This window comes from Actinomadura livida, from assembly GCF_014648675.1.
GTDB classification, from domain to species: domain Bacteria; phylum Actinomycetota; class Actinomycetes; order Streptosporangiales; family Streptosporangiaceae; genus Spirillospora; species Spirillospora livida.
Map to the genome: position 1 here is coordinate 119285 of NZ_BMRO01000005.1, position 113615 is coordinate 232899.

Annotated in this window: 106 protein-coding genes (1 of these 106 cut by a window edge); 39 read left to right on the forward strand and 67 right to left on the reverse strand. The window is 71.7% G+C overall.

The features are described 5' to 3' along the window. The first annotated feature begins 123 nt into the window (after positions 1-123). Positions 124-1737, forward strand: coding sequence for an RNA polymerase sigma factor (locus tag IEZ03_RS13275; RefSeq protein ID WP_184878330.1), 1614 nt, complete (start codon positions 124-126; stop codon positions 1735-1737). Here IEZ03_RS13275 and IEZ03_RS13280 read toward each other — a convergent pair. Then, entirely contained in the window at positions 1726-2490 is a 765-nt protein-coding gene (locus tag IEZ03_RS13280; RefSeq protein WP_184878332.1) for a MerR family transcriptional regulator, read from the reverse strand. The genes IEZ03_RS13275 and IEZ03_RS13280 overlap by 12 nt on opposite strands. 90 nt (positions 2491-2580) lie before the next feature. Here IEZ03_RS13280 and IEZ03_RS13285 point away from each other — a divergent pair, with 90 nt between their 5' ends. After that, positions 2581-3588 carry an adenylate/guanylate cyclase domain-containing protein gene (locus IEZ03_RS13285; protein ID WP_184878334.1) on the forward strand — a complete coding sequence of 336 codons (1008 nt, stop codon included), beginning with the start codon at positions 2581-2583 and terminating at the stop codon, positions 3586-3588. Between the two features lie 70 nt (positions 3589-3658). On the opposite strand, the gene IEZ03_RS13290 is transcribed toward IEZ03_RS13285, so the two are convergent. The 6 genes from IEZ03_RS13290 to IEZ03_RS13315 form a co-directional block, all read right to left on the reverse strand. Further along, the gene (locus IEZ03_RS13290; protein WP_184878336.1) at positions 3659-4120 is read right to left on the reverse strand and encodes a MarR family winged helix-turn-helix transcriptional regulator; all 462 of its coding nucleotides are present in this window, start codon (positions 4118-4120) and stop codon (positions 3659-3661) included. A gap of 105 nt (positions 4121-4225) precedes the next feature. Then, the gene (locus IEZ03_RS13295) at positions 4226-5593 is read right to left on the reverse strand and encodes an alpha/beta hydrolase domain-containing protein (RefSeq protein WP_229808268.1); all 1368 of its coding nucleotides are present in this window, start codon (positions 5591-5593) and stop codon (positions 4226-4228) included. Positions 5594-5692: 99 nt separating this feature from the next. After that, complete coding sequence (locus IEZ03_RS13300) at positions 5693-6112, reverse strand: hypothetical protein (RefSeq protein ID WP_184878338.1); 420 nt, start codon at positions 6110-6112, stop codon at positions 5693-5695. Next, positions 6109-6894 (reverse strand): enoyl-CoA hydratase/isomerase family protein, encoded by a 786-nt coding sequence (locus IEZ03_RS13305; protein ID WP_184878340.1) that lies wholly within the window; start codon positions 6892-6894, stop codon positions 6109-6111. The genes IEZ03_RS13300 and IEZ03_RS13305 overlap by 4 nt, the downstream gene beginning before the upstream one ends. After that, positions 6891-7709, reverse strand: a complete 819-nt coding sequence (locus IEZ03_RS13310) for an alpha/beta fold hydrolase (RefSeq protein WP_184878342.1) — start codon at positions 7707-7709, stop codon at positions 6891-6893. The genes IEZ03_RS13305 and IEZ03_RS13310 overlap by 4 nt, the downstream gene beginning before the upstream one ends. After that, entirely contained in the window at positions 7706-8545 is an 840-nt protein-coding gene (locus tag IEZ03_RS13315; RefSeq protein WP_184878344.1) for a cupin domain-containing protein, read from the reverse strand. Before IEZ03_RS13315 ends, IEZ03_RS13310 begins: the two co-directional genes overlap by 4 nt. Positions 8546-8690: 145 nt before the next feature. Between IEZ03_RS13315 and IEZ03_RS13320 the strand changes: the two genes are divergently transcribed. Beyond that, the gene (locus IEZ03_RS13320; protein ID WP_184878346.1) at positions 8691-9857 is read left to right on the forward strand and encodes an acyl-CoA dehydrogenase family protein; all 1167 of its coding nucleotides are present in this window, start codon (positions 8691-8693) and stop codon (positions 9855-9857) included. A 15-nt stretch (positions 9858-9872) separates the two neighbouring features. Next, a complete protein-coding gene (locus IEZ03_RS13325) occupies positions 9873-10475 on the forward strand; it encodes a cysteine hydrolase family protein (RefSeq protein WP_184878349.1) in 603 nt (200 codons plus the stop codon). Between the two features lie 108 nt (positions 10476-10583). On the opposite strand, the gene IEZ03_RS13330 is transcribed toward IEZ03_RS13325, so the two are convergent. The 16 genes from IEZ03_RS13330 to IEZ03_RS13405 all read right to left on the reverse strand — a co-directional run bounded on the left by IEZ03_RS13330 (position 10584) and on the right by IEZ03_RS13405 (position 27031). Next, entirely contained in the window at positions 10584-11477 is an 894-nt protein-coding gene (locus IEZ03_RS13330) for a TIGR03564 family F420-dependent LLM class oxidoreductase (protein WP_184878352.1), read from the reverse strand. Then, positions 11474-12223 carry an enoyl-CoA hydratase/isomerase family protein gene (locus IEZ03_RS13335; protein WP_184878355.1) on the reverse strand — a complete coding sequence of 250 codons (750 nt, stop codon included), beginning with the start codon at positions 12221-12223 and terminating at the stop codon, positions 11474-11476. The genes IEZ03_RS13330 and IEZ03_RS13335 overlap by 4 nt, the downstream gene beginning before the upstream one ends. Continuing rightward, positions 12220-12699, reverse strand: coding sequence for a MaoC family dehydratase (locus IEZ03_RS13340; RefSeq protein ID WP_184878357.1), 480 nt, complete (start codon positions 12697-12699; stop codon positions 12220-12222). Before IEZ03_RS13340 ends, IEZ03_RS13335 begins: the two co-directional genes overlap by 4 nt. 4 nt (positions 12700-12703) lie before the next feature. Further along, on the reverse strand, positions 12704-14221 hold the full coding sequence (locus IEZ03_RS13345) for a class I adenylate-forming enzyme family protein (RefSeq protein WP_229808269.1): 1518 nt from the start codon (positions 14219-14221) through the stop codon (positions 12704-12706). Between the two features lie 129 nt (positions 14222-14350). Further along, a complete protein-coding gene (locus IEZ03_RS13350; protein WP_184878359.1) occupies positions 14351-15253 on the reverse strand; it encodes an HpcH/HpaI aldolase/citrate lyase family protein in 903 nt (300 codons plus the stop codon). Next, complete coding sequence (locus IEZ03_RS13355; protein ID WP_184878361.1) at positions 15250-16410, reverse strand: acyl-CoA dehydrogenase family protein; 1161 nt, start codon at positions 16408-16410, stop codon at positions 15250-15252. The genes IEZ03_RS13350 and IEZ03_RS13355 overlap by 4 nt, the downstream gene beginning before the upstream one ends. After that, on the reverse strand, positions 16411-16893 hold the full coding sequence (locus IEZ03_RS13360; RefSeq protein WP_184878363.1) for a Zn-ribbon domain-containing OB-fold protein: 483 nt from the start codon (positions 16891-16893) through the stop codon (positions 16411-16413). It lies immediately after the preceding gene. Beyond that, entirely contained in the window at positions 16890-18038 is a 1149-nt protein-coding gene (locus tag IEZ03_RS13365) for an acetyl-CoA acetyltransferase (RefSeq protein WP_184878365.1), read from the reverse strand. Before IEZ03_RS13365 ends, IEZ03_RS13360 begins: the two co-directional genes overlap by 4 nt. Beyond that, complete coding sequence (locus tag IEZ03_RS13370) at positions 18035-18490, reverse strand: MaoC/PaaZ C-terminal domain-containing protein (protein ID WP_184878367.1); 456 nt, start codon at positions 18488-18490, stop codon at positions 18035-18037. Before IEZ03_RS13370 ends, IEZ03_RS13365 begins: the two co-directional genes overlap by 4 nt. Next, a complete protein-coding gene (locus IEZ03_RS13375; RefSeq protein WP_184878370.1) occupies positions 18487-18987 on the reverse strand; it encodes an FAS1-like dehydratase domain-containing protein in 501 nt (166 codons plus the stop codon). Before IEZ03_RS13375 ends, IEZ03_RS13370 begins: the two co-directional genes overlap by 4 nt. Beyond that, a complete protein-coding gene (locus IEZ03_RS13380) occupies positions 18984-20246 on the reverse strand; it encodes a RidA family protein (protein WP_184878373.1) in 1263 nt (420 codons plus the stop codon). Before IEZ03_RS13380 ends, IEZ03_RS13375 begins: the two co-directional genes overlap by 4 nt. Continuing rightward, the gene (locus tag IEZ03_RS13385) at positions 20243-21628 is read right to left on the reverse strand and encodes an MmgE/PrpD family protein (protein WP_184878376.1); all 1386 of its coding nucleotides are present in this window, start codon (positions 21626-21628) and stop codon (positions 20243-20245) included. Before IEZ03_RS13385 ends, IEZ03_RS13380 begins: the two co-directional genes overlap by 4 nt. Continuing rightward, positions 21625-22887, reverse strand: a complete 1263-nt coding sequence (locus IEZ03_RS13390; protein ID WP_184878378.1) for a CaiB/BaiF CoA transferase family protein — start codon at positions 22885-22887, stop codon at positions 21625-21627. Before IEZ03_RS13390 ends, IEZ03_RS13385 begins: the two co-directional genes overlap by 4 nt. Continuing rightward, positions 22884-23918, reverse strand: coding sequence for an LLM class flavin-dependent oxidoreductase (locus tag IEZ03_RS13395; protein WP_184878380.1), 1035 nt, complete (start codon positions 23916-23918; stop codon positions 22884-22886). Before IEZ03_RS13395 ends, IEZ03_RS13390 begins: the two co-directional genes overlap by 4 nt. Further along, positions 23915-24451 (reverse strand): MaoC family dehydratase, encoded by a 537-nt coding sequence (locus IEZ03_RS13400; RefSeq protein ID WP_184878382.1) that lies wholly within the window; start codon positions 24449-24451, stop codon positions 23915-23917. Before IEZ03_RS13400 ends, IEZ03_RS13395 begins: the two co-directional genes overlap by 4 nt. Before the next feature lie 201 nt (positions 24452-24652). Beyond that, on the reverse strand, positions 24653-27031 hold the full coding sequence (locus tag IEZ03_RS13405; protein ID WP_184878384.1) for a thiamine pyrophosphate-binding protein: 2379 nt from the start codon (positions 27029-27031) through the stop codon (positions 24653-24655). 210 nt (positions 27032-27241) lie between these two features. Between IEZ03_RS13405 and IEZ03_RS13410 the strand changes: the two genes are divergently transcribed. Next, entirely contained in the window at positions 27242-28012 is a 771-nt protein-coding gene (locus IEZ03_RS13410) for an enoyl-CoA hydratase/isomerase family protein (RefSeq protein ID WP_184878385.1), read from the forward strand. A 67-nt stretch (positions 28013-28079) separates the two neighbouring features. Here the strand turns inward: IEZ03_RS13410 and IEZ03_RS13415 are convergent, their stop codons facing one another. Beyond that, positions 28080-28835, reverse strand: coding sequence for a FadR/GntR family transcriptional regulator (locus IEZ03_RS13415; RefSeq protein ID WP_184878387.1), 756 nt, complete (start codon positions 28833-28835; stop codon positions 28080-28082). A gap of 336 nt (positions 28836-29171) precedes the next feature. Between IEZ03_RS13415 and IEZ03_RS13420 the strand changes: the two genes are divergently transcribed. Beyond that, the gene (locus IEZ03_RS13420) at positions 29172-30098 is read left to right on the forward strand and encodes a hypothetical protein (protein ID WP_184878389.1); all 927 of its coding nucleotides are present in this window, start codon (positions 29172-29174) and stop codon (positions 30096-30098) included. Positions 30099-30124: 26 nt separating this feature from the next. Here IEZ03_RS13420 and IEZ03_RS13425 read toward each other — a convergent pair whose 3' ends face one another. From IEZ03_RS13425 to IEZ03_RS13455, 7 genes are all read right to left on the reverse strand, one after another. Then, entirely contained in the window at positions 30125-31297 is a 1173-nt protein-coding gene (locus IEZ03_RS13425; RefSeq protein ID WP_184878391.1) for an acyl-CoA dehydrogenase family protein, read from the reverse strand. Continuing rightward, on the reverse strand, positions 31287-32759 hold the full coding sequence (locus IEZ03_RS13430; protein WP_184878394.1) for an amidase: 1473 nt from the start codon (positions 32757-32759) through the stop codon (positions 31287-31289). The genes IEZ03_RS13425 and IEZ03_RS13430 overlap by 11 nt, the downstream gene beginning before the upstream one ends. Next, entirely contained in the window at positions 32759-33487 is a 729-nt protein-coding gene (locus IEZ03_RS13435) for an ABC transporter ATP-binding protein (RefSeq protein ID WP_184878396.1), read from the reverse strand. The genes IEZ03_RS13430 and IEZ03_RS13435 overlap by 1 nt, the downstream gene beginning before the upstream one ends. Beyond that, positions 33487-34260, reverse strand: a complete 774-nt coding sequence (locus tag IEZ03_RS13440) for an ABC transporter ATP-binding protein (protein WP_184878397.1) — start codon at positions 34258-34260, stop codon at positions 33487-33489. Before IEZ03_RS13440 ends, IEZ03_RS13435 begins: the two co-directional genes overlap by 1 nt. Further along, on the reverse strand, positions 34257-35267 hold the full coding sequence (locus tag IEZ03_RS13445; RefSeq protein ID WP_184878399.1) for a branched-chain amino acid ABC transporter permease: 1011 nt from the start codon (positions 35265-35267) through the stop codon (positions 34257-34259). Before IEZ03_RS13445 ends, IEZ03_RS13440 begins: the two co-directional genes overlap by 4 nt. Continuing rightward, positions 35260-36129 carry a branched-chain amino acid ABC transporter permease gene (locus IEZ03_RS13450; RefSeq protein WP_184878401.1) on the reverse strand — a complete coding sequence of 290 codons (870 nt, stop codon included), beginning with the start codon at positions 36127-36129 and terminating at the stop codon, positions 35260-35262. The genes IEZ03_RS13445 and IEZ03_RS13450 overlap by 8 nt, the downstream gene beginning before the upstream one ends. Positions 36130-36203: 74 nt before the next feature. Next, positions 36204-37364 carry an ABC transporter substrate-binding protein gene (locus IEZ03_RS13455; protein ID WP_308427967.1) on the reverse strand — a complete coding sequence of 387 codons (1161 nt, stop codon included), beginning with the start codon at positions 37362-37364 and terminating at the stop codon, positions 36204-36206. A gap of 476 nt (positions 37365-37840) precedes the next feature. Here IEZ03_RS13455 and IEZ03_RS13460 point away from each other — a divergent pair, with 476 nt between their 5' ends. The 4 genes from IEZ03_RS13460 to IEZ03_RS13475 all read left to right on the forward strand — a co-directional run bounded on the left by IEZ03_RS13460 (position 37841) and on the right by IEZ03_RS13475 (position 41684). Then, positions 37841-38977, forward strand: a complete 1137-nt coding sequence (locus IEZ03_RS13460) for an acyl-CoA dehydrogenase family protein (RefSeq protein ID WP_229808270.1) — start codon at positions 37841-37843, stop codon at positions 38975-38977. An 8-nt stretch (positions 38978-38985) separates the two neighbouring features. Beyond that, positions 38986-39627 (forward strand): enoyl-CoA hydratase-related protein, encoded by a 642-nt coding sequence (locus IEZ03_RS13465; protein WP_184878405.1) that lies wholly within the window; start codon positions 38986-38988, stop codon positions 39625-39627. Between the two features lie 66 nt (positions 39628-39693). Further along, a complete protein-coding gene (locus IEZ03_RS13470) occupies positions 39694-41178 on the forward strand; it encodes a catalase (protein ID WP_184878407.1) in 1485 nt (494 codons plus the stop codon). 119 nt (positions 41179-41297) lie between these two features. Further along, positions 41298-41684 (forward strand): ankyrin repeat domain-containing protein, encoded by a 387-nt coding sequence (locus IEZ03_RS13475; protein WP_184878410.1) that lies wholly within the window; start codon positions 41298-41300, stop codon positions 41682-41684. Positions 41685-41704: 20 nt separating this feature from the next. Here IEZ03_RS13475 and IEZ03_RS13480 read toward each other — a convergent pair whose 3' ends face one another. The 12 genes from IEZ03_RS13480 to IEZ03_RS13535 all read right to left on the reverse strand — a co-directional run bounded on the left by IEZ03_RS13480 (position 41705) and on the right by IEZ03_RS13535 (position 55181). Then, on the reverse strand, positions 41705-43186 hold the full coding sequence (locus tag IEZ03_RS13480) for an amidohydrolase family protein (protein WP_184878414.1): 1482 nt from the start codon (positions 43184-43186) through the stop codon (positions 41705-41707). Next, positions 43183-43776 carry a thiamine pyrophosphate-dependent enzyme gene (locus IEZ03_RS13485; protein WP_184878417.1) on the reverse strand — a complete coding sequence of 198 codons (594 nt, stop codon included), beginning with the start codon at positions 43774-43776 and terminating at the stop codon, positions 43183-43185. The genes IEZ03_RS13480 and IEZ03_RS13485 overlap by 4 nt, the downstream gene beginning before the upstream one ends. Then, entirely contained in the window at positions 43773-44303 is a 531-nt protein-coding gene (locus IEZ03_RS13490; RefSeq protein ID WP_184878419.1) for a thiamine pyrophosphate-binding protein, read from the reverse strand. Before IEZ03_RS13490 ends, IEZ03_RS13485 begins: the two co-directional genes overlap by 4 nt. Next, positions 44300-47686 (reverse strand): molybdopterin cofactor-binding domain-containing protein, encoded by a 3387-nt coding sequence (locus IEZ03_RS13495; protein ID WP_184878422.1) that lies wholly within the window; start codon positions 47684-47686, stop codon positions 44300-44302. Before IEZ03_RS13495 ends, IEZ03_RS13490 begins: the two co-directional genes overlap by 4 nt. Continuing rightward, the gene (locus IEZ03_RS13500; protein ID WP_184878424.1) at positions 47683-48156 is read right to left on the reverse strand and encodes a (2Fe-2S)-binding protein; all 474 of its coding nucleotides are present in this window, start codon (positions 48154-48156) and stop codon (positions 47683-47685) included. The genes IEZ03_RS13495 and IEZ03_RS13500 overlap by 4 nt, the downstream gene beginning before the upstream one ends. After that, entirely contained in the window at positions 48153-48800 is a 648-nt protein-coding gene (locus IEZ03_RS13505) for a cysteine hydrolase family protein (RefSeq protein WP_132043447.1), read from the reverse strand. The genes IEZ03_RS13500 and IEZ03_RS13505 overlap by 4 nt, the downstream gene beginning before the upstream one ends. Positions 48801-48845: 45 nt before the next feature. Continuing rightward, positions 48846-50204: a dihydroorotase gene (locus IEZ03_RS13510; protein WP_184878426.1), complete on the reverse strand. Its 1359-nt coding sequence runs from the start codon at positions 50202-50204 to the stop codon at positions 48846-48848. Between the two features lie 46 nt (positions 50205-50250). Next, positions 50251-51015 (reverse strand): IclR family transcriptional regulator, encoded by a 765-nt coding sequence (locus IEZ03_RS13515; RefSeq protein WP_184878428.1) that lies wholly within the window; start codon positions 51013-51015, stop codon positions 50251-50253. Positions 51016-51066: 51 nt separating this feature from the next. Continuing rightward, complete coding sequence (locus IEZ03_RS13520) at positions 51067-52107, reverse strand: ABC transporter substrate-binding protein (protein ID WP_184878430.1); 1041 nt, start codon at positions 52105-52107, stop codon at positions 51067-51069. Positions 52108-52170: 63 nt separating this feature from the next. After that, on the reverse strand, positions 52171-53103 hold the full coding sequence (locus IEZ03_RS13525; protein ID WP_184878432.1) for an ABC transporter permease: 933 nt from the start codon (positions 53101-53103) through the stop codon (positions 52171-52173). Then, entirely contained in the window at positions 53100-53963 is an 864-nt protein-coding gene (locus tag IEZ03_RS13530; protein WP_184878434.1) for an ABC transporter permease, read from the reverse strand. Before IEZ03_RS13530 ends, IEZ03_RS13525 begins: the two co-directional genes overlap by 4 nt. Positions 53964-54341: 378 nt before the next feature. Next, complete coding sequence (locus IEZ03_RS13535) at positions 54342-55181, reverse strand: ABC transporter ATP-binding protein (RefSeq protein ID WP_229808271.1); 840 nt, start codon at positions 55179-55181, stop codon at positions 54342-54344. Between the two features lie 156 nt (positions 55182-55337). Between IEZ03_RS13535 and IEZ03_RS13540 the strand changes: the two genes are divergently transcribed. The 4 genes from IEZ03_RS13540 (at position 55338) to IEZ03_RS13555 (ending at position 65743) form a co-directional block, all read left to right on the forward strand. Next, positions 55338-56267: a Rieske (2Fe-2S) protein gene (locus IEZ03_RS13540; protein WP_184878436.1), complete on the forward strand. Its 930-nt coding sequence runs from the start codon at positions 55338-55340 to the stop codon at positions 56265-56267. A gap of 250 nt (positions 56268-56517) precedes the next feature. Beyond that, positions 56518-58395 (forward strand): murein biosynthesis integral membrane protein MurJ, encoded by a 1878-nt coding sequence (murJ, locus tag IEZ03_RS13545; protein ID WP_373293607.1) that lies wholly within the window; start codon positions 56518-56520, stop codon positions 58393-58395. A 135-nt stretch (positions 58396-58530) separates the two neighbouring features. Further along, on the forward strand, positions 58531-58839 hold the full coding sequence (locus IEZ03_RS13550; RefSeq protein ID WP_184878439.1) for a trypco2 family protein: 309 nt from the start codon (positions 58531-58533) through the stop codon (positions 58837-58839). Then, a complete protein-coding gene (locus IEZ03_RS13555) occupies positions 58826-65743 on the forward strand; it encodes an NACHT domain-containing protein (RefSeq protein ID WP_189241193.1) in 6918 nt (2305 codons plus the stop codon). The genes IEZ03_RS13550 and IEZ03_RS13555 overlap by 14 nt, the downstream gene beginning before the upstream one ends. 19 nt (positions 65744-65762) lie before the next feature. Here IEZ03_RS13555 and IEZ03_RS13560 read toward each other — a convergent pair whose 3' ends face one another. Beyond that, on the reverse strand, positions 65763-66980 hold the full coding sequence (locus IEZ03_RS13560) for a type IV secretory system conjugative DNA transfer family protein (RefSeq protein WP_184878444.1): 1218 nt from the start codon (positions 66978-66980) through the stop codon (positions 65763-65765). Between the two features lie 168 nt (positions 66981-67148). Continuing rightward, positions 67149-68417 (reverse strand): glycosyltransferase, encoded by a 1269-nt coding sequence (locus IEZ03_RS13565; RefSeq protein ID WP_184878447.1) that lies wholly within the window; start codon positions 68415-68417, stop codon positions 67149-67151. 229 nt (positions 68418-68646) lie between these two features. Between IEZ03_RS13565 and IEZ03_RS13570 the strand changes: the two genes are divergently transcribed. The 8 genes from IEZ03_RS13570 (at position 68647) to IEZ03_RS13605 (ending at position 75585) form a co-directional block, all read left to right on the forward strand. After that, positions 68647-69738 (forward strand): hypothetical protein, encoded by a 1092-nt coding sequence (locus IEZ03_RS13570; protein ID WP_184878450.1) that lies wholly within the window; start codon positions 68647-68649, stop codon positions 69736-69738. A gap of 147 nt (positions 69739-69885) precedes the next feature. After that, complete coding sequence (locus IEZ03_RS13575; RefSeq protein WP_184878453.1) at positions 69886-71070, forward strand: acyl-CoA dehydrogenase family protein; 1185 nt, start codon at positions 69886-69888, stop codon at positions 71068-71070. Next, a complete protein-coding gene (locus IEZ03_RS13580) occupies positions 71070-72119 on the forward strand; it encodes an acyl-CoA dehydrogenase family protein (protein WP_221480476.1) in 1050 nt (349 codons plus the stop codon). Before IEZ03_RS13575 ends, IEZ03_RS13580 begins: the two co-directional genes overlap by 1 nt. A 54-nt stretch (positions 72120-72173) precedes the next feature. Then, positions 72174-72740: a gas vesicle protein gene (locus IEZ03_RS38700; protein WP_308427968.1), complete on the forward strand. Its 567-nt coding sequence runs from the start codon at positions 72174-72176 to the stop codon at positions 72738-72740. A gap of 7 nt (positions 72741-72747) precedes the next feature. After that, a complete protein-coding gene (locus tag IEZ03_RS13590) occupies positions 72748-73701 on the forward strand; it encodes a gas vesicle protein (protein WP_221480477.1) in 954 nt (317 codons plus the stop codon). Then, on the forward strand, positions 73685-74014 hold the full coding sequence (locus IEZ03_RS13595) for a gas vesicle protein K (RefSeq protein ID WP_184878456.1): 330 nt from the start codon (positions 73685-73687) through the stop codon (positions 74012-74014). The genes IEZ03_RS13590 and IEZ03_RS13595 overlap by 17 nt, the downstream gene beginning before the upstream one ends. Next, positions 74011-74811, forward strand: a complete 801-nt coding sequence (locus IEZ03_RS13600; protein ID WP_184878459.1) for a GvpL/GvpF family gas vesicle protein — start codon at positions 74011-74013, stop codon at positions 74809-74811. Before IEZ03_RS13595 ends, IEZ03_RS13600 begins: the two co-directional genes overlap by 4 nt. Before the next feature lie 414 nt (positions 74812-75225). Beyond that, positions 75226-75585 carry a hypothetical protein gene (locus IEZ03_RS13605; RefSeq protein WP_184878462.1) on the forward strand — a complete coding sequence of 120 codons (360 nt, stop codon included), beginning with the start codon at positions 75226-75228 and terminating at the stop codon, positions 75583-75585. Between the two features lie 94 nt (positions 75586-75679). Here IEZ03_RS13605 and IEZ03_RS13610 read toward each other — a convergent pair whose 3' ends face one another. Then, positions 75680-75871 (reverse strand): DUF397 domain-containing protein, encoded by a 192-nt coding sequence (locus IEZ03_RS13610; RefSeq protein ID WP_184878465.1) that lies wholly within the window; start codon positions 75869-75871, stop codon positions 75680-75682. After that, the gene (locus tag IEZ03_RS13615; RefSeq protein ID WP_268248539.1) at positions 75862-76671 is read right to left on the reverse strand and encodes a helix-turn-helix domain-containing protein; all 810 of its coding nucleotides are present in this window, start codon (positions 76669-76671) and stop codon (positions 75862-75864) included. Before IEZ03_RS13615 ends, IEZ03_RS13610 begins: the two co-directional genes overlap by 10 nt. A gap of 136 nt (positions 76672-76807) precedes the next feature. Here IEZ03_RS13615 and IEZ03_RS13620 point away from each other — a divergent pair, with 136 nt between their 5' ends. From IEZ03_RS13620 to IEZ03_RS13630, 3 genes are all read left to right on the forward strand, one after another. Then, a complete protein-coding gene (locus tag IEZ03_RS13620; protein WP_184878471.1) occupies positions 76808-77200 on the forward strand; it encodes an ATP-binding protein in 393 nt (130 codons plus the stop codon). A 471-nt stretch (positions 77201-77671) separates the two neighbouring features. Continuing rightward, the gene (locus tag IEZ03_RS13625) at positions 77672-78442 is read left to right on the forward strand and encodes an SDR family NAD(P)-dependent oxidoreductase (protein ID WP_184878473.1); all 771 of its coding nucleotides are present in this window, start codon (positions 77672-77674) and stop codon (positions 78440-78442) included. A 28-nt stretch (positions 78443-78470) separates the two neighbouring features. Next, positions 78471-79343, forward strand: coding sequence for an enoyl-CoA hydratase/isomerase family protein (locus IEZ03_RS13630; RefSeq protein WP_184878475.1), 873 nt, complete (start codon positions 78471-78473; stop codon positions 79341-79343). 10 nt (positions 79344-79353) lie between these two features. Here the strand turns inward: IEZ03_RS13630 and IEZ03_RS13635 are convergent, their stop codons facing one another. The 4 genes from IEZ03_RS13635 to IEZ03_RS13650 are packed head-to-tail and all read right to left on the reverse strand — an operon-like array spanning position 79354 to position 82880. Continuing rightward, positions 79354-80391, reverse strand: coding sequence for a methyltransferase (locus IEZ03_RS13635; RefSeq protein WP_184878477.1), 1038 nt, complete (start codon positions 80389-80391; stop codon positions 79354-79356). Then, positions 80388-81041, reverse strand: coding sequence for a DUF6875 domain-containing protein (locus tag IEZ03_RS13640; RefSeq protein ID WP_184878479.1), 654 nt, complete (start codon positions 81039-81041; stop codon positions 80388-80390). Before IEZ03_RS13640 ends, IEZ03_RS13635 begins: the two co-directional genes overlap by 4 nt. Continuing rightward, positions 81041-82246: a cytochrome P450 family protein gene (locus tag IEZ03_RS13645; protein WP_221480478.1), complete on the reverse strand. Its 1206-nt coding sequence runs from the start codon at positions 82244-82246 to the stop codon at positions 81041-81043. Before IEZ03_RS13645 ends, IEZ03_RS13640 begins: the two co-directional genes overlap by 1 nt. Further along, positions 82233-82880, reverse strand: a complete 648-nt coding sequence (locus IEZ03_RS13650) for a class I SAM-dependent methyltransferase (protein WP_184878483.1) — start codon at positions 82878-82880, stop codon at positions 82233-82235. Before IEZ03_RS13650 ends, IEZ03_RS13645 begins: the two co-directional genes overlap by 14 nt. A 207-nt stretch (positions 82881-83087) precedes the next feature. On the opposite strand from IEZ03_RS13650, the gene IEZ03_RS13655 reads away from it, so the two are divergent. Both IEZ03_RS13655 and IEZ03_RS13660 read left to right on the forward strand, forming a co-directional pair. After that, a complete protein-coding gene (locus IEZ03_RS13655) occupies positions 83088-84602 on the forward strand; it encodes a hypothetical protein (protein WP_184878485.1) in 1515 nt (504 codons plus the stop codon). Between the two features lie 37 nt (positions 84603-84639). Next, positions 84640-86106 carry a hypothetical protein gene (locus IEZ03_RS13660; protein ID WP_184878488.1) on the forward strand — a complete coding sequence of 489 codons (1467 nt, stop codon included), beginning with the start codon at positions 84640-84642 and terminating at the stop codon, positions 86104-86106. 55 nt (positions 86107-86161) lie between these two features. On the opposite strand, the gene IEZ03_RS13665 is transcribed toward IEZ03_RS13660, so the two are convergent. Continuing rightward, a complete protein-coding gene (locus IEZ03_RS13665) occupies positions 86162-87454 on the reverse strand; it encodes a cryptochrome/photolyase family protein (RefSeq protein WP_184878491.1) in 1293 nt (430 codons plus the stop codon). Next, positions 87454-87936: a TspO/MBR family protein gene (locus IEZ03_RS13670; protein ID WP_221480479.1), complete on the reverse strand. Its 483-nt coding sequence runs from the start codon at positions 87934-87936 to the stop codon at positions 87454-87456. Before IEZ03_RS13670 ends, IEZ03_RS13665 begins: the two co-directional genes overlap by 1 nt. 190 nt (positions 87937-88126) lie before the next feature. Between IEZ03_RS13670 and IEZ03_RS13675 the strand changes: the two genes are divergently transcribed. The 3 genes from IEZ03_RS13675 to IEZ03_RS13685 all read left to right on the forward strand — a co-directional run bounded on the left by IEZ03_RS13675 (position 88127) and on the right by IEZ03_RS13685 (position 90584). Further along, positions 88127-88957 carry an LLM class flavin-dependent oxidoreductase gene (locus tag IEZ03_RS13675; protein ID WP_184878497.1) on the forward strand — a complete coding sequence of 277 codons (831 nt, stop codon included), beginning with the start codon at positions 88127-88129 and terminating at the stop codon, positions 88955-88957. A gap of 71 nt (positions 88958-89028) precedes the next feature. Beyond that, a complete protein-coding gene (locus tag IEZ03_RS13680; RefSeq protein WP_132046542.1) occupies positions 89029-89352 on the forward strand; it encodes a YciI family protein in 324 nt (107 codons plus the stop codon). After that, positions 89349-90584 (forward strand): RNA polymerase sigma factor, encoded by a 1236-nt coding sequence (locus tag IEZ03_RS13685; RefSeq protein WP_184878500.1) that lies wholly within the window; start codon positions 89349-89351, stop codon positions 90582-90584. Before IEZ03_RS13680 ends, IEZ03_RS13685 begins: the two co-directional genes overlap by 4 nt. Positions 90585-90654: 70 nt before the next feature. On the opposite strand, the gene IEZ03_RS13690 is transcribed toward IEZ03_RS13685, so the two are convergent. Both IEZ03_RS13690 and IEZ03_RS13695 read right to left on the reverse strand, forming a co-directional pair. After that, entirely contained in the window at positions 90655-92019 is a 1365-nt protein-coding gene (locus IEZ03_RS13690; protein ID WP_184878503.1) for an RICIN domain-containing protein, read from the reverse strand. Positions 92020-92046: 27 nt separating this feature from the next. Further along, a complete protein-coding gene (locus tag IEZ03_RS13695) occupies positions 92047-93450 on the reverse strand; it encodes an endo-1,4-beta-xylanase (RefSeq protein WP_229808272.1) in 1404 nt (467 codons plus the stop codon). A 377-nt stretch (positions 93451-93827) separates the two neighbouring features. On the opposite strand from IEZ03_RS13695, the gene IEZ03_RS13700 reads away from it, so the two are divergent. Both IEZ03_RS13700 and IEZ03_RS13705 read left to right on the forward strand, forming a co-directional pair. Further along, positions 93828-95276, forward strand: coding sequence for a non-reducing end alpha-L-arabinofuranosidase family hydrolase (locus IEZ03_RS13700; RefSeq protein ID WP_184878509.1), 1449 nt, complete (start codon positions 93828-93830; stop codon positions 95274-95276). Positions 95277-95482: 206 nt separating this feature from the next. Beyond that, positions 95483-97102, forward strand: coding sequence for a glycoside hydrolase family 27 protein (locus tag IEZ03_RS13705; protein ID WP_184878512.1), 1620 nt, complete (start codon positions 95483-95485; stop codon positions 97100-97102). Between the two features lie 49 nt (positions 97103-97151). Here the strand turns inward: IEZ03_RS13705 and IEZ03_RS13710 are convergent, their stop codons facing one another. Then, on the reverse strand, positions 97152-97769 hold the full coding sequence (locus tag IEZ03_RS13710) for a LysE family translocator (RefSeq protein WP_184878515.1): 618 nt from the start codon (positions 97767-97769) through the stop codon (positions 97152-97154). Positions 97770-97884: 115 nt separating this feature from the next. Between IEZ03_RS13710 and IEZ03_RS13715 the strand changes: the two genes are divergently transcribed. Together IEZ03_RS13715 and IEZ03_RS13720 are read left to right on the forward strand one after the other, a co-directional pair. After that, positions 97885-98670: an AraC family transcriptional regulator gene (locus IEZ03_RS13715; protein WP_189241194.1), complete on the forward strand. Its 786-nt coding sequence runs from the start codon at positions 97885-97887 to the stop codon at positions 98668-98670. Then, positions 98667-98870, forward strand: a complete 204-nt coding sequence (locus IEZ03_RS13720; protein ID WP_221480481.1) for a dihydrofolate reductase family protein — start codon at positions 98667-98669, stop codon at positions 98868-98870. The genes IEZ03_RS13715 and IEZ03_RS13720 overlap by 4 nt, the downstream gene beginning before the upstream one ends. A gap of 7 nt (positions 98871-98877) precedes the next feature. On the opposite strand, the gene IEZ03_RS13725 is transcribed toward IEZ03_RS13720, so the two are convergent. The 4 genes from IEZ03_RS13725 to IEZ03_RS13740 all read right to left on the reverse strand — a co-directional run bounded on the left by IEZ03_RS13725 (position 98878) and on the right by IEZ03_RS13740 (position 102461). Further along, the gene (locus tag IEZ03_RS13725) at positions 98878-99825 is read right to left on the reverse strand and encodes a sigma-70 family RNA polymerase sigma factor (protein WP_184878520.1); all 948 of its coding nucleotides are present in this window, start codon (positions 99823-99825) and stop codon (positions 98878-98880) included. Positions 99826-99843: 18 nt separating this feature from the next. Next, positions 99844-101064 (reverse strand): NAD(P)/FAD-dependent oxidoreductase, encoded by a 1221-nt coding sequence (locus tag IEZ03_RS13730; protein WP_184878522.1) that lies wholly within the window; start codon positions 101062-101064, stop codon positions 99844-99846. Between the two features lie 209 nt (positions 101065-101273). Further along, entirely contained in the window at positions 101274-101861 is a 588-nt protein-coding gene (locus tag IEZ03_RS13735) for a dihydrofolate reductase family protein (RefSeq protein WP_221480483.1), read from the reverse strand. Positions 101862-101864: 3 nt separating this feature from the next. Continuing rightward, positions 101865-102461, reverse strand: a complete 597-nt coding sequence (locus IEZ03_RS13740) for a dihydrofolate reductase family protein (protein WP_184878523.1) — start codon at positions 102459-102461, stop codon at positions 101865-101867. A gap of 236 nt (positions 102462-102697) precedes the next feature. Between IEZ03_RS13740 and IEZ03_RS13745 the strand changes: the two genes are divergently transcribed. Next, positions 102698-103816 carry a helix-turn-helix transcriptional regulator gene (locus tag IEZ03_RS13745; protein WP_184878525.1) on the forward strand — a complete coding sequence of 373 codons (1119 nt, stop codon included), beginning with the start codon at positions 102698-102700 and terminating at the stop codon, positions 103814-103816. A gap of 69 nt (positions 103817-103885) precedes the next feature. Here the strand turns inward: IEZ03_RS13745 and IEZ03_RS13750 are convergent, their stop codons facing one another. Further along, entirely contained in the window at positions 103886-104848 is a 963-nt protein-coding gene (locus IEZ03_RS13750) for a helix-turn-helix transcriptional regulator (protein WP_184878527.1), read from the reverse strand. A 63-nt stretch (positions 104849-104911) separates the two neighbouring features. Between IEZ03_RS13750 and IEZ03_RS13755 the strand changes: the two genes are divergently transcribed. After that, positions 104912-106054 carry an epoxide hydrolase family protein gene (locus tag IEZ03_RS13755; RefSeq protein ID WP_184878529.1) on the forward strand — a complete coding sequence of 381 codons (1143 nt, stop codon included), beginning with the start codon at positions 104912-104914 and terminating at the stop codon, positions 106052-106054. A gap of 94 nt (positions 106055-106148) precedes the next feature. Here the strand turns inward: IEZ03_RS13755 and IEZ03_RS13760 are convergent, their stop codons facing one another. After that, positions 106149-106436, reverse strand: coding sequence for a MarR family winged helix-turn-helix transcriptional regulator (locus IEZ03_RS13760; RefSeq protein WP_221480484.1), 288 nt, complete (start codon positions 106434-106436; stop codon positions 106149-106151). 266 nt (positions 106437-106702) lie between these two features. Between IEZ03_RS13760 and IEZ03_RS37855 the strand changes: the two genes are divergently transcribed. Both IEZ03_RS37855 and IEZ03_RS13770 read left to right on the forward strand, forming a co-directional pair. Next, complete coding sequence (locus IEZ03_RS37855) at positions 106703-107926, forward strand: plasmid pRiA4b ORF-3 family protein (RefSeq protein WP_221480485.1); 1224 nt, start codon at positions 106703-106705, stop codon at positions 107924-107926. Positions 107927-108314: 388 nt separating this feature from the next. Further along, on the forward strand, positions 108315-108581 hold the full coding sequence (locus IEZ03_RS13770) for a hypothetical protein (protein ID WP_184878535.1): 267 nt from the start codon (positions 108315-108317) through the stop codon (positions 108579-108581). Between the two features lie 287 nt (positions 108582-108868). Here IEZ03_RS13770 and IEZ03_RS13775 read toward each other — a convergent pair whose 3' ends face one another. Further along, the gene (locus tag IEZ03_RS13775; RefSeq protein ID WP_221480486.1) at positions 108869-109315 is read right to left on the reverse strand and encodes a MarR family winged helix-turn-helix transcriptional regulator; all 447 of its coding nucleotides are present in this window, start codon (positions 109313-109315) and stop codon (positions 108869-108871) included. A gap of 79 nt (positions 109316-109394) precedes the next feature. Here IEZ03_RS13775 and IEZ03_RS13780 point away from each other — a divergent pair, with 79 nt between their 5' ends. Next, a complete protein-coding gene (locus IEZ03_RS13780) occupies positions 109395-110333 on the forward strand; it encodes an NAD-dependent epimerase/dehydratase family protein (RefSeq protein ID WP_221480487.1) in 939 nt (312 codons plus the stop codon). Between the two features lie 56 nt (positions 110334-110389). On the opposite strand, the gene IEZ03_RS13785 is transcribed toward IEZ03_RS13780, so the two are convergent. The 4 genes from IEZ03_RS13785 to IEZ03_RS13800 all read right to left on the reverse strand — a co-directional run. After that, positions 110390-111388, reverse strand: a complete 999-nt coding sequence (locus IEZ03_RS13785; RefSeq protein WP_184878540.1) for a threonine ammonia-lyase — start codon at positions 111386-111388, stop codon at positions 110390-110392. Between the two features lie 195 nt (positions 111389-111583). Beyond that, positions 111584-113185 (reverse strand): serine/threonine-protein kinase, encoded by a 1602-nt coding sequence (locus IEZ03_RS13790; RefSeq protein WP_184878542.1) that lies wholly within the window; start codon positions 113183-113185, stop codon positions 111584-111586. A 159-nt stretch (positions 113186-113344) separates the two neighbouring features. Then, positions 113345-113536: a DUF397 domain-containing protein gene (locus IEZ03_RS13795; protein WP_184878544.1), complete on the reverse strand. Its 192-nt coding sequence runs from the start codon at positions 113534-113536 to the stop codon at positions 113345-113347. Beyond that, on the reverse strand, positions 113527-113615 hold the 3' end of the coding sequence (locus tag IEZ03_RS13800; RefSeq protein ID WP_308427969.1) for a helix-turn-helix domain-containing protein. The gene runs 850 nt beyond the window's last position; the window shows 89 of its 939 coding nt (coding positions 851-939); the start codon falls outside the window, past its right edge; the stop codon is at positions 113527-113529. Before IEZ03_RS13800 ends, IEZ03_RS13795 begins: the two co-directional genes overlap by 10 nt.

Here is a 113615-nt window from a genome sequence, read left to right on the forward strand (position 1 = left end):
CTATAATGGTGATTTCGGCAGATCATGTGGTGCGGATGGGGTTCACGGGTGTATGCAAGGTGGGCTGATTGTCCGGACGATTCCCATGGGGACGGACCCCTCATGCCGCTGCCGGGAGCGTGAATGCCCAGGTTGTCCCCCACCGTGCACGCCCCCGACCGCTCACTGGTCAAGGGGCTGAACGAAGGCGATGAAACGGCGTTCGCCGCGCTCTACGACGAGTACGGTGAGCCCCTTTACGACTACGCCCTGTCGATGACGGGGGACGTGAAAGTCGCCGCCGACATCGTCCACGACACGTTCATCGACGCCGGCCGCCGCGCCCCGCGGATGCGCGACCACCTGCATCTGAGCTCGTGGCTTTACGGGGCGGCCCGCCGCCGCTGCATCCGCCGCGGCCGGGCGAAGGTCCTGTTCTGGGATCGGGAGTCCGAGTTCTCCGACATCCCTTTCCTGGACCGTGCCGAACCGGACGACCCCGTCCCGGAGTGGCCGTCGTCCGACGAACTGCACGGCCTGTTCCGCGCCGCCCTCGCCCAGCTGGAGCCCGGCGATCAGGAGGTGCTGCTGCTGGCGTTCCGGCACGGGCTGCGTCCCGGGCGGCTGGGCGCGGCGCTCGGGCTGTCCACGCGGCGGGCCGCGCTGCGGGTCCGCACCGGACGCGCCGAACTCGCGGCGGCGCTCCAGAAGGAGATCGACCGCGCCAACCGCGCCTGCGCCTTGGCGGCGGAGCCCGGCGCGGTGGCCGTCCTGGCCGGTGCCACTCTGGACGAACCGGACGAGACCGCCGCCCCGGCCGCTCCGCCGGAGCCCGCGCGGCCCGCCGCGCGTCCTGCCGGTGGGAGGCTCAGCCGGGTCCTCCGCCGGCGTCCTCCCGTCTCGCCCGCCGACCCGGAGACCGCGCGGCACGCCGCCGACTGCGCCGACTGCCGCCGCCGCGGCCGGGTGACCGGCGCCGCGCTGTTCGGGCGGGCGCCCGCCCCGGTCCTGCCGGCCGCGCTGCGGCACCGCGTCATGCACACCGCGACCGACCCCGAGCTCGCCGGCTACCGCGCCGACATCGCCGCCCGCGGCGGCACCCTCACCCCGGCCGGGCTGCCGAGCCAGCCGGACGTGCCGTCGCCGTTCACCCGCCGGTGGCTCTTCACCGGCGGCGGCATGGCGGGCGCGCTGGCCGCCGCGCTGGTCGCCGTGTTCGTCATGGGGCCCGGCATCGGCGGCGCCCCGCTGTCGTGGCCGCCGTTCCGGTCGGAGCCGCAGCCGTCCATCACGCACCAGCCGCCGCCGAACGGGTCGAGCACCGACACGGAGCCGTCCCGGGCGCCCAGCGCGGGCGGACCCGGCCGCTCCGTGCCGCCGCCCGTGCACCCGCAGACGGAGGAGAAGACCCCGCAGGAGTCGGCGGACCCGGCGCAGCCGCCGCCCTCGTCCCCGCCGCCCGCGCAGCCCGGCGCCCTCGTCGTGAACCCCGCCAAGGTCGAGCTCTACGGCACCAAGTCCGCGAGCGTCAGCCTCGCGGCGGAGAGCGGCCCGGTGACGTGGACGGCGATGACGTCGACCAGCCAGCTCGTCCTGTCCGAGATGCAGGGCGGCATCGACGAGGGCGGCACGAGCCAGGTGACGATCCGGTTGAAGACGTTCATCGTCGGGCTGCCGGGCCAGGGCACCCTGACCTTCACCGACTCCGAGGGCGCGACGCACCAGGTGAAGGTCGTCTGGGGCGTCTCACTGCTGTGACGGCTCGCCGAGATGGTCCCGGACCATTTCGAGGTGCTCGCCGAGCGCCGCCTGGACGCGGGTCTCCATCGCGCGCGCGATGAACGGCTCGACCACCATCTTCACCAGCGGCCGCATGCGGCGGACCACCGCGGCGACCTCGGTGACCTCCGCGCCGTCCGGGACGGGCTGCCCCTCCAGCCGGTCGAACACGTGCTCTTCGACGAGGTTCACGAACCGGCCCGCGATCACGTCGCAGTCGTCGCGGATCTGCTCGGCTATGTCGAGGACGGAGTCGAGCGGGATCCCGGCGGCGACGAGCTCGGCGCCCACGTGCAGCAGCCGCGGGCTCGGCACCCGGTACTTGTCGCCGTCCGGCTCGATGAGCCCGAGTTCGACGGTCCGGTCCCGCATCCGGGCGACCTCGTGCTCGTCCAGCCCGGCGCCGAAGCTCTCGACCAGTTCCTCGAAGGTGGTGGTGCCGGGGATCTCGTCCGACCACGGGTCGGTGAGGACCTTCTCCAGCCCGAGGACCTCCCCGACGTCCTTGCCGGTCTCCCACGCCGTCATCAGGTCCTTGATGATCGCGAACGTGTAGCCGCGGGCGAGCAGCTTGCCGAGCAGCCGGAGCCGCGCCAGGTGCGAGTCGTCGTAGAGGCCCACCCGGCCTTCGAGCCGGGGCGGCGGCAGCAGCCCGCGGTCCTGGTAGGCGCGGATGTTGCGGACGGTGCTCCCGGCCAGCCGCGCCAGCTCGTCGATTCGGTACTCCGCCATGCTCCGCCTGCGACTCGTCTCACCTTGACCGCCGTGATCTTACTCCGGCACTATTGTTACATCGGTCAATGACACATAGGGGATGGCGTCGTGGGGGAGCCGGACGACATCGAGGAGACCCTCCTCGGCGGCCCCCTGCGTTACACGCGCAAAGAGGTCGAGACCCTCTCGGGCGTCTCCGACGAGTACGCCCGCAGCATCTGGCAGGCCCTCGGCTTCCCCACCCCGCCCGACGACGAGGTCGCGTTCACCGACGGCGACGTCGCCGCCCTCCAGGAGATCAAGGAACTCCTCGGCACCGACCTCGTCGACGAGGACATGGTCCTCCAGCTCGCCCGCGCCGTCGGGCAGACGATGGGCCGCCTCGCGAGCTGGCTCGGCGACGTCTGGCTGCAGCGCCTCGGCGAGCTCCCGTCGGACGAGCCGGCCGCGGCCGACCTCGTCACCGCCGCCCTCGCCGCCACCGAGGACCTGCGCCCGGCCTTCGAGCGGCTGCTCCTGCACGGCTGGCGCCGCCAGCTCACCGCCGCGGGCATGCGCGCCGCCGCGACGACGGCCGCCGCGCAGTCCGATCCCGCCGCCGGGATCGCGAACCTGGCGGTCGGGTTCGCCGACGTGGTCTCCTTCACCCGGCTGAGCCGCCGCCTCGACAGCGGGGCCCTCGCCGCCTTCGTGGAGCGGTTCGAGGCCAGCACCGCCGAGATCATCGCTCAACTCGGCGGCCGGGTCGTCAAGACCCTCGGCGACGAGGTCCTGTTCGTCACGTCCGAGCCCCGCGCCGCCGCCGACATCGGGCTGCGCATCGCGGAACGCTTCGACGCGGACCCCGACTTCCCCAAGATCCGCGTCGGCCTCGCCTCCGGAGAGGTCATCCAGCGCCTGGGCGACGTGTTCGGCACCCCGGTCAACCTCGCCGCCCGCCTCACGGCCACCGCGCACCCCGGAACGGTCCTCATCGACAACGGCCTCGCCACGGCCCTCCCCAAAGGCGCCTACGACATCTCCGCCCTCCGCCCCCGCCCGCTCCAGGGCCTGGGCCGCGTCCGCCCGTACCGATTGAGGCCAAAGGCAGACGTTCCCGGGCCGACACCCCGTTGACTTGCGGCATGTTGTTGTTATCCCGCCCGCCAAAACAACAACACGCCGCAAGTCAACGAATTTGCCGGGGTCAGGCGGCGGGGGTCGTGGTGGAGTCCAGGTTTCGGGTCAGCGACTGGAGGGTGCCGCGCAGGGTCGTCAGTTCTTCGGGGGACAGGCCCGTCGAGTCGAGCATGCGGCGGGGGACGCCTGCGGCGCGGTCGCGGAGGGCCGTGCCCTCGGGGGTCAGGTGGACCGACACCGAGCGTTCGTCCTCTCGGCCGCGGCGGCGTTCCACCAGGCCGGCGTTCTCCAGGCGCTTGATGAGCGGGGAGAGCGTCCCGGAGTCCAGGCGCAGGCGCTCGCCGAGCTGCTTGACGGTGAGGTCGCCGGTCTCCCAGAGGACCATCATGGTCAGGTACTGCGGATAGGTGAGCCCGAGGTCCCGCAGCTCTCTCCGGTAGAGCGCGTCGAATGCCCGGGAGGCCGCGTGCAGGGCGAAGCAGACCTGCGCGTCCAGCGTCAGGAGATCGTCGTCGGCCGTCCCCGTCATCCCTCCATCCTACGTTCGCCGGAATCGGGGCGGCGGGAACGCGGGCAGTGCTCCCCGGGCGGGCGGGGAGCACTGCCCTGGAGGTGGGGAGCACTGCCCTGGAGGTCAGTCCCGTCCGACGTCCGAGTGGATCGCGTCGGCGCGGTTCCGGTGGGCGTCCGCCGGGAGCAGGTAGCCCTCCCTCAGGTTGCGGGCGTCGCTCTGCACGACGGCCGCGACGTAGCGGCCGCGGGACGGGTAGAGCTCGTCCAGCCGGGCCTTGTCGAACGGTGCGTGGGTGCCGAAGAGGAAGCAGAAGGTCTCGCCGGAGTTGTCGCCCGTGTTGAGCGCCGTGGGCGCCTCCACCTGGGAGAGCCTGATGCCGCCCTTGGCCAGGCCCAGCGCGTCGCGGGCCTTGGTGCCGTCCGGGTTGAACTGGAGCGGTGGCGCGGACGGCGGTGTGCGTCCCTTCGTCCACCGGACGAGGTGGTCGTAGGACGTGGCGATCACGTGGTGCAGGGGGACGCGGCTGAACGGAGGCGCGTCGCACCGGTAGGTGGGCGCCTCGCCCAGGTCGCGGGTCAGGATCGGGCGGCGGTACTCCTGGCCGTGCCAGCCGGAATGCGCGCTTCCGGCGACCTCCCACCGGCGGAACGTATCGGTGTCCGGCGGCCGGGCGGGCGAGCGGACGTCTGTCTCCGACAGCACGTTGAACACCGGCTCGGGACCGCGCCGCGCCGGGGCGGGGCCGACGATGAAGGCGTAGCCGTCGAAGACCTTCTCGCTCTGCGGAAGGACGGCGTCGTAGTAGGTGGTCATCCGGAACGCCGACTGCGAGGCGCCCACGCCCAGTACCGTGCCGGTCCTGAGTCCGCGCAGCGGCGTGGACGTGCGCAGGGTCTCGGCGACCTGCGCGTAGATGTCGTAGGACAGCTCGTCCCCGGTGAACCGGCCGCCGCCGGTGACGTCCAGGTCGCCGTAGCGGGCTGGGCTCCACTCGGTCAGGTGCTCCACTCCGACCCGCTGCGCGGAGATGCCCGCCCAGGCGTACCCGGCGCGGGTGATCTGGTCGGTGCTCCACAGGGCGTCGAGGTCGTATCCGGCCGTGACGTTCTGCCACTCGGCGATGACCGTGCCGTTGTACCGGTGGGGCCTGGCGGGTTTCCGCACGATGACGCGGGTCTTGTACGGGACGCCGGTCGCCAGCTCCTCGCCGGTGGCGCTGTACGCGGTGGCCTCGCCGGAGACGAAGAACTCCTGTTCCACGTACCCGAGCGAGGCCAGGTCGACGTTCGTGGCCATCCACGGATAGGTCTCGGCGACGTCCGGAGACGAAGGGTCCCCGGGCGGCGCACCTGGAATCGGACCCTCCACGACGGTGCCGGGCGCGCCACGCGCATGGGCGGGGCCCGATGCGATGACGAGCCCGGCCGCCGCCATCGATGCCGAGAGCAGCGATGCGGCCAGCAGCCGGGTGAACGGTGAGAACAGCACGGCGTCCCCTCCACGGGCAGGTGACGGAATCAGCCCATGGTTCCCGCGCTCCCGGGTGGCCGCATCGGCGAAATCACCAGCGTGCCGCCATGCCGCGCGTCAGGACGGGCGCACGAGCATCAGTGCGGTGGCCTCGACGACGTGGTCGCCCGCGCCGTCCACCGCCACCCAGCGGTAGTGCTGGATGATCTTGCCGCTGCCCGTCTCGCCGGACTCGCCCGGGGTCAGCTCGACGTGCAGCGTCGTGCCCGCCTTGACCATCTTCCGGAAGCGCACCTCGCGCAGCTCGATCAGCGCGATGGCGTGGTCGAGCAGCCCCGACTGCTCGACCAGCCCGCCCATCAGCAGCAGGACGCCCTGCCCCGGCAGCGGCGCGCGGGCGCCCTCGGCCCACTCGCGTGGGCCGGGGTTGAAAAGCGGGTGGGTGTAGCCGCCGAGGCCGACGAGACCATCGATGAGGGGCTGGGTGACCTCTACCGGCGGCGTGCTCGACGTCTCGCCTGAAGCCGCGGCCGTCATCGGCTGTTCCAGACGGGACGGCGCTTCTCCACGTAGGCCCGGTACCCCTCGTCGGCGTCCGCGACCTCCTCGTGGAAGCGGGTGAACAGCTCGCGTTCGAGGCGCAGGCCCTCCTCCAGCGTCACGTCCGGGGCCGCGTTGAGCAGCTGCTTGATGAACGCGGTCACCGCGCGGGAGCGGTCGCCGAGCCTGTCGGTGAGGCGGGTGACCTCGTCCGCCAGCTCCGCCGCCGGGACGCTGGACAGCGCGAGGCCCCAGTCGACCATCTCGGGGCCGGTCAGCCAGTGGCCGGCGAGGAGCAGCGCGCGGGCGCGCTGGTCGCCGAGCTTGCGCGGGGCGCGCTGGGACGCGCCCGCGCCGGGCACGACCCCGAAGTCGCTGTGCGTGTCGCCGACCTTGGCGTCGTCGGCGGCGATGACGAAGTCGCAGGCCAGCAGCAGCTCGAAGCCGCCCGCGCGGGTCAGCCCGTTGATCGCGGCGACGCTCGGCAGCGGGAACGCCTCCAGCCGGTCGAGGAACGCGTGCAGCCGGCGGACGAACGGCAGGAACACCCCGGGCGGGTCGGCGAAGCAGTCGCCGAGGAAGCCGATGTCCATCCCGACGCAGAACGCCCGGCCCGTCCCGGTGATCACCAGGGAGGACAGCGAGTCGTCGCGCTCGGCGGCGTCCAGCGCGGCGTTCAGGCCGTCGAGGGTCTCCGGGGACAGGCTGTTCATCCGCTCGGGGCTGTTGAGCGTGATGGTCATGACCGAACCGGTCACCTTCGTGTCGACCTGGGTCATCGGCCTTCCTTCGGGTCGGTGAGCTCCCGGACGAACTCCAGCAGCGCCGAGGCGTAGCGGTCCGGGGAGCGCAGGTGCGGTTGCCCGGGCAGGCCGGGCAGGACGACGAGCCGGGCGTCGCGTGCCAGCTCCATCGCGAGCGGGTCCTTGCCGGCGAGCATGTCGAACTCGGCGTCCAGCAGGAGGACCGGCACGTCCGCCGCCGCGAGGGCGTCGGACGGGTCGTACCGGAACGCCGCCCGGTAGCCCCACTCGTAGTTGTCCGCGACGCGCATCAGCTCCGTCACGGCCAGGTGCAGCATGTCCCGCGGGACGTCCGCCCCCCAGATGCGGCGGTAGCGTTCGACGGCCCAGGCGAACTGGGAGCCCGTGCCGTCGATCGGCGCGGCGGGCGTCCAGTCCGCGAGGAAGCCGGCTCGTTCGCCCGCGTCGAACAGCGGGACGCCGCTCAGCACCAGCCCGGCGGCGGGCAGGTGCGCGGCGGCCGCGATGGCGAGGGACGCGCCGGTGTGGACGCCGCCGAGAACGGGACGTTCCATCCCGATCCCGGCGGCCGCCTGCGCGAGCATCCCCGCGTAGTCGGGGATCTCGAACCCGGGGCCCGGCGGCGGATCGGACGCGCCGTAGCCGGGCGTGTCGAACGCCACGGCCCGCGCGGACCGGCCGAGCGCGGGCAGCACCTCCGCGTAGACCCGGGAGGAGAGGGGCGACTCGTGGAACAGCCCGATCCACGGGCCGGAGTCGCCGTTGATCCGGTAGTGGACCTGGCCCCAGTCGGTGTCGGCGTAGCCGCCCTTCGTTCTCGTGGTCGTCATGGCGCGGCGCTCACCTTGACCAGGAGCCGCGCGCCGTCGCCCGCCGTGATCGCGGGGCCGTCGAGCCCGGCCGGGATGTTGATCAGCGAGCAGGGCTCCAGGGTCGTGCCGTCGGCGGTGACCCCGCCCTCCGTCAGGATCAGGAACCGCTCGTGCGGGGCGGCCGGGACGGGGCGCGCCCATCCGGCGGGCAGGTCGACGAGCACCGAGACGCCGGGCGCGGTCGCGTTGCTGCTCAGCACCTTGGACCGCAGGCCGGGGACGCCGGGCCCGGCGAGCCGGGTCACCGTGTCGTCGTGGTCGCGCCACACCATGAACCGGCCCTCCTTGCGGCGCACGTAGCCGCGCGGGCCGATCGGGTCGGACGCGCCGGGGCGGGCGTGCCGTCCCGCCTCCTCGTCGGGGCGCACCACGCGGGAGACGCGGTCGCTCCCGTCGGCCGCCGACTCGCCCTCCATCATCAGGACGCACTCGAAGCCCTCGGCGGACGAGGCCGAGTGCACCCAGCCGGGGGGACGCCAGAAGTAGTCGCCCGCCTGGAAGTCGCCCTCGGCGGTGAGCGTCGCCCGCCCGCCGAGGAACAGGGCCTCCTCCACGCTGTCGTGGTACGCCTCCGACAGGTCGCGGTAGCCGGGGTCGGTCCGGACGTGGTCGATGCGGCGGGACGTCGCCGGATCGGTCCAGAGGGCCCGCATCCAGTACTTCGAGAGCAGTTCGCCGACGCGGTCCGGGTCGCCGAGGTTCTCCCGGAACGCCGGCTCCATCGAGTCGTACGCCTCCCGGCCGTTCACCCACGGCATGGCGGGACCGTCGACGATCGTGACCTCACCCGACACCTGGACCCCTCTCCGGCGCGAATACATCAGACATAAAGATATCCTGCTGTCATGAGGTAGTGTCAATGGCCATGCGCCTGGTCGCAGACGCTTGACACTGCGTTTGCGATACATCAGATTTATGGCCATGCGGGGAGGGGGGAGCGTGCTCGGAACGAGGCCGTTCGAGGAGACCCGGGAACGCGGCGACCTGCGGGACATGGTCGGCTCGCTGCTCGCCCGGGAACTGCCCGCGGACCGCGCGCTCGCGCTCGACCGCGAGGGCCTGTTCGCCGCCGACGCCTGGACCGCGCTCGGCAGGGCCGGGCTGCTCGGCCTGGGCGGGGACGAGGCCGCGGGCGGGACGGGCGGCACCGTCGGCGACGCGGTCGCGGTCACCGAGGAGATCGCTCGCGTCCTCCCCGGCCTCGCCGTCGACTACGTCACCTGCGGCATGGCGATGCGGATGCTCGGTGACGGCACCGGCACGGCCGCGGCCGCCTGGCTGCCCGACATCGCGTCCGGCGAGAAGATCTGCTCGTTCGGGATGAGCGAGCCCGACGTCGGCACCGACCTGCTGAACCTCCGCACGTCGGCCCGCGTCGAGGACGGACGCTGGGTGCTGCGCGGCCAGAAGCTGTGGATCTCCCTCGCCCACAAGGCCGAGATCGCCTTCGTGCTGTGCCGCACCGACCCGCCCGAGGAGGGGCGGCGGTCACGCGGCCTCAGCGTGATCGCGGTGCCGCTCGACCAGCCGGGCGTCACCGTCAACCGCGTCCACCTCGCCGGGATGCGCGCCGCCGGGACCTGCGAGATCTATTTCGACGACGCGGTCGCGCCGCTCGACCACCTCGTCGGCGAACGGGGCCGCGGCATGGCGCTGCTCGCGCAGACCCTCGACGTGGAGCGCGTCCTGGCCGCCGGGATCAGCCTGGGCATCGGCCGCGCCGCCCTCGACCTGCACGTCACCCACCTGCGTGAACGTGAGGCGTTCGGCGGTCCCATCGGCCGCTTCCAGGCCCTCCAGCACGCCGCCGCCGACTCGATCGCCGACCTGTCGGCGTCCCGGGCCCTGGTGAACACCGCCGTCCGGACCATGGAGGAGGGCGGCCCGGCCACGGCGCTGACCGCGATGGCCAAGCTCGTCGCCGGCGAGTCGACGGCCCGCATCGTCGACCGCGGGATGCGCGCGATGGCCGCGCACGGCCTCGCCGAGGAGTCGGCGATGCAGATGTACTTCCGGGACGCCCGCCTGCAGCTGTTCAGTCCCGTGAGCAACGACATGATCCGCAACATCCTCGGCGAGTCGCTCGGCCTGCCGAGAAGCTACTGAGTCGGGAGGTCCCCGGTGGACATCACGCGAGAGAACACCGCACTGCTGGTCGTCGACATGCAGAACAGCTTCACCGAGCCCAAGGGCTCCATGGCGGCGATGGGACTGCCGCACGAGGAGCTCCGCCCGGCGATCGCGGGCTGCCGCACCCTGATCGACGCCGCGCACGCGGCCGGCGTCCCGGTGATCTACACCCGGTACATCTTCCAGCCCGGTTACGCGGACGGCGGCCTGGTGCCCAACGAGATCGTCCCGGCCATCAAGGAGGTCGGCGCTCTCGCGGCGGGCAGCTGGGACGCGGAGATCTGCGACGAGCTGACCCCGGCCGAGGGCGACATCGTCATCGACAAGTCGCGGCCCAGCTCCTTCTACGGCACCCGCCTGGAGCCGATCCTCACCGGCCTTGGCGTCCGCTCGCTGGTCATCTGCGGGGTGACCACGAACATCTGCGTCGAGACGACCGCGCGGGACGCGGGCCAGCGCGACTACGCCACCCACGTGATCAGCGACGCGACGGCGGAGTTCGACAAGGCGCGGCACGACTACGCGCTGAACGGAATCGGCTTCATCTTCGGCTGGGTCAACACGGTGGACGAGGTCGTCCGCGCCTGGGCCTGACCCCGCGATCCGCCCGCGGCGCGCCCCCGCTTTTCTCAGCAGCCAAGCGGGGCGGCGCGCCGCGGGTCTTCTCGTCGTGCGAAACGGACCGGACCCCACGCCGGGACGTCAGCGGGCGAGTGCGGCGACCAGGGCGCGGGTGGCGGCCCGCTCGTCCGCGGTGCCGAAGATCTTGGCGGCGAACGTGGTCACGCCGAGATCGGCGAACGACTCGATCCGGGCGGCGACCGTGTCGGCGTCGCCGATCAGCGCCATCTGCCCGGGGGTGTCGCAGCCCTCCCGGTCGAGCATCGCGCGGTAGGACGGAAGGGTGCCGTACCACTCCAGGTCCGCCTCGGCACGTGCGAGGGCGGCCGGGGGGTCGTCCGTCACGCAGACCGGCAGCGGGACGATGATCTCCGGGGCGGGGCGCCCGGCCTTGGCGGCGGCCTCCCGGATCGTCGGGATCGTCAGTTCCCGGAGGGTGCGCGGGCCGACCATCCACGTGATCGTGCCGGCGGCGAGGGCCCCGGTGATCTCCAGCATCTTCGGGCCGAGCGCCGCGACGAGGACGGGCGGCACCGGCGCCCCGGGGATGTCCAGGTCGCCGCGGGCGGTCAGCACCTCGCCCCGGAAGCGGACGCGCTGGGTCAGCGCGCCGGTCAGCGCCTCCAGGTACTCGCGCATGTAGCGGGCCGGACGGTCGTACGACATGCCCCAGCACGGCTCGACCACGGACGGGTGGGACGGGCCGACGCCGAGGGCGAGCCGCCCGTCCACGAGGACGTTCGTGGTGAGCGCCTGCTGGGCCAGGGCCATCGGGTGCCGCGGGTAGGCGGGGACGACGGCCGTGCCGACCCGCAGCCCCGGCAGGTCGCGGGCGACCGCGCCGAGCACGGTGAGCGTGTCGGTCCCGAACGCCTGCGTCAGCCAGTAGGAGTCGATGCCGTCCCGCGCCGCCGCCCGCAGGTCGGCGGCGGTCTCGCGGACGTCGTCTACCTGGTCGAAGATCCCGATCTTCACGTTCCGGCCCCGGACCGGAACGCGAGCAGGTCGCGGTCGGACGCCCGCATGAGCAGCGCCAGCCCGAGCGCCTCGGCGCGGGCCCGCTGGTCCTCGACGGCCGTCCAGATGGTCTCCAGGCTGTTGGCCAGGATCTCGGGAGGGTGCTGGGCCATCACGTGCGCGATCTCCAGGGCGCGCGGGACGAGGTCCTCCAGCGGGACGACCTCGGTGACCAGGCCCAGTTCGCGGGCCCGTTCCGCGCCCAGCCGGTACGCGCGGCCGCTGGCGACCATCCGCGTGACCTCGGTGAGCGGCAGGCGGCTGAGCAGGCCGACGGCCTCGACCGGGTTGGCCAGGCCCACGTCGACGTGGGTGTCGAAGAACGTCGCGTTCTCCGAGCAGAGGATCACGTCGGCGTCGTTGACGAAGTGCCATCCGCCGGCGCAGCAGTGGCCGTTGACGGCGACGACGATCGGCTTGAAGACGCGCAGGTCGCGGGACGTGAGCGCGACCCGGCCGTCCTCGTCCAGGGACGGGCTGGCGACGCCGCTGGCGAGGGTGTCGTCCACGTCGAGCCCGGTGGAGAAGCTGCGGTCGCCCGCACCGGTCAGCACCGCGACGCGCAGGTCGTCGTCGTCGCGGAACGTCCGCCAGACTTCGCGCAGCTCCTCCACCATCCGGGCGTCGTAGGCGTTGAGCACCTCGGGCCGGTTCATCGTGACGAGCAGGACGTGCCCGTCCCGGGTGACGTCGAGGGTCTTCACGCGTCCTCCGCGATCGGCTTGAGCAGGTAGCCGCGGCGCATGGTGAGGACGGTCGTGCCGTCCTGCTTGCGCACGACGTCGCGGACCCGGCCCACGAACCCGGACCCGCCCGGCGTCGGCTCCAGGGTGTGCACCTCGACGTCCACGGTGATCGTGTCGTTCTCGAACACCGGCGCCTCGTAGCGGACCTCGTCGATGCCGAGGGCCGCGTGGCAGTCCAGGCCCGCCGCCGCCCAGCTCGCGTACATCGTGGGCGAGCTCAGCCCGGCCGCGATCGCGAGCAGGCAGGGGCCGCCGAGGATGCGGCGGCCGAACCCGGTCCCGGACATGTACACGTCGTCGGTGTGCAGGGGGCCGTTCTCCCACGTCGCGTTGATGATCGCGGCGAAGTCGCCGGACGTGAGGGTGCGGCCCGGGGTGCGCAGTGTGGCGCCGGCGGCGAACGCCGCGGGCAGGACGGGCTTCAGGACGGTCACGCGTTCACGCTCCGTAAGTGTCGCGGATGACCCGCTTGAGGATCTTTCCGTTGGCGTTCTTCGGGAGCTCGTCCAGGGCCTTCCACACCCGCGGGGCCTTGTAGCCGGCGAGCCGCTCGCGGACGGCCGCCTCCATGGCGGCGAAGTCGAGCTCCGCCCCGTCCCGCGGCACGACGAACGCGCCGACCGTCTCGCCCCACTTCTCGTCGGGCAGGCCGACGACCGCGACCTCGGCGACGCCGTCGCAGTGGTGCAGCACGCCCTCGATCTCGCGCGGGTAGATGTTCGCCGCGCCAGAGATGATCATGTCCTTCTTGCGGTCGACGATGGAGATGAAGCCCTCCTCGTCGCGGACGGCGATGTCCCCGGAGGACAGGTAGCCGTCCGGCCGGATCGCCTCGGCGGTGGCCTCGGGGTCGTCCAGGTAGCCGAGCATGTTGAACGGGGAGTACCCGAACAGCTCGCCCGACTCGCCCGGCCCGACCTCCTGGCCGTCCTCGTCGAGCAGCTTCACGTCGGTCATCCACCACGGGTGCCCGACCGACCCGGCCTTGCGGAGCGCGTCGTGGGGCCGCAGGTTCGTCACGATGCCCGCCTCGGTGGAGCCGTACACCTCGTGCACGCCGACGCCCGGGAACGCCTCGATCACCCACTCCTTCAGCGGCACCGGCAGCGCGGCGGCGTTGAAGTACAGGGTCTCCAGGCTGGACACGTCCCACTTGCGCGGCGCCTGCTCCATGAACTGCCGCAGCATCAGCGCGTGCGTCGGCACCAGGAAGATCGTCTGGAGCCGGTCGCGCTCGATCATGTGCAGCAGTTCCTCGGGGTCCCAGCGGCGCAGCATCGACGTCTGCCCGCCCATGAACGGGCCCGCGTAGGCGAAGCAGAACCCGGCGCCGAGCGCCATCGGCGCGATGGCCGCGGTCCGCTTGCCGGGGCCGACGCCGAAGTCGACCGCGCAGCCGAACATGGTGAGCACGCGGGACCGGTGGGTGAGCAGGGCGCCCTTCGGCTGGCCCGTCGTCCCGGACGTGTACTGCACGCAGAACGGGTCGGTCTCGCTGACCTCGACGCGCGGGTCGACCGCCCGCGCTCCCGCGAGGGCCTCGTCGTAGGGGCGGCCCCAGTCCTGCGAGCCGAGGGCGAGGGCGAGCGGCAGGTCCTCGGCCAGCTGGGGCACGTTGTCCTGGAACGCCACGTCGGCGATCAGGCCGGTCGCGCCGGACCGCTCGATCAGCGAGCCGTGCTCGGCGGCGGTGCCGCGCGGGTTCAGCGGGACCATCGCGACGCCGGCCTTCGCGGCGCCCGCCGCGACCTCCACGTACTCCAGCTGGTTGCCGAGCAGGACGGCCACGCGGTCGCCGGCGGTGAAACCCGCGTCGACGAGCAGGCCGGCGACACGGTTGCTGCGGTCGTCCACCTCGGCGAACGTCAGCCGCCGGTCGCCGTCGATCAGTGCGGTGGCACGCGGCGTGCTGTGCGCGAACTCGCGGATCCCGCTGGCGATGTTCATCTGTGCCATGGCTGCCCGCCTCTTTCCCTTGCTACTCGCGTTGACAGGAGTCGTCTGATCTATCTCTCGACCACGGTTGACTGGCCTGGTACCTGCCTGGTGTGGGTCCATGCAGGTTATGTCAGTTATATGTCTGATTTATTTCGGTGTAATGATCGGGCCGAGTCCGGACGTGGCCAGGGTGCGGCGCGCCAGCCGGATCACCGCCGCGTCGATCAGCCGGCCGTCGGCGTCCAGCACGACGCCCGACCCGGCCGCGGCCGCCGCCTCGTACCGCGCCAGGACGTCCTCCGCCCGCGCGATCTCCGGCGCCGACGGCGTGAACACCTCGTGCACGACCGGGAGCTGCGCGGGATGGATGCACGCCCGCCCCACGAACCCCTGCCGCCGGACCCGCTCGGTGGACTCCGCGAGCGCCGCCGGGTCGGCGGTGATCGCCGACACCGGGCCGACCGGCGGGGGCAGCCCGGCGGCGGCGCTCGCCATGACGGTCATGCTCCGGGCGAACGCCAGCTCGGCCTCGTCCGGGCCGGGGTCGAGCCCCGCGTCGGCGGCCAGGTCGACCTCGCCGATCTGGAGCCGGTGGACCCTGGGCGCCCGGGCGATGTCCCGGACGTCCAGGATCGCCCCCGCGGTCTCCAGCAGCGGCATGAGCCGGGCCGTCACGTCCCCGAGGTCGGCGAGCAGCGCGGCGACCGCCGCGACCTGCCCGGCGTCCTCGGCCTTGGCGAGCACGAGCCCGGTCAGCGCGGGCAGCCCGGCGAGCGCCCGCACGTCCTCGTGGCCCGCCTCGCCGCCGTTGATCCGCACCCACAGCTCGGTGCCGCGGGCCGGGGCCCGCGTCCCCAGCCAGTCGGCGACCGCGCGGCGCGCCGCGTCCTTGCCGGCCGGCGGGACCGCGTCCTCCAGGTCGACGATCAGCGCGTCCGCGCCGCGGGTGAGCGCCTTGCCGAGCTTGTCCCGGGCGTTGCCCGGCACGTAGAGGTAGCTGCGGGGGAGCGCGCCGGGAGTGGACGAGCGGGTCGGTGAGGCGGTGGTCATCGCACGACCGTTTCGCCGCGCAGGAGGGACTTGGCCACCACCGTCCGCAGGACGTCGTTGGTGCCCTCGCCGATGCTCATCAGGATCGCGTCGCGGTAGAGCCGCTCCACCTCGTACTCGGTGGAGTAGCCGTAGCCGCCGTGGACCTTCATCGCCTCGATCGAGGCCTGCAGCGCGACCTCCGAGCAGAAGATCTTCGCCATGCCCGTCTCGCCGTCGGCGCGGCCCCGGCGGACCGCGTCCGCCGCGAAGTAAGCCATCAGCCGGGCGGCCTGGAGCTGGGTCGCGACGCTCGCGAGCTGCAGCTGCACGGCCTGGAACTCGCCGATCGCCTGCCCGAACGCCTTGCGCTGCCCTGCGTAGGCGAGGGCCTCGTCGTGGGCGCGCTGGGCGATGCCGACCGAGCGGGCGGCGATGTTGACCCGGCCCCACTCCAGCGCGGACAGCGCGTGCTGCATGCCCTTGCCCTCGACGCCGCCGAGGAGGTTCTCCTTCGGCACCCGCACGTTGTCCAGGACGATCTCGCAGGACTCCGTGCCCTTGTAGCCGAGCTTCGGGATGTCCTTGGTGATCTGGTAGCCCTCGCTGCCGGCGTCCACGAGCAGGATGCTCATGCCCTTGTGCGCGGGGGACGCGGACGGGTCCGTCTTCACCAGCACCGGCAGCGGGTCCGCGTACCGCGCGTTGGTGATCCACATCTTGGACCCGTTGACGACGTAGTGGTCGCCCTCCAGCCGGGCCGTGGTGCGGATGCCCTGCAGGTCGGTGCCCGCGTCCGGCTCGGTCAGGCCGATCCCGGTGCGGCGCTCACCGGAGGCGAGGCCGGGCAGGTACGTGTTCTTCTGCTCCTCGGTGCCGCGCATCGCGATCATGCGGCAGGCCAGCGAGTGGCTGCCGAGGATGCCGGCGATGCCCATCCAGCCGCGCGCGATCTCCTCGAAGACGAGCGCGAACGAGACGGGATCGAGGTCGAGGCCGCCGTACTCCTCCGGGATCGTGATCCCGAACAGGCCCATGTCCCGCATGCCCTTGACGATCTCGGTGGGGTAGCGGCCGGACTGCTCCCAGTCGCGCGCCACCGGGATGATCTCGTTGTCCACGAAGTCGCGCAGGACGGCGCGGAACTCGCGCTGGTCCTCGTTGAGCTGGAAATCCACTTAGCTGCCTTCCTTGGTCTCGGGGGACGACGGTGCTGCAGACGGTGCCGCCGGGACGAACACCGGCAGGGCGCGGCCGTCGTCGAGGTCGACCCACGCCACCCGGACCGGGTCGTCGATGCGCCATTCGTCCGGCTCCCGCTCCTGGAGGCGGGTGAGGAGGACGACGCCCTCGTCCAGCCGGACCCGGGCGATGACGTACGGGACGGCGAGGTCCGGGCGCGGGGCGCGGTGCACCACCGTGCAGGCGTCCACGACGCCCGTGCCGGCGGACGCGACCCAGTCGAGTTCGTCCGACCCGCAGTGGATGCAGAGCGGGCGCGGTGGGTGCTGCACGCCCACCGGTCGATCACGCCCGTCCTCCCGGACGCAGCGCGAGCAGGTCTGCAGGACGAGCCTGTGCTCGGTCGTCGCCTCCCACCACGGGCCCGTGATCTCGTCGGGCGCCGGGACGTCGGGCTTGAAGCCGTCGAGGCCGGTCATCCGTCCACCCCCAGTACCACCGTGGCGTGCGTCGAGAGGATGCCGCCCGTGCCGTGCGCGACCGCGAGCCGCGCGCCGTCGACCTGCCGGTCCCCGGCGTCACCGCGGAGCTGCCGCACCGCCTCGACCAGCAGCAGGATGCCGAACTGGCCGGGGTGGCAGTAGGACAGGCCGCCGCCGGAGGTGTTGAGCGGGAAGTCGCCGCCGGGCCTGATCCGGCCGCCGGCGATCCAGTCGAGGGCCTCGCCGCGCCCGCAGAAGCCGAGCCCCTCCAGCGTCAGCGCGACCGTGATCGTGAACGAGTCGTACACCTGCACGACGTCGATGTCGGCCGGGGTGACGCCGGCGCGGGCGAACGCGTCCGCGCCGGAGCCCACCGCGCCCGTGACGGTCAGGTCGGGCACCGCGGTCATCGAGGTGTTGGTCGTCCGCTCGCCGTACCCGAGCACCTCGACGGGCGTGCGCCGCAGGTCGCGGGCGCGCTCCAGCGAGGTGAGGACGATCGCGCCGCCGCCGTCGGTGACGAGGCAGGAGTCCAGCGCGGTGAGCGGGCTGGAGATCATCGCCGAGCCGAGCACGTCGTCCGCGGTGAGCGGGCCCTTGCCGTAGCGGAACGCGGCCGGGTTCAGCAGCGCCCACTCCCGCGCGGCCACCGCGATCTCCGCGAGCTGCTCGCGCGTCTTGCCGTACGCGTGCAGGTACCGCTGCGCGGCCATCGCGTAGTACGACAGCGGGAACAGCGGCCCGTACGGCGTCTCGAACTGCGCCTCGGGCGTGTGGTCCTCGATCACGCCGCCGAGCGAGCGGGACCGCGCCGACCGCTGGTTGGACGCGAAGGTGATCACGACGGTCTCGGCCTGCCCCGCCTGGATCGCCTGGGCGGCGCGGGCGACGAACATCTCGTACACCGAGCCGCCCGCGTACGTCGAGTCCGTCCAGCGCGGCTCGATGCCGAAGTAGTCGGCGAGCTGGGTCGCCGAGAACCGGGCGACGCCGGTCGTGGCGATGCCGTCGACGTCGCGCAGGCTGAGGCCCGCGTCGTCGAGCGCCCGCGAGACCGCCTGCGCCTGGAGTCCCAGGATCGACCGGTTCGTCACGCCGAGGTCGCACTCGGCGGCGCCGACGATCGCGACACCCGTGCTCATCGTGCCTCCTTCCCCCCTGGCCCGTCGGCCGTGCCGAGCAGGACCCGGGCGCTCGCCGGGGCCACGGCGACGCGGTCGACCCCGCCGTCCTCGCCGACGACGACCACCCGCAGGTCGAGGTCGAGGTAGCCGTCCCCGGCCTCGGTGACCGTGCCCTCGCAGCGGACGGTCTCCTCCGCGAACACCAGGGCCTTGAAGCTGAACTCCAGCGTGCGGACGAAGCACTTCGGGCCGAGCCAGTCCTGGATCTGCTCGACGAGGAGGGCGCCGAACACCTGGCCGTCCACGACCACGCCGGGCAGCTTCTTCGCCTTGATGAAGTCCAGGTCGTAGTGCAGCCGGTACCAGTCCCAGGTGGCCCCCGCGTAGGCGATCATCTCCGGGAACGTGATCGTGCGTTCCAGCGGGGTAACCGTCTCCCCGGCCTGGTGCGCTGCCGTCGCGGCGGTCATGTCCCCGCCTCCAGCGATACGTAGATGATGGTCTCCTCGTTCTCCGCGAGCAGGTCCCCGTCCTGCTGCGTGTACGTCGCCCGCGAGGTGATGATCAGCATGTCCGCGCCCGCCCGGTTCCGCTTGCCGGCCACCTCGGTGATCTCCCAGGTGGCGGTGACGATGTCGGACGGCAGGATCCGGCGGTGGAACACGTAGCGGTTGCCGCCGCGGACCTGCCGGGTGCCGGGCAGGTCGATGCCCCAGTTGTGGCCCGCGTGGCCGTCCGGGTCGATCGGCAGGTTCGCGTACTGGTTCGTCTCGCAGATCAGCGTCGGCGGCGCGGTCACGTCGGCCAGGCCCTGCGCCCGCGCGAACTCCGGGTCGGAGTACAGCGGGTTGTGGTCGCCGATCGACAGCCCGAAGTAGCGGCCGGCCGCGGCGCCCATCGGCTCGGGCGCGGTGTAGACCTTCTTCCGGCCGACGAGGGCGCGCATCTCGTCGGTGAGCAGCGTCATGACGCGTCCCCCGTGGTGGCGTGCGCCGTGGTTGCGTGCGCCGTGGTCGGGGCGCCCTCCGGGTACAGGGCGGTCGGGAACACCTCGAGCAGGAACTCCGGCCGCAGCAGCCCCTTGCAGATCGCCCCGGTCGACGCCGGCCAGGGCGGCGACAGCAGCCGCTCCCGGACGGGCGCGACCGCGCGGTACTGCCGCAGCGCCGACTCGACGCAGAACTCGATGGTCGACAGCAGGTCCGCCGGGCCGAGGCCCGCGTACTCCAGCAGGTGCAGGATCGAGCCGTAGGTGACCTCCGCCTGCGCCCCGATGTCGTCCGGGTGCAGCGCCTCCTGCGTCTCCATGTCGAGCGCCGCGAACCCCGACATGAACAGGGTGCGTCCCGCGCGGACGCCCGGCGCGTAGGTCAGCGTGTCGTAGCGCGACCAGCCCGGGTTCACCAGTTCGAGGGGGTGCCGCGACGCGGTGACGTCGATCGCGACGAGCGCCTCGGGGTGGTGCAGCCGGCTCATCAGGATGCCGCCCGCCCCCGGGTACACGCCCGCGCCGCCGAGCCGCTCCTTCCGGACGCGGTGCGTCTTGCGGTACACCTCGCGCGTGGCGGGCGTCGAGTAGTCGTAGGTCGTCACCGCGTCGTCGAGCGACAGGCCCGCCTTGCGGAGCAGCGCGTCCGCCCGGTCGAGGCAGTAGGCGTACTGCCCGGCGAAGTCGCCGGGGCTGACGACGTCGCCCGACTCGTCCACCGGGACCATCGTCGGCAGGTGCACGGTGCCGTCGTGGCCCTCCCGGACCGGCGAGGGCGCCCACGTGCCCGCCTCGCGCCGCTCGCTGGCCGCGAGCAGCTCGGCGCCGCCCCCGCGGACGGCGTGCAGCTCGACCTCCAGCAGCGCGGCGGACCGGACGAGCCGCTCCACGACCACCGTCGTCACCGTGGGCCGGTGCTCGCCGAAGACCTCCTTGCGGACGGCCGCGGCGGCCTCGTAGTCGGCCAGCCCGGCGATCGTGACGTTCTCCGTCACGTGCACGACGTCACCGGGGCCGTACCCGGCCGCCTCGATGATCGTCATCGTCTTCTCGTAGGCGGTGCGCGCCTGCTCGGTCATCGTCCCGGAGACGGTCATCTTCCCGACCGCCTCGTCGAACGCGGCGGCGGTGTGCCCGGACGACCACGCGCCCCCGTCCTCCGACAGCCCGAGGCAGAACGTGAACCCCTCGTAGGGGAACCACGGGAAGACGGCGGGCTTGATCGCTTGCAGTGTCATTGGTTCTCCTGCCGGTTGAACTGGGCGAGGCCGGCGGCGGCCCGCATGACGGCGGCGGCGTCCGGCTGCCCGCCGAGCGACTCGACGATCCGCGCGAACCCCTCCGCCTCGGCCGCCGGGACCCCGGCGGCGCCCTCGAACTTGGCGAGCAGTGCCGCGCGGCCGAGCGGGCGGTCCCCGCCGCCCGCGCTGCGCGGTACCGAGCCCGTCACCTCGCGGCCGTCGCCGAGGGTGATCGTGACGCGGCCGGGCGCGTCGGCGGCGGCGACGCCGGGCGGGCCGGTGACGTCCCAGCGGACGCGTGCGGCGAGCCGGGTCACCTCGGGCCGGGCGATCGAGTCCGGCTCGAACGTGTCCAGCGCCAGTCCCCCGTCGGTGATCAGCGCGGCGACCGTCCAGGGCAGCGAGAACTTCGCCGCGTACGGGGTCGCGGGCCGGGTCAGGTCGCGGGAGGTGTCGCAGACGGTCGGCGCCGAGTCCGGGTGGACCACGGCGTGGATGCTCGCGATCTCGTCCGGGACGAGCCGCTCGCGGGCCATGACGTCCAGGACCGCGTCGATCGTGGCGTGCGACAGCTGGCACGCCGCGTACGGCTTGATCCCGATCCGGGTGGTCTCCCAGCGCTCCCCGAGCCCGGCCACGATGGACGCCGGGTCCGCGGGCTTGCCGGAGAGGGCGTCGAACACGCCGTGCGGCCCGTCGAAGACGGTCTCCGGCCCGGTCGCGCCCGCCGCCGCGAGCCGCGCCGCGATGATCCCGGACTGCGTCGCGAACCCCGGGTGCAGCTGCTTGGTGGACGCGCCGGTGCCGAGGAAGGCGAGCAGGCCGCCCGCCTGGCTGCCCGCGATGCCGAGCGCGTTGGCCGCCCGCACCTCGTCCAGCCCGAGGAGCCGCGCGGCGACCAGGGCCGACGAGAACACCCCGGCGGCCATGGTGGCGTGCAGCCCGCGTGCGTGGAAGCCGTGCGGCGCGGCGGCCGCGACGCGGCACGCCGTCTCGTACCCGGCGACCGCCGCGAGCAGGACCTCCCGCCCGGAGGCGCCGGTCTGCTGGCCGACGGCGAACGCGGCGGGCAGCACGACCGCGGTCGCGTGCACCAGCCCGCCCGCGTGCGTGTCGTCGAAGTCGAGGGCGTGCACGAGCGTGCCGTTCGCGAGCCCGGCGGCGGGCGCGGACAGCAGCTCGCCGGTGCCGAGCACCGCCGCCTCCGGCGGGCCGCCGAGCCCCCGCGCCACCTCGATCGCGGGCGCCGCCGCGCCCGTGCGGAGGGCGCCGAGCGCGGTGCCGAAGCCGTCCAGCAGGTGCCGTGTCGCGGCGGCGCTCACCGGCCCGGGCACCTCGGCCAGGCCGAGCGCCCAGGCGGCCAGCTCCCGTGCGATCATCGTGACGCCGCCTCCGGCTCCGTGTCCGCGGACGCCGCGGGCGCGCTCTCCTCGGCGGGCGCGTCGCCGAACGCTCCCCCGGCCCGCAGCCGCTCCACCGTGGCATCGTCATACCCGGCGATCTCCCGGACGACCAGGTCGAAGTCCTCGTTGCGGCGCGGCGCCCTGCGGTACTCGGGCGGCTCGGAGCCGACCCGGACCGGCGAGGCGAGCTGCTCCACCGTCCCGAACCGCGGGTGCTCGGTCGTCACCCGCAGCCCGCGGGCCTTGGTGTGCTCCTCCTCCATGGCCTGCGCGACGTCGTTGATGGGGCCGCAGGGGATGGACGCGGCGTAGAGCTGCTCCAGCCACTCGTCCACGGTGCGCTGCCGGAAGATGTCCTCAAGGAGCGGGATCAGCGTGTCCTTGTTGCGCCGCCGGTCGGCGAACGAGCCGAACCCCGACTCGGGCTCGGCCCACTCGGGGTGGCCCACGACGGAGGCCAGCCGCGTCCAGAACTTCTCCTTCGCGCAGCCGACGATGAACCAGCCGTCGCTCGCCTCGAACGCCTGGAACGGCACCAGCGACGGGTGCGCGGAGTGCCGCGTCCGCTCCGGTGTGAACCCGGCGTTCAGGTGCCAGACCGCCGGGTAGGTCAGCAGCCCGATCGCGGTGTCGTACAGGCTGACGTCGCAGTCCATGCCGACGCCGTCGCGGCGCGCGGCGTGCAGCCCGGCCAGCAGCGAGATCGCGGCGACGAACCCGCCGGAGTAGTCGACCAGCGACAGCCCCGACTTGGTGGGCGGGCCGTCCGGCTCGCCGGTCAGGTCCATCCAGCCGGCGAGGCCCTGCAGCACGTAGTCGTAGCCCGGCTCCCTGCTGCGCGGCCCGTTCATGCCGAACCCCGTCAGCGAGCAGCACACGATGGCCGGGTTCAGGTGCTTCAGGTCGTCGTAGGTGATGCCGATCTTCTTCGGGACGTCGCCGCGCAGGTTGGAGTACACGACGTCGGAGACCTTCACCAGGTCCTCGAAGACCCGGCGGCCCGCGTCCGTCGACAGGTCGAGGGACAGGCTGCGCTTGTTGCGGTTGAACGTCTCGAAGAACAGGGAGTCCTCGCCCTCGCCGTACGGGGGGACGTAGCGGCCGACGTCGCCGCCGGACCGGGGCTCCTCGATCTTGATCACCTCGGCGCCGAGGTCGGCGAGGTGCACGCTGCCGAACGGGCCGGCGCCGTACTGCTCGACGGCGATGATGCGGACGTCTTCCAGAGGTTTCACGAGGCGCTCCCTGTGAGGTCAGGCAGCAGCGCCAGGAGCTCGTCCTGGGCCGCGCGGGTCTCGGCGGCGCTGAGGCCGTGGGTCGGCGGGCTGAGCTTCACCGCGTCGGCGAGGCCCTCGTAGGCGGCGATGCGCTCGGCGACCTCCGCGCGCCCGCCGGCCATCGTGAGCGCGTCGATCATGTCGGCGGAGACCGTCTCGGCGAGGTGCTCGGCGCCGGTGCCGTTGCGGAACGCGTCGATCACCGCCTGCTGCTGCCCGGCCAGCCCGTGGAAGTCGAAGAAGTCGGCGTAGGTGCGGACGCTGGCGTAGAAGCCGACGAGTCCGGAGACGCGGCGCAGCGCGGTGGCGCGGTCGTTGGACACCGAGCAGCACGCGGAGACGACGACCTCGACGTCCGCGCGCCGCTTGCCCTCGGTCCGGGCGATCCCGGCCTCCAGCTCCGGCAGCACCCGCTCGGCGAGGTAGCGCGGCGAGCACAGCTCGTGGCTGATCCAGCCGTCGCCGATCTCGCCGGCCAGCCGGGTCATGGCCGGGCCCATCGCGGCGATGTGCACGGGGATATCGGTGCGGCGGACGGCGAACGGGCGCTGGTAGCCGCGGATCCGCATCGGCTCCTCCTCGCCCGGCAGGTCGATCGGCTCGCCCGTCGTGCACGTCTCCCAGAAGTGGCGGACGTTGCGGACGACCTCGCGCATGTGCCGGACGGGCTTGCCGAACGGCACGTTGTGCCAGTCCTCGTTGAGCCGCTGCACCCCGGAACCCAGGCCGAGGACGAACCGCCCGCCGGACAGGTCGTCCAGGTCCAACGCCTCCAGCGCGGTGATCATCGGGCTGCGGGTGAACGCGAGCGCGATCCCGGTGCCGATCCGCGCCCGCTCCGTCGCGGCGGCGAGCGCCGCCGCGGCGACCGTGGCGCTGCGGTGCAGCTCGGGCACCCAGATGACCTCGGCGCCGCCCGCCTCGGCGCGGCGGGCCGCGTCGGCCAGCTCCGCCAGCGTCTCCCCCCAGGGCGCGAAGGTGATCCTCATGCGCGCTCTTCCTCGGCCTCGAGGGTGAGCGGCTTCTTCGCCTCGGGGAACAGGTCGTTCAGCGGCTCGGCGCCCCGCTTGTAGACGTAGAAGGTGCGGCGGAACGTGCACACCTCGTCGCCGTCCTGGTTCAGGGTGCGGGTGCGGATGGTGACGATCCCGGCGTGCGGGCGGCTCGACGACTCGCGCTTGTCCAGCACGATCGACTCGCTGAACAGCGTGTCGCCGGCGAAGACGGGGTGGGGGAGCTTGATGTCCTCCCAGCCGAGGTTGGCGAACGCGTTCTGCGTGGTGTCGATGACGCTCTGCCCGACGGCGATCGCGACGGTGAGGGTGGACACGACCAGCGGCTTGCCGAACTCGGACTTCGCGGCGTACTCGCCGTTGAAGTGCATCTGGTTCGTGTTCATCGTCAGGAGCGTGAACCAGGTGTTGTCGGCCTCGGTGACCGTGCGCCCGAGGGGGTGCCGGTAGACGTCGCCCACCTGGAAGTCCTCGTAGAACCGTCCGTTCCACCCGTCCTTGAGCGTCATGGCCGTCCTCTCGCATCGCACTGGAGTCGTTAAAGTCAGACGTATTGATTCTAGGGCAAGGTCACGGTCGATGTCCAAGCCGGGGCGACTCTCCGATTAGGTCCTTTGGCGGGCCGCACCTGCGCATTTGCGGTGCCGACCGCGCGAGGCGCGGCCAACGTCGGTGCGGCCGCGCCTCAGCGAAACATCAGAGGTTTGCGGTCAGCTGTCCGCGATGTGCAATGCGGCCAGCGCGGCGTTGACGATCGCGCCCGGCCGCAGGTCGTGCAGCTCGTACAGGTCCCGGATGCTGCCCGACTGCCCGAACTCGTCCACGCCGAGCGGGACCGCGGGCACGCCCAGCGCGGAGCCGAGCCACGACAGCGCGTGCGAGGCCGCGTCCTGCACGGTCACGACCGGCGCCCGCTCGGCGAACGCGGCGCGCAGCGCGCCCGGCCCCGGCCGCGCCGTCGCCGTGCGCACGCCCTCCCGCAGGCCGCCCTGCCACGCGCGGTAGAGCCGGCCGGCGGACGTGACGTCCACGACATGGGCCGCGACGCCCTCCTCGCCGAGCTCCTCGGCCGCCTCCAGGACCTCCGGCATGACCGCGCCCGACGCCGCGAGGTGCACGACCGGCGCGCCCTCGTCCCGCAGCGCCGGCCGGTCGTGGTGGGCGTCCCGGAGCCGGTAGGCGCCCGCGAGCGCCTGCGCCCGGAGCTCCGCGTCGCCGAGCCGTGCCCGCGCGGCCTCGAACGGCGCCTGGTCGATCGGCCGGGTCGTCAGCCGGAAGTAGTACGCGCCCTCGTCGTCGCCCGTCCCGCCGGGGTCGGCGGCGATCCGGCCGAGCGCGTCGCACAGCAGCCAGTCCAGCGCCGCGCCGTAGGCGGGCTCGACGAACGTGACGTCCGGCAGCTCGATCCCGACCGACGCCGTGACCGACGACTGGTGCGCGCCGCCCTCCGGGGCGAGGGAGATGCCCGACGGCGTGCCCGCCACGACGAACCGCGACCCCGAGTACGCCCCGTACAGGAAGGCGTCCAGCCCGCGCAGGACGAACGGGTCGTACACCGTGCCCACGGGCAGCAGCGGCTGGTCCGACAGGTCCCACGCCAGGCCCAGCTGCCCGAGCAGCAGGAACAGGTTCATCTCCGAGATGCCGAGCGGGATGTACTGGCCCGCGGGGTCCTCCGTCCAGCGCAGCGGGCCGTCCTGCGACCAGGTCCGGCGGTGCGCGGGGGAGAAGACGCCGGTCTTGTTGATGAACCCGGCGAGGTTGGTGGACGTCGCGACGTCCGGGGCCGTCGTCACCAGGTAGGGGGCGACCCTCTCGTCGCGGGCCAGGTCGGTGAGCACTCGGCCGAAGACCTCCTGGGTGGAGGTGGGCTTCGCCGTCCGCACCCCCGTGGCGTCGGGCACCGCGATGCGCGGGGCCTCGGGACGCGGCGGCCGCTCCAGGTGCTCGCGCCGCTTCTCCGCCCAGATGCCCGCCGGGGACTCCGGGTCGAGCCGGTCCCACTCGGTCTCGGGGGTGAGGCCCGTCCGGGTCCGCAGCTCGTCGATCTGCTCGCCGGTGAGCAGCGCCGCGTGGTTGCGGGCGCCGCCCGCGAGCGGGAGCCCCCAGCCCTTCACCGTGTAGGCGAAGATCACGCTCGGCTTGTCGCGGACCGCGTCGCACTGGGCGAACGCGTCCAGCACGGCCTCGACGTCATGCCCGCCCAGGTCGGTGACCAGCGGGCCCAGCTCCGCGTCGGGCACGTCCGCGACGAACTCGCCGACCTCCGCCGGCGCGCCGTCCAGGAAGCGTTCGCGCAGCTCGGGCCCCGCCAGCCCGAACAGCGACTGGTACTGCTCGTTGGGCATCGCGTCGATCCACGACCGCAGGTGCTCGCCGCCGGGGCGCGCGAAGGCGGCCTGGAGGCGGCGGCCGTACTTGATCTCCACCACGTGCCACCCGGCCGCGGCGAAGTGCCCGCGCCACTGGCCGATGCGGACGCCCGGCACGATCCGGTCCAGGGACTGGCGGTTGAAGTCCACGAGCCAGGTGACGTCGCCCAGCCCGGCCGCCGCGGGTTCGGCGACGGCCTCCCAGACGTTGCCCTCGTCCAGCTCCGCGTCCCCGATCAGCGCGATGAACCGGGAGGCCGGCCGCGCGCCGAAGTGGGCGTCGACGTACCGGCGGGTGAGCGAGGCGAACAGCGGCGCGGCGGCGCCGAGGCCCACCGATCCCGTGGAGAAGTCGACGGTGTCGGGGTCCTTCGTCCGGCTCGGGTACGACTGGAGGCCGCCGCGCTCGCGCAGCCGCGTCAGGTACGAGCGGTCCAGCCCGCCGAGCAGGTACTGGATGGCGTGGAAGGCGGGCGAGGCGTGCGGCTTGACCGCCACGCGGTCCGCCGGGTCGAGGTGCGCGAACCACAGCGCGGTCATCGCGGTGACCAGCGAGGCGCTGGACGCCTGGTGGCCGCCGACCTTGAGCCCGTCGCCGGTCTCGCGCTCGCGGTTCGCGGCGTCCACGATGCGCGTCGCGAGCCACAGCACGCGCCGCTGGATCTCGTCGAGGACGGTCGGTGTCGGGCCCGCTGGGAACTTGCCGGCCTCGCTCACGGCTTCACCTGCCTGGTCGCGATCGGGAACTGCATCGTATATGTCCGATTTTTAGCCGAGAACTGGTCATCTGTCACCCCTGGTGTGGGGTGGAGGTGGAGTTGACTGGCAAGATGGACCTGCTGATACTCATTCGCGGTGATACATCAGATATATACCGGGCGACGTCGTCGCCCGGGGGAGGGCGGGGCCGTGCCGACGCTGGAGACCATGAGCCTTGAGGTGGCGGACCGCGTGGCGCGCATCACGTTCACCCGCCCCGAGTCGATGAACAGCCTGACCGCGCGGATGTTCGACGACCTGGAGGCGGCCATCGACGCGGCCGAGGCCGACCCCGAGGTCCGCGTCCTCGTCATCGGCGGGACGGGCCGCGCGTTCAGCGTCGGTCTCGACCTCACGCTGCTGGACGAGGCGTTCGGCGACCCCGCCGTGTGGGAACGCGTCGCCAAGCGGCTCGCCGCGCTCACCCTGCGCCTGGAGAGCCTGCCGATGCCGGTGATCGCCGCCGTCAACGGCCTCGCCCGCGCCGGCGGGTTCGAGCTGCTGCTGGCCTGCGACCTGGTGCTGATCGCGGACTCCGCCCGCATCGCCGACGCGCACGCCGAGTTCGGCGTCATCCCGGCGGGCGGCTCGACCGCGCGGCTGCCCCGGATCGTCGGCCGGCAGCGCGCCAGAGAGATCTTCCTCACCGGACGATGGATTCCCGCCGCCGAGGCCGTCGAACTCGGAATCGCCCTCAAATCCGTCCCGGCGGACGAACTGGACGCCGCCGTGGCCGAACTGGCCGGCCGTCTCGCCCGGCAGTCGCGCGCCTGCATGGCCGCCATGAAGCGCCAGTTCGCGGCGGTCGAGGCGCTCCCCCTCGCGGAGGCGGTCGTCCCCGAGATCGAGGAGTTCGTCTCCTACACGACCCCGCCCGACTCCGACGGCCAGGAAGGCTTCCGCGCCTACCGCGAGAACCGCCCCCCGTCCTGGGCATGACCCCGCCACAGTGACCCGGTCGGGTGCGGCTTTCCGGGGGCCGCACCTGACCGACCAATACGTTCTCTTACTGCTCGCGGTAGGCGTCGCGGATGTAGCGGAGGTGGTCGCGCATGGCGGCGGAGGCGGCCTCGCCGTCGCCGGCTTCGAGCAGTTCGATGATCTGCTCGTGCTGGTCGTCGACCTGGGCCCAGAACTCGGCGGGGGAGTCGGCGTTCAGGAAGCGCGTCCGCAGGACGTGGAAGACCGGCTGCGTCATCATCGTGAGCAGCCCGTTCCCGGTCGCCTCCATGATGATCCCGTGGAAGTGCCGGTGCTCCTGGAACTTCATGCTGCGGCCCCGGGAGCGCTTCTCGCGCTCCGTCGCGGCGTGCAACGCGTCGAGGTGACGCTGCTCGCGGCGCTCGGCCGCGATGGCGGTGGCGGGGACCTCCAGCAGTTCGCGGGCCTCCAGGATCGCCGCCAGCGGCAGCGCCGCCGAGCCCGACATCAGCCCGATGCCGGCCTCCAGGAAGTCGCTGATCTGGTCGGGCTCGATGTGCGAGACGAACGTGCCGCCGGTGGTGCCGCGGACCGTCTTCACCAGGCCCTGCGACGCCAGCACGCGCAGCGCCTCGCGGACCGTGCTGCGGCTCACCCCGAAGTTGCCGCCGATCTCGCCCTCCGGGGGAAGGCGGTCGCCGGGGGCCAGGGAGCCGTCCAGGATCAGCTCGCGCAGCTGGTCGGCGACCTGCTGGTAGGCCGGGCGCAGCCGGCTGACCGGCAGCGCCGTCGCCGTCCCCGTGCCGGAGCGGCCGGAGGTGTTGTCTTTGGTGCTGGACACGTCGCTGTCCCCCTGGTCTGGCTTCGAGTGCTGGTTCGTCGAGTCGGGAACTCCGCGCCACCGGGACTCACAGCACGCTTGAGCATACATCAGACATCATGCGAGGCCGTGGCGGGCGGCGGGCGCCGCTTAGGCCGGAGGTGCGGGTCCGGTCTGCGCTATCTGCCCTGGCGGGCGGGGCGGAGGAAACCTCCGACACCGTACCGGAGACCGGCCGGTAAGCCGGTGACGGTGGGAGGTGTCCTCGCTCGCGTTCCGATCAGGTGGCTTTGGTACGGTGGGCCGCAATACATCAGACTTTATCGGGCTGGTTCCGGACGCGAACCGGTGGCGGCGATGGGGGACGGGAAAGTGTTCGACGGTATCGACATCGTGGTCCTGCCGGTGGCCGGCACCGGCCCGCTGCTCGACCTCTACGTGGACGCGATGGGCTTCGATGTCGTCGAGAAGGGGCCCGTCCGGGAGCCCGCGGTGTGGCAGCGGCTGTGGGATCTGCCGGCGCCGCCCGCGGAGTCGGTGCTGCTCGGCAAGCCCGGCAGCAAGGGCGGCTGGATCCGGCTGGTGGACGTGCCCGGCCTGCCGCGTCCCGACGCCGCCGGCGTACCCGACCGGCCCGGGCCGTACGCGCTCGACTTCTACCTGCGCCACCCGGACGCCACCGAGGCGGTGATCGGCGAGCAGGGGTGGACGTTCGTCAGCGAACCCGTCGACTACCTCCTGCCCGGCACCGAGTACCCGGTCAGGGAGCGGCTGCTGGACCAGACGCACTCGGGCCTGCGGCACGCGTTCGTCCAGTACCGGGAGGGCCGGACGCGGTGCGTGCTCGGGGAGCGGCCCGAGGTGGACGTCAGCGAGGTCAACGCGGTCGTGTTCGGCACCGCCGACCTGCCGGGGGCGCGGGCCTTCGTGGCGGAGGTCCTCGGCGGCCGCGTCTACTTCGACGGCCGGTTCGACGGCCCCCCGGTGGAGCGGCTGCTCGGGCTGGCGCCCGGTGACGGCTTCGACGCGGTCATCGCCCGCGGACCGGCGTCCCGCAACGCCCGGCTGGAGTTCCTCCAGCACCTCGTCCCCGCGGCGCCCCGGCCGCCGCACGCCTACCCGCGGGTCGTCGCGGGCTGCGCGATGGACGACCTCGACGCGCTCGCGGCGCGGCTCGCCGCGGGGGACCACGGCGTCTCGACCGGCATCGTGGAGACCGCCGAGGGCCCCCAGCTCGGGCTGCGCTCCCGTTACGGCGCGGCCTTCCAGTTCTGGCGGCGCTGAGGACCGGCCGGTCCCGGGAGCCGGCCTCACAGCAGCCGGGCGATCTCGTCGAGCATCACCTCGGTCGACCCGCCGCCGATGGCGAGGAAGCGGGCGTCCCGGGCGATCCGCTCGACCGCCGATCCCTGGACGAACCCGTTGCCGCCGTTGAACTGGACGCACTTGTACGCCAGCTCGTTGACGATCTCCGGCACCGAGGACTTCAGCACCGCCGCGTGCGTGCGGGGGTCCTGCCCGGAGTCCGCCAGCGCGGCCGTGTGGTAGAGCAGGGTCTTCGCCGAGGCGAGGCGCGCCGTCAGCCGGGCCATCTCGTGCCGGAGGGCCTGGAGGTCCCAGAGCTTCCCGCCGTAGCCGGGCCGCGTGTGCAGCCAGGCGGCCGTCTCGGCGAGGGCGGCCTCGCCCAGCCCGACGGCCTGCGCGGCCAGGCCGATCCGCTCGTGGTCGAGGCCCCGCATCATCCAGCGGAAGCCCTCCCCCTCCTCGCCCAGGCGGTTGCGGGCGGGGATGCGGCAGCCGTCGAACACCAGCTCACCGGTGTCGGACGAGCGCCAGCCGGTCTTCTCGAACGTCCGCCCGTTGCTCAGGCCGGGGGTGCCGCGTTCCACGACGAACAGCGAGAGGCCGTGCCGCCCCGGCTCGCCGGTCCGGGCGACGACGAAGAACAGGCCGGCGATGTTCGCGTTCGTGATGAACGTCTTGCGGCCGTCGAGGACGTAGGCGTCCCCGTCCCGGCGCGCGCGGACGGCGAGCCGGGTCAGGTCGGAGCTCGCGTCGGGCTCGGTGACGGCGAGCGCGCAGATCTTCCGGCCGGACAGGATGTCGGGCAGGAACCGGCGCCGCTGCTCCTCGTCGCCCGCGCGGGACACGTGCAGTGCGGAGTAGTCGGTGTGGACGGAGATCGAGGTGGCCACGCCCCCGAACGTGGAGCGTCCCAGCTCCTCGTTGAAGACGACCGCGCCGCGCGTCCCCGCGCCGCCCCCGCCGTGCTCGGCCGGGAACGACAGCCCGAGGAAGCCCAGCGCGCCCAGCTCGGTGAACACCTCGTCCGGGACCCGCAGCGCCGACTCCCACTCGGGTGCGCGCGGGACGATGTAGTCCTGCACGAATCGGCGCATGACGCCGCGCAGCGCGCGGTGCTCTTCGTCGAGGAAGGTGTCATCGAGCCGGAGGGAGTCGATGACACGGTTGCTAGCGGACATGGGCCTGGCCCGTGGTCCGCGCGCCCGTGGTCGGCGCGATCGTCGTCATCGCGCTGATCAGCGTCTCGTCACGGCCGGGAGCGGCCACCCACTGCAGGCCGATCGGAAGGCCGTCCCGGTCGGTGCCGAGCGGCTGCGTCCCGCAGGGGAGCGCGGCCAGGTTCGCCAGGATGTTGTACCGCAGATGCGCGGCGGCCATGGTCACCTCCGTTCCGCCGACCGGAACCATCCCGTCGGCGACGGCGTCCGCCCGGGGCGCGACGCAAGGCATGGTGGGCATCGCGAGCAGGTCGACGCCGGACAGCGCCGCCAGCGCCTCGCCGCGCAGGAGGTGCCGCACCCGCTGCGCTCGCACGTAGGCACCGGCGGGGACCTCCGCCGCGAGGTCGAGCATGGCGCGTACGTCCGCGCCGAACAGCTCGTCCCCGCCGGGCCCGCGCCGCTCGCGGTGGTAGTCGAGGCACTCGCCGAGGATGATCGTCATGCCGGCGGTGACGCCGGCCCAGCCGTGCGGGATCTCCACGTCGACGACCTCGCCGCCGAGGTCGCGGACGGTGGCCAGCGCCCGCTCGAAGGCCGCGCCGATGGCGGGGTCGACGGGCTCGTCCAGCGTGCCCGCCGGCACGCCGACCCGCAGTCCCCCGAACCCGGTGGGACGGGCCGCGCCGCCCGCCGGGGAGATGATCCCCAGGGCGGACGCGGACAGCGCGATGTCGCCGGCCGTCGCGGCGATCAGTCCGACCCGGTCCAGCGACCAGGCGAGCGGCAGCACGCCGTCGCCGGGCAGCCGCCCGGGGGACGGGACGAACCCGGCCGTCCCGCAGTAGGCCGACGGGATCCGCACCGACCCGCCGGTGTCGCTGCCGAGGGCGAGCCGCACGTGCCCGGCGGCGACGGCCGCCGCCGACCCGCCGGACGAACCGCCCGGGATCCGCGCGGTGTCGTGCGGATTGCGGGTCGGCGGCGTGGTGCCGCCGAACGCGTACTCGTGCGTGGTGGTCTTGCCGACGACCACGGCCCCGGCCGCGCGGAGCCGGGCGACGCTTCCGGCGTCGGCGGCGGGGACGCGCCGCCCGGCGCCGTCGAGGTGCCGGGACCCGGCGCCGGTCGGCATCCCGGCCACGTCGATGAGGTCCTTCACCCCGACCGGGAGCCCCCGCAGCGTCCCGCGGCCGCCGTTCCGCTCCGCCTCGGCGCGGGCGCCTTCGGCGTCCACGAGCGCCCAGGCGCGGAACTCCCCGTCGGTGGCGGCGATCCGCTGCAGCGCCCGCTCGACCTGCTCGACCGGGTCGGCGGGGGCGGAACCCTGCCCGGCGGGGACGGGCGACGAGGTGTCGTCCGGCGGGTCGCCCTGGTAGAGCGCGCCCGGCAGGCTCGCCTCCGCCAGCGCGATGCCGTAGAGCCGCTCAAGATCGGCGTGGAGGGGGCCGCCCGAGAGGGGAGCCCCGGTCCCCGGACCCATCACGCCCCCAAGTAGGCCGAGCGGACCACTTCGTCCTCGGTCAGCTCGTCGATGTTCCCCTCGACCACCACCTCGCCCTGCCGCAGCAGGTAGCCGCGGTCGGCCAGCTCGAAGGCGAGCGGCGCGTTCTGCTCGATGAGCAGGATCGACAGCCCGCCCTTGCGCAGCGCCTCCAGCGCGTCGAACACCTCACCGGTGATCTTGGGGGAGAGGCCCATGGACGGCTCGTCCAGGATCAGGATCTCCGGCTCGGCCATCAGCGCGCGGCCCACCGCGACCATCTGCTGCTCCCCGCCGGACATCGTCGACGTCTCCTGGGAGGCGCGCTTGCGCAGCACCGGGAACAGGTCCATGACCTTCTCCAGGCGCTCCTCGACCACCGCCTTCGGCACGTTGCCGTGGTAGCAGCCGAGCTCCAGGTTCGTCTGGACGGTCTGCTCCACGAACAGGTGCCGCCCCTCCAGGACGCTGCCGATGCCCCGCGCCACCGCCTCGTGCGGCTGGCGCGGCATCGGCTCGCCGTTGACCCGGATCGTGCCCCCGGCCGGACGGTAGAGCCCGCCCGCCAGCCGCGCGAGCGTCGTCTTGCCCGCGCCGTTCGGCCCGATGACGCAGACCGCCTCACCGCGGTTCACGTGCAGGTCCACGCCCTTCAGCGCGCTGATCGCCCCGTACCGGTAGACGGCGCCGCTCAGTTCGAGCAGCGGACCCTCCTGCGCCCGTGCCATCAGTCCTCCTCGCCCGTGGGAACGGGGGCGTCGACGTCCGCCGCCCGGTGGTGCCGGCCGCCCAGGTACGCCTCCAGGACCGCGGGGTCCCGGGTGACCTCGTCCGGCGTGCCGCGCGCGATGACCTTCCCGAAGTCGAGCACCGTGCAGTTCTGGCAGACCGCGTGCACGAGGTCCATGTGGTGCTCGACGAGGATCACCGTGACCCCCGAGTCGCGCATCTCGCGCAGCATGTCCGCGAGGTCGCCGCGCTCCTGCGGGCTGAGCCCGGCGGCCGGCTCGTCCAGCAACACCACCGCGGGGTCGGCCACCAGCACGCGGGCGAGCTCGACCCGCCGCTGCAGCCCGTACGACAGCGCCGCGCCGGGCTCGCCGGCGAGTCCGTCCAGCGACAGCCGGCGGAGCACGTCCTCGACCCGCTCCCTGGCCTGCGCCGGGGCGGTCGTCGTCCGCGCCGCGACCATCAGGTTCTCCCGGACCGACATGCTGCCGAACAGCCGCACGGTCTGGAACGTCCGCACCAGCCGCGCCCGCTTCACCAGCCGGTGGCTCGGCCAGCGCGTCACGTCCTCGCCGCCGATGAGCACCGAGCCGCTGGACGGGCGCTGCAGCCCGCTCAGCACGTTCAGCAGCGTCGTCTTCCCGGCGCCGTTCGGGCCGATGATCCCGTGGATCTCGCCCTTGGCGGCGGCGAAGCTCACGTCCGAGACGGCCGTCAGCCCGCCGAAGCGCTGGGTGACCCCGCGCGCCTCCGCGCTTCCCGGAGTCCTCACTTCGACACCTCCGTGATCGTCGCCCCCGAGCCGGGCCCGCGCCGCGCGACCCGGGCCAGCAGCGCGCGGCCTATCCGGGCCACGCCCGACAGCCCGTCCGGCAGCACGGCCATGAACACGACCACGACGACCCCGAGCACGGTCAGCGCCCAGGAACCGCTGCCGGGCACCTCGGCGATCAGCCAGGTCACCAGCGCCGCGCCGAACACCGCGCCGTAGATGTTGCCGAGTCCGCCGAGGATCACCATGACGAACAGCTGGATCGAGATCGCCGTGGAGAACAGCGACGGGTCGATGGCGGTCTGCAGCGGGGCGTTGACGCCGCCCGCCAGCGCGCCGATCGCGGCGGAGATCGCGAAGATCTGCACCTTGCGCGCGGTGATGTTCACCCCGACCGCCCGCGCGGCGACCTCGTCGTCGCGCAGCGCCGCCAGTTCCCGGCCCATCCGGGCCGCCAGCAGCCACCGCGACCCGAGCAGCACGAGGACCAGCGTGACCGCGACCAGCAGGTACTGGTCGCGCGGGTCCAGGAGCTTGTACCCGAAGATCTCCGGGAACGGGATCGGCGCGTACCCGTTCGCGCCGCCGAGCGGGCCCGGCAGCATCAGGAACGCGTGGATGCCGGTACCGACGGCGAGCGTCGCCATCGCGAGGTAGTGGCCGTGCAGCCGCAGCGCGATGTAGCCGACGAGCACGCCGACGACCAGCGCCAGCACGACGCCGAGGAACAGCGCGGGCAGGAACGCCATCTCCCGGTCGAGCATCAGGTAGGACGTCCCGTACGCGCCGATGGCCATGAACCCGGCCTGGCCGAGCGCGAGCTGCCCCGCGCCGCCGATGGTCAGGGTCAGCCCGACCGCGGCGATCGCGGCGACGCCGATGTTCACGCCGAGGGCCAGGTCGGTCGTGCCCGGGTTGGTGAACGCGTAGCCGAGCAGGATGACGGCGGCGACCACGGTGGGACCCAGGTGCCGCCCGGCCCGGAGGGCGAAGGCTCTGTCAGGCAAGGCGCTGCCTCCTCAGGCCGAACAGGCCGTTCGGCATCACTAGCAGGACGATGATCAGGGCGATCAGCACGATCGGGTCGACGTAGCTGTTCGGGATGACCGCGGCGAGCTCGCTCTCGATCACGCCGAGCAGCACGGCGCCCACGATGACGCCCCGCGTGCTGGCGAGCCCGCCGAGCACCGCGCCGGTGAAGCCCTTCAGCGTGAGCGCGGTGCCGAGCGTCCCGCCGGCGAGGGTGATCGGCGCGACCAGCACGCCGGCGAGCGCGGCCAGCCCGAAGGCCAGCGCGAACGCGATGGCGCGCATCCGCGAGACGTTGATGCCGACGGCCTGGGCGGCGAGCGGGTCGGTCGCCGCGGCGACCATGCCGCGGCCGACCCGGGACCGGCCGAGCAGCAGCGCGAGGCCGATCGCGACGCCGATGACCACCACCCAGATCAGCAGGTCCTGGTAGCCGATCCGCATCTCGCCGATCTCCAGCACGCCGCGGTGGACGGGCGGGAACGGCTTGCCGTCGGGACCCCAGATGAGGTGGCCGCCGTTGGCGAACACGAGCATGATCCCGACGGTCGCGGCGATCGTCGCGATATGCCCGTTGTTCTGCGTCGGCAGGATCACGAGCGCGTCGTAGGCGATGCCGAGCAGCAGCCCGGCGATCAGCACGAGCAGGGCGACGAGCAGGATCGTGTCCAGGCCCTGTCTGACGAGGGTCAGGCCGAGCAGGCCACCGATGATCACCTTGTCGCCCTGGGCGAAGTCCAGTACCCCCGTCATGCGGTAGACGAGGTGGAAGCCGAGGGCGACGAGCGCGTAGATGGCGCCGAGCGTGAGACCGGAGACGAGAAGGTCGATGATGCGCACGGGCGGATTCCTTAGGGGCGAGGGCGGTGGCCGGGCCGTTGCCCGGCCCGGCCACCGTCATCTGCTGGTCGAGGTCAGCCCTGGTTCGGGACCGCGTACTCGCCGTTCTTGAACGTGACCGGCTTGAAGGCGTCGGCGTTCGGGCCGCCGCGCCACTCGGGCGTGTAGGCCAGCTTGCCGACGATGCTCTCGAAGTTGAGCGACTCGATCGCCTTGGAGAGCTCCTCGCCCGTGTACTCGGGGGCCTTCTCGATGGCCGCGGCGGTCAGCTGCACCGACACGTAGGCGTAGGTGCTCAGCACCGAGGGGGCCTCGCCGAACTTGGCCTTGTAGGCGTCGAGGAACTTCTTCGTCTTCTCGTCGGGGTTGCCGTAGTCGACCGCCGTCAGCGAGACGACCTTGTCGGCCGCGTTGCCTCCCGCGGTCTCCGGGATGAAGTCGGAGGAGTACGCCAGGTCGCCGATGATGAGGCCCTCGTAGCCCGTCGCGGCGACGTTCTTCAGCACCAGGGCGTCGCTGGACCCGCCGGCGCCGTAGAGGAAGATCGCGTCGGGGTCCGCGGCGGCCGCCTTGCCCGCCTGCGCGGTGAAGTCGAACTTGCCCGGGTCGAAGCCCTCGGAGTTGACGATGTCGATCCCGGCGGCCTTGGCGGCGTTGGTGACGTCGGTGTTGCCCGCCTGGCCGTACGGGTTGTTCGCCCAGATGATCGCGGCGCTCTTGGCGCCCTGCTCCTTGGCGTAGTTGACCATGGCCTCGGAGTTGGCCTTGCCCGGCAGCGGCACCTCGAAGACGTGCTTGGTGCCGTTGGCGACCTCGGGCTGCGCGACGAGGAGGATCTGCGTGACGCCGTACTGGTCGGCGAGCGGGGCCACCGCCTTGGCGTTGGCGGAGATGCCCGGTCCGAGCACGATCGGCACCTTGGTCTCGGTGGCGAGCTTCTTGAACCCGGCGGTGGTCAGGTTCACCGAGCCCTGGTCGTCCACCTCCTCCAGCTTGAGCTTGCGGCCCTTCACGCCGCCGGCCGCGTTGATCTCCTCCACGGCCAGCTGCATGCCCTTGGCCTCTTGCTGGCCGACCGCGCCGAGCGCACCGGTCGTGGAGTTCACGACGCCGATGGTGTAGGTGTCGCCAGATCCATCTGATGTATCCGAATCGGACGACCCGCAGGCCGTCACGGTAACGGCCAGGGCGGTCATTACCGCGATGGCCGCATGGCGACGCATGGCTGCTCTCATGGTGTCTCCTCGATGATCGCCTTGGTCGGGCGATGCAGGCACCCCCACCCAAACCAGGGAGTGAATACGTCAGAGTTTGCAGGATGGGGTCGTCTTAGGACAAGTCCCCGATGATGCTGTTCTCGCTGGTCCGGACGGGAGAGGGTCGCTCGGGCCGGGGTGCGGAGGGGGTGCGGCGGGGTGTGGTGACGCCCGCCCCGCACCCTGTTCGACAGGGCCCCCCGACATGGATCGCATGTCGTGAAGGCCCTGCTCACAAGGGATCTCGGCGGCTGTTCCGAGATGCTCCTCCGCTGGGCCGCTGCCCCGTGCCCCGGATGGGGGGCCGGTGCGTGGCGGCTGGCTCGACCGGAGGTCGGGCGTGAACTAGAGTGTAATACATCAGTCTTTTACACCCAGGTAACAATCCGGACATCGGATCCCGGCTCTGTACAGGGTGAATCGATCAAGTCAGACCATCGAACGAGGAGGCCAGCGTGCGGCCGACACCCGAGACCCCCGCGGAGCTGGACGAGCTGCGCCAAACCGTCCTGCGGATCTGCCGCGACTTCGGGCACGAGTACTACGTCCGCTCGTCGGACGCGGGGGACAACGCACGCGACCTCTGGCGCGCTCTCGGCGGCATCGGCGCCCTCGGCGCCGGCATCTCGGAGGAGCACGGCGGGGCGGGCGCGGGTGTCGAGTCCCTGGCCGTGGTCGCGGAGGCGATCGCCGAGGCGGGGCTGCCGCTCATGCTCGTCGCGCTCTCCCCCGCGGTCTGCGCGACCATGATCGACGGCTTCGGCACGCCCGAGCAGAAGGCCGAGTGGCTGCCGGGCCTGGCGGACGGCTCCCGCGTCCTCGGCTTCGCCATCACCGAGCCCGACGCCGGGTCCAACACCCACAACCTGCGGATGCGCGCGCGCCGCGAGGGCGACCAGTGGGTGCTGTCAGGCCAGAAGTACTACGTCTCCCACGTCGACAACGCCGACGCCCTCCTCACCGTCGCCCGCGTCGAGGACGAGCTGAAGGTCTTCATCGTCCCGACCGACGCGCCCGGCCTCACCAAGAGCCCCATCGAGGTCGAGATCCTGTCTCCTGAGCGCCAGTACAGCGTGTTCTACGACGGTGTCCGCGTGGACGCCTCCGCGATAGTCGGAGCCGACGCGGGCATGGCCGTCCTCTACGCGGGCCTCAACCCGGAGCGCATCATCAGCGCCGCCCTGCTGAACGGCATCGCCAGGTACGCGATCGACATCGCCGCCGGCTACGCCCGCGAGCGAACCGTTTGGAGCGTTCCCATCGGCGCGCACCAGGCCGTCTCCCACCCGCTCGCCCGCGCCGAGACGGCGCTCACCGCGTCGCGCCTCCTGACGAACTCCGCGGCCCGCGCGTTCGACCGCGGCGAGACCGGCGGGGTCGAGGCGGCCATGGCGAAGCTGACCGCCTCCGAGGCCGCCTCGGACGCGCTCGACGCCGCCATGCAGACCCTCGGCGGCAACGGCATGTCCCGCGAGTACGGGCTGGCCACCCTGCACGGCCTGGTGCGCCTGTTCCGGATCGCCCCGGTCAGCTCCGAGATGCTGCTGAACCACGTCGCGCACAAGCGCCTGTCCCTACCCCGCTCCTACTGAGGCGCGCGATGCGGACACGACGCGAGGGGCGGCTCGTGCGGGCGACGCTGGACCGCCCGCCGGTCAACGCCCTCGACATGGCGTCCTACCGGTGGCTCGGCGAGACCTGTGCCGCCATGCGCCCGGACGAGTGCCTGCTGATCGACGCCGCCGGGCACGTCTTCAGCGCGGGACACGACCGCGGCGAGGACGCGACCGCCGGCGGCCTCACCGTCGGTGCCGCCGCGCTGACCGCCGTGCTGCGCTGCCCGGCCCCGGTGGTCGCCGCGGCCCAGGGCCCGGCGATCGGCGCCGGGGCGCTCCTCCTGGCCGCCGCCGACATCCCGCTCATCGCCGCGGACGCCTGGCTGAAGCTCCCCGAGTTGGACGTGGGCGTGACCGTCGGCCACGCCATCCTCAGCCGGCTGCTCCCGCCCGCGATGGCGAGCCGGGCCCTGCTGACCTCGGAGCAGATCCCCGCGGCGGGCCTGGACGCCGTGCTCGTCCGCCCGCCGGACGAGCTCGCGCGGGCCGCCGAGGACGCGGCCCGCACCCTCCTCGCCAAGCCCTCCGACCTGGTCTCCCTGGCCCGCCGCAGCTGGGGCGAGCGAGAGCGGGCCGCCGCGGCCTACGAGTCGGAGGTGGCCGACTTCCAGGCTCGCCGACGGTGATACGTACGCTTCAATAACTTGAACCATTCAAGAAAATGGGTAGGCTGTGTCGCGAGCAGCCGACGTATGACCCACCAGGAGCGAGCTTTGCCCGAGAACAACCAGAAGCCACTGACCACGGTCGCCGGTGCACCGGTCCCCGACAACCAGAACTCGATGACCGCGGGCCCGCGCGGCCCGATGCTCCTGCAGGACGTGTGGTTCCTGGAGAAGCTCGCCCACTTCGACCGCGAGGTCATCCCGGAGCGCCGGATGCACGCGAAGGGGTCGGGCGCGTTCGGCACCTTCACCGTCACCAACGACATCACGCGCTACACCGGCGCGAAGATCTTCTCCGAGGTCGGCAAGCAGACCGAGATGTTCGCCCGCTTCTCGACCGTCGCCGGTGAGCGCGGCGCGGCCGACGCCGAGCGCGACATCCGCGGCTTCTCGCTGAAGTTCTACACCGAGGAGGGCAACTGGGACCTCGTCGGCAACAACACCCCGGTGTTCTTCTTCCGCGACCCGCTGAAGTTCCCCGACCTCAACCACGCGGTGAAGCGCGACCCGCGCACCAACATGCGCGACCCGGAGAACAACTGGGACTTCTGGACCAACCTCCCCGAGGCGCTGCACCAGGTCACGATCGTGATGTCGGACCGCGGCATCCCCGCGTCCTACCGGCACATGCACGGCTTCGGGTCGCACACCTACAGCTTCGTCAACGCGGCGGGCGAGCGGTTCTGGGTGAAGTTCCACCACCGCACCCAGCAGGGCATCAAGAACCTCACCGACGCCGAGGCCGAGGCGCTCATCGGCAAGGACCGCGAGTCCCACCAGCGCGACCTGTTCGAGGCGATCGAGCGCGGCGACTTCCCGAAGTGGAAGCTGTACGTCCAGATCATGCCGGAGGCCGAGGCCGACACCTACCGGTACCACCCGTTCGACCTCACCAAGGTCTGGTCGAAGAAGGACTACCCGCTGATCGAGGTCGGCGAGTGGGAGCTGAACCGCAACCCCGCCAACTACTTCGCCGACGTGGAGCAGGCCGCCTTCACCCCGGCGAACGTGGTGCCGGGCATCGGCTTCTCGCCCGACAAGATGCTGCAGGGCCGGCTGTTCTCCTACGGTGACGCCCAGCGGTACCGCCTCGGCGTGAACCACCACCAGATCCCGGTGAACCAGCCGAGGAGCCCGGTGAACTCCTTCCACCGCGACGGCGCCATGCGCGTCGACGGCAACCAGGGCGCCACTCCGGGCATCGAGCCCAACTCCTACGGCCGCTGGCAGGAGCAGCCCGCCTACCGCGAGCCGAGCCAGGCCGTGGGCGCCGTCGCCGACCGGTTCAACTTCCGCGAGGACGACGACAACTACTACGAGCAGCCCGGCATCCTGTTCCGGAACATGAGCCCCGAGCAGCAGCGGGTCCTGTTCGAGAACACCGCCCGCGCGATCGACGGCGCCTCGCAGGCGACCATCGAGCGGCACATCGCCAACTGCACCAAGGCCGACCCCGCCTACGGCGAGGGCGTCCGCAAGGCGATCGAGGCCCTGGCGGCCGGCACCCTCTAACCCCAAGCCACCCCCCCGGTTTCGTTGACTTGCGGCGTGTTGTTGTTATTCGGCCTCCCAAAACAACAACACGCCGCAAGTCAACGCATTGTCGATCCGGGCGATCAGGAGGAGTCAGCATGGACGACACCGCACTGACGGCCTTGCAGACCGAGCGCGTCGTGGCCATCGCCATGGACCTCGCCCGCGAGGGCGACACCGGGCAGCTGGCCGAGTTCGTCGACCACGGGCTCCCCGTCGACGTCGCCGACGCGAACGGGAACACGCTGCTCATGCTCGCGTCGTACCACGGCCATGCCGGGACGGTGCGCGCCCTCCTCGCCCGCGGCGCGGACCCGGACGTGCGCAACGCCCGGAACCAGTCCGCCATCGCCGGCGCCCTGTTCAAGGGCGCCGACGACGTCGTGACGGTCCTGCGCGACGCCGGCGCGGACCTCGACGCGGGCACCCCCTCCGCCCGGGAGACCGCGGCCATGTTCGGCCGCGAGCACCTCCTGACCGGCTGAGCACGCCCGGCCGATCCGCGTTACCGGCCGGCGGCCCGCGACCACGGGCGGCGGCGGACCTCGTCCTCCAGCCGCTGGAGCAGGGGCGCGGTCCGCTCGTAGTTCGTGAGGCGGTCCGGCAGGCCCTCCCAGACGCGGGCGGCCAGCTCCGCCGCCTCGGCGAGGATGGCGTCGGTGTCGATGTTGAGGACCTTGCCGTCCCGCACCACCGGCGTCCCGTCGACCAGGACGGTGTCGACGGCGTGGTTCATGTCGGCGTACGCGAGCTGGTAGGCCACCTGTTCCTTCGGCGCGACGAACACCTCGCTGGTGCGCAGCAGGACGAGGTCCGCGCGGTGCCCGGGGGCGATGCGGCCCAGCGGGGCGCCCATGGCGCGGGCGCCGCCGTCCCAGCACATGTCGAGGACGGACAGCGCGCCCGGCCAGGACGCCCGCTCCTCGTGCGCCCGCGGCAGCAGCGCCGCCATCTTCAGCGTCTCCCACATGTTCTGGCTGTCGTTGCTGCTCGCACCGTCCGAGCCCAGCGCCACCGCCGCACCGGCGCGCAGCAGCGCCGGGACCGGGGCCACCCCGGCGCCCAGCTTGAGGTTGCTGACCGGGTTGTGCACGGCGACCGCCTCGGACGCGGCGAACCTGGCGATCTCGTCGTCGTCGAGCCAGATGGCGTGGGCGAACGACGCCCACGGCCCCAGGCAGCCGATCCGTTCGAGGAACTCGACCGTCGAGGTGCCGTAGCGGCTCGCGGCCACGTAGACCTGCGACTTGGCGGACAGCAGGTGCGTCTGCAGCCGCAGCCCCCGGTCCCGCGCGATGTCCGCGCTGGTGGTGAACAGGTCGGTCGAGCAGCGCGGCAGCGAGGAGGGCCCGAGCATCGGGGTGATGCGCGGGTTCTCGTCCTGCCAGCGGTCGATGTAGCCGAGGACTTCGCCGAGCACCTCGTCGGGCTTGGCGCGGGGCGGCCGGACGAGGTGCTCGGTCCCGTCCACGAGGTCCAGGGGCAGCGAGGAGAAGAAGTCCAGGTCGCTGTACTGGGCGGCGACGTTGGCGCGCATGCCGACATCGGCGTACGCCTGGGTGATGGCGTCGAGGCCCTCGCCCATCCACTCGTGGTCGGCGCGGGCGCAGTCGAGCACGCTGGTCGTCCCGTTGCGCAGCATCTGGATCGCGCCGAGCATGGCCGACACGTACAGCTCGCGGGGGCTGAGCCGGGCGCCCGCCCCGCCGTAGCTGGCGAGCACCATCCAGGTGTCGAGCGGCAGGTCGTCGCACAGGCCGCGCTCGATGGTCTGGTTGGAGTGCGTGTGGGCGTTGACCAGCCCCGGGATCACGATGCGCCCCGAGGCGTCCACGATCCTCGCGCCGGGCGCGTCGAGGTTGTGCCCGACGCGGACGATGACGCCGTCCTCCACCAGGATGTCGCGCACCCCGAAGTCGGACGCCACGTCGAAGACATGCCCGCCGCGGATGAGCGTCCCGCTCTTGGTGCCGTTCGCCGTGCTCAAGTTCGACCTCCGGATTCGTCGCGTGCGGCCAGCCTCCGCTGGAACACCGCCTTGTCGTCCGCCTGCGACCAGCGGCCGGCCTTGGGGTAGGGGGAAGCCTCGGACTCCACCGGCTGGACGACCATCGCCGGCCCTTCGGCGTCGTACATCCGCCGGATCGCGGTGGCGACGGCCGCCTCGTCCGCGTCGGCCGGGGGCGACTCGACCCGCTCCCAGCCGCAGGCGCGGGCGGCGGCGCCCAGGTCGAGCCGGCCGGCGAGCGACTGCCCGCCGCCGGTCTCGTACCGGCCGTTGGCGAAGACGACCATGCGCAGGTTCGGCGGGGCCGCGCCCGCGATCGCGGCGAGGACGCCGAGGTTCATCGCCAGGTCGCCGTCCCCCTCGATCAGCACCACCCGGTCGCCGGGGCGGGACAGGGCGAAGCCGAGCGCGAGCGACGGCGCCATGCCCATCGGATCGGACGCGAAGTAGGTGAGGTTGGGCGCGGATGCCTCCCGCCAGGCCCGCCCGGCCGATCCCAGCGAGCAGATGACGATGTCGTCCTCGGCGAGGACACCGGCGACGATGCGTGCGAGCGTCGACCTTCTCATCGGGCGTCCTCCCCGAGCAGGGACTCGCGGTCCAGCAGGAGGACGACGGGCCGGCGGTGCAGCCGGGCCTGGTCCGCCGCGGCGGTGACCAGGCGCGGGTCGGCGCCGCCGCGCATGCGGTGGTACGGCACGCCGATCGCGTCGAGCACGGGCGGCACGACGCGCCCCTTGTACGCCTGGTAGTAGAAGCCGTCGTCGACGTCGCCGCGCTGCGCGGCCACCACCAGCAGCGGCAGCTCGTGCAGGTGGACGTACCCGGCGAGGGCGTTCGCGCCGACGAGCAGGCCCGCGTTCTGGCAGACGACGGCGCCGAGCCCGCCCGCGAGCGCCGTCCCGGCGGCGATGCCCAGCGCGTCGTCCTCCCTGGTGACCTTGACGTGCCGGATCCGCGGATCGGCGTCGAGGGCCGTGAGAAGAGGGGACAGCCACGAGTCGGGGAGGCTCGCCACGACCTCGATGCCCGCCTCGCCGAGCGCGGTGCGCAGGATCGCGGCCGGGTCCCGGCCCGGTGGACGCTCGTTGCTCACTGGTCTCCTTCCATCCGTCCGGCCGCCCGTACCGCCATGCCGAGCGCCGCGTCGAGCTTCCAGTCGTTGCCCGCGAGCGGGTGGCCGTGCCTGGCCAGCTCACCGTCGAGGAGCGCGCGGAACCGGGCGGAGTCGAAGCGGGCGCCGTCGCATCCGGCTTCGGTGGCGCGGGCCCGCCACGGTGTGGGGGCCACCGCGCCGAGGACGACGCGGGTGCCGTCCCAGCGGCCGGCGGTGACGGCGGCCGACAGCGCGACCGACACGACGGCGAAGTCCCCCGACCACAGCTGGAGCTTGTCGAACACGCAGCGGCGGTCCCGCGCGGACGCCGGGACGCGCACCGCCGTGACGAGTTCGCCGGGCCGCAGGCACGTCTCCCCCGGCCCGGTGTAGAAGTCGCCGATCGCGACCGTCCGGTCCCCGGCGGGGCCAGAGAGCAGCACCCGGGCGTCCAGCGCGGTGAACACGGTGCCGAGGTCGGACGGCGTCACCGCCTGGCACCGGTGCCCGCCGATCGCCGCGTGGTAGAAGCGGTGGTCGCCCTGGACGGCGTAGCACGGGCACGCGGCGCCGCCGCGCTTGTAGCAGTCGAAGCCGTTGCGGAAGAACCAGCAGCGCTTGGCCTGCACGAGGTTGCCGCCCACCGTGGCGACCGCCCGGATCTGCGCGGACGCGATCGACTCGACGGCGTCGGCGACCGCGTCGAGCCGGCCGCGGGTCGCGGCCGCCAGGGCGTCCAGGGTGACCGCGGCGCCGATGTCGAGGGCGCCGTCGTCGCGGTCGGTGATCGTCCGCAGGGCAGGGACGGCGCTGAGCCGCACCAGCGTCGTCGGTGCGATCAGGCGCTGCTGCCGCTGCGGGGCGAGGTCGGTGTTGCCGCCCACGGCGGTGCCGCCCGCGGCGGTCAGCGCCACGGCCCCGGCGGTGTCGGCGGGCCGTTCCACCGACTCGATCTCCCGTGCCGGGACGCGGCGGGCAAGCCGGGTGCCGAACCGGTGGAGCGTCCAGTGCACGCCGAACGGGTACGCCCGCCGCAGCAGCTCGATCCACCACCGTGACGGCCGCGCCGCGATCCGGTACCTGCGGGCGGGACGGCCGTCGCGTTCGGCCAGGGCGCGCAGCACCTTGTCCGGGGTGATCGGCAGGTCGCGGATGCGCACGCCGATCGCGTCGTACACCGCGTTCGCGACCGCGGGGGCGGGCGGCACGATCGGCATCTCGCCGACGCTCTTGGCGTCGTACGGCCCTGCCTCCTCGTCCCCCTCGATCAGCACGACCCGCACCGGCGGCAGGTCGGCGGCCCTGGGCAGGGCGTAGTTGATGTAGGCCGGGTTGACGGTGCGGCCGGACTCGTAGACGAGCTCCTCGCCGAGCGCGGCGCCGAGCCCCTGCGCGACCCCGCCGATCACCTGGCCCTCGGCCATCGCCGGGTTGATCGCCCGGCCGATGTCGTGGGCCGCGACGTAGTCCAGGACGCGGACCCGGCCGGTCACCTCGTCCACCTCGACCTCGACCGCGTGGGCCGCGAAGGTGTAGCTGGCCGAGACGTTCGGGCGGGGGTTGCCGCCGCCGAAGGTCTCCATCCGCGGGTCGACATAGGACGTCTCGTGGCTGAGCGCACCGTCGCGCGCGTCCGGGCTGAGCGCGACCAGGTCGCCGAGCGCGATGTCCGCGTCCAGGGCGTGCGCCCGCCCGCCGGCCAGCCGGACGTCGTCCGAGCCGAGCTTCTCCGCCGCAAGCCCGCACACGGTCTCGGCGAGTTCCGCGGCGGCCTTCCGCACGGCGTGCCCGCCCATGTGCGTGCCGCGCGACGACCAGGCGCCCATGTCGAACGGGGTCAGCTCGCCGTCGGCCATCAGGACGTCCACGTCGTCGGCGTCCAGGCCGAGCTCCTCCGCGGCGATCTGCGCGAGGACCGTGCGCTGGCCGGTGCCCGCGTCGGCGCCGCCGAACCGCACCCGCGCCCGGCCGTCCTCGAACAGGTCGACGGCGGCGTCGGAGCGGTTGGAGCCGCCGTGCGCGTACGAGCCGCTTCCGTGCATCCCGCACGCGACGCCCACCCCGCGCAGCGGGCGGCGGTCGCGGCGCTTCTCGTCCCAGCCGATCGCGTCGCGGACCGCGGCCAGGCACTCGGCCAGCCGGGCGGAGCCGAGCCGGGCGCCGGACAGCGTCGTGGTGCCCGGCTCGTTGGCGTTGCGGAGCCGGAAGTCGATCGGGTCGATGCCGAGCCGCTCGGCCAGCTCGTCGGCCTGCGACTCCATCGCGAACGCGACCTGCGGGCTGCCGTAGCCGCGGAACTGCCCGCCGGGCGGCAGCGCCGTGTCGATCAGCCGGGCGTCCCAGGCGACCCCGTCCGGCCGGTAGATCGAGCCGAGCGTCTTGATCCCGACCTTCATGATCGACGGGCCGTAGTGGTTGTAGGCGCCGTTGTCGACGTCGAGCCGGGCGTCGAGGGCGCGCAGTCGGCCGCCGTCGTCGGCGGCCGAGCGGAGCCGCACCCGGAAGGCGTGCCGCGGTTTGGTGGCGGCGAACTCCTCCTCGCGCGTGTACGCCAGCCGGACGGGCCTGCCCGCGGCGATGGACAGCGCCGCGGCGAGCGCCTCGTGCTCGCACACCTTCGACTTGGACCCGAACCCGCCGCCCACGGCGACGTCCCGGCAGATCACCCGCGCGGGGTCGAGCCCGAGCACGTGGGCGACCTCGGTCGTCACGAACCACGGGGCCTGCGTCGAGGTCCAGAGTTCGAGGGTTCCGGTGTCGGCGTGCCAGTGGGCGAGCGTGGTGTTCGGCTCCATGCAGGCGTGCGAGACCCGCGGGTAGTGGAACGTTCCCTCCACCGACATCGTGGCGGCGTCGCGGCCGGTCTCGGGGTCGCCCCACTGCCCCGTGTCGTGCACCGACACGTTGTGCTCGCCGGACGGGCGGCGGTGCAGCCGGAGGGAGCGCCGCTTCAGCGCGGCGTCCATCGTCAGCGGCGGCCGCCGCCGGGGACGGCGGTACCGCACCACGATCGCCTCGGCGGCGGCCCTGGCCTGCTCGGCCGTCTCCGCGGCGACCGCCGCGACCTCCTCGCCGACGAAGCGGACGACGTCGCGGGCCAGCGGATGGCGGTCCGAGTGCGTCCCTTCCGCGTGGATGTAGGGGGTGTCCACCGGGAAGTCGGCGGCGGTGATCACGGCGTGCACGCCGGGCATCCGGCGCGCCCGCTCGGTGTCCAGGGAGACGATCCGCGCGTACGGGTGCGGCGAGCGCAGGACGTGCGCGGTCAGCGTGCCGGGCGGGTCGAGGTCGCCGGCGTACGCGTCGGTGCCGGACGTCCGCTCCTCCCAGTTCTTCGGCGGCACGCTGGTGCCGACGACCCGCGGGACGGACGGGGAGGTCATGCCGTCTCCCGGTGCGCGGCCGCTTGGCGGATCGCGTCGATGATCTGCGTGTAGCCGGTGCAGCGGCAGATGTTCCCCGACATCGCGGCCCGCAGCTCCTCGTCGCCGAGCCCGGCCGCCTCGTCGAGCAGCGCGCCCGCCCGGACGATCTGCCCGGGCGTGCAGAAGCCGCACTGGAACCCGCCCTTCTCGGCGAACGCGCGGCGGAGCTCGCGGTGCTCCTCCGCGAGCCCCTCCGCGGTCGTGATCCGGCCGTGCTCGGCCTCCTCGACCATGAGCACGCACGACATCACCGGGACGCCGTCGAGCAGGACCGTGCACGCCCCGCACTCGCCGCGCCCGCACGCCTCCTTCGCGCCGCGCAGCCCGAGCCCGCCGCGCAGCACCGACAGCAGCGGCTCGCCGGGCCGCGCGTCGACCTCGACGACGGTGCCGTTGACGTCGAGTTCCGTCCGCCGCGATCGGGTCATCGTCCGGTGCCCGGCCTCAGCGCGGCGATCAGCTCGTCCGCCGTGGTGACGACTCCGTGGAAGCGGTCGGTGCTCGCGAGGACCGCCGCGTGGGCGGCGTCGTCGGTGTCGGCGACGCACTCCGCCGGGACCACGACGTCGAAGTCGCGTGCGTACGCGTCGCGGATGGTGGAGTCGACGCAGAAGCTCGTCGTGGTGCCCGCCACGACCAGGACCTGCACGCCGCTCATCCGCAGCACGCTCTCCAGCCGCGTGTTGTAGAAGCCGCTGGCGCGGTGCTTGACGATGACCTCGTCCTCGCTGCGGACGTGCTCCTTCACCTCGTCCAGCAGCTCCGCGTCCCAGGTGCCCTGGTGGCACAGGTCGAGCTTCACGCCGCGCCGGTCCAGGTGCGACGGGATGCGGCGCCGCGCGCGGCCGCGGTCGCCGGGGAAGTGCACCTGCCGGGTGAACCACACCGGGATCCCGGCGGCGCGGCAGCGTTCGACCAGGCTCAGCGCGTGCGGGACCATCTCGCGCGGCTTGGCCACGCTGTCCGCGCCGAACGCGCGTCCGCGCGATCCCTCCGGGTGGCAGAAACCGTTCTGCAGGTCGATGACCAGCAGGCCGACCTCGGCCGGGTCGAGTGTCACGTCAAGCGGCATGGCTTCCTCCGTACGAGTCGTCTCTTCCGTGCGTGCTTCGGGCGGTCACGGGCGCAGCACCTGGCCCGACCCGGGGCGCACCGACACCTCGCCGTCGCGCAGCTGGACCTCGCCGCGCCGGATCGTCAGCGCCGGCCAGCCCTTCAGCGCCATCCCCTCGAACGCGCTGGTGTACTTGCTGCGGGTCACGTCCGGGCCCACGACCCGCTCGGTGTCGAGGTCGACCACGACGAAGTCGGCGTCGCTGCCGACGGCGATCGCGCCCTTGCGCGGGTAGAGGCCGAACACGCGGGCCGGGTTCTCCGCCATCACGGCGGCGACGTGCTCCAGCTCGATGCGGCCCTTCAGCACGCCCTCGGTCAGCACCACGGGCAGCATGGTCGCGAGCCCGGCGAAGCCCGGCTTCTCCTCCCACAGCGCCGCGCCGGTCTTCACCAGCGGGACGTGGTCGGAGCCGATCGTCCGGATGCTCCCGTCGCGGATGCCGTCCCAGAGCCGCAGCCGGTCCTGCTCGCCCCGCAGCGCCGGCGCGACCTTCCCGACGCCCGCGCCCTGCTCGGCGAGCCGCTGGTCGTCGATGGTCAGGGCCAGGTAGTGCGGGCAGGTCTCCAGGACGACGTCCGCGCCGCGCTCACCGGCCTCGCGGGCGGCGTCGATCCCGGCGCCGATCGTCGTGTGCGGAATGTACAGCGGGGACTTCTGCAGCTCCGCCAGCCAGATCGCGCGCAGGATGTCCTGCTCCTCGACGAAGCCGGGCCGCGAGTCGGTGTAGGCGGCCAGGTCGTTGCGGCCGCTCGCCTTGACCCGCTCGGTGAGGTGCTCCACGAGCGAGTCGTCCTCGCAGTGCACCATGCACCGCGCGTACGGCCCGAGCTCGCGGATGCGGGCCATGGCCTCGTAGAGGTCGGCGTCGGACACGGTGACCAGGCCGATGGGGTTACCCTCCGGGTAGCCGCCCATGTAGAACTTGTAGCTGCGCACCCCGAACCGCTCGGCGTACTGGGGGATCTCCTCGATCTGGGCCATCGAGTTGAGGATGAAGTGGAACGCGGTGTCGAACGAGCTGTGCGCCTGCGCGATGTCCCGTTCCTTCTCGAACGTGTCGAGCAGCGAGGTGGCGCTGCGCTTGTACTGCAGCAGGGTGGTGATGCCGCCGATCGCCGCGGAGACCGACTCGGTCTCGCACAGTTCCTCGTACGGCACGCCGCCGCCCAGGTGGACGTGCGGGTCCACGATCCCGGGCAGCACCGGGCGGCCGCCGCAGTCGATCGTCTCCTCGGCGGCGGGCAGGTCGGCGTCCCGGCCGATCGCGATGATCTTGCCGTCGCGCACCGCCACACCGGCGTGGACGCGGCCCTTCGGCGTCACGAGTTCCGCGTTGTGCAGCGCGAGGTCTGCGCTCATGGTGGAAGTCTCCTGTTCGTAGAGGTGGAGGACGGGGGAGGCGGGCTCAGCCCGCGCGGGTGCTGCCGAGTTCCCGGGTCAGGCCGGCGGCGATCCGCACGAGCGCCTTCGCCATGGGGGAGCCGCCGTCCGGCGGGACCGTGACGGTGGTGCCGACGATCGCGATGGCCGCCGTGATGCCCGCGTCCTGGAAGACCGGCGCCGCGAGCGTCCGCACGCCCGTCGCCTGCGGCGTGTTCGTCGCGAGGTTCTTCGCGCGGATGTCCGCCAGTTCGGCGCGCAGCTCGCGCGACCTGCGCAGCCGCCCGGCCAGGCCCGGGACGGCCGCCGGGTCGAGGAACGCGCAGAACAGCCGCCCCTGCGCGGACTCGAGCGACAGCCGCGAACCCGCCCGGATGCTGATCCGCACCAGCCGGTTGGCGTTGTCGTCGACCCGGACCACGATGGGCCCCTCGCCGTCCCACACGCTCAGCACCACCGTCTCGTTCACCTCCCGCACCAGCGCCTCCAGGAACGGGCCGGAGGCGCTGATGATCGGGTGACCGGACCGCACCGCCGCCGCCAGCGTGAGGATCTGCGGCCCGAGCGAGTACAGCCCGGTCGCCGCGTCGAACCGCAGCAGGTTCGCGGCGCGCAGCGCCTTGGTGTAGCGGTGCGCGGTCGGCTTGCTGACGCCGAGCCGGGCGGTGAGTTCGTTGAGCGTGAGGCGCGGGCGGCTCACCGTGAACGCGTGCAGGACCGTCGCGGCGCGCTGCACCGACTGGATGACGGGGGACGCGCCGTCCGGCGGCCCCCCGCCCGTCCTGCTCACGCCCGTTCCGGTGCCGGAGCCCCGTCCCATCGCGATGGACCCGTCAACTCATCAGCTCCGGGCGTACTCCGGCACGAGCTTCTCCACGTCCGGGAGCTTCTCGGTCTGGCCCTGGTCGACGAGGATCTGCGCCATCTGCTTCATGGCGTCCATCGGCACGTCCGCGAAGTACGGGTTCTCCGGGTCCGTGGCGAGCTTCTTGGCGTCCTGCCCGCAGTGCTCGGCCTCGATCCGGTACTTCTCGTCCTTGTTGGCCGGGTCGTTGACCGCGGTGTTGGCCTCCTTCAGGGAGGTCGAGAACTTCTTCATCGCGTCCTCGTTCTTCTCCACGAAGTCGGCGGTCCCGACGTAGCCGGCGAAGACCAGCCACTTGTCCTTGCCGACCTCCATGTACGGGTCGCCGAGGCTGCGGACGCCGGGGGTGTTCGAGTACTGCTCGGGCGCCTGCGAGGCGTCGACCTTGCCGGACGCCACCGCCGACGCCAGCTCACCGAACGGCAGCGCGACGAACTTGACCTTCGACGGGTCACCGCCCGCGTCCGTCACGAACTGCTGGACGATGATCTGGTTGATCCCGCCGAGCTCGTTGACCGCGACGGTCTTGCCGTGCAGGTCCTTGCCGTTCTCGATCGGCGAGTCCTCCTTGACGAGCACGGCGTTCGAGGGGGTCTCCCCCTTCTTCGGCGTGCCGTACGCGGTCGCCACCCAGCGGAGGTCGATGCCGCTGTTCATCGCGAGCATCGTCGAGAACGGGTTGGTGAACGCGAGGTCCGCCGACTTGCCCTGCACGGCGGCCAGTCCCGCCGCGCCGCCGCCGGCCTTGATCAGCTCGACCTTCAGCCCGTTCTTCTCGAAGACGCCCTTCTTCTGCGCCCACAGGACCGAGATCTCGTTGCACAGGCTCAGCGTGGTGACCTTCAGCTCGCTGACGCCGGCCTTGTCGTCACCGCCGTCCGACGCGGCGCCGGGCGACCCGCACGCCGCGGTGAGCAGCGCGGTGACCGCCCCAACGGCGATCAGGAACGACTTGCCGCAGCGCCGCCGCGGACGGTTCCCGGCGCGGGGCGTTGGCGTGGATTCCTTCGTGGACATGCCGACTCCTAAGGATCGAAGCGTGCCGGGCCGGCGTCGTCGCGCCGGCGCGGCGATGGGGGTTCACGCCGAGCCGGCTCGCTTGCGCGACTCCCGGTGCCACCGGAGGACGCGGGCCTCGACGAGCGCGAACGCGACGTTCAGGAGCAGGCCGATCACCGCGATCAGCAGCACACCGCTCCACATGTCGACGTAACGGAACTGGCGGGAGGCGAGCACGATGTAGTAGCCGATGCCGTTGGTCGCCGCGAAGAGCTCCGAGACGACCATGAGGATGAGGCCGATGCCGAGGCTCACCCGCAGCCCGCTGATGATCTGCGGGCTGGCGCCGGGCAGCAGCACCGTGAAGAAGTAGCGGACCTTGCCCATCCGCATGCTGCGCGCCGTCATGATGACGGTGCGGTCGATGCCCTGGACGCCGTCCATCGTGTTGATCAGGATCGGGAACACCGTGCCGATGACGATCAGCGAGACGTTCATCTCGTCGGTGACGCCGAAGACGACCACGGCGAGCGGGAGCAGCGCCGTCGCCGGGATCGACATCCCGAACCGGATCAGCGGGTTGAACACCGCCGCGGCGCGCGCCGAGACGCCGAGCGCGATGCCCGCGCAGAGGCCGACGACCACCGAGATCAGCCAGCCCTGCCCGGCGCGCGCCATGCTGTTGCCGAGGTCGGTGGTGAACTGCTCGGTGACGAAGCCGCGCGAGGCGTCGGTGGTGAACCAGTTGGTGAAGAACGCGCCGGCGGACTCGCTGAACGTGGGGAAGTACGGCGACTGGTACAGCCGGGACCCCACCTCCCACGCGATCAGCAGCAGCGCGACCATCCAGGAGTAGGCGGCCGCGCGGCCCAGCGCCGTCCCCGCCGAGGACGCCGCCTCGGCCAGGCCCGCCAGCGGGGGCCGGCCGCCGCTCTCGGTGCCCTGCTCGGCCCGTGCGGCGTCCTGCTCGGCGCGTGCGGTGCTCGTCGTCTCGGTGCTCGTCGTCTCGGTCATGACCGTCCCCCCGCGTCCGTGCCCCGCCGCGTCCACGGCAGGCTGCGCCGCTCGATGGCCGCGAGCGTGGTGTAGAGAAGCCAGCCGAGAACGCCCGCGAGGATGATCCCGGCGTACACGAAGTCGGGCCGCGGGATGCCCTGGTACTTCACGATCACCGTGCCGATGCCGTAGCTCGCGCCGAGCAGCTCGACACTGACGATCACGATCAGGGCGATGCCGCTGGCCACCCGGATGCCGGTGACGATGGACGGCAGCGCCGAGGGCAGCACCACGCGGCGCAGCGTCTGGAACCGGCTCCAGCGCATGCTGCGCGCGACGGTCAGCAGCTGCGGCTCGGTGTTGTGGACGCCGTACACCGTGTTGAGCAGGATCGGGCCGAAGATCGCGAAGACCGTCAGGGCGAGCTTCATGCTCAGCCCGAGCCCGAAGAGCAGCACCGACGCCGGGATGAACACCGTGGCGGGCACCGAGCGCAGCGCGTGCACCACGGTGACCGTCGGGCGGTACAGCGCGGCGACCGTGCCGAGCACGATGCCGAGCGGGACGGCGACGGCGGTGGTGAGGGCCATCGACAGGAACCAGGTGTAGACCGTGTCGAGGACCTGGAGGCGGAAGTCCCCGCTCAGCGCCAGGTCCTTGATCCGCAGCGTCACCGTCCAGGGCGCCGGCAGGGATTCGCGCGCCACGAGTCCGAGGCTGCTCGCGACCTGCCACAGCGCGACCAGGAAGCCGACGCCGAGGAGGCCTAGCGCCAGCGGTGAGCGCAGGGCCCGCGCCAGCGGCCCGGCGGGTGCGCCGGCCGCGGCCCGGGCCTTGCTGGGGGCCTTGTCGAGGGTCTGCACGGATGTGGAGGACATCGTTACCGTCCAGCCGGAAGGGAAGGGGGCACGCCGACTCCAGCTCTGCTTCGAGGGCCATGTCCATCTCGGAGGACGTAATGGCGTTGCGGGTGACGGTATGGCGCACGTCTCGCCGAAGTCAAGGGTCGCCGGTGTCGAAAAGCACGGAAGACTTTTTTCGGCGAACCAATGCAAAGCGCACGACGACAACGGCCGACGGCATTGCCGGCGGCCGTTGGAAGGCGCACTTGCGTCCGCCCTGGCCGGGTGTTCCCACGACACCCGGCCGGGCGTTACGAATCGATTTCTTGCTTTCTCAGCCCGTAATCTGAAGGCACGGGCGGCATATCCCGCCGGAATTGCTCCGCGGAACGGAATTGTGTTGCGCCGCCGGTGCTAGGCGGCGGGCATGTCCTTCATGACCAGGCGGAAGACCTCCGCCCGCAGCTGGGCGTAGACGGGGTTCTCCTTGGTGGCGAACTGGTCGCGCGGCCGGGGCAGCGGCACTTCGAGTTCGGCGACGACGCTCGACGGGCTCTTGGACAGCACGACGATCCGGTCGGAAAGGTAGACCGCCTCGTCGATGTCGTGGGTGACGAACAGAATCGTCTTGTTGTACTCCTCCCAGACTCGCAGGAGAAGGTCTTCGAGCCCGGTCCGGGTCTGGGCGTCCACCGACGCGAAAGGCTCGTCCATGAGCAGCACTTTCGGGTGCGAAATCAGCGCGCGGGCGATCGCCACGCGCTGCTGCATGCCGCCCGAGAGCTGCCAGGGGTAGCGGCCTCCGACGGACGGGTCGAGGCCGACCTGGGTCAGCAGCCGCGCCACGTCGCGCTTGATCTCCGCCTTCGAGGCCCGCTCCGACTTCATCGGCAGGCCGACGTTGCTCTCCACGCTCAGCCAGGGGAACAGCGACCTGCTGTAGTCCTGGAACACGACCGACAGGCCGGGCGGCGGCCCGGTGACGGCCCGGCCGCCGAGCGTCACGCTGCCGCCGGTGGGCGGGAGGAGGCCGGCGATGCAGCTCAGCAGGGTCGTCTTGCCGCAGCCCGAGGGGCCGACGATGGAGACGAACTCCCCCTCGTGGAGCGTGAACGAGACCTGCTCGATCGCCCGGACGGCGCCCTTCTTGTTCGGATAGGACTTCGCGAGACCGTCCACCGCGAGCATCGCGGCCCCCGAGCCGGGGGGCTCCGCGGTCGCGGTCGGTGACGGGGGCGTCGAGTCAGGTTTCATAGCGCTCTCCTCGCACCAGGGTTCCCGTTTTATACAATGCGAGATGGCGTCTCGTCAAGTGCGAACGCCCTGGTGAGAGCCGGTCTCCGGGTTTCTCGTCCCGTTCCGGGGATAGGGAGCGGACGAGTGGAGTCGTGCTACAGGGGAGGCCCGCACATGAACATGCCGCACCGGACGATGCGCCGGCTGGAGGAGGCGGAGGCGCTCGACGGGATCGCCAAGCCGCTGAGCAAGGCGGCCCAGGGCGCGGTACGGCCGCGCATCGTCCGCAACCTGCTGAGCGGGGCCAAGGTGGGCCACCCGCTGCATCCCCCGCTCACGGACGTGCCGATCGGCGCCTGGAGCATGTCCGCGCTGCTGGACGTCATGGGCGGCCCCGCCGCCGAACCCGCCGCCGACATGCTGGTGAAGGTCGGCCTGTTCACCGCCGTGCCCACCGCCCTCAGCGGCCTGAACGACTGGTCCGACACGATCGGTGCGGACCGGCGGGTCGGGTTCGTGCACGCCGCGGCCAACAGCGCGGCCCTGACCCTGTACGCGGCGTCCGCCGTCGCGCGCGCCCGCGGCAAGCGCGGGACCGGCAAGGCCCTCGGCTTCGCGGGGCTGGGGATGATGGCGATCGGCGGCTACCTCGGCGGTCACCTGTCGTTCGCCAACGGCGTCAACGTCAACCGCACCGCCTGGGAGCAGGAACCGGAGGAGTGGACGCCGGTCATGGCCGAGACCGAACTGGCCGACGGCCAGCACCGCACGGCGGACGCGAACGGCGTGGAGGTCCTGCTGTACCGCAAGGGCGCGACGATCTACGCCATGTCCGCCACCTGCAGCCACATGGGCGGCCCCCTGGGCGAGGGGTCGATCGAGGACGACTGCGTCACCTGCCCCTGGCACGGCAGCACCTTCCGGTTCGCCGACGGCGGCATCGAGCGCGGCCCGGCCAGCAGCCCGCAGCCGCACTTCGAGACGCGGATCGAGGCCGGACGCATCGAGATCCGCCTCGCCCCGCCGGAGGCACCCGCAAAGGAAGGCGAGGGAGGCATCCACCGAGGACACCGCCGCCCCCTCGCCCGGACGTCCGCGTCCTGACGCCCGTAGCGGGGACACCGGTCCGGTGCACGGCGGCCGGGCCGGGTCCCGCTGAACGCCGGTCATGTACCGCGCGGGCAGTCCTGGGCGCGGGATTCCGGACACGGGCCCCGCGCGGGCCGGCCCGACGGCCGCCCGCTCCGACGCAGGCCGACTGACCTGCGACCACTGTCGGCCTCGATTATCGAAACGTCCGCTTCTTGTGGGATCGTCACCGTCGCATCCGTGACCTCGATCCCCCAAGGAGCCGATGGTGAGGCGCGACTCCGCCGAAGAGCCCGGGCCCGCCGAGGCCGGACGTCCGCGGGGCGGCGAGGCGGCGGGCGGGTACTCCGGCCGCGTCCTGATGCCCGGCGACGTGCTGGACGCCATCGAGCGCCGGGAGCCCCCGTCCCGGCCGGAGCGCGGGCTGACGGTCCTGCACGACCCGAGCGACTTCGGCGACCTCGGGACCGCCGACCGCCCCGGCGAGGAGGGCGAGGAGATCGGCGGTGCCGCCCACGCGGCGCCGCCGTCCCTGGCCCGCTCCAGCGTCATCATGGCGATCGGGACGGTCGTGTCCCGCGCGACGGGCTTCATCCGGACGGCGGCGATCGTCGCCGCGCTCGGCACCGGGCTCCTCGGCGACGCCTACCAGACGGCCAACATGGTGCCGTTCGTCGTGTACGACCTGCTCATCGGCGGCCTGCTGGCGAGCGTCTTCGTGCCGTTCCTCGTGAAGCGGCGGCAGCAGGACCCGGACGGCGGCGTCGCGACCGAGCAGCGGTTCATGACGGTGACGCTGCTCGCCCTGGCCGCCATCACGTTCGTCGCCGTCCTCGGCGCGCAGGTCCTCATCACCGTCTACGCGGGCGAGTGGACGGGCAACCAGCGCGAGGTCGCCGTCACGCTGTCGCGCTTCCTGCTGCTGCAGATCTTCTTCATCGGGGCGAGCGGCGTCGTCAGCTCCATGCTGAACAGCCGCCAGCGGTTCGGCGCGCCGATGTGGGCGCCGGTCGTCAACAACCTCACGATCATCGCGGTGGCCGTGCTGTTCCTGCGTATCGCGGGGCCAGGCCGCACGGCCGACGACATCACCGACGGCCAGGTCGCGCTCCTCGGGCTCGGCGCGACCGCGGGGCAGCTTCTCCAGGCGCTCATCCTGGCGTGGGCGCTCTGGCGCGCGGGGTTCCGCTGGCGTCCCCGGCTCGGCCTGCGCGGATCCGGCTTCGGCGAGGCGATGCGGAACGCCGGCTGGATGATGGTGTACGCGGTCGTCGCGCAGATCAGCCTGCTGGTCAGCACGAACGTCGCGACCCGCGCCGGCGCCCGGGTGGCGGAGGCGGGGCTGGAGACCGGGGCGGGCATCACCGCCTACAAGAACGCCTTCGTCATCTTCCAGCTGCCGTACGCCATCATCGCGGTCTCGGTGATCACGGCGCTGCTGCCGAAGATGAGCCGGCACGTCGCGGAGGGGCGCAAGGACCTGGTCCGGCTGGACTTCTCCCGAGGGGTCCGGCTGGCGGCCGTCCTGCTGGTCCCCGCGTCCGTCGCGATGGTGGTCTTCGCGGTGCCGATGGCGGTCGTCCTGTACGCCCGCGGCAGCGCCTCGGTGGACGACGCGCACGTCATCGGCTACGTGCTCATGATGTTCGCGGTGTCGCTGATCCCGTTCACGCTGTTCCAGATGATGCTGCGGGTCTTCTACTCGCTGGGCGACACCCGCACCCCCGGGCTCATCGCGCTCGCCCCCGTCGCGATCCACGGGATCTCGGGCTTCCTGGTCCTGTACCTGGCGCCGCCGGAGCACATCGTCATCTACCTGCCGATCGGCCACGGCCTGTACTACGCGGTCGGCTTCCTGATCGCGGGCCAGATCCTGCGGAAGCGCCTCCACGGCCTGGACGGCCGCCGCGTCTTCCGCACCCTGCTCCTGCTCCACCTCGCGGCACTCCCGGGCGCCGCGGCGGGCGCCGCGGCGGCCTGGCTATTGGGCGGCTTCACCGGCGGCACCGCCGCCGCCCTCCTCTCCCTCCTCGCAGGCTGCGCAGTAGGCGGCATCGTCTTCGCCCTAACGGCCTACGCCCTGCGCATCGAAGAGCTGAGAGTCTTCCTGGAAACGGCCCGCACCAAGGTCCTCCGCCGCTAGGAGCGCGACGGCCGACGTCCGTCCGAAGGGCCCGTGCATTTGTCGCTCACTTTCTTACGATCAGGGGGCGTAAAGGGGCGATAATGTCTCGGCAAACGTGAAAGCGCCGCGCAGCACGGGGACGGGGAGCCGTAGATGAAAGTCGATCTTGCCGAGATGATCGGGCAGCTGCGAACCGAACTGACCGAGGCCATGCGGGCGGGGGCGGACTCCGAACTGCGGTTCGAGATCGGCACCGTGGAACTCGAACTGGCGGTGCAGGTCCAGAAGGAGGCCAGGCCGGGGGCGAAGGTCCGGTTCTGGGTGGTGGAGGCCGGCGTCGACACGGCGGTGTCGTCGCTCTCGACCCACACGATCAAACTGTCACTCGACCCCAGGCACGTCTCGGCTCCCGACCGCAGCCCGCTGATCTCCGGCGCTGAGGTCGACGGTGAGCGGCGTTGAGCCGCGTCGGGAGCGCGTCGCCGAGCTGATCGTCACCCGCCCGGACGAGGTGGGACGGGGTTCGGGCTACCTCGTCGCGCCGGGACTCGTGCTGACCGCGGCGCACGTCGTGGCCGCGGCCACCGAGGTGAAGATCCGTTTCGAGGCCGATCTGCCAGGCGAACGCTCCGTATACGCCCTGAACTGGCAGGGGCTCGGAGACACCGACCTCGCACTGGTCGCCATCCCCGCGGAGGAGGGCGTCGGGGACCCGACGCGCTACGGCCAGGTCGGCGACCATGCCGCGCGGGTGTCCGTGCAGTCGGTGGGCTTCCCGCTGTGGAAGCTCCGCGACCACCCCGAGGGCGGTAAGTACCGCGACAGCCACCACGCCTTCGGCAAGGTCGCGCTGCTCTCGAACTGGCGGGACCACACCCTGGAGATCACCGTGGGCCCGCCGCCCAGGGACCCGGATCCGAACAAGTCGCCATGGGAGGGCATGTCCGGCGCGGCGGTGTGGGCGGACGGCCGCATCATCGGCGTCATGAAGGCCCACCACCGCGGTGACGGCCTGTCGCGGCTCGCCGCCACCCCGCTGGGCGACGCGCTCCGCACCCTGCAGCCGGCCGAGCTGACCGGGTTCCGCAACCTTCTGCCGGCCCTGCCCGCTCCCTGGGACCTCGTGGACGTCACGCCTAGGCAGCCGGCCGACCGGCCCCACTCGTCCGAGGTCGCCGTCGGCCGTTCCCGGGAGCGGGCCGCGCACCTGCGGCGCTACCTCGAACTGATCGGCGAGAACTTCCGGTGGCTGAAGCTGCACGGCATCGACGAGGCCGGTTCGCTGCAGATCGAACTGGAGCAGGTGTACGTCGCGCTTAAGGCGGAACCGGAGAGCGAGTACGACCTCACGCACCTGGCGAGGCTGCACGCGCACGAGATCCGCGAGGCCGCCGGGGACGCCGGGATCGACTCCATCGCGCCCGCCCGCCTGGCCGAGCTCGACGCGCACGTCGTCCGCCGCTCCTACCGGCCGCGCCGGGAGGAGGCGCAGCGCGCGAAGATCGCCGAGGTGGCGACGATCGCCGACGCGTTCCGCCGGCACCACCGGATGGTGATCCTGGGCGGGCCGGGGAGCGGGAAGAGCACCCTGGGGCGCTGGCTGGCACTCCAGCTGGCGCGCGGCATGCTCGACCAGAGCGCCCGTGAGGTCCCGCCGGAGGCCGAGCCCGCGCCGCCGGACGCCGTCCGCGTCCACGTCACCGCGGGAACGGCCTTCTCCTTCGCGCGGCGGCACTTCGTCCCGTCCGATCGGGCCGACGGCGTCAGCGCCGTCGTCATCGACGCGGTGCCGGTGCGCGGGACGCTCGCGCTGTCCGGAACGCCGGTCACCGTCGGCCAGGCCGTCCCACTCGACCAGGTCGAACGCCTGACGTACACGCCCGCCGGCGAGGAGTGCGGCTTCCGCTACGTGCGGCTGGCGTTCTCGGTGGGCGACGACCCGGCGACGCGGTCCGGCGGCGTGCTCGTGTTCGACGTCGGGCTGCACATCAGGGTGCCGGTCTCGCGGGTCGACCCCGATCAGGTCACGCCGGACGGCGCCGAGCGCACGGTGGACATGGGCCCCGCGCGCGTCCCCATCTTCCTGCGGCTGGCCCATTTCGCGCACGAACTGGCCGAGCGGGAGCGCGAGCGCCTGCCGGGCCTCTCCCTGGAGGAGTACCTCGGGCGGGACCCCGACCTGCCCGGCGGGGACGCCGACGACCGCAACGCCATGCTGCGCGCGCTGCTCGCCGAGGGACGCGCCGTCGTCATCCTCGACGGGCTCGACGAACTCCCGGAGGCCAATCGCCGGACGGTGCTGCTGGAGGTCCAGTCGTTCATCGACAGGCTCGGTGAGCCTAACGCGACCGACGAGCGGGACGAGCCCTGGCGGGCCGGCGGCAACCAGGTCATCGTGACCAGCCGGTACGTCGGGTACAAGGCGATGAGCGTCCGGGCCGGGTGCGCGCATCTCGGCATCCAGCCGATGCGGCGCCCGGCGGTCGAGCACTTCGCCCGGATGTGGACGGCGGCGGTCAACGCCGAACTGGCCGCGGACGCCTCGTCCCGCCCGGTCGCCGACGCCCTCATCCGCGAGATCTACGACGACTCCCGGCCCGCCATCCGCGAACTGGCGACGAATCCGCTGCTCGTCACGATCCTGGCGACGGTCTACTGGGCGGACGGACGGCTGCCCGACCAGCGGGCGGCCGTCTACGACCGCGTGGTGGAGAACCTGCTGCGCATCTGGCTCGCCCGCCCGGAGTGCCGGGTCCACTCGCTGACGCGGGACGAGCTGCTGGCGGCCCTGGAACCGCTCGCGGCCGACATGCAGGACAACACGCGGGACAACGGCCTGGTCGACCTCGACCGCATCAGCGAGCTGATCGAGGGGCCGCTGGCCCTCATGCGGGGGGCGTCGCCGGCGGACCGCGCGTTCCGGCCGGTGCTCCGCGACCTGCTCACCACCATCAGGAAGCACGTCGGCCTGCTGGCGGAGCAGGCGTCCGGCAACTACGCCTTCGCCCACCGGACCTTCCAGGAGTTCCTCGCCGCCCGGCACATCCTCGCCGCCCGGGAGCGGGCCGCTTCGACGATCGTCGAGCGGCTCGACGACCCGCACTGGCGGGAACCGCTGCTGCTGGCGCTGGGCCTCGCGATGATCAGCACCGAGTGGGGCGGCCCGCGCGCCCGCGCGCAGCTGATCCGCGACGTGCTCGCCGGGGACGACCAGGACCCCATGATCCCGCGGGCCGCGATGCTGCTGGTCGACGCCCTCCCCGACCTCGAGGACGTGCCCGAGGGCGTGGTGGGGCAACTGGTCGGGCGGCTTCTGCGGTCGTACGCGCTGAGCCGGGACCAGCCGGAGGCGGAGGGGGTGCGCGAGTCGATCTGCGCGGCGTTCGCCCGGCTGCGCGACGGGCCGCGGGGCGAGCTGGTCGCCGAGGCGGTCGCCGAAGCGGTCCGGCGGCCGCCCGCCGAGGGCGACCTCTCCGGTGCGGCCGCGATGGTGCTGGTCAGAACCGGCTGGTTCACCACCGACATCGTGGACGCGTTGCTGGAGAAGACCCATCAGGACCACGACGGGTCGAGGTGGCCGATCCGGTGGGCGCTGGTCGCCGCGCTGGCCCGCCCCGTCGGGGAGCCGCCGTGGCGGAAGCGGGCCGCCGGCCTCAACATGCCGCGCCTGCTGGCGGCGCACCTGCCCATGCGCAGGCTGCTGGAGTCCAGGCCCGACCTGACGGCCTTCGTGCGCGGCGACGTCGACTGGCTGTGGCTGATGACCGCCCTGTACGGCGGCCTCGGGCGCGGGGACGTCCAGCAGGACCTCCGCGCGTACCAGCTGAAGCGGCTGCGCCGCCTCCGGCCGGTCGTGACCGACCCGGCCGAGGAGGCGCCGGGACCGCCGCCACCGGTGCCGCCGGTCGAGTTCTGTCCCGGCGACATCGTCCACGACCTGGCGGACGCGGAGCTGAGCCGCGCCGTCCAGCGGCTTCTCCGCGCGCGCGGTCCCGCCCGCGAGCTGGCGGAGACGTTCCGCCGCGGCTGGGAGCGCGGCGCGGACCCGGCCGGCCGCGCCGACGCGATCGTCGGCCTGGCGGCCTTGGGCGAGGACGTCGTCCCCATGATCCGCGAAGCGCTGGACGACGACGCCCGCCGTCCCGCCGCGCAGAGCGCGCTCGGGAGGTTCCGGTGGCTGTGGTCGCTGCTGCGGGAGCCGCTGCTCAGGTCGGCGGAGGCCGCCGCCCGGACCATCCCCTCCGAGGCCCCGGAGGAGCACCAGCTCGATCTGCTGCGCGTCGTCATCGACGGGCACGTCTCGGCGGACGGCGGGCCGCTCCAGGTCAGCGACGTGGTTCCCGAGTACCGCTTCGTCGATGCGACGTCAGAGCCGATCCGTGCCGCGCTGGACGCCGAGTACTGGTCGTACGCCTTCTCCGGCCTGGCCGTCGACGGACCCGGCGGTACGGCCTCCGGGGCGGCTCCCGGGGCGTTCTCCGCCGCGCACCTCCGGTCGCCGGACAGCGTGGTCCGCGGCTGGTCGAGAGCCCGCCGGGCGCGCAACGACCTCGCCCGGCAGCGGCTCCCGTGGCCGGAGCCGGCGAGCGCCCCGCGGTCCGCGACGCGCGTCGACCACTACCTCGCGATGCTCGACGGCCTGTGGGAGGCGCCGTCGGAACTCGACTACACCGCGGGCCACCTGCTGGGGCGGTGCAGCCCGCTCGTCGACGCCCACCCGGACCTGTTCTGGGAAACGCTCGCGGTCTGCTGCGGCCGCGGCGCGGCGTTCCGGACGGGGTTCCGCACGGGAGTCGCCGACGCCCGTGCGGACGGCCCGGCCGGCCAGGCCGGCCCGACCTGCTCGTCGGTCGCGTCCGACGTCGTGCTCTCCTGGGCCGAGGGCTTCGTCGAGCCGGGCGAGGCGGCGAACGTCCGCGACATCGTGACCGGCATGTTCCGCCTGGGCGAGGAAGACGTGTACGACCCGGACGGGAGGACCCCTCGTCCCGAGTCGGTCTCGTCCGCGTCGACCTACGCCGCCCGGATCAGAACTCCGTACCTGCGGTTCCGTGCGCTGTGGCGGCTGCTCGACGCCCTCGGGGACCTCGACGTCGCGCTCGCGAACCGGACGGTGACCCAGGCCCTGTTCAAAATCATCGATCCGCATGACCTGGTGCGGGCCTTCGAGATGATCGCGGTCACCGTCACGAGCACGCTGGCCGACGCGGTCGCGGTCGAGTTCCTCGGCGCCGACGGGCTGGTGCAGAAGGTCGGCGGCGTCCGCGATCCCGAGAAGCGTGCGCGTTCCCTCGTCCGGCTGGCCGGCCTCATGCCCGACCGGTCCGCGGAGCTCCTCGACGCCGCGGTCGACTCCATCGTCCGGATCGACGACCGGCGGCGGCGAGCCGAGGAGATCGACGGCATGCGCGGCGTGCTCGACGAGTTCTCCCGCCCGGTGGCCGCGCTGGACGCCGCGGCCGAGGAGATCGACGACCCCTGGCTGCGCCACCTGGCGTCCGGCCGCGCCTCCCGGCTCATCGAGGGCTATCGCGACCGCTACACGAGGGGGGCGCTGGCCTGGCGGCTTCCTCCGGACACGGCGGCCGTCGCCTTCCGGAGCCATCGGCTGGGGTCCCCGACCGGGCACCTCCCGTGGGGCCTGCTCTACCTGAACGCCGTCGCCGCCGAGGTGGACCGGATCGAGGCGGTCCCCACGGGCGGCGGAGCGGCCTGGGAGCAGCTGACCGGCCCGGACCCCCGGGCCGCGGTGGACGCGCTCATCGAGGCCGCGGGCGGCGGCGGGGTGAGGGTCACGCCGCGGGAGGCGGCCGTGCTCGGCCGCGTCGTCGAGTCGGGCGGCACGGAGGTCCTCCGCCCGCTCTGGGCCCACCTGGAATGCACGGACGCGGCGGCCCTGGCGATCGTGGCCAGGCTGGACGGGACGGACGGCGTGGTCAGGCGCTGGAAGGCCCTCGTCCAGGTCGAGTCCGGGCGGCTGACGCCGGAGAACCTCGTAGCGGTCATCGACCTGCTCGCCGAGTCGACCGACCGGCTGCGGTTCCGCGCCGCCCTGGCTCTGCACGGCCGCAGGCCCACCTCGCACAACCGGAACCGCCGCTGGTCCGTCAAGCGCGTCGGCACGCGGGTCGTCGAGATCCTCGCCGAGCAGGCGCGGCGACTCGACATCCCCCGGTCCGTCCGAACATCGCTCCGCTGGGTCCAGCACGACGTCCATCATGACGACGCCGAAGCGCTCGATCACTGGATGTCGGCGGCGTCGCGGGACGATCCGGCCGCCGCATGGATCCTCGGTTCGGTCGAGTCGCTCGATCCCGCACTGGTCACGCGGCTCGCGGACGCCCTGCCGGGAGCCGCCCCGGCGTTGCAGCGCACCTTGATCGAGGCGCTGGCGAGACTCGCCTATCTCAACCCCACCAACCTGGCGGCGTCGCGTGATTCCGTGTGCACGGCGATCGCGTCGGTCCCGGAGCCGACGAGGCGCGCGGCGAGCGTCCTGCTGAACGGGCCGGCCACCTGCCTCAAGGTGGCCGAACAGGCGGTGGCCGAGTACGACACCGACGAGGCCCGCCACGCGGGCGCCGTGAAGATGATCGAGGGTTCGAGCGTATGGCTCGACGACGAGTGCCTGGCCGATTCAGAGGCGTGCATGAAGAGGCTCCGGGAACTCGCCTTCAATCATTACCTTCCCGGGGGCTACTGGTCGCAGCCCTACGCGGTGGCCGCCACGCTGAGCGGCGACGAGGACGTGCTGCGCCTGCTGCTCTCTTTGGTGGAGTCCGCGAGCCTGAACGACGAACCCGAACTCGTCCTCGGCGATCTGCTGGCGGCGACCTGCGCGCTGGCCGAGGCGTCCCCCTACGCGTTCACCGCCTCGGCCGATCCCGACGTATGGGAGTCGATCCTCACGGAACTGGCCGAGGTGGGCTACCAGTGGAACACCCGCTTGGCCGCCGTCCGGCTGCTGGGCCTGCTCCGCCGCGTCTCCGGGAACGTCGTCGCGGCGCTGCGCACGGCGGTCAACGACGTCTCCCCCGTCCAGGAGGCCGCCTACGCCTCCGCCGAGCAGTTCCGCCACATGCAGCGGGACGTCATCCCGGACCTGCTCGCCCTGCTGGACCTCCCGGACGCCGGTGTGGCCGCGTCGACGACGCGGCTGCTCGTCGGGCTGGCCAAGGCGGAAGGCGCGACCACCGACCGCCGCCGCATCCTCCGGGGCCTGCGGGAGAAGGCCGCCGGGTCGGAGCGGCCGCGGCACGTGTACCTGATGCGGAGCAACGATACGACGGGGGAGATGTGGATCGAGCACGTCGACCGCTTGGACCGGATTCTCTACCGGGCGATCCTGGACATCAGAGGCTGGTGAACCGGACCGGCCGTTCCGTTCAGGAGGCGAGTCTCCCAATCCGGTGCGGTACCCCGTCGAGGTGCACGATCTGCTCCCGTGGACCGAGCGCCCAGACCTCGTTCATCGGCAGCCCCAGGAACGTTTCGGCTTCGGACGCCGCGGCGGAGTCCTTGGTCCCGAACACCTGCACCGCCCCGCTGCCGGAGACGATCGCCGGCCACGCGCCCGGGTAGGTCGTGCGCAGCTGGTGGAGGTCGTGCCAGAACGTCCATACGCGGAACCCCGCGTAGGAGCCCGACCCGAGCACCGATTCGAGCAGGGGGAGCCCGCCGAGCGCGGCGCAGTGGTCGAGGAGGAAGAGCGGGGGCCGCAGGGGCGGCGGGCTCGTCCTCAGCACGTTGTGCAGCAGTACCCCGGCCCAGATCCGGAGCAGTGCTCCGTGGGTGGCGAGCCGTTCCGGGGGGATCACGAGGTAGATCGTGACCGGGGCCCCGGCCCGCAGTTCGGCCAGGTGCACGGTCGACCGGCTCACGGTGCTCTGGACCTGGGGGACGCCCAGCATCTTGAGGTGTGCGATGGCGTTCTGCAGGACCTGCGGCCGGATGCTGTCCGACTTCTGGAGGAAATTCGCGATCTCCGAGTAGGCCATCTTCGGGATCTGCTTGCCGATCGTGTCCAGCACCACGGCGAGGTTGTAGATGACATCGTCGTTGTGCATCGTGGAATAGAGCTGATCGAACGAGTGCGTGTCCGCGGTCGCGGAGAGGTAGCCGATCACCCCGCAGAGCAGGCCGAAAGCCTCGTGGTCGGTGGCCTCGCTGAAGGCGTTGCGCGGGGCGACCAGGCCGGCGATGTCCTGGCAGGCGGTTTCCAGAGCCGGGCTTTCCAGCCCTTCCAGCAGTTCGAGGGGGTTCAAGGCGTCCGAGTCCGGTCCGATGACCTCGAAAGGGTCGAGCCGCACGACCGTCTGTCCCATATTCCGCCGCGCGTCCGCGGTGGCGGAATAGGCGGCCCCGTTGAGGTCGACCACGACGATCTGGCCTTCGTAGGCCAGCAGGTTCGGCACCAGGCAGGATTCGGCCCTGCCCGACGAGTTCGGGGCGATCGTCAGCAGGTGCGAGGGCTGATCGAAGGTGACGGTGCCGCCGGACGCGGCCGGACCGGAGGCACGGCCCTCGCCCAGCCCGCCGGATTCCGCACCGCCGGACTCGCCCAGCAGAAGCGGATGCGGGTCGGTTCCGGAAATGCCGTCCATCAGCGCCTCCACATTCAGCCGACCGGACGAGCGTACCGAGCGCGGGCCGGGCGATCAGCAGACCGGCGGAAACACCGATCGTCCCTCCGACCGCGAGTACTTCCGGCCGCCTGCACCGCCCCCGGTGGGCACCTCGCACACGGAACAGGAAGGTCGGCTCGCCCCTGGTCAGGGATGCGGAGCCGACGGGGCGTCATGCGGGAACAGGAGTTCGTCGTAGACGTCGGCGACTCGTGACGCGTATTGCGCGGGGGTGTATTCGGTGGCTTGGCGTTTCGCGTTGGAACCCAGTCGGTCCCTGGTTTCCGAGCATTCGAGGAGCCGGACCAGGGCGTCGCCGAAGTGCGTTTCGGAGCCGGTGGCGTATCCGGTGCGGTCGTTCTTGACCACGAAGCCTTCGAGTTCGGTGTCCAGGACGACCGCCGGGACGCCCTCCAGCGCCGCCTCGGCGATGACCATCCCCTGCGTTTCGGTCAGCGACGGATGGGCGAGGACCTTGCACGGGTTGAGGAGGTGGTTGACGAGTTCCGGCGGCACGGGCCCCGCGAACGCGACGGCGTGTGAGATGCCGAGTGCCTCGGCCATGCGCTCGTACTTCCTTTGCTGGCCGCCCCCGATGATGTTCAGTCTGGCGGCGGGGACGGCCGGCAGCACCTGACTCGCCATCGCCTGGAGAAGCACGTCCAGGTTCTTCTCCGAAGAAAGGCGGCCCACGTACGCGAGCACCGAATCTCCGGAATGTATGGAAAGCCGCATCTCCTGCAACAGCCGCGCCGAATCGGGGGCCAGCTTTCCATGGCGGACGGGCGCACTCGGAATGACGCAAGGTGCGCAGGAAGGCGACATATCCCGCAGCGCGGACGCAGTTTTCGGTGACGGCACGATTACCCGGTCGAAGAGCGCCGCAACGGCCGACAACATCTGCCGATGATGGGGTGCGACATCGTCTCCGGCCAGTGCCGCCAAGCTCGCTCGTCCGATCACCTTCGCGACTCGGCCCGCGTCGTCCGGCAGGAGGCCGCCCGCGTACATGATGGGAATGCACAGCTTGAGAAGCGGATAGGCGTCCCGGTAGGCGAGGAGATCCGTGTGCCAGGTGAGCACGGTCTTCAGCCCCGTCCGCCGGCACAGCCGCGCCGCCAGCATGCCGAGGGAGCCCAGCGTGTGGATGTGGACCACGTCGGGTTTGAAAATCTCGATCAGCCGTTCGAAGGTCTTCGGCGAAATCCAGCCGAACCTGAAGCCCCCTTGCCCCGTCGCGAACGACGGAGCCAGGTAGGTCGGATACCCGCGGGTAGGCACCGGTGGCCCGGAGCGGGGAGCGATTACCGCCACCTCGTGGCCCCACTCGCGCAGACCCGCGGCCAGGGACGCGACGGAAGTCGCGACGCCGTCCCGGTTCGGCGGGTAATTGTCTGAGACGAGCAGAATACGCATTGATCGATCACTCCCTGGGGGATCGTAGCGACATCCCGTCGTCCGGGAGTGGGCGAACAGAAATATAAATCGGCAAGAAGTGGTGTCGATCACGAGACCGAACCCGCGGTCGGCGTCCGCCTTGCGCCCCGGGCCTCCCCCGTGCGACCGGTGCCCGTGGTTCTCGTGGGTGATGTGCCGAGCCGGGCCCCCGCCCGACGATGAGAAGCCTCCCGGCCTGAGAGGCATCATGAACGCACACCGATGGACGACCCTGCTGGCGACCTGCTGGTCGGCGATAACGGCCGCGCTCGGCCTGTGGTGGACCCTCCAGCCGTCCGCATACCTCCTCGGCGGAGGCGGCACCGGCAGCCCCCCGCTGGCCTTCGAGTTCCCTCGGGCGTGGCTGCTGCTGATCGGCACCGGCGGCATCGCCGTCACGCTCGGCCTGCGCACCCGGCGGTGTTCCAAGTCGCTGCGCTGGGCCCTGCTGACCACCGCCGCAGGCGTCGCCGGGCTCTGCCTGGCGGTTTCGGGATACATGCCGCTGCTCGCCCTGGCCTACGCCCTCGCGTTCTCCGGCCCGCCGGCCCTGATCGCGGCCTTGCTGGCACGGGTCTTGCGACTGGGCATCAAGGGCACCTCGGCGATGGTGGGCACCCCGGTCGCGGCCGGCCTCCTGCTGGCCATCACGATCATGGTGGCGAAAGGAGCCCACTGGACGCTCCTGGCGGTGGCCGGCTGCCTGGTCTGGCTCGCCCTGACGGTGACGTCGTACCGGGTGAACCACGGCCGCTGCGCCGCCTGCGGCCGTCCCGGCGCGGCCTGGACCCGCCCGGAGTCCGCCGCCCGCTGGGGACGCCGGATCACGATCATCGCCGCGATCATGCCGCTGCCCTACGGCCTGGCCCGCCTCACCTGGTTCACCCCGTGGCCGGTCGCGTTCCCCGAAGGCGCCGGCTGGGGCATCTGGATCACCGGCGTCCTCCTCGGCTTCGCCTCGGAGGGCGGCGCGATCCTGACCCGCGGACTCATCCGCCCCTGGGGCGAGGTGTGGCCGAGGTGGGTCCCGGCCCTGCACGGCCGCTCCATCCCGGTCGCCGTACCGACCTTCGCGGCACTCACGGCCTCGGTCATGCTCGCCCTGCTGACCGTCTACTTCGCCGGCACCATCGCCGACGGCGAGATCGATCTCCTGGTCATCGTGGCCTTCGTCCCTCTGAGCCTCTGGGGCCCCCTCCTGGCCGGCGCAGCCATGGCCTATTACTACCGCCGCCGCCAAGACTGCTCCCACTGCGCCGAGAAGCCACTCCACCAGGCCGACCTGGCCCTGAGCGCCTGACGGCCTGGCAACGGAGACGCGCCCTCGCCCGGCCGCCCGCCGGGCGAGGGCGGTGGCAGGACGAAGGCCGCCCTCGTGGAGAATCTGCGGACGACGGGAGCGCGCCCCCGCTGGTCCGGATCGTAGGCGCGGACGAGGAGGCGGCCGATGAAGAGCGAGGATCGTCCCGGCGATGTAGGCAGGGCAGATGTCGGCAGGCCCGTCCTCCCGCCGACCGTGGAGGACGAGCGGTTGCGGGCACTGCGCGCCCGCGTGCGCACGTTCGTCCGGCACGAACTGGAGACCGGCGGGTTCACGCCCACCGTCGACTCGTGGATGAGCGCCTGGGACATCGGGTTCACCCGCAGACTCGCCGCCCAGGGGTGGCTCGGCATGACGATCCCCACCGAGTACGGCGGGCACGGCCGCACCTTCCTCGAACGCTTCGTCGTCACCGAGGAGTTGCTCGCCGCCGGAGCACCGGTGACCGCGCACTGGTTCGCCGACCGCCAGGTGGCGCCCTCGCTCCTGAAGTTCGGCACCGAGGAGCAGAAGCGGGAGTTCCTTCCCGGCATCGCCCGGGGCGAGGTGCTGTTCGCGATCGGCATGAGCGAACCGGAGTCGGGGTCCGACCTCGCCGGCGTCGGCACCAAGGCGTCGCGCGCCGAGGGCGGCTGGACGATCACCGGCACCAAGGTCTGGACGACCAACGCCCATCGCGCCGACCACATGATCGCCCTGGCCCGCACGGCCCCGGTCGACGCCGGAGACCGCCACGCCGGGCTCAGCCAGTTCATCGTCGACCTCCGGTCGCCCGGCGTGGAGATCCGGCCCATCGTGTCGATGAACGGCGAGCACCATTTCAACGAGGTGTTCCTGGGCGACGTCTTCGTCCCCGACGGGAAGGTCCTCGGCGCGATCGGGGACGGGTGGCACCAGGTGACCTCCGAACTCGCCTTCGAGCGCAGCGGGCCGGAGCGCTTCCTGTCCACGTACCTGCTCCTTGAGGACCTGACGGAGGCGATGCGCCGCGGGCAGCTCCCGGCCGATCCGCGACTGGGCCGGTTCTTCGCCAGGATCGCGGGACTGCACCGGATGTCGCTCGCCGTCGCGGGCGCGCTCGAACGGGGCGAACGCGCCGACGTCGCCGCCGCGGTCGTCAAGGCGCTCGGGACGAGGACCGAGGGAGACATCGCCGAGTACGCGGCCATGTTCCTCGGCGGGGGCGGCGTTCCGGCCCCCGTACGGGACGCGGCCGACGCCGCGCTCCTGGCCCGCCCGGGGTTCACGATCCGCGGGGGGACCAACGAGATCCTGCACGGTGTGATCGCCAGGGGATTGGGGCTGCGCTGATGAGCGAGATCATGCGGGTCGACGGCGACCTGGAGCGGCTCTTCCGCGACGTGTTCACCGACTGGCGCGACGCGCGGGCCGAAGCGTCGCTGCGGCTCAGCGTGGACCGCGGTCTGTGGAGGACCCTGGAGGAGCTGGGGCTCACCCGGCTCACCTCCGGCGGAGAGGCAGCGGCGGGCTGGGTGGAGGCCGCGGCGCTGCTCCGCGCGTCGGCCAGGGCCGCGGCACCGGTCCCGCTGGCCGAGCACGACCTGCTCGCCGGATGGCTGCTCGACCGCGCCGGCCTGCCCGGCTCGGGCGCTCTGCGCACGAGTTGCCTGCTCGATCCGGAAGGCAACGCCGAACAGGTGCCCTGGGCGGCCTCGGCGGACGCCATCGCCGTGATCTGGGGCGAGCCGGGAGCCTGGAAGCTCGCCGACGTCCCGGCGTCATCGGCGGCGATCGAACCGTCGCACGATCTCGCCGGTCAGCAGCGCGACACCGTGCGGGTGGCCGTGGAGTCGCTGACGGGCGCGGCGATCGGCGACGACGTGGTGCGCGAGTACCTGCTGCGCGGTGCGCTGGCCCGCACCGTCCAGATCACGGGCGCCATGGACCGCGTCGTCGAACTGTGCCTCCGGCACGCCGCCGAGAGGCGGCAGTTCGGCCGTCCCATCACGCGTTTCCAGGCCGTCCAGCACCTCATCGCCGAAGCGGCGAGCGAGTGCGCCCTCGCCATGGCCGCGACCGACGCCGCGGTACTCGAAGCCGCCTCGCCGCACCCGGATCTCGACGCGCTGGAGTTCGCGGTCGCCACGGCCCGTTCGGTGACCGGCCACGCGGCATCGGTCGTGGTGCGCAACGCCCACCAGGTGCACGGTGCGATCGGCACGACGTACGAGCACCAGCTCCACGAGTTCACCAAGCCCGCCCTCGCGTGGCGCTCCGAGTTCGGCTCGATGCACGAGTGGGACGCCCGGCTGACGGCGCTGATCGTCGGTTCGAGCGGCCCCGCGTGGGACTCGGTGGTACCGGCTTCCGGCACGTCCGATTCAAGAGCGGATGATTGATCGGTAGATCAGTGGATATGGGTCACTACGTTCGCGTTGGCGTGGAACCTCTGCGTGCGACGAGCCAGGACACGGGACGAGGACGTGATGGACCAGGACAAGCGGGCCGGAACGCGGTCATCCGGGCCGGGCGGCGATGTCGTCCGTCCCGCTTCGATCGAGCGCCGCGGCACCGGATCGACGGTGAGCGCGCGGGACATGACCGGGCGGCCGGTCGGCGCGCGGCGTCCGATGGAGCCGCAGCGCTCGGGTGACGGCGGCCTGGCCCACGTGGTCGAGGTCCTGCTGGACAAGGGCCTGGTGATCAACGCCGACATCATGGTTTCGGTCGCGGGCGTCGAGCTGCTCGGGATCCGGCTGCGGGCGGCGCTGGCGTCGTTCGAGACCGCCGCGCGCTACGGCCTGGAGTTCCCCTCGGGGACGAACGTGGAGACGGCCGCGTGGAAGGAGACCGAGGACCCGAAGGAGACCTGCCCCGACTGCGGCAAGCGGGCTCCCATCCGGCAGCTGCTGGAGGAGTACTGCCCGTGGTGCGGCTGGCGCAGCGCCAGGGCGCTGACCGAGGCCGCGCGCAACGGCTCCTCGGCCAAGAAGAAGCCACGGGACGGCGATGCCGACTAAATCCCCGATGTCCGCGGCGTCCCGGATGCCCGCGCCGCTGCGCCCGACGCGCGACCCGCAGGTCACCCTGGACGACCTGCTGGAGGTCGTGCTGAACAAGGGCGCGGTGCTCCACCTGGACCTCATCATCGCGGTCGCCGACATCCCGCTCATCGGGGTCAACCTGCGGGCGGCGATCGCCGGGATGGAGACCATGCTGGAGTACGGGCTGCTGCAGCAGTGGGACGCCGACACGCGCGCCTGGGCCGAGCGCGCCACCGCCGCCACGCCCGAACTGGAGGAGGACGAGCGGGTGGTGCTCCGCTCGTTCGGCGGCCACTACGGCGAGAGCGGCCTGTCCGCCGTCTGGCGGCCCGGCACCCTCTTCCTCACCGACCGGCGCATCCTCGTCTACCGGCGCGAGCCGCGCGAGGTGCTCTGGGAGGCCCGGCTGGAGGACGTCGAAGCCACCCGTCTCCAAAGCGAGCGGACGGTCGGCGGCGAGGACCGCCTGCGGGTGCGCGTGGAACTGACCGGCGGAGACGGCGCCCTGCTCTCGGCCGCGAACCCCGAGGAGTTCGACGAGAGCCTGCGCCGCCTCGCACCGCACGTCCGGTCCCGGGAGCCCCGCCCGCCGGCCGCGGACGACGAGGGTCCCGAGTTCGAGGGCCACATGTGGTACCACGAACCCCGCCGGGGCGGCGCGCTGTGGCGCGGGGGCCGGGCCCGGCTGGAGAACGGCCGCCTGACCTGGAAGTCGCCGACCGACGCCCGCCCGGCCGTCACCCTGGACACCGGCCGCATCCGCGACGTGCGGCTCGAACCCGGAACCACGCCCACGAACGGCCTGGACCGCCTCGTCGTGGACGCGGCGGGCGAGCACCTCGTGCTGGCGACCGCGGAGGGCCCGCGCTGGGCGCGGCTCCTGGACCCGTCCGCCCGCACCGCCGCTGGGAAGGAGCTTCATGGCCATCACCGTTGACGAGAACAGCCTCAAGAACGGCGTTCTCACGCTCGTGGTCACCCTGGTCGAAGTCATCCAGGAGGCGCTGGAACGGCAGGCCGTGCGCCGGATGGAGGGCGGCGACCTCAGCACCGAGGAGCTGAACCGGCTGGGCGACGCCCTGCTGGAGCTCGACGAGGCCATGGAGGAGATCAAGGCCGAGCACGGCATCACCGCGTCCGTCGCCGACCTGCACCGCGGCCTGGACGAGGTCGTCGACGAGGTCGTGGACCGGCTGGCCAACCCCGCGCGCTGGGCCGACGAGATCGAGAGCGGAGGTGAGCGGCGTTGAGCGGTGAGGCGCTGTACGTGTACGCGCTGCTCGCCGACCCGGGAGACGGCGCCGAACCCCCGGGCGAGGGGCTGGACGGCGCACCGCTGCGGCTGGTCCGCGCCGCCGACTGCGGGCTGGCCGCCCTCGTCCACGAGGCCCCGGCACGTCCCTACCAGGGGCCGGACGACGACGTCCGCCGCTGGATCCGCACCCACGACGAGGCGGTCGAGGGCATGCGCCGCGCGGCGGGCGGCGTGCTGCCCATGACCTTCAACGTGCTGGTCGCCCCCGGCGAGGACGGCGACGCCGAAGCCCGCCTCCGCGCCTGGCTGCGCGCGAACCGCGACGACCTCCACGACCGCCTCGGCCGGCTGCGCGGCCGCGCCGAGTACCGCGTCGAGATCACACTGGACTCCGCGGCCGTGCCGACCGACGACGGCTCCGTCCAGGAGATCGAAGAGCGGATGCGCGACGCCTCGCCCGGCCTGCGCCGCCTGCTGAGCAAGCAACTGGACGCCCAGCGCAGAGCCGCGGCCGATGTCCTCGCCGACCAACTGCACGCCGACGCCCGCCGCCAGCTGAGCACCATCGCCGAAGACCTCGCCGACCGCCGCCGCGCGACCCGCAATCCCGGAGAGACCGAAGTCCTCTCCCTAGCCCTGCTGGTACACGACGACGATGTAGAGAACTTGGGCTTCATCCTCTCCGAACTACAGGAAAGCCACCCCGCCGCCCAAGTCCGCTTCCTCGGCCCCTGGCCCCCCTACTCCTTCACCGGCGAGCAACTCGCAACCCCAGCCACCACTAGCCCCTAGAAACCGCCAGAGGGCGAAGTTTCTCCAGGTCAGGGGGTCGTTAAGGATCTTGGCGGTTTGTGGCCAGCAACGTGACCGTCGATAATGCCACCGTGGGCCGTCGCTGTACGTCATCGTTCTGTCACGCAGCCGCTATCGGCTGCGGCCAGGCAGGGTACGTACACTCGAAGGCGACAGACAGTTGGCCAACTGGAAGAAGCACCCAAAAAAGGAGGGGGAGGAGGCGCTACAGCGGATCGCGGCCATGGGCTGGTGCGTGGAGAATCCGCCCACGTACTACACGGTCAAGTGTCCTTGCGGCCTGCACCAGCGCCAGATCCACCTCACTCCGTCCAACCCGCACTACTTCCGACAAGCCGTGAGCTGGTGCAAGAGGATCTGCTCACCAGCGGGGCCCGAGGAGAAGGAAGAGCCATGAGCGCGAAAGAGGCCTCCCAGCTTTCCCTTGAGTTCCAGCTGCACCTGGCGCCGGGAACCAGGCCAGAGGACGTGCACGCGCATGGCGAGCGAGTGATGCAGGAACTCCTCCACCTCGAAGCCTGCAACGACGACTTCACCGACTCGGCCGTGGCCACCAACGCCGCAACGAACACCATCACCGTCGAACTGCTGATCCTCAACACGGCCGACCCCACTACCGCACTGCATCGTGCCCTGGGCCTCGTCCGCACAGCCGCGCATGCCGCCGGCGCCGCCACGCCGCACTGGGCGACCGTGAGCGATATGCCAGTTCAAGTCCAGTTCGAGAAGGCTCGGGAGGTCGCGTCGGCCTGACCCGGACGCGGCGAACAGGCTCGCCAAACGGGGACGGAACGACTCGCCGCCGCTCGGTGGGCCGTGGGCCGGCGGGGTGCTCAGTGCCGGTCGGTCAGCGCGCGGCGGCCGCGGACCGGACGGCCACCCGCAGCGCCGCGCGGTTCAGCAGGAGGACGGGACCGTCCGGGTCCTTGCTGTCCCGCACCGCCACCACCGCGCCGGCCGCGTCCGCCAGTTCGACGCACTCACCGCCGTTGGGGCCGCTGTGTGTGCTTCTGCGCCACTTGGCTTGTGTCAGGTCCATCTCTGTTCGATGACCTTTCGAATCAGTTCGCGCGACATCTCCTGTGAGAGCGCTCGGGAACGGAGCTCGAACAGGGTCCGCGCCAGGCTGGACAGGTCGGCCGGGTTGTCCGTGGTGATGCCTCGGATCGCTGTCTCGATGTACGCGATCTCGCTTCGATCCTCCATCGTCGCGACCACAAAGGCGCCGAGGACGCCTTCGTGCTCACCTCTGGACAACACTACTTGAACCGTGACGTTGGGCAACAAACTCAGTTCCAGGAGGTGTTCGAGTTGTTCGCGCATCGTCTCGGGCGTCCCCACAGGGTTGTGGAGCACGTGTTCGTCGAGCAGCAGCGCGACAATCGGCGGGTTGGAGTCCTTGTCCGTGGAGAGGATGGCTTGGCGGCTGATGCGAGCGTCTGCGGCCTCCTGGTTGCCGCGTAGCAGCGCCAATGCATAGGCCGGGGTCTGAGCCAGCCCGGGAATCACGGAATGCTGCCAGCAGACGAGCATGGCCGCGTCGGCCTCTATCTGCGGCCAGTCGAACCAGATCGGGACTGGGTGTCCGTCCTTGTTCAGGTCCTCCCAGAGGCTGATGAGGGAGCCGCCCGCTTCCAGGTAGTCGTCCACTGCGATCACGAAGGACCGGGTGGCGCGCTTCTTGCCGTTCTCGATGCGGCTGACCTGGGGGCCGCTCACCTTCGTCAGGTGAGCGATGGTCTCCTGCTTGATGTCCTTGGCCTCCCTCAACCGGCGCATCTGACGGCCGAAGGCTACGAGGGCGGGCGATTCTCGGGGGCGCTGCCGTCGCGGGGGCATGGTTCCTACCTCTCGGCGGAATCTGTCGTGGTCGGGGGATGATCTACCGCTCACTGCCACCTCTCAGCGGTAGGCAAATCCTAGCCAGAAAAGTGGCTCACTGTGTGTTGTTCGCCACACAGAGTGAGGAGAGGTCATGAGTCAGGCTACGGAGAACGAGATGGTGGTGAAGCATGACTTCACGGTCGTCGCGGAGGTGCGGCGGTTCGTGCGGCTGGTCACCGGCCAGTGGGACATGGACGACTTCGTCCCGTGCCTGGTGGCGAGCGAGCTGGTCACCAACGCCCTGCGCTACGCGTCCGCGTCGGACGACGACGTGACCTTGCGGCTGGGGAAGACCGAGGACGGCGCGCTGTGGATGGAGGTCCAGGACGCGAGCTGCGACCTGCCGCATATGCAGGAGACGGACACGATCAGCGAGGCGGGCCGGGGCCTGTTCATCGTCGACCAGTTCTGCCGCTGTTGGGGCGTCCGCCCGCTCGCCGGCAACACCGGCAAGGTCGTCTTCGCAGTCATCAACCCCTCATGAAGACCAGCGGAGAGACCTTGCTGGGGACGATCCTCAACAAGGCCGACCACACAGATTTCCGGCCGCCTCCGCCACTTCAACCGCACGGTAGGCGTCCCCCCCGGACACCTGCCGCCGCACCTTCCGCCTCCGAACCCACCCCTCTGCTGCCACCACCCGCGCGACCGCGATACGCGACAGCCAGGGCCATCGCGCCGCCTGTCGCCCGACTGGCCGTTACCGACCGTTGTCGACCACTGTGCGCAGGGCGGTGAAGGCTTCGGTGTACATCTCCGCGTCCAGGCGCCCCTGGTTGAAGCCGACGACGAAGCGGATTGATACAAAGTCTCCCAATAGTCCGGCCGCAGGGCCGGGTGCCCGGTCGCGTGGCATCGGGCTTAGGAGAAGGGGCGTCCGCGTTGCGTGATCGGCGATATGTCAGGCCGGGGGGCGTTCCTCTAATCAGCCGGGTGTCCGTGCCGGGAGGGCGGCGTGGACGGTGAGCGGCTGCGGTCCCTCTTCGACCTGTCGGGTCGGGTGGCGGTCGTCACCGGAGGCACGCGGGGCATCGGACGCGCGATCGCCGAGGGCTTCGTGGCCGCCGGTGCGAGCGTCGTGGTCGCCAGCCGCAAGCCCGAGGCGTGCGCCGAGACCGAGGCGCACCTGAAGGCGATGGGCGGGGCGGCGCTCGGCGTCCCCACTCACTTGGGCGACCTGGACGCGCTGGACGCCCTCGTCACCCGCACCGCCGACACCTTCGGCCGGCTCGACATCCTGGTCAACAACGCCGCCAATCCGCTGGCGCTGCCGCTCGGCTCGCTTACCCCGGAGGCGTTCGCCAAGTCCCAGGAGGTGAACGTCCGCGGACCGGTGTTCCTGGTGCAGCGGGCGCTCGACCACCTGACGGAGAGTCCGTGCGCCTCGGTCGTCAACGTCGTCTCCGCCGGGGCGTTCATGTTCTCCCCGTACGTGTCGATGTACGCCGCGGCCAAGGCGTCGATGGTGGCCTACACCCGTTCCATGGCCGCCGAGTTCGCCCCCCGCGGCATCCGGGTGAACGCCCTGGCCCCGGGCACGGTCGACACCGACATGGTCCGCAACAACCCGCCCGAATTCCAAGAGGCCATGGAGCAGGCCGCCCTGCAGAAGCGCATGGCCGACCCAGACGAGATGGTCGGCCCGGCGCTGTTCCTGGCCTCCGACGCGGCGAGCTTCGTCACCGGCCAGGTCCTGCACGCCGACGGCGGCCTGGTGGCGCGTTGAGACGATCCCCACGAGATAGGGAAAACCCATGCTGACCGATGGCGACGCCTACCTGCCCGGCACCCCCGCATCGGGCGGGACGGTGCGCGTGGAGACACCGGCCCCCGGCGTCCGGCTGCTCACGCTGGACCGCGAGCACCGGCTCAACGCGATGTCCGGCGAGCTGATCAAGGACCTGCACGCCGCGCTCGACGGCGTCGCCGTGGACGAGGACTGCCGCGTCGTCATCCTCACCGGCGCGGGACGGGCGTTCTGCGCGGGCCTCGACCTGCACGAACCTCCGGTCCGCGACGCCGCCCCCGCCGCATCGGACGACGGGGCTGAGCGGCGCCGGAGTCCGCAGGCGGGCATGCACGTCCAGCAGGCCATCGCCTCGCTCGTCCCGAAGCTGCGCAACCTGCCGCAGCCCGTCATCTCCGCCGTCAACGGCCCCGCCGCCGGCGGCGGCTTCGCGCTTGCCCTGGCCAGCGACATCCGGATCGCCGCCGAGTCCGCCCGGTTCAACGCCGCGTTCGTCCGGATCGGCCTGTCGGGCTGCGACATCGGCGTCAGCTGGCTGCTGCCCCGCCTGATCGGCGCGGGCCTGTCCCACGAGCTCCTGCTCACCGGCCGTTTCGTGCGGGCCAGCGAAGCACTGCGCATCGGCCTGGTCAGCCGCGTGGTCGAGGACGGCTCAGTGGTCGACGCGGCCCTGGAGATCGCCGCGCTCATCTGCGCCAACAGCCCCATGGGCGTCTGGATGACCAAGGAGGTCGCCTGGAGCCAGCTGGAGGTGGGCAGCCTCCAGGCCGGGATCGACCTGGAGAACCGGACCCAGATCCTCACCTCCTACACCCGCGACCACACCGAGCAGATCACCGCCTTCCTGGACCGCCGCCCGCCTGGCTACACCAACTCCTGAACGCCCCGGCTCAGCCGGCCGCGGCTCCGGCGCGGGCGTCGATCACCGCGCCGGCCGTGGGCAGGCGGTGCACGGCCTCGACGGTGAAATCGGCCTTGGCCAGCAGGTCGCCGAACTCCCGGGCGGTGCGCTCCGCACCGCCCACGACGGTCATCATGTAGAGGTCCATCAGCGCCGCGAACCGCGCGTCCTGCCCGGTGCCACCCTCCTCGACGATGCGCTCGATGACCAGGAGCCTGGTGCCCGGACGCATGGCCCGCCGGCAGACGCGCAGGAGCCGGACACAGCGCTCGTCGTCCCAGTCGTGCAGGATCTGGCGCAGCAGGTAGAGGTCGCCGTCCGCGGGCACGGCGGAGAAGAAGTCGCCGCCGACCGAGGTGCAGCGGTCCGCCAGGCCCAGTCGGTGCATCCGCGCCCGCGCGTTGGCCGCGGTCTTGGCGTCGTCCAGCAGGACGCCCTCGGCGCGGGGGTGCGTCTGGAGCAGGCGGGCCAGCAGCGTGCCGTCGCCGCCGCCGACGTCCACGATGCGGCGGTGCCGGGAGAAGTCGACCGCCGCCAGCAGCTGGTCGATCTCCAGCTCCTGGTCGTGGGACTGCGAGCGGTCGAACAGCTCGCGGAGCCGCCCGTCGCGGCCGAGGTGCTCGAAGAAGCTCTCGCCGAGCAGTTCGTCGAACGCCGTCCTGCCGGTCCGCACGGTGCCGAGCATGCCCGCCCACGCGGCGCCGACCTCGCCGGCCGCGAGCAGGGCCGTCGGGAGCGCCGACCCGGCGGCGCCGGTGCACAGCGTCGCGCCGACCGCGGTCAGCTCGTAGGAACCGTCGGAGCCGGCCGAGTACACCCCGAACGCCGCCAGGCAGCGCATGAGCTGCGTCAGCCGGCGCGGGTCGACGCCGGCCCGGTCGGCCAGTTCCGCCACCGGCAGCGGACCGTCGGCCAGCAGATCCGACAGGCCGAGTTCGGCCGCGGTGCAGACGGCGCGGGACAGCAACTGCCCGAAGACCATCTGCCGCGCCACCACCGCTCCCGGCACCTCGTCCACCACGGTCACGTGCCCCTCCTCGGGTTGTACGAACGCGCCGGCAGAGCGCGTGGCCGGACGGGACCGTCCGCGGCCGCGGAGCGGGCCTGGACGGGGAACCGCGCCCGGTACCTCTCGAACCAGCGCCGCTCCGCGTGCAGGAACAGCGAGTCGTGCGGCGCCATGTACCGGACGGCGTAGAGCGCGATCGGCGACCGGGACACCTGGAAGGCGGCGTTGTGCACGGCCGGCTCGGTGCAGGCCGGATGGAACTGGCCGATCATGAGCCCCGCGTCGACGGCCAGGTCCTTGAGCGCGCCGTAGGTCTGGTCGATCCGCCGCCAGCCCTCCTCGGCGGCGTCCGGCAGGACCACCAGCAGGCCGTCCAGCGAGACGCCCGAGCTCTTCGGCGGTTCGGTCGTCGCCTTGAACTCGCGTAACTCGGCGGAGACCAGGCGGTGCAGCTCGTCGCCGTCGCGAGCGTCGACGCCGTAGTGGAAGCTCAGGCGGACCGTGTCCGCGTTGAGGGCCGCGGGAATGAAGGGGCAGACCGGCCCGGCCCGCCCGAGGTGCTCGGACGGCGCGCCCACGTACTCGCGCAGCCAGTCCAGGACGACCGCCCTGTCGTGGTCGAGACGGCCGGCGGGCGGGCGCCGGGCGGCCGTCCTGTGCTCCGCCATCAGCGGGACGCGGTCCGGTAGCGGACGGGGAGCGCGGCCGGCCCGCGGAAATGCATCCCCGGCCGCCAGACCAGCTCCTCCTCCGGTACGGCGAGCCGCAGTTCGCCGTACCGGTCGAGCAGGCGGCCGATCGCGATCTCGCCTTCCAGCCTCGCCAGGGCCGAGCCGATGCAGGCGTGGGGCCCGTGCCCGAACGCGAGGTGCCGGGCGGGGCGCCGGATGTCGAACCGGTCGCCGTCGGGCGCCACCTCCGGATCGTGCGAGGCCGACCCCAGCCCGAGGAAGACGACGCCGCCGGCCGGGATGGGCGTGCCCGCGATCTCGATGTCCTCGACGGCGAACCGCATGCTCGCGTTCATGGCCGGGCCGTCGAAGCGCAGGACCTCCTCGATCGCGGCCGGCAGCCGCTCGGGCTCGGCGCGCAGCAGCGCCAGCTGGTCCGGGTTGCGGAGCAGGTGGTGGACGGCGACGCCGATGAGGCTGATGGTCGTCTCCTGGCCGCCGAGGAGCAGCAGGAACGCCATCGCGAGCAGCTCGTCGTCGGAGAGCCCGTCTCCGCCGTCCCGGACGACCATGAGGTCGGAGAGCAGGTCCTCGCCCGGCCGGACGCGCTTGTCGGCGATCAGGTCCCGGGTGTAGGACTTCAGCGCCTCGGTGGCGGTCTCGAACTCCGCGCTGCCGGTCGACTGCTCGTCCGAGCCGAGCACCGACCAGCGGCGGAACGCCTCCCAGTCGCGCTTCGGGACGCCGAGCAGCTCGTAGATCAGCGTGATCGGCAGCAGCCCCAGCGTGTCGATCAGGTCCGTCTCGCCCTCCGGGCCCATCCCGTCCAGCAGCTCGTCGGTGATCTCCTCGATGCGCGGGCGCAGCGACTGGACGCGGCGCGCGGTGAACGCCTTGGCCGCCAGCCGCCGCAGCCTGGTGTGCGCGGGCGGGTCGCTGTGCAGCATGTTCTTGGTGAGCACGTCGCGGATGGACGGGCTGGGCAGCGCCTCCGGCGGCAGGAACCGCTCCAGGTCCTTGCCCAGCCGGGGGTCGTTGAGCCAGGGGCGGACGTCCTGGTACCGGGTGATCAGCCAGGCGGGCATGCCCTGCGGCAGGGTGAAGCGGTGCACCGGGCTGTGCTCCCGCAGCCAGGCATATGTCGGATAGGGATCACGGATGAAATCGGCGCCGAACAGCTCCGGTGGTTCATGAATCGTCACGTTCGTCCCCCTTTGGCGGCACTCGGCCGCTGATGACCGTATAAAGTCCCGCCCAGATGACTTCAGTGCGCACATCCACGAGATGCGCACGCGCCAGCCGGGCGATTTCCGCGGCTCGGCCGAGATCCGAACCGACGAACGGCGCTCGAAAGCCCGCATAGAGGTTCACGGCCGGGTGGTACCACCGCCCGTGCGCCGGAATTCCGTCTGCGATCACGACGCTGCCGCCGGGCCGCAGATAGCCGAGCGTGCGGTGGAAGACCCGCGCCGGGTCGGCGGCGCTGAGACTGAGCACGAACACGGCGGCGTCGGCCGGGGCGCCCGGCTCGAAGTCCGCCATGTCCGCGCGATGCAGCTCGACGTTCTTCCAGCCCGCCCGGGTGACGCGCTGCCGCGCCCGGTCGAGCATCGGCTCGGTCATGTCGAGCCCGATGACCGTCCCGTCCGGGCCGACGCGGTCGCGCAGCCGGGGCAGCATCAGGCCCGTCCCGCACCCGACGTCCACAATGGTCGCGCCCGGCCGGACCGAAACTGCACGCGCGACCATTGTGTGGATCCGCGGGGCGGCGCCGAAGGAGAATACCGGAAGAGCCTTGTCATAAATCAACGCTGCATGTTTGTAGCGTGGATGCATGACCGGGATCATAATGCCGGAATTTGTTTCCGCTTCTCGCTGCGTGCGCTCTTCGATGGCCCGGTGCGGCCGCCGGTTCCTGACTTGGCGAAGAGCTGACCGGGCACGACTGAAAGAGCGCATCCGAGAAGAAACCGGCCGCTCATGTCCCTGTTAGGAATTGGCGGAAGCCAAGCGAAGCCGTATCGGCCGGGGAGAGGTGGTCTCGTGGAGAGCGTCCTGCAGTTGGTGGCCAAACGCCAAGCGGACCTCGATCGGCACCCGCTGTTCGAGTGGATGAACTCCGGTGACCGCGCCATTCCGGACCCGCTGCTGATCATGCCGCCCATGGCGACGTTCTCGATGGGGTTCCGGGACGTCAACAAGTGGGTGTTCCGGTACCCGGAGGCCGCCGACGACCTGCAGCGCGGCATCAACGTCCACACCTTCGAGGACCAGACCCACTCGCGGCTGTTCCTGGAGGACTGGAAGCGGCTCGGCCTCAACGAGTGGCTGGGCTGGACGGCCAGCGACACCCTGTGGTGGCTGTTCCGGGCCGAGACGAACGAGGTGGCCCGCGAGCACGGCGTCTACTTCCTGTCGATGGCCGTCGCCGACCGCGAAGACCCGCTGCTGCGCTTCGCCCAGTCGGAGATGATGGAGGCCCTCGGGGCGGTGTTCTTCAAGCACGCCTCCAAGATCGCCATCCGCTTCACCGAGCAGACCGGCGTGGAACTCCCCTATATGGGGCCGTTCCACGTGGCCCTCGAAACAGGCCATATGGACTGCGAGGACCTGTTCGTGGAGCAGCGGCTCGACGAGCGGAAGCGCACACGCGCTCTGGATCTGGCCGACACCATCTACAGGATCTTCACCGCACAGCTCGACATGTGGCTGGACTACGCCCAGAAGTACATCGACACCGGCAATGCGCCGCGCCCGCCCGCCCGGCCGATGATCGACCGGAGCGCGGGCGGCGGGCCCGGCCCGCGTCTCGTCGCCGACGGGCCGGTCCATCCCAGCCAGGAGCCACTCCAGAAACTGCTGACGGCACGCCGGAAGCGGAGCGAGGCGCACCCCTTCTACTCCTGGCTGGAGAACCGCGGCGACCGGGTCACCGCGCTCCAGGCTCTCCAGCGCTTCATCCCCATGTGGACGATGGACATCATGGGGTACCGCGACCTCAACAGGTACGCCATGCGCTACGCCGAGCCGGTGACCGACCTGCACCACGCGGTCAACTCCTGGGCCGACGACCTCACGACCCACAACACCCTCTTCTTCAACGACTGGAAGCAGCTCGGACTCGACGAGATCCTCGGCTGGAACAGCAGCGACACGCTCGAGTTCTGCTACCTGGACCCGCAGACCGACGTGCACCGCCGCAACATCGTCAAGTTCACCGAGCTCGCCGTCGCCCACGACGACCCCGTGCTGCGGCTGTGGCTCATGAACGCGCTGGAGACCAGCGGCGAGCCGTTCTTCCGGCGGACCAAGGCCCTGGCGGACGAGGCCGAGGCCGTCACCGGCGTGCGCCTGGACTACCTCGGTGACCGCCACGAGATCGCGCACCACGCTCCGGTGGACGCCGCGGCACCCGCCGTCCACTTCAAGGACCGGCCCCTGACGCCGGCGGCGCGCGAGGTGGCGGCCCACATGATCGAGACCGTCTTCGACGCCGGCGACGAGCAGCTCGAGATCTCGCTCGACGTCGCCCTGTCGAACAAGTTCGGCATCGCCTGAACGGCATGGTCTCCCCGATCGCAAGGAGCGTGGCACCGTGAAGGACGTCCTGGCGTACGTCGAGCGGCGCGTCGCCGCCATGGAGGACCATCCGCTGTTCACCTGGCTGGCCTCGGACGAGCTGCCGCCGAAGGAACGCCTGATGATCCTGCCGAGCGTGGCGACGGTCGCGATGGGCTTCCGCGACGTGAACAAATGGGTCCTGCGCTACCCCCGTGCGGCCGACGACCTGGAGCGCGGCATCAACGTCCACACCTTCGAGGACCAGACCCACTCGCGGCTGTTCCTGGAGGACTGGAAACGGCTCGGGCTCGACCGGCGGCTGGGCTGGGACGCCTCCGACACCCTGTGGTGGCTCTTCCAGGCCGATGCCAACGAGGTGATCCGCGGCCACTGCATGTACTTCCTGTCGATCGCGGCCGCCGACCGCGGGGACCCGCTGCTCCGCTTCGCGCACGCCGAGGTCGGTGAGCTGTGCGCGCGCGAGCTGTTCTTCAAGCACATCTCCGCGGTCGCCGGGCGGCTCGCGGACCGGACCGGCCTCGCCATGCTGTACTTCGGCGCGCACCACATCGAGGCCGAAGGAGAGGGCGCCGAAGGAGTCTTCGAGTCGCTGGTGCTGGACGGGGAGCGCCGCCGGCGGGCGCACGAACTGGCCGACGTCATGATCGATGTGTTCCGGGAGATCCTGGACGGTATCCACGAATACGCGCTGAAGCACGCGGCGACGAACGTTCCGCCGCGCCCCGCCGCCGTCCGGGAGACCGGACCGGCAGGGCTCCTCGCGGCCGCCGACGCGCCGGTCCACCCCACCCAGGAGCCGGTCTTCCAGGCGCTGCGGGAGTGCCGGACCCGAAGCGGCAGGCACCCGTTCTACACGTGGCTCGCCCACCACGGCCCGCGGATCTCCCCGACGCAGGTCCTCCAGCGGTTCGCCCCGATGTGGGCGATGGACGTCATGGGCTACCGCGACTTCCACCGCTACGCCGTCAGCTATCCCGAGCCCGCCACCGACCTGGAACGCGTCGTGAACGTCTGGGGCGAGGAGCTGACCGCCCGCAACGCGCTCTTCGTCGACGACTGGAAGCAGCTCGACCTCGACGAGCTGCTCGGCTGGAACGCCAGCGACACGCTCGACTTCTACTACCTGAGCCGCACGATGGACGTGCACCGCCACAACCGCGTCGCGATGACCGGGTTCGCCACCGGGCATCGGGACCCGCTGCTGAGGCTGTGGCTCGTCAGCGCGATGTCGGAGGCGACGGACATCCTGCTCGACAACACCGCGCCCCTGGCGGAGAAGGCCGAGGCGAACACCGGACTGTGCCTCGACTACCTGGCCGGACGCCGGCGGATCGCGGCGCCGGCCTTCATGGACCGGCCGATCACGCCCGAGCAGCGCGACGTCGCCGTCGAGATGATCGAGACCGCCTTCGAGTTCATGGACCGCCGGCTCGACATGTCGCTCGACGTCGCGCTCTCCAACGACTTCCAGATCCCCTGACCGGCCCGCCCCCTCTCGGAACGCCGCGCCGCGCGCTGATCGTCAGGACGGTCGGCTACTCGGGGAGGAGGATTGGCTGGGGGTAGTCGAGGGCGTCGCGCTGGGACTTGGGCAGGGTCCAGGGGCGATGGACGCGGGAACCCTCGACGCCGGCGAGTTCGCGCACGTATCTGCGGACGTAGTCGCCGCGCGGGTCGAACCGGGACGCCTGCCGGAGCGGGTTCATGACCTGGTCCGGCCGGGTGCTGTTCCCGGTGCCGGCCACCCACTGCCAGTTCCCCGCGTTGTCGGCGATGTCGCCGTCGGCGAGCCAGTCGCCGAAGTGGCGCAGGCCGTCCCGCCAGTCGATCCCGAGGTCGCGGGTCAGGAACGAGGCGGTGATGAGCCGGGCGCGGTTGTGCATGAAGCCCTCGCGGTGCAGCTGGCGCATGCCCGCGTCCACGATCGGGACGCCGGTCATGCCGTCGCACCAGGCGGCGAGGGCGTCCTTGGCGTCGCTCCATCGGCGGTCGCGCGGCCGGTAGTCGTCCCTGGGCAGCGCCGGGAAAGCCGCGGCGACCTGGTGGTGGAAGTCGCGCCACGCCAGCTGGCGGCGGAACGCGTCCGGCCCGGCCTCCGCCAGTTCCCGCGGTGAGACGCAGCCGAACTTCAGGTACGGGCTGAGCCGGGACGTCCGGTCGGCGGCGAGGTCGTCGTGGACGTCGTCGTACGCCGCGGCGTCCTGCCGAAGCCACGCCGCCAGGCGTTCCCGCCCCTTCCGCTCGCCGCCGGGCGCGAGCTCGGGCGAGGGCGAGCCCGGTATCAGATCGGCGAGCCGCGGCAGCGGGCCCGCCCTGACTCCGGACGGCAGGCGGACCGCCTCGGGCACGTCCGCGAGCGGCCGCCACCGGGCCGCCTCCCAGGCCCGCCAGTACGGCGTGAACACGCGGTAGTGGTCGCCACTGGCGGGCGTGAGGTCACCCGGCGGGACGACGGTGATGCCGGGATGCACCGAGATGTCCGGCCCGAGCCGGCGGAGGCCGGCGAGGCGCCGGGTGGCGAACGCCGACCGCTCATCGGCGATGAACACCGACCCGGCGTGCGTCTTCTCGGCCAGCCGCGCCACCTCCGCGACCGGGTCGCCGCGCACCACCACCAGGTCGCCGCCCAGCTCACGCAAGGATCGCCGGAGGTCCGCGAGGCTGTCCAGGAGGAACCGGACGCGATTCGGCACGGCGAACGGGCCGTCCAGGATCGCCTCATCAAGCACGAACACCGGAACGACCTGGCCGGCCTCGCACGCGGCGGCCAGCGCCGGGTTGTCCCGCACCCGGAGATCGCGGGTGAAGAGCATGATCGAGGTGCTCATCACCGGCGAGCGGGACGGTTCCGGTAGGCGATGTCGCTGTTCAGCGCGGTGGCGAACAGGCACCACACCGCGTACGGGACGAGCGCGGCACCCGCGGCGCCATCGGCGCGGGCCGTGCGCCGGATCAACTCGGCGTTGCTCACGTCCAGCAGGACCGTTCCGACGACTCCCGCGGCCGTGCTGCGCCGGCGGAAGAACAGGACGTTCCACGCCGCGTTCAGCGCCAGGTTGACCCCCAGGCTGGCGGTCAGGGCCCGCTGCTCGCGCCCCCGGGACCTCAGCAGCGCCCGCCCGCTCGCCCAGGCGATCGACGCGTAGAGCGGCGTCCACACGACCCCGAACGTCCACCCCGGCGGTTGCCACGCCGGCTTGGCCAGCGCCCGATACCAGGCGGAATCGGCATCGACCGCCTTGCCGCCCACCGCGGCCGCCACCGCGACCGCCGCCGAGGTGGCGCCGTAAGTCTTCACCCGGTCCCCCATCGGCCCCCCTTGCTCGCTCCCCAGCTTCATGAACTGGCCCTTCCCCCTGAGGTGCCCCTCACCCCCCGCACCGGCCACGGAAGATTCTCAGAAGAATTTCCGGAGAAAGTGTCGGATCGGGGCAGCGGCGTTCGTGGCAGGGGTGAGACGCCGACCAGGGCGCCCGAGAGAACGGATGAGGACGGCGACCATGACCGATTCCACGGCAACCCGCGCAACCAAGCCCTTCCGATTCGGGGTCGTCGCCCCGCTCACCACGGACCTTCCGACGTGGCGAGACCGCGTGCGCCGCATCGCCGGCAGCGGCTACTCCACGCTGCTGATGCCCGACGTCCCGAAATGGCAGCCGGCGCCCGCACCCACGCTGGCCGCCGCGGCCGGCCTCGCCGACCTGCGGGTGGGCACCTGGGTGTACGCCTCCCCGCTGCGCCCGGCTTGGAGCACCGCGTGGGAGGCGCACTCGCTGTCGGTGCTCACCGACGGCCGCTTCGAGATGGGCATCGGCACCGGCAGGCCCGGCATCGAAGACGAACTCCGCGAACTGGGGCTGCCCGTCACACGACCGGGCGAGCGGCTGGCCCAGGTGCGCGAGACCGTGACGAGGCTGCGCGAACTCGACGGTCCCGACCTGCACACGCCGGTGGTCATGGCCGTGCGCGGCCCGAAGGCCCGGGCACTGGCGGCCGAGTTCGCGGACACGGTCACCTTCGCGCTGATGCCGGGGGACGACAGGGCCGAGATGACGCGGTTGGTACGCGACTTCCGCACCGACCGGGACGTGGAACTCTCGCAGCACGTCGCGGTGGTCGGCGACTCGGTGGCGCCCTTCATGGCGTCTCCCGACACCGACCCCGCCGCGCTTCGAGCGGCGGACTCGCTGGCGGTGCTTCCGGACGACCCCGCGGCGGCCGCCGAGGAGATCCAGCGGCGGCGGGAGGAGATCGGCTTCTCCTACTTCGTCTTCGGCGCCGACTTCGCCGAGAAACTCGCTCCGGTCGTGGCCGAACTGGCCGGACACTAGGCAGAGTCGTTCGCAGCCGCGGGCGGGGCTTGGCCACGCGCGCGTCCCAGACCACAGGAGATGATCTTCAGATGCAGTACCTGGTTTCCGTGATCGACGACAAGAGCGATCCCGGCAGCACCGACAGGCAGCCCGCCATCAGCGCGTTCAACGACCGGCTGATCGCCGAGGGCTACTGGGTCTTCGCGGGCGGGCTCGCCGACACCGACACGGCCACGGTCGTCGACAACCGGGGCGAGGAGGCGGTGTTCAGCGACGGGCCCTTCGTGGAGTCGAAGGAGTACCTCGCCGGCGTCTGGGTGTGGGAGGCCCCCGATCTGGACGTGGCGCTCCGGCTGGCCGCCGAGGCGTCTGAGGTCTGCGACCGGAAGATCGAGGTGCGGCCGTTCCGGTGAGCGACGCCGCGGAGTCGATAACCCGGGTCCACCGCGCCGAGTGGGCACGGGTGGTGGCCGCCCTGACCAGGCGGTTCGGTGACCTCGACATCGCCGAGGAGGCGGCGGCCGAGGCGTTCGCGGCGGCGGTCGAGCGGTGGCCCGCCGAGGGCGTCCCGCCCAACCCGGGCGGCTGGCTGACCACCACCGCGAGCCGCAAGGCCATCGACCGGATCCGGCGCGAGAACAAGCGCGACGACAAGCACAAGGAGGCTCGGATGGTCTACGACGACGACCCGCCCGAGCCCGTCGGCGCCATCGACGACGACCGGCTCCGGCTGATCTTCACCTGCTGCCACCCGGCGCTCGCGCCGGAGGCCCGCGTCGCGCTGACGCTGCGCCTGGTCGCCGGGCTGACCGTCCCCGAGATCGCCCGCGCGTTCCTGGTGCAGGAACCCGCCATGGGGCAGCGGATCACCCGCGCCAAGGCCAAGATCAAGGCCGCGCGCATCCCGTACCGGGTGCCGTCCGCCGAGGACCTCCCGGCACGCGTCTCCGGCGTCCTCGCCGTCCTGTACCTGGTGTTCAACGAGGGCTACCTGGCGACCGGCCCCGGCACCGATCCGGTGCGTCCCGGCCTGACGGCCGAGGCGATCCGGCTCGCCCGCCTGATCCGCGCCCTGCTGCCGGACGACGGGGAGGCGGCCGGGCTGCTGGCGCTGATGCTGCTCACCGAGGCCCGCCGCACCGCCCGGGTCTCGGCCGGCGGCGAACTGGTCACCCTGGCCGAGCAGGACCGCGGGTCCTGGGACGCGGCGCTGATCGCCGAGGGGCACCGGCTGGTACGCGAGCGCCTCGCGGCGGCCGCGGCGGGCACGCCTCCGGGCCGCTACCAGATCCTGGCGGCGATCAACGCCGTGCACACCTCGGTCCGCGACGCACGCGACACCGACTGGTCCCAGATCCTGGCCCTCTACGACCAGCTCGTCCGCCTCGACCGCTCGCCGATCGTCGCCCTCAACCGGGCCGTCGCGGTCGCCGAACTCGACGGCCCCGAGGTGGCACTGGCGGCCGTAGACCGGCTCCAGGACCGGCTGGCCGGCTACCACGCCTTCCACGCCATCCGCGCCGACCTGCTGCGCCGCCTGGGCGACGGCCACCGGTCGCGCGCCGCGTACGACAAGGCCATCGAGCTGGCGGGCAACACCGCCGAGGTCGCCTACCTGACCCGCCGCCGCGACCAGCTGGGATAGCCCCCGTCCCTTTCAAGGAAGGCAGGGTGGAGCCAGGCCGCGCCCGGCTCCACCCCGTTGTGCAGGTGTGTCACTGGAACTGTGCGAAGAACCTCCAGATCTCTCCCTTGGTCCAGGTGGCGACACCGCTCTCGCTGGAGGAGCCGTCAACCGGAGCGGGGATGTGGCCTCCATCGAAAGCGGCCCATTGGACCGGATACCCGGCGCGGCAGCCCGAGTAGGCGGTGGTGATGTGCGTCCGGCTGCCCTGGGCGGGCTCCCGCGGGCTCTGGGGACTGCAGCCGTTGTTGGCGACGAACTTGTCCCGCAGGGACCGTCCTTGCGCGATGTTGAGGACGGAGTCGCCGATGCCGTGGATTCCGAAGTAGGCGATGGGCTGGGCGCCGCCGCTGCACCCGCTGATCTGCGCGCCGGAGATGACCGCGACGGCCCTGAAGTCGTTCGCCCGGGCGCAGGCGAGGGCGTAGCTCATACCGCCGCCCCAGCTGAATCCCGTGGCGAAACGCTGTGTCGTGTCGACGCAGAGGCCGTCCTCGATCCGCCGGATCATGTCGTCGACGAAGGTGACGTCCTCACCGCCCGAATTGGCCCATCCGTTGCCGAGGCCCTGGGGGGCGACGAGGATCGCGCTGTTGTTCGACTGTTCCTGCTGGCCGTAGTACGACCAGGCGCTCCCGCTCGTTCCACCCGACGCGACGTCGACGGCGGTGCCGCCCCGCCAGTGGAACGCGAAGATCAGCCGGTAGCGGTGGTCGCTGTCGTAGCCGTCGGGAACCCTGAGGATGAAGCTGCGGCTCTTGCCGCCGCTCTGGATGGTGTGCGTACCGCTGGTGAGCGTCGGCGCGCTGCCGCACCCGCCATCGCCACCGCCGCCGGACGACAGCTCGACCATCTGCCACTGCTGGTTGGCGCCGCCCCAGTCGGTGTACTGGACGACGCTGCCGCCGTCGGCGGTGGAGGCGCCCTGGACCTCCACCGCCTTGCCGCTGCTGCGGCTGATCAGCCGGACGTGGCCCGCGTCGGAGTCGGCCAGGCGGAACTGCTGGTTGGTCCCGCCGTGGTCGGCCCACTGCTGGATCGCGGCACCGTCGGCCGTCGAGGCGCCGGCCACGTCGAGCACCTTGCCCGAGTGCCGTGCCTTCAGCCGGTAGAAGCCGCCGCCGGAGTCCACGAACCGCCACTGCTGGTTGGCTCCGTCGTTCCGCGTCCACTGGGTGACCCGCGCGCCGTCGCCGGTGGACGAGTCGTAGACGTCCAGCGCCTTGCCGCTGTTGCGGTTGACCAGGACGTACCAGGCATCGGTGTCCACCGCCGCCGCGTCGGCCGGCGCCGGGGTCACCGCGACGAGCGCCCCGGCCGCGAGGGCCGCCGCCACCGCGGCGGCGAACCGTGACCAGCGGCGTCGCCCTCGCGAGGCCGCAGCGTAGATCTTCATCGATTCACCCTTTCCGCTTGCCGCAGGTCAGGTGAGGGTCCAGCGCTGGTTGCCGCCGTTCCAGCAGGAGTAGAGCTGGATCGCGGCGCCGTTGCCGGAGCCGGCGGCGTCCAGGCAGAGGCCGGACTGGACGCCGACGATCGACCCGTCGGAGTTCAGGCGCCACTTCTGGTTGTCGCCGCCCCAGCAGCTGTAGATCTGGACCCTGGCGCCGTTGCCGGTGCCGGCCGCGTCCAGGCACTTGTTGCCGTAGACCCTCAGCTCGCCCGCGTCGGTGGGGGTCCACTGCTGGTTGGTGCCGCCGTGGCAGTCGTACAGCTGGACCTGGGTGCCGTCGCTGGTGCTGGCGTTGGGCACGTCAATGCAACGGCCCGAATCGACGCCCCTGATCGTTCCCTCGTCCTCGGGCGGGTTCGGCGTGGTGCCGCCGTTGAGGGCGTTGAGGACCGAGGTGTAGGCGGACTTCTTGTTGCCGTTGCCGTCGAACAGCAGCGGCGTCTGCTCCGAGCGCCAGGAGTCGGTGTCCCGGACGCCCCACACGGTGATGCCGAGGCAGCGGGAGACGGCGAGGCAGTCGTTGACCACGTTGGCGTAGGTCGTGGGCGAGGCGCCCTGGATGTCGAGCTCGGTGATGGCGACGTCGACGCCGAGGGCGGCGAAGTTCTGCAGGGTGGTGCGGAAGTTGCTGTTGTACGGGCTGCCGCTGTTGAAGTGGGACTGGAAGCCGACGCAGTCGATGGGCACGCCGCGCTGCTTGAAGTCGCGGACCATGTTGTACATGGCCTGGGTCTTGGCCCAGTTCCAGTTCTCGACGTTGTAGTCGTTGTAGCAGAGCTTGGCGGACGGGTCGGCGGCGCGTGCGGTGTGGAAGGCGACCTCGATCCAGTCGTTGCCGGTGCGCTGCAGGTTGGAGTCGCGGCGGGCGCCCGAGTTGCCGTCCTCGAAGGCCTCGTTCACGACGTCCCACTGGACGATCTTGCCCCGGTAGTGGGCCATGACGCCGTTGATGTGGTCGATCATGGCCTGGCGCAGCGCGCCGCCGCTGAGGTTCCGCATCCAGTCGGGCTGCTGGGAGTGCCAGGCCAGCGTGTGGCCGCGCACCTCCTTGCCGTTCTGGACGGCCCAGTTGTAGATGCGGTCGGCGGCGGAGAAGTTGAACTGGCCTCGCTGGGGCTCGGTGGCGTCGATCTTCATCTCGTTCTCGGCGGTCACCGAGTTGAACTCGCGGTTCGCGATCGTCGTGTACACCGAGTCGTTGAGCCTGCCGGAGGCGATCGCGGCGCCGAAGTAGCGGCCGCTCTGCGCCGCCGCGGCGCCCAGCGTGCTCTCCGCGGCCGCGGCCTGGGACGGTGCCACCAGAGCGGCGGCCGCGGTGAACACCCCGAGGGCGCCGGCGAGGAGGGCCCGCCTGCGGACCCGGGCTCTGGGCATGGCGTTAGTACGCACGTCTGTTTCCTCCATGAAGCAAAGAAGGGGTGGGAGCACGGACACAGCCGTGCGACAGACGCCGCGCTCCACTCGGGAACGCACACACCACCGGGGCGTCGAGGACTCAGTGTGAGAGGCCGAACGGATCCCGTCAATAGTTTCAAAACATTTCATCGCGGAGATCCGACCGCCGGCTTGTGCATGCGTTCTAGCAGGTGGCTTACGCTCGAAATTTTTCGAACCCCTCGGGTTCTTGACGATGTCGCACTGCCTGTTATTTACTCCGGGCCACCGCCACCCCCCCGATCACCCCGATGGAGAGAGGTCCCCGCTCGGCAGGAAATGTTAGCGCTAACACAAGCTCATGAAGGGAAGAGTTCATGCTGAGGACCGGTGCAGCAGTGCTGGCATCGCTCCTGCTGTCGGTGTTCCTGTCCGTGCTGAGCACACAGACGGCCCAGGCCGCGGCAGTGGATGTGAACAAGTGGTACGTCCTGGTCAACCGCAACAGCGGCAAGGCCCTGGACGTCTACAACCTGGCGACCAACGACGGCGCCCGCATCACCCAGTGGGCGAGGAACGACCAGAACCAGCAGCAGTGGCAGTTCGTCGACTCCGGCGGCGGTTACTACCGCCTCAAGTCCCGCCACTCCGGCAAGGTGCTGGACGTCTACAACTTCTCCACCGCCAACGGCGGCTCGATCGTCCAATGGTCCGACCTGAACGGCACCAACCAGCAATGGCGCCTGGCCGACAGCTCAGATGGCCACGTCAGGCTCATCTCGCGCCACAGCAACAAGGCCCTCGAAGTACAGGGCGCCTCCACCGCCGACGGCGCGAACATCGTCCAGTACGACGACTGGGGCGGGGCCAACCAGCAATGGCAGCTCGTCGAGGTCGGCGGTGGCGAACCCACTCCGAACTGCGACCTTCCGTCGACATACCGCTGGTCGTCAACAGGTCCATTGGCCCAGCCCAGGTCGGGATGGGTCTCGCTCAAGGACTTCACCGTCGCCCCCTACAACGGCCGGCATCTCGTCTATGCGACAACGCACGACACGGGGACGAGATGGGGCTCGATGAACTTCGGCCTGTTCTCCAACTGGTCGGAGATGGCCTCGGCCAGCCAGAACGCGATGTCGAATTCCACCGTCGCGCCCACGCTCTTCTACTTCGCACCGAGGAACATCTGGGTGCTCGCCTACCAGTGGGGCAGCACCGCCTTCTCCTACCGGACGTCGAGCGACCCCACCAACCCGAACGGCTGGTCATCGGAGCAGGTGCTCTTCTCCGGAAGCATCAGCAATTCCGGGACCGGCCCCATCGACCAGACGGTCATCGGCGACAGCAACAACATGTACCTCTTCTTCGCCGGTGACAACGGCAGGATCTACCGGGCCAGCATGCCGATCGGGAACTTCCCGGGCAGCTTCGGCTCGTCCTCCACAGTGATCATGAGCGATTCGACGAACAACCTCTTCGAAGGGGTTCAGGTCTACAAGCTCCAGGACCAGAACCGCTACCTCATGCTCGTCGAGGCGATCGGCTCCCAGGGCCGCTACTTCCGCTCGTTCACGTCCACCAGCCTGAACGGTTCGTGGACACCGCAGGCCACCAGCGAGAGCAACCCCTTCGCCGGCAAGGCCAACAGCGGCGCCACCTGGACCAACGACATCAGCCACGGCGAACTGATCCGCGCCGGCGCCGACCAGACCTTCACCGTCGACCCCTGCAACCTCCAACTCCTCTACCAGGGCCGCAGCCCCAACTCGGGCGGCGACTACGGCCTCCTGCCCTACCGCCCGGGCCTGCTGACCCTGCAGCGCTGACGAGGTGGCACCGGGTCCGGCTCAGGAGCGGACCCGGTGTGGCGGGCTCGGCGGCAGGCCGAGCCCGCCACGTCCACCGCGTACCGGTCGCGCCCCTGCGGCTCGCACCGCGCCCACGACGGTCGTCCCGGCCCAGGACATCCGGTCCTCGGGGCGGCCGGCCCACCCCCATCGACCCGGTCCTCGGACCGCTGCGGAGCGAACCGATGAGCTGGAAACGAATCCGCGCGCTGCTGACCATGGTGGCCGTGGCCGTAGCACTCAGCCCAGCCGCCCAGGCCCAAGCGCTGGAGAACGGCGTGGGCCGCACCCCGCCGATGGGGTGGAACACCTGGAACACGTTCGGCTGCAACATCAACGAGACCCTGATCCGGCAGACCGCCGACGCGCTCGTCGGCTCCGGCATGCGCGACCTCGGATACGAGTACGTCGTCGTCGACGACTGCTGGTTCGACCCCAACCGCGACTCGGCCGGCAACCTGCGGGCGAATCCGTCGAGATTCCCGAGCGGGATGAAGGCGCTCGGCGACTACCTGCACGCCAGGGGCCTGAAGTTCGGCCTCTACCAGGCGCCCCTGGACCGCACCTGCGCCCAGTACTTCGGCTCCTATCCGGGCGCCACCGGCAGCCTCGGCCACGAGACCCAGGACGCCCGCCAGTTCGCCGCCTGGGGCGTCGACTACCTCAAGTACGACTGGTGCTCTCCGACCGGCACCATCGACGACCAGGTGCGCACCTTCGCGAAGATGCGCGACGCCCTGGCGGCGACCGGACGGCCGATCCTCTACAGCATCAACCCCAACAGCATCCACGAGAAGACCGGCCCGCAGCGGAACTGGGGTGACGTCGCCAACATCTGGCGCACCACCGAGGACATCACCAACGTCTGGAACTCCGGCCAGACCAACGGCTACCCGATGGGCATCCAGAACATCGTCGACGTCAACGTGCCTCTGGCGGGCTACGCCGGGCCGGGGCAGTTCAACGACCCCGACATGATGGTGGTCGGCCGCGGCGGCATGACCGACACCGAGATGCGCAGCCACTTCGCCCTGTGGGCCGTCATGGCCGCGCCGCTGATCGCGGGGAACGACGTCCGGAACATGGACGCCGCCACCGCCACGATCATGAGGAACCAGAACCTGATCGCCATCAACCAGGACCCGCTCGGCCTCCAGGCGACCCAGATCAGCAACGACGGCACCCGCCGCGTCCTGGCCAAACGGCTGGAGAACGGCGACGTCGCGGTCGCGCTGTTCAACCAGGGAAGCGGCGCGACGACGATCAGCACCACCACCTCGGCGATCGGCCTGTCCGGCGACTCCTTCAGCCTTCGCGACGCCTGGACGAACGCCGTCACCTCGACCACCGGCACCATCTCGGCGAGCGTGCCGCCCCATGGCACCGCCGTGTTCCGGGTCAGCGGCGGAACGCCCAGCCCCGTGTCCCAGATCCGGGGCGCGGGGTCGGGACGATGCCTCGACGTCACCGGAGCGTCCCAGGCCAACGGGACGCGGGTGGAGATCTGGGACTGCCACGGCGGGAGCAACCAGCAGTGGACCTCCACGGCGGCCGGTGAACTGCGGGTCTACGGAAGCAAGTGCCTCGACGTCAACGACAACGGCACCGCTGACGGAACCAGCGTGATCATCTGGGACTGCAACGGCCAGAACAACCAGAAGTGGCGCATCAACACCGACGGAAGCATCACCGCCGTGGGCGCGAACAAGTGCCTGGACGTACCCAACAACTCCACGGCCAACGGCGTCTACGTCCAAATCTGGACATGCCACAACGCCCCCAACCAACGCTGGACCCGCCCCTGACCGTCCCCTCAAGAGCACCTACACCGACCCGATCTTCCACCAGTTTGAATCAGCCGTGGGGCCAGAGGAACAGGGCGACCGATGCCACCAGCAGACCGGCCATTGTGCCGCGGTAGATGAGCCACGTCCGCGGCGAGCCGAGAGATTTCTGGAGCGCGGCGCCGAACACCAGCCAAGGCAGGCAACTGGGCAGTGCGGCGAGCATGAACAGAACCGTGAGGATGAGGGACCGGCTCAAGATCCCGCCGTGTTGGTTCAGGTAAGTGGCGTTGGCGGCGACGCTGATCAGCCAGCCTTTGGGGTTGGCCCATTGGAAAGCGGCCATGCCGAAGAAGCCGGACCAGGCAGAGGAATTCGCGTCTGCTTCCGTAAAGGGTGCGGTCGCGATCCCCCACGCCATCCAGCAGAGCAGCACCGCGCCGCCCCACTTGAGGGTCTCCAGGAGCCAAGGGCGGTCGAGGAGCAGGCCGCCGATTCCCAAGGTGACGGCCAGCAGCATGGCGCTCATCCCGATCACCTGCCCGAGCAGGCTCGGCATCCCCCGCCGTACACCGCCCTTCGCGCCCGCGGCGGCCAGCAGCACGTTACTGGGACCGGGAGTTCCCGCGGCCACCGCGGCGAACGTCATGAACGCGATCGCCTGGGCCGGGGAGAGGGAGACTTCCATGGCTTCTCCTTAGACTCCGCATATGGCGTCCAGAGTGGCCAGACCGCATCGCACCGGTATTGAACGATCGTGTGTCGCGGGCGAATGGGTGGAAACCAGGGGACCCGTGGACGGCGTGGAACTGTTCCGAGCCGGGCTGCGCGGCCACCCGTACAGCCGGCACCGGCACGACGTCTACGCCGTCGGGGTCACCGAAGCGGGGGCCCAGGCGTTCCACTACCGGGGAACGGTGGAGCGCAGCGCCCCGGGACAGGTCTTCGTGCTGCATCCCGACGAGTTGCACGACGGCTGGGCCGACGGGCCGGACCTCCTCGGCTACGCGCAGGTCTATGTCGCCCCCGCCCGCATCGCCGACGCCCTGTCGGCCATCACCGGACGACCGACGCCGCTGCCCTTCGCCGCCCCGGTGACCGACGACCCGGTCCTCGCGCGCACGATACGGGCGGCGTTCGAAGCGACGACCGAGCCGCTGGCGCTCGACGCCTTGGTCCTGGAGCTTGCCGAGGGCCTGCTCCGGTGCAGGGCAACAGCGCCCCGCGCTCCTGACCGGCCCAGCCGCCTCGACCTGGCCGCCCTCGATCGCGGCCGAGAGTTCCTGGAGAACCGGCCGGTGGTCGTGCGCTCCAGCGAACTGGAGGCGGTCACGGGCCTCGACCGCTACCAGTTCGCACGCCAGTTCCGTGCCCTGTACGGCACCAGTCCCTACCGATACTCGATCATGCGCCGCCTCGACCTCGCCCGCGAAAAGCTGCGCATGGCCAGGCCCCTGGCGGAGACCGCTCTCGCGGCCGGCTTCGCAGACCAAGCCCACTTCACCCGAATGTTCAAGGCGGCATTCGGCATGACACCTGGCTGCTACGCGAGGCTATGCAGAAGGCCAGGTCCGTATCCGGAGCCATGACGAGCGCCGCTGTTCGACACGGCGGCCAGATGCTGGCCGCAGGGCTCATCGACGAGGTCGCCATGGACGTCGCGCCAGTGGTGCTCGGGTCCGGCAAGCGCTACTTCGGGCCGGTCGACGCGCAGCACCTGTTGGAAGATCCCGACGTGGTGATCCAGGGCAACCGGGTCCTCCACCTGCGCTATCGAGTGCGCCGGTAGCAAGGGATCACCACCGCGTGATGAGCGGTGCGTCGGGCTTGTGTCGCCAGGACGCGGTGATGCGGACGAGGCGGGCCGGGGCGGCGATGCCGTGCAAGGTCGCGATCTTGCCGCCGGTGATGTCGAACGCCACGACGCCGACGACCTGGTCATCGAGCACGACGATGATGGCGGGGGTGTCGTTGACGAGCGCGTAGTGGATGGCGGGCGCACCGCCGAGTCGCCGCTTCGCAAGGGCGGGTTGGAAGCCGGCCCGCGCGATGGTGGCGATGCCCTGCGGAGTGTCGTAGCGCAGCAGCGTCCTGGTCAGCCCGGCGCCGTCGGAGATCGCGGTCGCGTCGTCGGTGAGCAGCGCCATCAGCCGTTCGGTGCGGCCCGAGGAGGCGGCGGCGAGGAACTCCTCGACGATCCTGCGGGCGGATGCGGGGTCGACATCACCGCCGCGGCGGCGCGCGGCGGTGATGCGGCGACGGGCCCGGTGCAGGTGCTGCTGGCTAGCGGACTCGGTGATGTCGAGGATCTCGCCGATCTCGGCATGGCCGTAGGAGAACGCCTCACGCAGCAGGTAGACGGCCCGCTCGACCGGCGACAGGCGCTCCATGAGGGTCAGCACGGCCAGCGAGACCGCTTCGCGCTGCTCGGCGGTGTCGGCCGGGCCGAGCATCGGATCGCCGTCCAGGAGCGGCTCGGGCAGCCAGGCCCCGACGGTGCGTTCGCGGCGGGCCCGCGCCGAGCGGAGCCGGTCGAGGCACAGGTTGGTGACGACCTTGGTCAGCCATGCCTCCGGCACCTCGATCCGCCGCCGGTCGGCCTCCTGCCAGTGCAGGAACGCGTCCTGGACGGCGTCTTCGGCGTCGGCGGCGGAGCCCAGCAGCCGGTACGCCAGTGCGGCCAGCCGGTTCCGGCTGGCCTCGAACCGGCCGACGTCGAAGCGATCGGTGGCGGCGGCGTCCACGCAGACCAACCTAGGCGGCTACGCGGCCGGCGTCTCGGCGGACGCGGCCGCCCGCCCGGCGACCGCATCCGGCGCGGCGGCCAGGCGGCGCGGGCGCTTGGGCAGGCCGAACGTCGGATGCGCGGTGCCCCACAGCGCCCCCCTTTGGAGGAACTCCTTGACCCGCATGACCTTCCGGCCGCCCATGTACCTCGGCCTGGCCTGCGCCGCACCGTCGATCAGCTGCAGGATCCCGTCCCGCCGTCCGAGGCTGATGGCGTTGTACCGGTAGGCCAGCTTGACGTGCGCGATCTCGCGGCCGGTCAGGCGTCCCACGATCGCGCTGATGGCCTGGCGGCTGGTGTAGCCGGCCGAACCGCAGTTCATCGGCAGCGGCCGGCCACTGTCGCCGAGGACGTGGACGCTGTCGCCGACGGCGTAGACGTTCGGGTGCGAGACCGACCGCATGGTGCGATCGACGATGACCTGACCCTGTTCGGTGACCTCGAGGCCGCCGGCGGCGGCGATGGGACTGACCGCGAACCCCGCCGTCCACACGGTCGCGTCGGACGCCAGGACGGTGCCGTCGCCGCACCGCACCCGCCCGGCCTCGACGGCTTCGACGCCGGTGTGCTCCAGGACGGTGACGCCCAGCCGGTCGCAGGCCCGGCGCAGGTGGCCGCGGGCTCCGGGGGAGAGCCGGGCGCCCACCTCGCCGCGGGCGAGAAGCGCCACCGACAGGCCGGGCCGGAATTCGGCGACCTCGGTTGCGGTCTCGATGCCCGTCAACCCGTCGCCGACGACCAGCACGCTCCCGCCTCCACCCTGCCTGTCCAGGCTTTCCAGGCGCTCGCGCAGGCGCAGCGCCGAGGGCATTCCGGCGACGTCGAAGGCGTGCTCGGCCACGCCGGGGACGCTCAGATCGGCGACGCGGCTGCCGAGCGCGTACAACAGCGTGTCGTAGCCGACCTCGCCGCCTCCCTCGGCGTCGGCCACGGCGACGACCTGGCGTTCAGGGTCGACGGCGGTGACGCGCGCCACCCGCAGCCGTATCCCCGTGCCCGCGAAGACGTCGGTGAGCGGCGGCGCGTCGACCTCCAGGCCGGCCGCCAGCTGGTTCAGCCGCTGCCGCTGGACGAAGTGCGGCACGGCGTTGACCACGGTGATCTCGGTGTCCGCCGGCGAGAGCCGACGGGCCAGGTTCCCGGCCACGTAGGCCCCGGCATAGCCGGCGCCGAGGACGACGATGCGGTGCTTCATGCGCTGCTCCTGTCGGTTCGCTTGCTCCTCGTGACTTGAGCGGAGCAGCGCCCCGATAGCTGACAGGAACCGCATATGGCATGGGTCACACCCCATAGGCGCGGGAGCCGAGTGTCAGCGGTGGCGGTGAGAACGCCTGCCGACCACCATTCGCCTCGGCACGGGTCGTTCGAGGGATCACAGTTTCGGCGCGGAACGGGGTTCGCCGGTCATGGGCGCCGGACGCGGTAGCGCAGGTGCATGACCTGCCGTGCGGGATCCTCGGTCGCTGGAGTTGTCAGCCGCCGGACGAGGTCGAGCTCGATGTGCTCCGCCGGCAGGCCGTCGAACAGCCGCCGTCCCTGCCCGAGCAGGACCGGCACGACATGGAGTTCCATCTCGTCGAGTTGCCCGGCCCGCAGCAGGGCCTGCGCCGCCCCGGCACCGTGCACCATGACCTCGCCGTCCCCGGCCGACGCGCGGGCCTGCGCGGCGCACTCGCGCACATCGGTGACGTAGCGGACGCTCCCCGGTGGCGGGTCGTCCGGAACGTCGTGGGTCAAGACGAAGATCGGAACACCGTCGTGGTGGTCGCCCTGCCAGCGGTCGGCCAGCTCATAGGTGCGACGACCGGAGACGACGGCCCGAGTCGACATCGCCTCGGAGAACACCTGGCCGCTCGGCCCCGGATCATTGCGCCGGTCGAGCCAATTGAAGAGACGGAATCCGCCAATGCCCAATGGGGCGTCCGCGCCGTCCTCTGGCCCGGTGACGTAACCGTCCAGGGACATGGTCATGTAGAGCCGGATGATCGCCACCGGTCAGCCCTCCGACCGCACGCGGTAGCGGAGATGCTGCACGCCCGGAGCGTCCAGCGCACGGATCAGTTCGAGTTCGACGTGGTCGGGCGGCATGTTCTCGAACAGCCGGCGGCCCTGCCCGAGCAGGACGGGCATCAGCTGCAGCTCCATTTCGTCCAGCAGGCCGGCGCGAAGGCACGCCTGCGCGGTCGCGGCGCCGTGCAGCAGGATGTCGCGGCCACCGGCGGCGGCCTTGGCCTGGGCGACGCACGACTCGATGCCGTCGGTGACGTAGCGCGCGTGTCCCGGTGCGGGCTCGTCGGGTGCGGCATGGGTCAGCACGAAGATCGGAACGCCGTCATGGTGGTCGCCGCCCCAGCCGCCCGCGAACTCGAAGGTGCGCCGACCGGTGATCACCGCTCCCGTCGCCATGGCCTCGTCGAACACCGTGGCGTTCGCCCCGTCGGCGGGACGGTGCGAGCGCGGGTCCACGTCGCCGGGACGCAGCCAGTCGTGCAGCCGCTCCCCGTTGACACCGAGCCCGTGCTCCGGCCCGTCGTCCGGCCCGGTGATGAACCCGTCCACCGACATCGACATGTACAGCACGACCTTGCTCATCGCGACTCCGATCCGACCGCGGCGACCTTGAACGAGATATCGGAGTCAACGGGATCGCCGACCCGGGTGCCGGCGGCGAGGACAGTGGTCATCATGGAATGCGATTCCTTACGTGACGGAGTTCTCCGGCCTGCGCCGGGCATTGACCTGCTCACTCAGCATGCAAGATCGCGCGACAGGGTTGTATCCCAGATTTCTGGGAGGACGCGCAGTGCGATTCGGGTACTTTTCGGTGCATGGCGAATGCAGCGGTCCACGCACGCGTTCGCGACGACATCGTGCGGCTGGTTCACCGAGGTCTGCCGGTGCCCGATTTCTCCCGGGCCGTCGGCGACGCGTTGGGCCGCGCCGTGCCCGCCGAGGGCACCTGCCTGATGACGATCGACCCGGCGACCATGCTGCCGACCGCGGAGTTCGTTGAGAACGGCCTGCCCGCCGCCGAGCTGCTCCGGCTCGTCGAGATCGAGGTGCGCGAGCCGGACTTCAACAAGTGGGTCCAGCTGTCCCGCGCGGACCGTCCGGCGGCCAGCCTGAGCGAGGTCACCGCCGGTGATCTCGACCGCAGCCTGCGCCAGCGCGAGATCCGCGGCCCCGGTGGCTTCGCCGACGAGCTGCGCGTGGTCTTGGCGGGCGGCAAGGCGACCTGGGGCGCCCTGACCGTGTTCCGGGAGGCGAACCGTCCCCACTTCTCGGCGGCCGAGGTGCGGTTCGCGTCGTCGCTGGCCGGGTTGATCGCCGACGGACTACGGCGCGGACTCCTGCTCGACGCCGCAAGGGCCGGCGACGCCGACACCGGCCTGCTGATCCTCGACACCGACGACGGCGTGCAGATGTCCAACCAAGCTGCGCAACGCTGGCTGGACGAGCTGGGCACCGGTGACCGAGCAGGCGCCGAGCTGCCGCTGGTCGTCCCCGCCGTCGCCCGCCAGGCCCGCGCCCTGTGCGACGCACCGCCGACCGCGGTCCGCGCGCCTGCTGAGCTCCGGCCGGCCAGGGCCCGAGCGCGCACCCGATCCGGCCAGTGGCTCATCGTCCGGGGCTCCCTGATGGGCGACGGACCGGACTCGCCGGTCGCGGTGATGCTCGAAGCGGCCCGTCCCGCCGAAATGGCGCCGCTGATGGCCGATGCCTACGGCTTCACCGACACCGAGCGGCGCGTGACCGAGCTGGTGGCGCAGGGCCTGTCCACCAGGCAGATCGCCGACCGGCTGCAGGTGTCGTCGTACACCGTGCAGGACCACCTGAAGTCGATCTTCGCCAAGTCCGGCACCGGCTCACGCGGCGACCTGGTCGCCCAGCTGTTCTTCGATCACTACGCCGCCCCCCTGACGCTGGGAACCGCTACGCCCCCGTGAAGTTCGACCACCGATCACGCCGCGACCTGAAGAACCACTGGCGTCTCGTGGTCGGCCTAGGGCCGAAATTCACACGGTGGATGGGCCGCCCGCCGCGCGGCGGAACTTCGTCGCGAGGCGATCGAACGCCGCCGCGAGCTCGTCTCCGTCGATCACCTCGATGTCGAGGTCGAACTGCGTCATCCACAGCGCGAGCCGGTCCGGGTCGTCGGAACCCAGCTCGACCTGGCACGTGGATTCGTCGACCACCTCGATATCGACCGGGATGCGTATCTTCGCGGCGACCGCGGCGGCGGGAGCGTGCACGAGTACCCGCGCGCGGTACTTCCAGCCCGCCTTGCTGACGCGCCTGACGACGTACTCGACGGCCTCGTCCTCCGAGACGGCGCGCGGCTGGAACCGCTCGCCCGTCGGTGCGTGCGGAACCATGCGGTCGACGCGGAAGATCCGCCAGTCGGCACGGTCGAGGTCCCACGCGAGCAGGTACCAGAGCGACCCCCAGCTCACCAGCCGCTGCGGTTCGGTGTGGCGGGCCCCTTCGCCGCCCCCGGGCTTGGTGTATCCGAACCGGAGCCGTTCACGGCCGCGGATCGCGGCGGCGACCGCACCGAGAGCCGAGAGATCGAGCGGCGGTCGAGCCCCTGGAACGACGCTCGTCGCCTCGCGTACCGCCTCGACGCGCCGGCGCAGGCGCGAGGGCAGCACCTGCTCCAGCTTCGCGAGCGCGGTGAGCGATGTCTCCTCGACGCCGAGCCTCTGGGTGGCGACCGCACCCAGTCCGACCGCGACGGCGACGGCCTCGTCGTCGTCGAGCAGCAGCGGGGGCATCGCCGTCCCGGCGGCCAGCCGGTACCCGCCCGCGACGCCGGGGCGCGCGTCCACGGGATAGCCGAGCGACCGCAGCCTGCCGATGTCGGCGCGCACCGTCCTCGTGCTCACGTCGAGGCGGCCGGCGAGCTCGGAGCTCGTCCAGTCGCGCTTGAGCTGGAGCAACGACAGCAGTTCGAGCAGGCGGGCGGAGGTCTCCAACATGTTCTCGATCTTTCCAGCAATCGCGGAAGCCAATCTGCCGCATTGCCTGGAAGCGTCGGTGCCATGAACGAGAACAGCGCACTCACACCGTTCCGTATCGACATCCCGCAGGCCGACATCGACGACCTGCGCGACCGGCTGGCCCGCACGCGCTGGCCGATCCCCGTACCGGGCCGGGACGATCGCACCGACTTCAGCCGCGGCATCCCGCTGGTGTACCTGAAGGAGCTCGCCGAGTACTGGCGCGACGGGTTCGACTGGCGTGCGCAGGAGGAGAAGCTCAACGAGTACGAACAGTTCACGACGGCCGTCGACGACCAGACGTTCCACGTCGTCCACGCGCGGTCGACGAACCCGGAGGCCACCCCGCTGATCCTGAACCACGGCTGGCCGGGCTCGTTCGTCGAGTACCAGCGACTCGTCCCGCTGCTGGCCGACGAGTTCCACGTGGTCATCCCGTCGCTGCCCGGGTTCGGGTTCTCCACCCCGCTGTCGGGGACCGGCTGGGAGCTGGCGCGAACGACGGAGGCCTACGCCGAGATCATGACGCGTCTCGGCTACGAGAGGTTCGCGGCCCACGGCACCGACATCGGTGCGGGCACCACCGGCCGCCTCGCGGCGCTCTACCCGGAGCGCGTCATCGGCACGCACACCGGCAGCGACCCCCGGGTGCTCGGGTTGCTCGGCGACAAGTTCCCGTACCCCGACGGTCTGTCCGATGACGAGACCGCCCAGATCGAGGCGATTCGCACCGAGGACGCGGCCGAGCGCGGGTACCTCCTGATGCAGGACCACCGTCCCGACACGATCGGCGCGGCGCTCGCCGACTCGCCGGTCGGTCAGCTCGCGTGGATCGCCGAGAAGTTCAAGACCAGGACCGGCGGCGACCACCGGACGCCGGACGAGACGGTCGACCGCGACCAGCTCCTCACGAACATCGGCCTGTACTGGTTCACCCGCAGCGGCGCGTCGAGCGCGCAGTTCTACTACGAGTCCGAGCACTCCGGGATCGACTTGTTCATGCCCTCCGACGTGCCGTCCGGATGGGCCGTGTTCGGCACCCACCCGCTCATGCGCCGCGCGATGGACCCGTGGAAGGCGATCGGCCACTGGAGCGAGTTCACCGAGGGCGGTCACTTCCCCGCGATGGAGGAGCCGGAGCTGCTCGCGAACGACATCCGCACCTTCTTCCGCGGCATTTCCTGACTTCACGTCGGAGCCCGCGGGCCACGAAGCCCCATGCAAGGCCCGGCCGGCCCGGGGGCTCGAACAAGAACGAGCCCCCGGGCCGGAGCGCTCCCTAGTCGTCCGAGGGGAGTACGAGCTTCTGCAGGGAGCTTCGTAGCTGCTCGGCGGCCTTCGGGGTGAGGGACGCCAGGAACTCGCGCTCGGCTTCGTCGTTCGCCTCGGTGGCCAGACGGAGCGTCTCGTGGCCGGCGTCGGTCAGTTCGACCACGTTGCGGCGGCGGTCCTGCGCGTGCGGGTGGCGTGACACCAGGCCCTTGCCCTCCAAGGCGTCCAGCATCGCGACCATCGTGGTGCGGTCGATGCCCAGCGAACTGCCGAATCGGCGTTGCGCGGGGTGCATGCCTCCTAGCCTGCTAGGCATGCCCGACAATGCCGACGTCCATGTCGTAGAGGTCTCCCTCGACGAGCTGGTCGCGCAGGCGCGTGCCTGTCCGGCGCTCGCCACCGAGCGGAGCCTGGCCGAGTGGATCGGTCCGGGACGCAAGGTCACCACGCGGGGGGGGGCCTGCAGCCGGCCGCGGCCGTCGAGGCGTGTGAACTGCTGGGCCTGGAGACGCCGCCCCGCAAGCCGCGCAGCGCGCTGGACCTCCCCGAACTGATGATGGTGTGGGCGGCGGCGTCCGCGGCCGAGTTCATCGAGGTGACCGCCGGCCGGGTGACGGCACGGCCGGACCCGGCCTCGGCCGGTGGCTCGGCGGTGCACCGCAGGATGTCCTCACCATCTGGGCCGCCTGCACGGCCGAGTCTCTCGGCCTCACCGGCGAGGGAGAGCCGGAGGACACGGACTACCTGGTCGTCCTGGCCACCCTCTACGAGCAGGGCGGTACGGCCTCGGGAGCGCGGTTGCTCGCGGCCTTCGATGAGATGGGAGCCGGTCCCGCGGCCTGCGACTGTCCGGACTGCGCGGCGCTGCAGCGGTCGTCGGGGCAGGGGCGCCTGGACGCCCTCGCCCTCGCCCGCGCGTGCGGCCCGGAGGCGGCGCTGGCGTGGCGCGAGTGGGCGGCCCGGGACGGGTTCGGCGCCCATGCCCGGCTCTGGCTCGCCGAGGTGGACGGCACCGAGCCGGCCGAACTCGACGAGGCATGGGCCGCCGTGGACACCCTGACCGTCATGCTGGACACGCTGGCGGCCGACGCCCCCGCGGAGTTCCTGCCCACCGTCCTGCAGGCCGCCGCGGGCCCTGAGCTCACCCACGCCCTGCCGCTGCTGGACGAGTGCGGCCACCCGGACGCGCCGCGGCTCGTCGCCCTGCTGGGCGGCGTCCCGGAGCCGCTCCCGCCGCCCGGCCCGGCCGCCACCTACCAGCTCAAGATCCAGCTGAGGAACGTGACCAAGCCGCCGGTGTGGCGCCGGCTCCGGCTCCCCGCCGGCATCACCCTGGACCGCCTCCACGAGGTCGTCCAGGCCGCGATGGGCTGGGAGAACTACCACATGCACGTGTTCTCGCACGGCTCGGGCGAGTACGGGCGGCACGACCCCGAACTCGGGCATCGCGACGAGCGCGAGGTGTCGCTGTCGCAACTGCTCACCGCCCCCGGCGACAAGATCGGCTACACCTACGACTTCGGCGACGGCTGGGAGCACGACATTGTCCTGGAGGAGATCCTGCCGCCGGAGGTCACCGACCCCGTCTGCGTCACCGGCAAGGGCGCCTGCCCGCCCGAAGACTGCGGCGGCAGCTGGGGTTACGCGGACCTGAAACACACCCTGGCCGACCCGAACACCGAAGACCACAAGAACATGCTCGAATGGCTCGACCTGGCCTCAGCCGACGAGTTCGACCCCGAACACTTCTCCCCCGAAGAAGCAAACCGAAGACTTCGCCCCTGACCCGCGAGTCCGATCGCCGACCAGAATCGCGGCGGTGGCCGCACAACGTCCGGGCCGCCGGTGTGCGTTCTCGGGACGTGATCGCCGTGCGGCTCCGGTAGCCCCGCGACACATTCCTACCTCGGCCTGCCTCGACCGGCACGTCGTCGTCTGCGAGGATCAAGGGCGAACAGGCGAATAGGGCAGGCAGGCAGGGATGGAAGTTTTCGCGATAATCCTGGCTCCCTGCCTGGTGATCTTTTGGGGGCTCCCTGTCGGGATGTGGTGGCTCCCGCGCCGCTTCTGCCCGCCACTTGTGCGAATGGCAGGGCGAAGTACGGTCCGGGCGGGCCTCCTGACGGCGTCTGTACAGGTCGGGGGGCTGCTGGCCTTCTCGTCGGTAACGTACTTGATCGCCGAGTACCTGACGGGGGCCGTGCCCGTTTGGCTCGTGGCCATCCTGTTCACGCTGGTGGGCATGGTCTACACACCCCTGATCGGCATGGCCTTTCCCGACCGGAGTGGCCCCGCCTATGCGGAACTACGGCGCCATCTGAGGGAAGCGGGCGCAACAGTCGGCCAAGAACGGGCATTCGCCTGGGTGGGCGGACCGTTCACTTTCCTCGGGATGGCGGTAGTCCTGCCCGGGAGCCTCCTGGTATTCGGTCTACTGTGATCCCCCGCAGCTCCGGACGTGACGAGTGCGCGGCGGTGCAGGAGCCGAGGACGAGCTTCTCCTGCACCGCCGCGCACGTCGGGCTCAGCGGATCCAGCCTGACCTGAGCCCGGCATCCTCAGCCCCGGTCCCTCGAAGGACGGCTCATCGCTCATCTTCAGCCCCCGCTCAACGTCAGCGGCAGCGTGAACACTGACCACCGCACAGCGGTTCAGCAGGCCCGAGCCGCCTTCCGCGCCAGCGCAGGGCCCCGTCCGGGGGCATGAGATGGACGCCTTGCCGCGGCCCTAGTCGTCTGGGGGGAGGACGAGCTTCTGCAGGGAGTTTCGTAGCTGCTCGGCGGCCTTCGGGGTGAGGGACGTCAGGAACTCGCGCTCGGCGGCGTCGTTGGCGTCGGTGGCCAGGCGGAGGGTTTCGCGTCCGGCGTCGGTCAGTTCGACCACGTTGCGGCGGCGGTCCTGCGCGTGCGGGTGACGCGACACCAGGCCCTTGCCCTCCAGGGCGTCCAGCATCGCGACCATCGTGGTGCGGTCGATGCCCAGCCGCTGCGCCGCCTCCTGCTGGGACGCCGGTTCGCGGCCGGCCAACGAGAGCAGGACGCCCAGCTCGCGCCCGTCGATGCCGTAGGGCGTCACCGCGTTCGCGGTCAGCTCCGCCATCCGGAGGTGCGCGTGCTTGAGCAGGTAGACGAGATTGCCGCTCAGCCCGGGGCCCGGTCCATCACCACTAGACACGGCAGAACTCTATCGCTAACCTGATCGTCAGTAGTACTGATAATCAGCATAGCGACAGAAAGGCAAGCCAATGATCTTGGTGACCGGAGGTCTGGGCTTCATCGGCTCCCACACCGTGCGCGCCCTGCTGGACCTCGGCGAAAGCTGCGTACTGGTCCAACGCCGGACCCGCGAGCTACCGGCAGATCTCGCAGGCAGGCGGGCCACGATCGAGCAAGCCGACATCACCGACCTGAACGCGTTCCTCGACATCGGCAAACGCCACCAGATCACCGGCATCCTGCACCTCGCAGGCTCGATGCCCTGGCCACCCGACCCCCAGCAGCCCATCGAGGCGGCGCGCAAAGCCCTGGACGGGCTGTTCAACGTCTTCCAGGCCGCCCACGAGTGGAACGTGGACCGGGTCGGTGTCGCGAGCACGATCGGCGTCTACGGCGGCGTCACCGGCGACGGCCCGCTCGGTGAGGACATGCCGCTGTCGATGGCCTCGGCCCACCTGATCCCGACCTTCAAGAAGATCGGCGAACTGCTCAACGGCCACCTGGCCGACGCCACCGGCATCGACGTCGTCAACTACCGCATCTCCGCCACCTGGGGCCCGCGCGACCCCCACGGCGCCCTGTTCTTCGCCGCTCCCGAACTCGTCCACGCCGCCGCCCGCGGAACCGAGCCGAACCTGTCCACGCTCCCCGGGCCCGCCCACGCGGAAGACTCGATCGACATGTGCTACGTCAAGGACACCGCCCGGGCGATCGCTCTCCTCCAACTCGCAGACCGGCTCGACCACCGCACCTACAACGTCGCGTCCGGCCGCGCGACGACCAACGCCGAGATCATCACCGCGATCAAGCAACTGGTGCCCGACGCCAAGGTCGAACTGCCCACCGGAGGAGACCCGCGGCAGAGCTACCTCGACATCACCCGGCTCCAGCGGGACACCGGCTACAAGCCCGAGTACGACACCGAACGCTCCGTCGCCGACTACATCGCCTGGCTACGAGCAGGCAACGCGCACTGAGCACCTGTCTCGCCGGAACGAGCGGTCACGGCCGTGGCCGAGCACGGACCGGCATCTCAGCGGCCCGCCTCAACCGCCCCGAGGTCCTGCGGACCGGCGCCAACCCATCGGTGATAGTCGTCCAGGTCGACGTTGCTACCGCAGATGATGGTGACCACGTGGCGGCCGGCGAAGCGGTCCGGGTCTTCCAGGACGGCGGCGACGCCAAGGGCCGCCGAAGGTTCGACCACCAGACCCGCGTGCTGCAAGAGCAACCGCATCCCCGCCATGATGGACGCCTCCTCGACCAGGACGGCGTCATCTGCCACCACCAAGAGATCGTCCAGCACCGCTGAGATGGGATACCTACCGGCGACGCCGTCGGCGATGGTGTCGGCAGAATCGGTGGTGACGACCCGGCGCTCCCGCCAGGAGCGGGTCATCGCGGGCGCACCATGAGGCTGCACACAGATCACTTCGGTTGCAGGCGCCAGAACCTTCAGGACGTAACCCACACCGGTGGCCATGGCACCGCCCCCAAGGGCGATCAGCACGGCATCAGCAGATGGCGCCTGCTGCGCCACCTCCAGACCAATGGTCGCCGCGCCCTCACAGGTCTCGACGTCCAGACTGTCCTCGACCAGCCGGATGCCACGCCGCCGCGCGATCTCCGCCGCCCGCTCCCGCGCCGATTCGAAGTCGCCGTCGACCACTTCCAGCACCGCACCGGAAGCACGAATTCGATCGAGCTTGGCCGCGGGCGCCCGGCGCGACGCCACGACCGTCACGTCCATGCCATGGCGGCGCCCCGACCAGCCCAGCGCCCACCCCAGATTGCCGGCGCTTGCGCACACCACGGCCGTCTGGCCCTGATCCCGCAGCCCACCCACGACGACCTCGGTACCCCGCGCCTTGAAACTGCGGACCGGATTGGCCGTCTCCAACTTGATGCTCACCGCACACCCGAGCGCACGCCCCAACGCGTCGCACCCGAACAACGGAGAATCCAGAAACACGGGGTCAATCACGCCGCGAGCCGCCCGAACCCGATCAAGCTCCAACCGCGTCCTGAACACAACACAAAAACGTACCCAACCCGACCGTCACCCCTGGCAGCCAGCACCCGGCGGGCTTGTGCGCGGTCGGGCAACCTGCGCCGCTCTCCGAGACCGGGGCGGAGCAGTGCGCAAGGCTGGACGACCTCTGCGCGGGACCGGAAAACCAGAATCGCCGTCGCTTCGGGAGATTCGGGCCGACCACTCGCCGGCCGGTCACCGGCTGTTCGGGGGCGCTCCGGCAATGCCACCGAAACCCCCGACCCTGCGCGACCAGATCAAAGGCTGGGCACCGATCCAAAGCACGCCGAGGAACATGAACGCGCGAAATAGGGAATCGTCCAGGTAGGAGCCGTCCGTGCTCAGGATGTCCAGGCCCGATCCTGCCAGTTCGTAGACGGGGGCGGGCCAGAGCAGGGCCACTATGCCCTCGACGAGCACGGCCACAATGATCAGGGCATGGCGGGCGGCCGGGGCCGTCACCCGTCCGGCGAGCGATGGGTTCACCGCGGTGGACGCGAGCAGCAGCGCAAGCGTGCCCAGGATCCAGGAGAGCTGGAACGCGTCGTTGGGGTCGATGACCCCGGCGGTCCTGTTGTTCTGGTAGCTGTAGACGACGAGGGCTTCCAGATGGAGGCCGCTGAGGATCGTGAAGATGAGGCCGAGGACGAATGCCGGCCGATGCGGCAGGAACCACATGACGCATATAAGGATGAATGCCGCGATCCATGGCAGCGGCAGAATTATCAACGTCTCTGGCGAGTAGAACGTCAGGGTGCGCGTATTGCCGGGTCCGGGCCACGGCCCGACCAGGTAGGTCAGCATGGACAGCGCGGTGCACACAAGGGCGGCTCTGACGAGGAGGAGTCGGCCGCGCCGGAGCGGGACGTCGCCGGGAGACGCGCGGAGGAGCGCGGTGCGGAACGGCCAGTGCGGGACGCGCCGCCCTATGTCGGTCACGGTCTCGTCGGCGACGGTGCCGGGGGCGGGGTCGGCGGTGGGGACGAGGGCGGCGTTGAACAGGTCGCGGACCTGGGCGGGCTGCAGCCGTTCGTCGGGGTCCTTACGGAGCAGGCCGTCGATGGCCTGCGCGAGTGGTCCGCCGCATCGGGGGGCGGGTGGCCGCCGTGTGGCGATCGCGATGAAGACGGCGCCGTGGCTGGGTCCGTCGAACGGGCGGCGGCCCTCGACCGCCGCGTACAGGGTGGCGGCCAGGGACCACAGGTCCGAGGCCGGGGTGACCGGCTTGCCCTCCACCTGTTCGGGGGACATGAAGGCGGGCGTACCCAGCACCATCCCCGAACGGGTGATGGTGGCATCGCCCTCCAGCGCGGCGATGCCGAAGTCGGTCAGCAGCACCCGGTCGCCTTCCAGCAGCACGTTGGCGGGCTTGACGTCCCGGTGGACCACGCCCTGGGCGTGCGCGGCCGACAACGCGTCCAGCATCGCCAGTCCGATCATCGCGACCCGACGCGGCGGCAGCGCCCCCTGCTCGCCCAGCACGTCCCCGAGGGATCGGCCTTCGACGAGTTCCATCACGATCCAGGGACGGCCGTCCTCGCCCGTCACCCGGTCGAAGACGGTGACGATGCCGGGATGCCGCAGCCGCGCGGCGGCGCGGGCCTCACGCTCCATCCGCGCGTACCAGTCACGCCGCTCCTGGTCGGTGACCTGCTCGGGCACCAGAAGCTCCTTGACGGCGACCGTACGGTCCAGGTCGATGTCATGCGCCCGCCACACCGATCCCATCCCGCCGCGGCCGATCCGGCCGAGCCTGCGGTACCGGCCCGCCAGCACCCCGTCCCCGTCCCAACCCATGATCAGAACCTATCGACGCGTAACAGCGCAATGGAGACGATCGAGACGACTCCCCGCGGGGCACCACCGGAATACAGCGGAACCGCGGTGTCGAACAGAAGGCGGGATCGCAAGGTGCGGCGGCGTGCTATAGCCCTGTGCCGCCACGGGGCTAGGCGGTCAGTGGGTGTCGGCGGCGGACTGGACGGCCGTGCGCAGGGCCGCGCGGGTCAGCAGGAGGACGGGACCGTCCGGGTCCTTGCTGTCCCGCACCGCCACCCCCGCACCGGCCACCTCCGCCAGTTCGACGCACTCACCGCCGTTGCTCAGGCTTCGCCTGGCCTTGCGCCACCTGGCGTTCTTCAGGTCCATCGTTCCTCGGCCACCTTCCTGATGAAGTCTCGCGACATGTCTCCCGGAAGCGTTCTGTTCCGGAGATCAACCAGGACGC

Coding starts and splice junctions, on each gene's coding strand:
- IEZ03_RS13275 (WP_184878330.1), top strand. CDS start 124: ATGCCCAGGTTGTCCCCCACCGTGCACGCCCCCGACCGCTCACTGGTC.
- IEZ03_RS13280 (WP_184878332.1), bottom strand. CDS start 2,490: ATGGCGGAGTACCGAATCGACGAGCTGGCGCGGCTGGCCGGGAGCACC.
- IEZ03_RS13290 (WP_184878336.1), bottom strand. CDS start 4,120: ATGACGGGGACGGCCGACGACGATCTCCTGACGCTGGACGCGCAGGTC.
- IEZ03_RS13300 (WP_184878338.1), bottom strand. CDS start 6,112: ATGACGGCCGCGGCTTCAGGCGAGACGTCGAGCACGCCGCCGGTAGAG.
- IEZ03_RS13305 (WP_184878340.1), bottom strand. CDS start 6,894: ATGACCCAGGTCGACACGAAGGTGACCGGTTCGGTCATGACCATCACG.
- IEZ03_RS13310 (WP_184878342.1), bottom strand. CDS start 7,709: ATGACGACCACGAGAACGAAGGGCGGCTACGCCGACACCGACTGGGGC.
- IEZ03_RS13345 (WP_229808269.1), bottom strand. CDS start 14,221: ATGGCACAGATGAACATCGCCAGCGGGATCCGCGAGTTCGCGCACAGC.
- IEZ03_RS13350 (WP_184878359.1), bottom strand. CDS start 15,253: ATGACCACCGCCTCACCGACCCGCTCGTCCACTCCCGGCGCGCTCCCC.
- IEZ03_RS13360 (WP_184878363.1), bottom strand. CDS start 16,893: ATGACCGGCCTCGACGGCTTCAAGCCCGACGTCCCGGCGCCCGACGAG.
- IEZ03_RS13365 (WP_184878365.1), bottom strand. CDS start 18,038: ATGAGCACGGGTGTCGCGATCGTCGGCGCCGCCGAGTGCGACCTCGGC.
- IEZ03_RS13370 (WP_184878367.1), bottom strand. CDS start 18,490: ATGACCGCCGCGACGGCAGCGCACCAGGCCGGGGAGACGGTTACCCCG.
- IEZ03_RS13375 (WP_184878370.1), bottom strand. CDS start 18,987: ATGACGCTGCTCACCGACGAGATGCGCGCCCTCGTCGGCCGGAAGAAG.
- IEZ03_RS13380 (WP_184878373.1), bottom strand. CDS start 20,246: ATGACACTGCAAGCGATCAAGCCCGCCGTCTTCCCGTGGTTCCCCTAC.
- IEZ03_RS13385 (WP_184878376.1), bottom strand. CDS start 21,628: ATGATCGCACGGGAGCTGGCCGCCTGGGCGCTCGGCCTGGCCGAGGTG.
- IEZ03_RS13395 (WP_184878380.1), bottom strand. CDS start 23,918: ATGAGGATCACCTTCGCGCCCTGGGGGGAGACGCTGGCGGAGCTGGCC.
- IEZ03_RS13400 (WP_184878382.1), bottom strand. CDS start 24,451: ATGACGCTCAAGGACGGGTGGAACGGACGGTTCTACGAGGACTTCCAG.
- IEZ03_RS13410 (WP_184878385.1), top strand. CDS start 27,242: ATGAGCCTTGAGGTGGCGGACCGCGTGGCGCGCATCACGTTCACCCGC.
- IEZ03_RS13420 (WP_184878389.1), top strand. CDS start 29,172: ATGGGGGACGGGAAAGTGTTCGACGGTATCGACATCGTGGTCCTGCCG.
- IEZ03_RS13425 (WP_184878391.1), bottom strand. CDS start 31,297: ATGTCCGCTAGCAACCGTGTCATCGACTCCCTCCGGCTCGATGACACC.
- IEZ03_RS13430 (WP_184878394.1), bottom strand. CDS start 32,759: ATGGGTCCGGGGACCGGGGCTCCCCTCTCGGGCGGCCCCCTCCACGCC.
- IEZ03_RS13435 (WP_184878396.1), bottom strand. CDS start 33,487: ATGGCACGGGCGCAGGAGGGTCCGCTGCTCGAACTGAGCGGCGCCGTC.
- IEZ03_RS13455 (WP_308427967.1), bottom strand. CDS start 37,364: ATGAGAGCAGCCATGCGTCGCCATGCGGCCATCGCGGTAATGACCGCC.
- IEZ03_RS13465 (WP_184878405.1), top strand. CDS start 38,986: ATGCGGACACGACGCGAGGGGCGGCTCGTGCGGGCGACGCTGGACCGC.
- IEZ03_RS13470 (WP_184878407.1), top strand. CDS start 39,694: ATGACCCACCAGGAGCGAGCTTTGCCCGAGAACAACCAGAAGCCACTG.
- IEZ03_RS13475 (WP_184878410.1), top strand. CDS start 41,298: ATGGACGACACCGCACTGACGGCCTTGCAGACCGAGCGCGTCGTGGCC.
- IEZ03_RS13485 (WP_184878417.1), bottom strand. CDS start 43,776: ATGAGAAGGTCGACGCTCGCACGCATCGTCGCCGGTGTCCTCGCCGAG.
- IEZ03_RS13495 (WP_184878422.1), bottom strand. CDS start 47,686: ATGACCTCCCCGTCCGTCCCGCGGGTCGTCGGCACCAGCGTGCCGCCG.
- IEZ03_RS13500 (WP_184878424.1), bottom strand. CDS start 48,156: ATGACCCGATCGCGGCGGACGGAACTCGACGTCAACGGCACCGTCGTC.
- IEZ03_RS13505 (WP_132043447.1), bottom strand. CDS start 48,800: ATGCCGCTTGACGTGACACTCGACCCGGCCGAGGTCGGCCTGCTGGTC.
- IEZ03_RS13510 (WP_184878426.1), bottom strand. CDS start 50,204: ATGAGCGCAGACCTCGCGCTGCACAACGCGGAACTCGTGACGCCGAAG.
- IEZ03_RS13520 (WP_184878430.1), bottom strand. CDS start 52,107: ATGTCCACGAAGGAATCCACGCCAACGCCCCGCGCCGGGAACCGTCCG.
- IEZ03_RS13525 (WP_184878432.1), bottom strand. CDS start 53,103: ATGACCGAGACGACGAGCACCGAGACGACGAGCACCGCACGCGCCGAG.
- IEZ03_RS13530 (WP_184878434.1), bottom strand. CDS start 53,963: ATGTCCTCCACATCCGTGCAGACCCTCGACAAGGCCCCCAGCAAGGCC.
- IEZ03_RS13535 (WP_229808271.1), bottom strand. CDS start 55,181: ATGAAACCTGACTCGACGCCCCCGTCACCGACCGCGACCGCGGAGCCC.
- IEZ03_RS13540 (WP_184878436.1), top strand. CDS start 55,338: ATGAACATGCCGCACCGGACGATGCGCCGGCTGGAGGAGGCGGAGGCG.
- murJ (WP_373293607.1), top strand. CDS start 56,518: ATGGTGAGGCGCGACTCCGCCGAAGAGCCCGGGCCCGCCGAGGCCGGA.
- IEZ03_RS13550 (WP_184878439.1), top strand. CDS start 58,531: ATGAAAGTCGATCTTGCCGAGATGATCGGGCAGCTGCGAACCGAACTG.
- IEZ03_RS13560 (WP_184878444.1), bottom strand. CDS start 66,980: ATGGACGGCATTTCCGGAACCGACCCGCATCCGCTTCTGCTGGGCGAG.
- IEZ03_RS13565 (WP_184878447.1), bottom strand. CDS start 68,417: ATGCGTATTCTGCTCGTCTCAGACAATTACCCGCCGAACCGGGACGGC.
- IEZ03_RS13570 (WP_184878450.1), top strand. CDS start 68,647: ATGAACGCACACCGATGGACGACCCTGCTGGCGACCTGCTGGTCGGCG.
- IEZ03_RS13575 (WP_184878453.1), top strand. CDS start 69,886: ATGAAGAGCGAGGATCGTCCCGGCGATGTAGGCAGGGCAGATGTCGGC.
- IEZ03_RS13580 (WP_221480476.1), top strand. CDS start 71,070: ATGAGCGAGATCATGCGGGTCGACGGCGACCTGGAGCGGCTCTTCCGC.
- IEZ03_RS13590 (WP_221480477.1), top strand. CDS start 72,748: ATGTCCGCGGCGTCCCGGATGCCCGCGCCGCTGCGCCCGACGCGCGAC.
- IEZ03_RS13595 (WP_184878456.1), top strand. CDS start 73,685: ATGGCCATCACCGTTGACGAGAACAGCCTCAAGAACGGCGTTCTCACG.
- IEZ03_RS13605 (WP_184878462.1), top strand. CDS start 75,226: ATGAGCGCGAAAGAGGCCTCCCAGCTTTCCCTTGAGTTCCAGCTGCAC.
- IEZ03_RS13610 (WP_184878465.1), bottom strand. CDS start 75,871: ATGGACCTGACACAAGCCAAGTGGCGCAGAAGCACACACAGCGGCCCC.
- IEZ03_RS13615 (WP_268248539.1), bottom strand. CDS start 76,671: ATGCCCCCGCGACGGCAGCGCCCCCGAGAATCGCCCGCCCTCGTAGCC.
- IEZ03_RS13620 (WP_184878471.1), top strand. CDS start 76,808: ATGAGTCAGGCTACGGAGAACGAGATGGTGGTGAAGCATGACTTCACG.
- IEZ03_RS13630 (WP_184878475.1), top strand. CDS start 78,471: ATGCTGACCGATGGCGACGCCTACCTGCCCGGCACCCCCGCATCGGGC.
- IEZ03_RS13640 (WP_184878479.1), bottom strand. CDS start 81,041: ATGGCGGAGCACAGGACGGCCGCCCGGCGCCCGCCCGCCGGCCGTCTC.
- IEZ03_RS13650 (WP_184878483.1), bottom strand. CDS start 82,880: ATGCATCCACGCTACAAACATGCAGCGTTGATTTATGACAAGGCTCTT.
- IEZ03_RS13665 (WP_184878491.1), bottom strand. CDS start 87,454: ATGAGCACCTCGATCATGCTCTTCACCCGCGATCTCCGGGTGCGGGAC.
- IEZ03_RS13670 (WP_221480479.1), bottom strand. CDS start 87,936: ATGGGGGACCGGGTGAAGACTTACGGCGCCACCTCGGCGGCGGTCGCG.
- IEZ03_RS13675 (WP_184878497.1), top strand. CDS start 88,127: ATGACCGATTCCACGGCAACCCGCGCAACCAAGCCCTTCCGATTCGGG.
- IEZ03_RS13680 (WP_132046542.1), top strand. CDS start 89,029: ATGCAGTACCTGGTTTCCGTGATCGACGACAAGAGCGATCCCGGCAGC.
- IEZ03_RS13690 (WP_184878503.1), bottom strand. CDS start 92,019: ATGAAGATCTACGCTGCGGCCTCGCGAGGGCGACGCCGCTGGTCACGG.
- IEZ03_RS13695 (WP_229808272.1), bottom strand. CDS start 93,450: ATGCCCAGAGCCCGGGTCCGCAGGCGGGCCCTCCTCGCCGGCGCCCTC.
- IEZ03_RS13700 (WP_184878509.1), top strand. CDS start 93,828: ATGCTGAGGACCGGTGCAGCAGTGCTGGCATCGCTCCTGCTGTCGGTG.
- IEZ03_RS13705 (WP_184878512.1), top strand. CDS start 95,483: ATGAGCTGGAAACGAATCCGCGCGCTGCTGACCATGGTGGCCGTGGCC.
- IEZ03_RS13710 (WP_184878515.1), bottom strand. CDS start 97,769: ATGGAAGTCTCCCTCTCCCCGGCCCAGGCGATCGCGTTCATGACGTTC.
- IEZ03_RS13720 (WP_221480481.1), top strand. CDS start 98,667: ATGACGAGCGCCGCTGTTCGACACGGCGGCCAGATGCTGGCCGCAGGG.
- IEZ03_RS13730 (WP_184878522.1), bottom strand. CDS start 101,064: ATGAAGCACCGCATCGTCGTCCTCGGCGCCGGCTATGCCGGGGCCTAC.
- IEZ03_RS13740 (WP_184878523.1), bottom strand. CDS start 102,461: ATGAGCAAGGTCGTGCTGTACATGTCGATGTCGGTGGACGGGTTCATC.
- IEZ03_RS13745 (WP_184878525.1), top strand. CDS start 102,698: ATGGCGAATGCAGCGGTCCACGCACGCGTTCGCGACGACATCGTGCGG.
- IEZ03_RS13750 (WP_184878527.1), bottom strand. CDS start 104,848: ATGTTGGAGACCTCCGCCCGCCTGCTCGAACTGCTGTCGTTGCTCCAG.
- IEZ03_RS13755 (WP_184878529.1), top strand. CDS start 104,912: ATGAACGAGAACAGCGCACTCACACCGTTCCGTATCGACATCCCGCAG.
- IEZ03_RS13760 (WP_221480484.1), bottom strand. CDS start 106,436: ATGCACCCCGCGCAACGCCGATTCGGCAGTTCGCTGGGCATCGACCGC.
- IEZ03_RS13790 (WP_184878542.1), bottom strand. CDS start 113,185: ATGGGTTGGGACGGGGACGGGGTGCTGGCGGGCCGGTACCGCAGGCTC.
- IEZ03_RS13795 (WP_184878544.1), bottom strand. CDS start 113,536: ATGGACCTGAAGAACGCCAGGTGGCGCAAGGCCAGGCGAAGCCTGAGC.